This is a genomic window from Rhizobium sp. AQ_MP (genome assembly GCF_014237835.1).
Taxonomy (GTDB): Bacteria; Pseudomonadota; Alphaproteobacteria; order Rhizobiales; family Rhizobiaceae; genus Allorhizobium.
In genome coordinates this window covers 55,756-165,268 of record NZ_JACJVI010000010.1, presented here as the reverse complement: position 1 = coordinate 165,268, position 109,513 = coordinate 55,756, and the positions used below count along the sequence as shown (strand labels likewise).

Genomic DNA, 109,513 nt, shown 5'->3' with positions numbered 1-109,513 from the left:
ACGAATGGGATAACAGGCACTTCTGGCGCGTTTCGAATGCCGAACATCTGGCGATGAGCGAGGATTGTGGCATCGTCAACCTCAGCCACTTCCACATGGTCGACATCGAAGGTCCTGACCATGTCGAACTGCTCGAATGGCTCTGCGCCGCCAAGATTGGCGGTGACGCGAATATCGGCAAGGGCATCTACACCCACTTCCTCGACGACGAGGGCATGGTGCGCGCCGACTTCACCGTCTTCCGCATGGCCGACCGCTGCCGCCTGGTCAACGGTGCCGACGCCGGCCCGCGCGACCTCTATTACATGAAGCGCGTGGCGGAAGATCGCGGCCTCGATGTCACCATCACCGACACCTCGGAAAAATACATCACCATCGGCATCTGGGGCCCGAATGCCCGCGCCACGCTGAAAAAGGCCGTTGCCGATCCCGGCGGTCTCGATCCTGACAATTTCCCCTTCGCCGCGATCAAGCCGATCGAGATTGCCGGCAAGCACGTCACCGCCTTCCGCATCTCCTATGTCGGCGAGCAGGGCTGGGAACTGCACATGAAATACGAAGACGGCCTCGCCGTCTGGGATGCGCTGCGCGCCACCGGCGTCATGGCCTTCGGCGTCGAGACCTATGCAAACTCGCGCCGCATGGAAAAGAGCCTGCGCCTGCAGAACGCCGATCTCCTGACCCAGTACAACCTGATCGAAGCCGATCTGGCCCGTCCGAAGGTCAAGGAAGCCGATTTCCGCGGCAAGGCCAAGCATCTCGAATACAAGGCCCGAGACAAGCAGCCGGCCATGCTCTGCACGCTCGTCATGACCGACAATGTCGACTCGAAGGGCGTCGCCCGCTACCCCGTCGGCTCCATGCCGGTCGTCGATCCCGCCACCGGCGAAGTCCTGATCGACAGCCTCGGCCGTCGCTCCTACACCACCTCGGTCGCCTTCGGCCCGACCATCGGCAAGAACATCGCGCTGGCCTATCTGCCGGCGGAGTATTGCGAGGTGGGGCGGAAGCTGACCGTGGAATACTTCGCCGAGAGCTTCCCGGTCGAGGTCGCGGCGGTGGGTTACAAGCCGCTCTATGATCCGGAGAATTTGAAGCCGCGCAGCTGAGGGCAGGGCGGTTCGCTCAGGGAGTTATGAACCCGTCGGTCGAGAGGCCGGCGGGTTTTTGCGCTCAAGCGTATCGACGCGCCCGTCTTGATATCGCGATTAAATGTAGCTACATTTAATTATGAAGATCATCTGGGATGAGCCCAAACGGCGTGCCAACCTGGAAAAGCACGGCTTCGACTTCGCCGACGTCAGCGAACTCGATTGGGAGAATGCCGTTGTCGAAGACGGCAGGCCAGATGCGGATGGCCGGCGACGGCTGAAGGCGATCGGATATTTCCGTGACGGGACGGCAGCCGTGATCTTCGCCCTTCTCGGATCGGAAGCCATATCGATCATCAGCTTTCGCCCGGCAAGCGACAAGGAAAGAAGGAGGCTTCCATGGCCACCAAAAAGACGATCCTGAACACGTTTGAGACCGGACGCGGTTATGACCGTGAAGACTGGGACGCTGTCGAGTTTCCGGAACTCAGCGACGAGGAACTGGCGCGTATGCGCCCCGCACAGGAGGTCTTGCCGCCTGCGTTCTTCAAGGCAATGGAGGACCACCGCCGTTCGCGCGGGCGTCCAGCGGTGGCGCATCCGAAAAAGCAGATTACGCTCAGGCTCGATGAAGACGTCATCACCAAATTCCGCGAGACCGGCAAAGGCTGGCAGGGGCGGCTGAATGCGGCGCTGCGCAAGGCGGTTGGGATTTGAGGAACTCTAGGAGCGGCACGCTTCACCTCCACCCAAGCAGGGGAGGACGGAAAATCGAAGGATTAGGCGCGCGCAAGCGGCCTAAACTTCGGATTTTCTTGGAGAGGGGCACGGTTCCGTGGGCACTCACCTTACCGAGCCCCCTCTCGCGAAATCTGAGGTTTGGCCCTGATCGGGCCAATTCGTCTTCCAGCCTTCGCGCGGCGTCGCGCTCAGGCCTCCGTTCGCTGAAATCGATTCACGGGATCGATTTCTGGCCTTCGGCCACCGCTCCGAAGTCTCCCCCGCAAGGGGGGAGCTGGGCGTCGCGCTCGCAACTTTCGCCCCTCATCCTGAGGTGCCCGACTGCGTCGGGCCTCGAAGGACGAGGCCACAACGGCATCCGGTCTGGATCCTTCGAGGCCCTCGCTTTGCGAGGACACCTCAGGATGAGGGGGGATCCGTAAAGCCACGAATTCTGCGCCATCTTCCAAAAAAAGGGGGATGAATTCCAAAAATCTCCCAACAAAATCAACAAAACAAAGTTTTTTCATCCCCGCCCATTTTTCCTCTTTTAGACTCAGAGCTGTCCCGCCCTCGGATACACCTGACGATGCGATGTCAGGCGAGGCGGGGCCGGCGCCGGGGTGGAGGGTTGTCGCAGACCTGAAGTCCCGGCCCGCTGCAACGGTCTCCCTCCGGACGAAGGGCTTGACGAGGGTGATGGGGTCGGATGCGCCCAGAACCTGGATACCCTGATCGGAAGGACGTGCCTCAGAGGCACACAGACAAGGGGCCCATGCCGTCGCGAAGATCCAGACGGCAGGGCGGATAAAACGGTGGGGATGCGAGTCGGGTCGCAAAGGACCAGACGATCATCCCCCGGGCGAGGGTCCCGGTCGGAATGGTGCACCATCCGGCGGGAACCTCCCGGGCCACCGGCCAGGCTCTGGCAGACACTTCTTCGGGGGGACACTGTCAAAGCCGGACCCTACGCCCGGTCAATCTTTGGGACGAAGGTCCCGAAGACCGTCGCCGCCTTGCCAAAGAGACGCATGCAGCGGGAATAGACGCCGAACGAGGCGCCGGAAGGAGCCACATAAACACTTAGACAGGTTGCTTCTGGCGCCTCGTCCGAGACAAGCGTGAACCTATCCGGAGGGAGTTGATCCCGACCGGTGGCGAAGCAGGGGTAAATGTCTTCCCCTCACCCTGAGGTGCCCGACACAGTCGGGCCTCGAAGGGCGAGGCCACAGGTACAACAAGAAAGAGGGATGCTTCGAGGCCCGCGCTTCACGCGGGCACCTCAGCATGAGGGACCCCACCAAAAATCATTTGTTCGCCCTTGAACAAATGGGCGTAAACTGCCCATCTTGAGAGAGAAGAAAAACGAGAGGAAACCGCCATGGACGGACAGGTATCGCCGAAAGCAGAGATCGCGGATCCCGCCGCGCGTATCGCGTCCCTGCTCGCGGCGCAGAAGGCGGCCTGGGCGAAGGACGTCACGCCTGACCACGCCACCCGTGACGATCGCCTGGCGCGGCTCGACCGGATGATCGAGGCCTGGCAGGCGCGGTTTGCCGCCGCGATTTCGCAGGATTTCGGCAATCGGCCGGCCGTCGTCACGACGCTCACCGACATCGTGCCGGTACGCGCCGCGATCCGCCATGCGCGCAAACATCTGAAACGCTGGATGCGGCCGCGAAGCGTGTCGCTCGCCTGGACGGGCAAGCCCGCTTCGGCGGTCATCCTGCGCCAGCCACTCGGTGTGGTCGGGATCGTCGCCCCCTGGAACTATCCCCTCAATCTGATGCTCTCGCCGCTGACCGGGGCGCTTGCCGCCGGGAACCGGGCGATGCTGAAGCCGTCGGAACTGACGCCGGCCTTTTCCGAGGTCCTGGCCAAAGCCGTCGCCGAGACCTTCGCCGAAGACGAAGTGGCGGTCGTGACCGGCGGGCCTGAGGTGGCGACAGCCTTTACATCCGCCCCCTTCGACCACCTGATCTTTACCGGCTCGACCGCCGTTGGTCGCAAGGTGGCAGAAGCGGCGGCGAAGAACCTGACGCCTGTCACCCTCGAGCTCGGCGGCAAGTCGCCGGCCATCCTCGATCCTTCCGTTCAGTTCGACAAGGCCGTGCCGCGCCTCGTCTGGGGCAAGCTGTTGAATTCCGGCCAGACCTGTGTGGCGCCCGATTATGCGCTGGTGCCGCGCGAGCGGATTGCCGATTTCCTCGCCGCCGTGAAGGCGGAGGTTAACAGGCAATATCCCGGCCTGCCCGCGAACGCCGATTACACCTCGATCATCAGCCCAAGGCATTATCAGCGGCTCATTCGGCTCGTCCAGGAAGCCCGCGAGAAGGGCGCCGAGGTGGTCGAGCTTGCCGGTCCGCATGATGGCGAGGCCCGCGTGTTTTCGCCGGTGGCGGTGATCGGAGCGCCGGATGAGACCGCCGCGATGTCGGAAGAGATTTTTGGGCCGATCCTGCCGATCGTGCCTTATGACACGCTGGACGAGGCGATTGCCTATATCAACCATCGTGACCGGCCGCTGGCGCTCTACTGGTTCGGCGAAGACAAGGCGGCGCAGGAGCGCGTGCTTTCCGGCACGATCGCCGGCGGCGTGACCGTCAATGACACGATCCTGCATCTCGCCCAGGACGATCTGCCCTTCGGCGGCGTGGGTGCCTCCGGCTACGGCGCCTATCACGGCGAAGCGGGGTTCCTGGCGCTCAGCAAGGAGAAACCTGTCCTGAAACAATCGGCAATTTCGGGGGTGCGGCTGCTTTATCCGCCCTATGGCGGGCTGGCGCGGTTCATGCTGAAACTGCTCGGCCGGGTCGGCTGACGGGGCCCCGGTTCATGGCCGCTCAGCCGGCAGCGAGGCGGGGAGAGGGCCGTTCCGGCGAGGCCACGGGCCTCGGTTTCGGTGCCAGGACCGCCTGCTCGAACTCCTCCAGGGGCATGGGCCGGCCGAAGAGATAGCCCTGGAAAATGCGGCAGCCGATGGTTTCGAGAAAGGCGAGCTGGGCCTGCGTCTCGACACCTTCGGCCACGGTTTCCAGCCCGAGATCGACGGCAATCGCGCGGATCGAGCGCACCAGGGCTGCGTCCCGCTCATTCTCGGCACCGGCCGCGACGAAGCTGCGGTCGATCTTGAGTTCGCTCACCGGCAGGCGGCGCAGATAGGCCAGCGAGGAAAAGCCGGTGCCGAAGTCGTCGAGCGAGAAGGTGAGGCCGAGCGCCTTCAGCGCGGTCATCTTTTCAGCAACGGGTTCGAGGCCTGCAATCAGCACGCTTTCCGTGAGCTCGAGGCGTAGTCGGGTCGGATCGATCTCGTGGCGCTGGAGCAGGTCTCGCAGGGTCGTTTCGAAATCGGCTTCGTTGAACTGGCTGGCGCTGACATTGACCGAGAGGGTGAGTGTCGAAAGGCGCGGATCATCCTTCCAGCGGGTGAGCGTCGAAAGCGCCTGTTCCAGAACGAAAGTGCCGACGATCGGCATCAGGCCCATTTCCTCGGCAGCCGGAATGAATGTCGCCGGCGGGACCGGTCCGCGCGTCGGATGGTTCCAGCGCAGCAGGGCTTCGCCACCGAGAACGTGGCCGTCGCGGTCGGTCTGCGGCTGGTAGACGAGGGTGAGTTGCCCCTGGCGCAGGGCGGCCATGAGGTCGCGGGCGATGCCGCGCGGGGCGGACAGGCGCTGCTGCAGGGCGTAGATGGTGCCGCAAAAGACAAGGGCCGCCATGGTCGGATTGAGCCAGACGCCGATGGCATGCAGTTCAGGCGGCACCGGCTGGGCAAAGGGCAGGCGCAGATCGGCGGCATGCAGCACGACGAAGGTGACCAGGCTGCAGGCGATCAGGGCAAGCTGCAGCCTGGACGGGCGGCGCAGATAGTTGAGGTAGGCGAGCATGCCGAGAACCGGCAGGAAGAGATGGGTGACCCGCGGAGCGCCATTCTGCGGCACGTCGAACATCAGGCTGAAGCCGATGATGAAGACCAGGAAGCTCGATTGCGCGACAATCAGGAAGAGATCGAGCCGGCCGCTGGTCACGAGCGCAAAGCAGACGAGGCCGGCGATGACGGGAAAGAACTCGACTGCCGCGATCAGCCAATGTCCGTCGATGAGGAAGATCACCGTCCAGAGAAGCGCGAAAGCCGCAACGGTGAGCGATACGGCCTGATAAATCCGGATCATCCGAGCAGTCCCGTGCTCTTCGCTGCCCTTGCCGATCATATCCTGCCCAATCGTCCCAGCCGGGCCACGAAAGCCCCCCTCCCGGCCGCAAGCGGCGGCTCTCACATGAGCATACTCTAACTTATCGGATTAAAGAAACCATCTATCCCGATGGTCGCATGTCCTGCTGCCGGATCATGCGGATCATTCTGCGGTCAGGCGGGGTTGGGGCGGTCCTGCCATCGGCGAACCGCCCCTCCGGACCTTCTGGTCCTTCCTCCCCCCGGAGAACTCTTAGCTCGCCTTGGCGATTTTCATGACTTCAGGTTCGTAAACGCGTCCGAAGCGATTGGCAAGAAAGGCATCGAGTCCAATTTCTTCCTGGCGCACGAAACCGGCCTGCGGAAGCGTGCCATCGGCGAGCAGATCGAGAACCGTGCAGATGCCGGCGGCGGTGGTGATCTGGATGGCGCTCATCTTCTTGCCCGCGACGACACCGGCATAGACCTTGTTGGCATAGGTCTCCTGCAGGTAACGCCCGTCCTTCCAGCCGCAGACGGTGACGAAGATCACGACCACGTCCTGCATGGTGGCAGGCAGGGCGTTTTCAAAGAGATCCTTCAGCACGTCGCGGCGGTTCTTCAGGTTGAAGTCGTTCAGGAGCGCCTTGATGATCGCCTGATGGCCGGGATAGCGGATGGTGCGATAGTTCATCGTGCGTACCCGGCCTTCGAGCGTCTTTGCCAGGGTGCCAAGGCCGCCCGAGGTGTTGAAGGCTTCATAGGTGACGCCGTCGAGAGAGAACTCCTCCCGCTCTTCCATGGCCGGAACCACCGTGACCTTGCCCTCGACGATCGCCTCGCAGGGCTCGATATACTCGTTGATCAGGCCGTCGGTGGACCAGGTCAGATTATAATTCAGCGCATTGGACGGATATTGCGGAAGCGCCCCGACGCGCATGCGCACCGAATCCAAGGTGTCGAAATGCTTGGTGAGATCGTTCGCGACAATCGAGATGAAACCGGGTGCCAGGCCGCATTGCGGAATGAAGGCTGAAGCAGCGCCGCGGGCAAGTTCCTCCACATGCCGCGTGGTCGCGACATCTTCGGTCAGGTCGAGATAGTGGGTCGTGGTGCGGGCGGCACTTTCCGCGATCGCACCCGTCAGGTGAAAAGGAGCGGCGGAGAGGACCGCGAACTGGCCGGAAAGCAGGGCGTCCAGCGATGCCGCGTCGGTGATGTCGACCTCTGCCGGGTTGACGGCCGGGTGGGCGTCGAGTTTTGCCAGCTGTTCAGCGCTGCGGTCGGCGATGGTGACCTTGTAGTCGCCGGTCTCGGCCAGCATGCGGGCGATCGCTCCGCCGATCTTGCCGGCGCCGATGATGGTAACGTTTTTCATAGATGTGCCCCTCGAATGCCTATGGCCCGGCTGTGCGGGCTGCTTGTCTGTGGTGACAGCAGTGTGGCCGGGGCCTATGTCGATTCCAAGTGACGATATGAGCAGAATGCGGTATTCATATTGGCGAAACGACGAAGGAAATGGTCGAAATGCAGGTCACTGAGAAGGACCGGGAGCTGCTATCCCTGCTTTCGGAAAATGCACGCATGCCGGTCGCGGAACTTGCCCGCCGGCTCGATCTGTCGCGCACCACGGTTCAGGCGCGGCTCGAGCGGCTAGAGGCGCAAGGGGTGATCGCCGGCTACCAGGTGCGGCTATCCGATGCCTATGAGAGCGGGCTGATCCGGGCGCATGTCATGATCACCATCGCCCCCAAGGCGCTATCCGCCGTCACCGGCGAACTCAATGCCATCCGGGAGGTTTCCGCACTGTATTCGGTGAACGGTCCTTACGACCTGATTGCGATTGTCGCCGCGCCTTCGATCTCGGAACTTGATCGGCTGATCGACCGGATCGGTGAGCTTTCGGGCGTCGAACGCACCTTGTCCTCGATCATTCTTTCGACGCGGATTGCGCGCTGAGCACACGAAAAAAGTGTAAATCCCTATCCCTCGTTTAGATTGGTTTAATCAACCTCATGTTGAAGTAGATCATCCGAATATTCAAAGGGGGTTGGCATGAAGGTGGCAGCATTCCTGTTGGCGTTCAGCGTGTCTTCGGTGCTGCTCGGCGCTGCGCCTCCTGCTGCGGGAAATGTGCCTGGGCTGGCGATTGCCGGGACATCGAGCTGGGTCAGTCGTGAAGGATCGGTGATGGTGCTTGACATCGGCCCGCAGGGGACGGTGCAGGGCCATTTCGTCAATAACGCGCCCGGGAAGGGCTGTCGTGGCATTCCGTATGAACTGAGCGGTCGTCTGGTGGCAGATTCGGTTTCCTTTCGGGTGCGGTGGCGCAACGGTGTCGCTGACTGCATGAGCGAAACCCTGTGGCACGGGCATATGCAGCCCTCCCGCAATGGCGGCTTCGAGATCGTGGCAAGATGGCAGCGATCCTCGACGGTTGCCGCGGCGGACACCGGAATTGCGATCTCGGAAAACGGCGTGGATGTCTTCACCTACCGTGCCAGCACGCGTTTACCGACAAGCATCAGCCCCTGACGGTATTTGGCTAAATCGCGAAGCGCCTTCTATGCTGCCTTGAGCTCTGCCCTGGCGAGCGCCCGTTCGAGCGCGGCAATGCAGGTCTCGTCATGGTGGCGGCCGGCGCCTTCCCAGAGGATCGCGAGCGCCTTCTCCACCTTCATGGCGGCGCGGTAGGGGCGGTCGGCGGTCAGGGCATCAAAGACGTCTGCCGTGGCGACGATGCGGGTCTCGAAGGAGATCTGATCGCCTTTCAGGCCGCGCGGATAACCGGATCCATCAAGCTTCTCGTGATGAGAGCCGCCGATCAGCGCAAGGTCGGAGAAGGCTGCGATGCGCGACAGGATCGCCTCGGAGAATTCGGCGTGGCGCTTCATCTGGTCCCACTCCGCCCCTTCCAGACGGCCCGGTTTGTCGAGAACGTTGTTGGAGACGCCGAGCTTGCCGATGTCATGCAGAAGAGCTGCCCGTTTCAGCCGGCGACGTTCGGGCAGGGCCATGCCGAGCTCCTCGGCGATCAGGTCGGTGAAGAGCGCGACGCGGTCGCTGTGACCTGACGTGTAGGGGCTTTTGGCATCGATGACGCGGGCAAAACCGGCGGCGATATCGTCGAGATAGTCTTCGTCGGCCATGACCGCCTGGCGACCGGGCTCCATGGCGAGCACATAGGCCTCGAGGTTGTCCGAGCCGAGTTCGGCGAAGAAGACCGGGTCCGCAAGCTTTTCAAAGAGGGAGACGAGATCCGGATCGAACCAGCCGCCGGCCCGCTTGCGTACCTCCGCCAATGCCGCTTCGCCGCCTTCATGGACAAAGAAGACGTCGATCACCTGCGCCATCAGCGCAATGCGGGCGAAGAGGTGAATTTCTTTGCCCTTCAAGCCTTGCGGCTTGCCGCCGCCATCGACATGTTCGTCAAGATCCAGAATGCCCTGCGCGACTTCTTCGGAAAAGCGCATCTGACGGGCGATTTCAGCGCCACGCTGGCAACGGGTCTGGATGAGGCTGGTCGAGATTTCGCCGCCATTCTTGAAGATATGGAGGATGCCGCGAAAACGTTCGGCAAGGCCCGCCTCCATGCCGGTGTGCGACAACACGAATTTGAGGATCTGAGGGAAGGAGCCGTCGACCAGCTTGAAGTCGTGTTTGAACTTCAGGTCGTCTGCCAGATAAAGCTCGCAGATGCGGGCGGCATTGGACGAGCAGCCGAGATCCTTCAGGAGCAGCGTGTAATAGAGGTCGCGCAGCGCTTCTTCGTCGAGCCCGAGTGCCTGGCCGATACGCGTGCCGATGAAGCAGCATCGGACACAATGGCCGGCGGGCTGGCCCTCGGTCATGTCGAGCGCGTGGCTCAAGGCCTCGATGAGTTCAGCAAGACGGATGGTCTGGGTCATGGTCGCTCCTCAGACCCGAGAGACTATAGACCTTAGATTAAGAACGCGTGAGGAAAGAGGGGGCGCCGCATGTTGGTAGCACTCTCTTCGTCAACCTCCTGTTCATCGCTTCCGTGCTTGTCTTTTTCCCGCATTGTCTTAAGCCATGAGACGCACTATGTGCGGATAAGCCAAACCAACGAGGACTGTCCCCTGTGATGAACGAAGACGAAGACGACAAGAGCAAGGAACTGCCGATCGGCAAGGAAACGGAAGCGAACCTCTTCAAGTCGCGTTCGATCTTCATCTATGGCGGGATCACCATGGAGCTGGCGCAGAAGGTCTGCACGCAGCTCGTCGCGCTCGCGGCCGCATCGGATGAAGACATTCGCGTGTTCGTCTGCTCGCCGGGCGGCCATGTCGAAGCCGGTGACGCGATCCACGACATGATCAAGTTCATCAAGCCGAAGGTCTGGATCATCGCGACCGGCTGGGCGGCTTCTGCCGGCTCGCTGATTTTCGTCGCGGTTCCGAAGGAGCGCCGCCTGGCGCTGCCGAACACCCGCTTCCTGATGCACCAGCCGTCCGGCGGCACGCGCGGCATGGCCTCCGATATCGAGATCCAGGCGCGCGAGATCATCAAGATGAACCAGCGCCTGATCAAGATCTATGCCAAGGCCACCGGCCAGACGGAAGAGAAGATCGCCAAGGACATCGACCGCGACTACTGGCTGTCGGCCGAAGATGCCGTTTCCTACGGTCTGGTCGGTCGCGTGATCGAGAGCCACGCCGACATCGGCTGATCTGGCTCGCTCTATCAAGACATGAAAAAGCCGCCGGAGCGATCCGGCGGCTTTTCTGCATGGCGGGGATCGATCAGATGATCGGGCAGCCGCGGCGATTGGCGAAGCGGATGAGCTCCGGCCCACGACGGGTATAGCCTTCGACGGTCACCGTGCGCTCGGTCACGCGCACCACCTGCGGACGGCGAAGACCCTCGTCGAGGGCAGCCGCACGGGCCTCACCTGGGCTGCAGCCACGGTCGCGGTAACGGCGGTCGCGATCCCGGTCGCGGATCACGGGGCGCACGCCATCGGGACCTATGCGCAGCTCGATATCCTGGGCTGTGGCAGGGGCTGCAAACAGGGCTGCCAGCGGAAGCGTGGCAAGGGCAAGCGTGGAAACGAGCGCGGTGCGCAGGAATTTAGCGGACATGATCGGGTCCTCCTTCGATGTCGTGGCGGAGAAAGCCCGGCGGTGGCCAAAAGTTCCCGTGCGTCTGGAAAGAGCGGCAGAAATCAGCGCCATTCGTGGAGTTTTTCGCCGGCCAGCGGTCGTGCCGTCACCAGCGGCAGGGCGGGGAAACGTTCGGCGTAATCAAGCGCATCCGCCTCATCGTTGAAGCCGATGAAGATCATCGACAGGACCTTCGCCTTCGGCGCGCCCTTCTTGCGATAGGCAAGCTTCACCGCGCAATGGGGAAAGGCCTCGTCCAGCACCGCCCCTTCGGGGAGCGCATCCGAAAGCGCGAGATGGGCGCCGAGGCCGAGGAAACGGTCGATGGCGGCAAAGGCGGTCGCCTCGGGCAGCTGCTTGTTCTCGGAGGATCCCGGCGCGCGGCCCCAGAACAGGCTGTCGACCAGCCCCTTCGCCCGCTTCGACTTCACCACCACGAGCCCGCCGGCCGCGACGAGCTCCAGATGAGCATCCCAGGTCTGGAAGAGATCGGGGGATTGGTGGAGTTCGGTGAGGAGGGGGCGGAGTGTGGCGGTGAGGTCGGTGTGGAGGGCAGGGGGCATCGCGGTCTCGGGGTCAAGTGGGTGGTGTGTGGCGGCCTCGTAGCATGGTGGGGGCTGGGTGGATATGGGGGCGTTCACCGCAAACAGTGCCAAGGATTTAGAAACTCTTAGCCCGTGACCCACCCTAATGGCGGCACGCTTACATATCAGGCTTCACAGCGCTTGGGGCTTTGGCGATTCCGCTCAGACAATTCGGCTTAGAGCAATCAAGGGTTGACTCTGCTTTCCGACTAGCTTGAACTAAGGGGACTAGCGAGGGGCGCAATGTACGACAATCAACTTACTCAAATCGCCGCGGATATCACAACGAAAAGCGCAGTACTTTTTCTTGGTTCAGGCTTTTCAAGAGGTTGCAAAAGTAAGGGTTCGCCTACGGGTTTGCCAACTGCAGCGGGACTTCGTGATATTCTTTCTAAAATGCTTGAGACAGATGGTTCTTCTTATAGTCTTGAAGATCTGTCGGAGCACTTCGCAATTGTGAAAGGCCAACCAGCGCTTTATGAGACGCTCGTTGAGCACTTCGCAGTAAATGAGATCGGCCCGCAGATGGCTGCTTTCATAGGTCTACCATGGTGGCGCATTTACACCACCAATTTTGATGACGCTGCTGAAAAGTGCCTCGCGTCTCTCCAGATCCAATCTGTAACAATGGACCTAGATCACGACGCCAATAAGCAGATCCCGCCGAGCAGTATAATTCATTTAAATGGGGCAGTGGCTACAACCAACGCCAGTAATCTCCGTGACAAGATTCGGCTCACTGCCTCAACCTACTGGGATGAAAGGATACAGCAGAGTGGATGGTTGCAGCGTTTCCACCGTGACATTTCACAAGCAAAATGCGTTGTATTTGTCGGTTACTCGTTGTTCGATGTTGATATAGCGAAGCTTCTCAGAGCGAATCCGGAATTATCGAGCAAGACTTACTTTATAGATTCTCCGTCACAGGATCTTATCAAAGATACAAAGCTGAGGCCCTTCGGTACTGTCATTCACACGGGATTTGAACGTGCAGCCGAAACGATTCTTGAGGTCATGCCCGGGCTTACTCCAGTGGAGGATGTGTACTTTACATCATTTAAAGAGATCACTCCGCCAGCAGAAATACGGGAGTTCGACGCTGAGGACGCCCGTAGGTTTTTGACTATAGGCGCTGGCTTGGAGGATGTCGCGTTTCTTGAGAGCAACGCTCGACGCGCGCTGGCTTGTGATCGAGAGATCGTTGAAGTGATGTTGGAGCAAGTAAAACGCGGAGCAGCGCGCCATCTTATCGTAGGAAAGATTGGTAACGGAAAAACGGTTGCATCTTTATTGTTCGCGGCTCGCCTCAGAGGGGAGGGGTATAGGGTTTTTGAATTTGTCCGCAGAACAGAACGCATGGCTACCGAGATCGCAACGATAGCCGCGATGGGGAGAGCGTGCATCATTGTTGAGAACGGGTTTGGTCACACTGAGCAACTTCAGATGATCTCCGAAAACGCTGGTAAATCGGTTGTGGTCGTATCGACGGCCAGAACTTCAGCTTTCGAGCTCCGAGGCAGTGAAATGAGAACCTTGTTGGGGCCTGAATACCGACGGTATTCGGTGGATACGCTTAGGAGCCCAGAGCGAACTCAATTAGCTGATGCCCTGCAGAAACTAGGCTTTTTCGGAAAGTACTCAGGCAAAGAAGGTCGTCTTCCGGAACTAATCGATACTTGGGGGAACGATATTCGCTCACTCGTTCTTAAGCTTTTCGAAGAAAATGATGTTGGTAGGGTCTTTCGTGAGCAAATCGCGAAGCTAGAGCACAATGACGCACGTAGCATTCTTGTTCTTTATTTCTTGTTGGTCGTCGCAGAAGCTCGGGCTGATGTTAGTACGGCGGATGACCTTCTTTCGATATCGACGCACCCAATAGTTGAGAAATACTCGGAGCTGTTTAGAGACTTTTTTGATCTACATGATGGAGATAAAATTGAAGCTAGGTCGTCGGTTGTGGGGGAGTTTTGTCTCAAAAGAGTTTTTAAGGGGCACGAAATCGTCGATGTATTGATTCGCGTCGCAGATCAGCAAAAGGGTAAAACCTATGCAGATGATGAGTCATGGCCAATTCTGCTGCAATTCATGCGATTTGGATTTATCGAACCATGGTTGGGTGCAAGTGATAAGCCAGTTTTGTTGAAGAGATACTACGAGAGGTTGAGGACAAATTCGTTCTACCTTCGAAATCCGCATTTCTGGTTACAATACGCCATTGCGATGATGTCGATCGGAAACTATGATTTTGCCAAGACATATTTGGACAATGCACGCAGTCGTGCAGATCAAATTCCGAGATACAATTATCGTCATTTAGACAACCATACTGCCCGATACTATTTGGAGAGTAGAGCGCGTGATCCGCGTGATCTTAGAGATTACTTTGCGGTTTTCCTGAAGGCTACGTCGACGCTTATCAGCGAGTTCAGAACCGAAAATCAGGCTAATTATACGGCACGAGTATGCAAGTATTTGGCTGAGTTCTGTTACAGGGCAAATCCTACGTTTTCTGTCTCAGACCGGACGGAAGCCATAAGACGAACAAAACTACTGATCAGTCATCTCAATTCCAGACGCGGCAAAGATCAGGATGGTCTTTTGAAAGACGCTTTGGGCGCGACTGAGCAAGCGCTTATGATTTTAAACGGGGAATACGTAGCCAATCCGGTGCGGGGTAACGACAACGACTTTCTTCAAGCAGATGGTTCGCAATTTGGCTAATGACTCAAGAGCGATACTCATTAGGTGTGGAGCGTGATTGTCCTCAAAAAGTGGCTGATTTCCATATTGGGTGAGGTAAATATTTCAATTCGCTTCCAGCCGCTAGCCAGCGATCGAGACTGAGCAGTCGTCGAACAGGTGTGGTGATGACGATCGTCGAGGTTTTTGCACCAATGAAAAACCCCGCCAGATCGCTCCGGCGGGGTCCGCATTCTCTCAATCCTCAAGCGCTTAGTCCGCGCTCTCAGAACTCCACAGCGCGATCGCCGTCCTCGTCCTGGATGCGGGTCGGCAGGCCGATCTTGTTCAGGAGTTTGATGAAGGGCTTGGGCGGCAGTTCTTCGACGTTGGCCATCTTCTTCACGTCCCATTCGCCGGTTGCGACCAGCATGGCGGCTGCGACCGGGGGGACGCCGGCGGTGTAGGAGATGCCCTGGCTGCCCACTTCGTTATAGGCTTCCTTGTGGTCGGCGACGTTGTAGAGGAAGACGGTCTTTTCCTTGCCGTCCTTGAAGCCCTTCACGTAGTCGCCGATGCAGGTCTTGCCTTCGTAGTTCGGGGCAAGCGAGGCAGGATCCGGCAGGCAGGCCTTGACGACCTTGAGCGGCACGACTTCGGAACCGTCGGCGAGCTTGACCGGCTGTTCGGAGAGGAGGCCGATCGACTTCAGGACGGTGAAGACGTTGATGTAGTGATCGCCAAAGCCCATCCAGAAGCGCACGTCGGCGCCGTCCATGTTCTTGGCCAATGAGTGCACTTCGTCATGGCCGCAGAGATAGGCGCGGCGGGTGCCGACGACCGGCAGGTCGTAGTCCTTGCCGATCTCGAACATCTTGTTGACCTTCCATTCGCCGCCCTGCCAGGAATAGACGACGCCGGTGAACTCGCGGAAGTTGATTTCCGGATCGAAGTTGGTGGCGAAGTACTTGCCATGGCTGCCGGCATTGATGTCGACGATGTCGACATCGGTCACCTTGTCGAGATATTCGTCCTTGGCGAGACGCGCATAGGCGTTGACCACGCCCGGATCGAAGCCGGCGCCGAGGATGGCGGTGATGCCCTTTTCCTCGCATTCGGCGGCGCGCTTCCACTCGTAGTTTCCGTACCACGGCGGGGTTTCGCAGATCTTGTTCGGCTCTTCATGGATCGCGGTGTCGATATAGGCGACGCCGGTGTCCATGCAGGCGCGCAGCACCGACATGTTGAGGAAGGCGGTGCCGACATTGATGACGATCTGAGTGCCAAGCTTCTTGATCAGGGCCTTGGTGGCCTCGATATTGAGGGCGTCGAGCGCATGGGCTTCGAGAACGCCTTCCTGCTTCATCGCCTTCTTCTCGTGCACGGACGCGATGATGGCGTCGCACTTCGCCTTGGTGCGCGAGGCGATATGGATGTCGCCGAGCACGTCGTTGTTCTGCGCACACTTGTGGGCGACCACCTGCGCGACGCCGCCGGCGCCGATGATGAGCACGTTCTTCTTCATAATGGGACCAACTCCTATGTCCAATCGTCAGAACCTGTTCCTGAGGGAGTTCAGGACAGGCTTGTTTCGTAGTCCGTGTAGTCGAACTCACGGACCGTCCTGAGGCTGCCATCCAGTTCGCGGATGGCGATTGCCGGCATTTGCACGCCGTTAAACCAGTTTTTCTTGACCATCGTGTAGCCGGCGGTGTCCTGCAGCGAGATGCGGTCGCCGATGTTCAGTTCCTGTTCGAAATTGAACTCGCCGAAGATATCGCCCGCGAGGCAGGACTTGCCGCAGACCTGGTACCGGTGCGGTCCCTGGTTGGGGTGGACCTTCGCGCTTTCCCGGTAGATCAGGAGATCGAGGAGATGCGCTTCGATGGACGAGTCCACCACGACAAGATCCTTGCCGTTATAGAGCTTGTCGAGCACGGTGACTTCGAGCGTGGTCGACTTGGTGATCGAGGCTTCGCCGGGCTCCAGATAGACCTGGACGCCGAACTCGCCGGAGAAACGCTTGAGGCGCTCGGCAAACTTCTCCAGCGGATAGTTTTCGCCGGTGAAATGGATGCCGCCGCCGAGCGAGACCCAGTCGGCCTTCTTCAGCAGGGGGCCGAACTTTTGTTCGATGTCGCCGAGCATCTTGTCGAAGAGGTCGAAATCCCCGTTTTCGCAGTTGTTGTGGATCATGAAGCCGGAGATCAGGTCCATGACCGGCTCGACCTTCTTCAGGTCCCACTCGCCCAGACGCGAGAAGGGGCGGGCGGGATCGGCAAGGTCGAAGCTCGAGGAGGAGACGCCGGGGTTCAGGCGCAGGCCGCGGATGATGCCGGACGACTGCTGCTCGAAGCGGGTCAGCTGGCCGAGTGAATTGAAGATGATCTTGTCGGCATGGGAGACGACTTCGTCGATCTCGTAATCGGCGTAAGCCACCGAATAGGCATGGGTTTCCTTGCCGAAACGCTCATGGCCGAGGCGGACTTCGTTGAGCGAGGAGGAGGTCGTGCCGTCCATATAGTCGCGCATGAAATCGAAGACCGACCAGGTGGCGAAACATTTCAGTGCCAGAAGCGCCTTCGCGCCGGAGAGTTCGCGCAAAGTCGCGATCTTCTCCATGTTGTGGAGCAGCTTGGACTTGTCGATCAGGTAATAGGGAGTCTGGATCAAGGCTCTATCCTTCGTGAACCCAGCCATATCTGGCGGAAGTGAACGGGACGCCCCGAATGCGTCGGGGGGTCCCATAGGCAAAAGGGGGTGAAAACGCAAGCGGAAGCTTAGGTTTTTCAGCGTTCTGGACTGTTTGGCCGCAAATCATGAAGTGACGATGACGCCGGTGATCGCGGCGGAACCTGCCGCCCTGCGTTGAGCGGGGTGCTGCCATGCAAAAGGTGACGGGCTGTCTTTAGGAAGCGGCAACCTCTGGGGCGATAATTGCAGGTGGAACAATCAACCCGTGAAACGCATGCATCTCGATCTCGCCACCATCCTGACGCTCCATCCCCTGTCGCTTCTGGTCGGTGCGATGTGTTTCCTCTATGTGCGCTTCCGATCGCGGCGAAGCCGTGGACTTGGCAAGATGGCTGCGGCTTTCCTGGTTCTGGGCATGGGTTCGCTGCTCGCTGCTACCGGAGCGCAGGGCGTCGTCGACTATGAAACCTGGACCTTCTGGAGCTTTCTCAGCGGGCCCGCCTCCTATGCGCTCTTCTGGGTGGGCTTGATCAATCTGACGGAAGAGAGGCCGGCGGGGCGCGCCTGGTTCGTGCTCGTGCTGCCGCTGGGCCTGACGGTTTGGGCGCGGATCAGCGGCTTCTATCTGCATAATGCCGAGCGCGCTTCCGTCTTCCTCGCGGTCATGGGGAGCTTCGCGCTGGCCAGCGCCTGGCTTGTGGTTCGAGACCGCCCCGGTGAGTTTCTTCAGACCCGTTGGGGTCTTGGTGGTGCGCTTGTCTGCAAGGCGGTCATTGCCTTCACCACCCTGGCCGCCATTGCCTATCCGGGACGGTTGCCGGTGAGCCCGCCGACGACCTTTCTGGTCCTGATCCTCTGCCAGTTTGCCATCGCCATGTTCGTCCTGATCCTGGTTCAGGAGCGGGCGGAGCGGCGGCTGATTGCGCTCACCGAAACCGACAGCCTGACGGGGATCCGCAACCGCCACTGGATGATGGACCGTCTGCCGCGGCAGGCGCCGAAAGGCAGCGCCTATGTCATCATCGATATCGACCACTTCAAGCAGGTGAACGACCGGCATGGGCATCTGGCAGGGGATCTGGTGCTAACGTCCGTGGCGCAGGCGATGGGGAGGCTGCTCGGGCCGGATGCCATACTTGCGCGCATGGGCGGGGAAGAATTCGGGCTGTTCCTGCCGGGCGCGGGAAAGGACGAGGCCCAACAGATCGCGGAAGAGCTGCGCCGCTCGATCGGATCCCAGCTGATCCTGCATGAGGGCACGGCGATCCCCGTGACAATGAGTGCCGGAGTGGCGGTCGCGCCCGTAGCGATGTCGATTGCGCAGCTCGTGGCTCGGGCGGATGAAGCGCTCTACGCCGCCAAACGTGGCGGTCGTGACCGGGTGGTTCTGGCGCGTTTTGAGGCGGCGGCTGCAGATGACGTTACGGCATCGGGTGACGCCGGACCTGTGACAAAGCCCGCCTGACGCCAGAGGCGTACGGATCGCGGCCTGTCCCGGCTTGCAAGGCGGGCTGGAATTTGATTGGGCTGGAGTTCACCAGCTCTCGTGCCCCGAGTCCATCATGCTCAAAGACTTTTCTCCCCAGGCCGCCTTCATGGGCGTGCTCGTCGCCTTTGTCGGTTTTGCCAGTTCCTTCGCCGTCGTCCTGCAGGGGCTGAAGGGCGTCGGTGCCACGGACTACGAGGCAGCGTCCGGGCTGATGGCGCTTTCGGTCGCCATGGGGATCTGCGGGATCGTCTTGAGTGTGTGGACGAAGCTGCCGGTTTCGGTCGCCTGGTCGACGCCGGGCGCGGCACTGATGGCAACGGCGGGCATTCCGGTCGGCGGTTTTCCGGCGGCCGTCGGGGCGTTTCTCGTTTGCGCGGCGCTGATCGTGCTCGCTGGCCTCATCCGGCCTTTCGGGCGGGCCGTGGCGGCGATCCCGGCGCCGATTGCGAATGCCATGCTCGCGGGTGTCATCCTCAATCTCTGCTTTGCGCCGTTCAAGGCCGTGGCCTTCGATCCGTTGCTCGGGCTGCCCATTCTCGTGGTCTGGGCGGTGGTGGCGGCGTTCAAGCGGCTCTACGCGGTGCCGGCGGCTCTCTTGACCTTTGTGGTCGTCATCGTCTTCGGCGTGGATCTGCCCGAGGGGGCGATGGCGAGCTGGGCGGCGTCACTTGCGCCGCCGGTGGAGTTCGTGATGCCGGTCTTCACGCTGCCGACGCTGGTGTCGATCGCGCTGCCGCTCTTCATCGTCACCATGGCCTCGCAGAACATTCCTGGTATCGCGATCCTCAAGGTCAACAAATACGAGCCCAATCCGGGGCCGATGTTTGCGGTGACGGGTGTGTTTTCGGCGCTCTCTGCGCCGTTCGGCGGCCATGCGGTGAACCTCGCGGCGATCACGGCTGCGATGTGTGCCGGTGAGGATGCGCATGCCGATCCGAAGCGGCGCTACTGGGCGGCGATCATCGCCGGCATCGGCTATGTGCTGCTCGGGCTGGCGGCTGGTGCCGTGACCGGCTTCGTGTCGCTTGCGCCACCGATCCTCATTCAGTCGGTGGCGGGTCTGGCGCTGATCGGGGCGTTTTCCGGCTCGGCGGTGGCGGCGTTTCAGGTGCCCGAGACGCGGGAGGCTGCTGCGGTGACCTTCCTGGTGACGGCTTCGGGGATTTCCATTCTGGGGATCTCAGGGGCTTTCTGGGGTTTGATTGCGGGTGTGGCGATGCTGGGACTGGTGAAGGCTGCACGGAAGGGTTGAAAACTGGAGTCTACGCGTTGCGTGTGTTACATTGATGCATGGATTTCGAGTTCGATCCGGCCAAGAGCGCCAGCAACAAAGACAAGCACGGCGTCGACTTTGTCGAGGCTCAAGCCCTTTGGCGGGACAAACTGAGGCTGATCATCCGAGCCAAGTATGTAGGCGAAGCTCGATACGCACTTATTGCGGAAATGGACGGCCGTTTATGGGTGGCCGTTTACGTCCTGCGCAGTGAAACGGTTCGACTGATTTCTGTCAGACGGGCCCGGGCCATGGAGAAAGAGCGCTATGAAAACTATAACCGCAGCCGAATTTGACAAGAAATTCGATGATGGGGAGGATATCAGCGAGTATCTCGACTGGGAGAACGCTTGGCGACCCAATGAGCCGATCGAAACCAGCTTACATCTTTCGGCGCTGCAATTGCGGCAGCTGGACGAGGAGGCTGCTCGATTGGGTGTGACCCGAGAAGCCCTTCTCGCCGGATGGATCGGCGAGAAGCTGAAGGGGGCCCCCTGGCCGAAATAACACCCTTGCGCGATTCAGTTCGTCGCGTTATTCCTCATCTCATGAAGACCAACGGCACGACCTTTGCTGCGACTGACATGACGGCCCGCTCTGCGGCCGGCTTTGTCGCGTCGGTGCCAAACTCGCTTCTTCTTCTCGGCCTTATCCGCGGTTGCCGGGTCCGTTGAGGAGCGCCCGGCGGCCGGGTCAGCCGTTTGGCGATTGCTCCTCGAAAACTCCCTAATCCAGATCAGTAATTCCCTGAACAGGGTTCGTTCGGACGTGTCAAAGCCAGGCTGATTTGCTATCAGCCGTTCACGCCGACGAGGACGAGAAGAGACGAAGACGATGATTTTGAAGACCCATACCGTCAAGCAGGGCATGCCGGACGCCGCCACCAAGTATCGCCCTTATCCGCAGATCGACATTGCCGACCGCACCTGGCCGTCGAAGGTGATCGACAAGGCGCCGATCTGGTGTTCCGTCGACTTGCGCGATGGCAACCAGTCGCTGGTCAACCCGATGGGCCATGACCGCAAGGCCCGGATGTTCCAGCTCTTGCTCGACATGGGCTTCAAGGAAATTGAGATCGGCTTTCCGTCCGCGTCGCAGACCGATTTTGACTTTGCCCGCTGGTGCGTGGAAGAGGGTGGAGTTCCCGCCGACGTCTCCCTGCAGGTTTTGGTACAGTGCCGCCCTGAGCTGATCACGCGGACCTTCGAAGCGCTGGAAGGGGCCACGAACCCGATCATCCATTTCTACAACTCGACCTCCGAACTGCAGCGCCGCGTGGTGTTCGGCAAGGATGTCGCCGGGATCAAGCAGATCGCCGTCGATGCGGCGAAGATGATCATGGACATGTCGGCCAAGGCTGGCGGCGGCTATCGCTTCGAGTATTCGCCGGAAAGCTTCACCGGCACCGAGCTGGAAGTAGCGCTGGAGATCTGCAATGCCGTCATCGCCGAGGTAAAGCCGACGGCGGAGAACAAGCTGATCCTCAACCTGCCGTCGACCGTCGAGATGGCGACGCCGAACATCTATGCTGACCAGATCGAATGGATGTGCCGCAACATCGACAACCGCGAGAACGTGATCATCTCGCTGCATCCGCATAATGACCGGGGCACGGGCATTGCCGCGACCGAACTCGGCCTGATGGCCGGTGCCGATCGTGTCGAGGGCACGCTGTTCGGCAATGGCGAGCGCACCGGCAATGTTGACGTCGTGACGCTGGCGCTCAACATGTATACGCAGGGTGTTGACCCGAAACTGGATTGCACCGACATCGAGCGGATCAAGGCGGTCTACGAATATTCCAACGAGATGGTGATCCCCGAGCGTCATCCTTATGTCGGCGAGCTGGTCTACACGGCTTTCTCCGGCTCGCATCAGGATGCGATCAACAAGGGCATGAAGGCGATCAAAAAGGCCAATTCGCCGATCTGGGAAGTGCCTTATCTGCCGATCGATCCGCAGGATGTCGGCCGCACCTATGAGGCGATCATCCGCATCAACTCGCAGTCGGGCAAGGGCGGCATCGCCTATATCCTGCAGGAGGATTACGGCATCAACCTGCCGCGCAATCTGCAGATCGAGTTCCGCGAGGACATCCAGCGGATCACCGACGAGGAGGGCAAGGAACTGCCGTCGAAGAAGATCTATGAACGCTTCATCGAGCGTTATGTCGATCAGACTGGTTCGCGCCTGAAATTCGTAGACCACCACACCTTTCCGGATACGGAGAAGAAGGGCATCCGCGTGGTTGCCGCCGAAATCACCGACAATGGCGAGGTGAAGCGGATCGAGGGCAAGGGCACGGGTCCGATCGACGGTTTCGTCAATGCGCTGTCGACCTATCTCGGCATTGATCTCTCTGTGCAGGATTATTCCGAGCATTCGCTGCAGCATGGTTCGAACGCAGCGGCCATTGCCTATGTCGAGATGGCACATGCCGGCGGCAAGCTGTTCGGGGCTGGCATCAACACCAATATCGTGACAGCCTCTCTGGAGGCCATCGTCTCGGCGGCCAACCGCGTGCTCGACGAGCAGAAGAAGGCGTGAAGCCATGATGCTCTTCGCCGAGGTTCGACATCTGTCCTCGGCGAAGACCCCACTCGTGCTGCTGCACGGGTTCGGCGGGATTGGCGCGCTCTGGGCGCCGGTCATCGACCGGCTCGATGCTGATCAGCCGCTTATCATCTACGATCTTCCGGGGCATGGAGGCTCGCTCGATGCCGAGGGCGTCGGGCATGCCGGGGTGATGGCCAAGGCCATACTGGCTGATCTCGACCGGCGGGGCGTGTCCTCCTTCCATCTCTGCGGTCACTCGATGGGCGGGGCGGTGGCGAGCCTCGTTGCGCTGAAGGCTGCCTCCCGTATTTGCTCACTGACGCTTCTAGCCCCCGGTGGTTTCGGCTTCGAGATCGATCATCAGGCCCTGCGGCGCTATGCGGTTGCGGCTGAGCCAGGTGAGCTTGCCACGGCGCTTGCGGCGATGATGGCACCAGGCCATGTGGCGGATGGATTCGGCCTCGAACGGCTGGCTGCGGCGCGCCAGGCACCCGCCGCCGTGGATCGGCTGCTGGCCATTCTCGCCTCCTTCCTGGTCGAGCGCGACGGTCGGACGGGGCAGGGGACGTTGCCGCTGCGATCCTTCGACGGTCTTGGGATCCCGACGCGGCTCCTATGGGGCACCGCAGATCCGATCCTGCCGGTCGAGCAGGCGTCGACGATCTGGCCGGGTGCGGTGGTGACCTTGGTCGAGGGGGCAGGGCATATGCTGATCGACGAGGCGCCGGTGTCCGTGGCAGCAGCGCTCAAGGCGGCTCTGGCAAACGGCTGAAGTCAGCCGCCCAGCAGACGCTCTGCGTGGTCGAGCTTCAGAGGCGCGTCTTCGCGCTCGATCTTGTAGCGTTGCCAGTCGAGCTGCCAGTTTCCGGCTTCACCATCGATCGAGAAGAGATTGTAGCCGGCGGCCGGTTTCTTGGCGCCGGGGCCCTGGCTGGCGGAGGCGATGCCGACGACGGGGACCTTCTTTTCGCGGTCTGCTAGCCAGTAGAGCGTGTTGAGATGCGTGTGGCCATGCAGCACGAGTTCGGCGCCGCCGGTGCGGATGGCAGCCGCGAAGCGCCGGATACCGAGCATGCGCTTGTGCTGGGGGGCAGCACCCCGGATCGGCGGATGGTGGATCATCACGACGCGGAACAGACCTTCCTCACCGGCCGCCTTCAACAGTCCTGCCGTCTCGCGCGCCTGGCGGCCGCTGAAATAGCCCTGGGCGGAGAAGGGCGGGGTGGCGATCGAGGTCGAGCAGCCGATCAGCGCGACTGGGCCACGGCGGCGGATATAGGGGAAGAGCTTGTGGTCGTCCTGGAAGATCAGCGGATCGTCGTCGCCACGCATGTAGTCGTACCAGGCTTGCACGACGCGTTCATGGGCGCCGGGCACATAGGCGTCGTGGTTACCGGGGACGACGGAGGTGTCGAGGGGGGCGCCGGCTTCCTTTAGCCATTCGGAGACCAGCTTGACCTCAAGCTTCGAAGCGAGGTTTACCAGGTCGCCGGTGATCGCAAGATGATCGGGGTTCTCGGTGCGAAGCGCGTCCAAGACTATTTCCAGTGCATTGGGGAAAAGATGCTTGCGGCGGTTGCGATGCCAGTTCACATAGCCCGTAATCCGCTTCGAGGCCAGTTCCCGGATCGTCAGGTTCGGCAGCGGGCCGAGATGCACGTCGGAGATGTGGGCGAGCTTGAACATGGCGCTTCTCATAGCGGCGCTGAAACCGAGGGGCAAGAAAAATGAAGCCAGCGGGTGGGGCAGGAACAGGCCCTGATAGCGAAAGGCTCGGATGGCCGAAGAGGTTCCTTGTTCGTCTGCTGCATGTCTATTTCGCCGCCAGCCGCGGCATGACGCTCGGGGTGCGGGCGGCCTGTTTCGACGAGGTGGGCCGGGTGTTTCTCGTGCGGCACACCTATGTGCCGGGCTGGCATCTGCCGGGCGGCGGGGTCGAGCGTGGCGAAACCGCGATGGAGGCGCTGATCAAGGAAATGCGCGAGGAGGGAAATCTGGAGGCGCTCGGCGCCCCGGAACTCTTCCATGCCTATTTCAATGCGCGGATCAGCGGACGCGATCATGTTTTGCTCTACCGGGTTACGGTGCGGCAGACGGCTGATCGCCCGGCGGACCGTGAGATCGCCGAATGCGGGTTCTTCCCACCCGACGCATTGCCGGAGGCGACGACTGAAGCGACGCGGCGGCGAATTGCCGAGCTGCGCGGAGAGATCGCCCCCGCGCATCACTGGTAGTCTCAGGCGCCGAGCGTCTCACGCCCGTGCGGGGCCATCAGGTCCTCATCCGGGCCAACCGGCACCACACCCGTCGGATTGATCATGGTGTGGCTGCGATAATAGTGATGCTTGATGTGGTGCATCTCGACCGTCTCGGCCACGCCCGGCGTCTGGTAAAGATCGCGCAGATAAGCCGACATTGCCGGATAATCGGCGATGCGGCGGATGTTGCACTTGAAATGGCCGACATAGACAGGATCGAAGCGCACCAGCGTGGTGAAGAGGCGCCAGTCTGCTTCGGTGACACGGTCGCCGAAGAGATAACGCTGGTTCGACAGGCGTTCTTCCAGCCAGTCCAGCGTCTCGAAGAGCGGATAGACGGCGCTTTCGTAAGCCTCCTGCGTCGTGGCGAAACCTGCCTTGTAGACGCCGTTGTTGACGGTGTCGTAGATGCGGGTGTTGATCTCGTCGATGTCGGCGTGCAGATCCTGCGGGTGCATGTCGAGGGTCGAGCCGGTCAGGTGATCGAAGGCAGAGTTGAACATGCGGATGATCTCGGCGCTTTCATTCGAGACGATCGTGCCGGTCTGCTTGTCCCAGAGCACCGGTACCGTGACGCGCCCCGAGAAAGCTGGGTCGGCTTTGACATAGACCTGCCAGAGATAGTCGGAGCCAAACAGATGATCGACGGTTGCGCCGTCACGCTCGTGAAACTCCCAGCCGTTTGCCAGCATTAGCGGATCGACGACCGAGACCGAGATCAGGTCTTCGAGACCTTTCAGCTTGCGGAATATCAGCGTGCGATGTGCCCATGGACAGGCGTAGGAGACGTAGAGGTGGTATCGACCGGCCTCGGCTTTGAAGCCTGCTTTGCCTGAGGGGCCTGCCGATCCGTCTGCCGTCACCCAGTTGCGAAAGCTCGAATTGGCGCGCTTGAAGTGACCGGAGGTCGATTTCGTATCGTACCAGACATCCTGCCAGACGCCATCCATTAGCCTGCCCATGGGTGCTTCCTTCTCGTTTGAACTTGAGCGGGAAGATACGGCTGTTGGCCGCGATTGCGAGAGGCCATGGATTGAACAGTGCGTTTTCTGTTGGACGCGCGGAAAATTTGCTGCTATCGGAACAAAGATCGTACCCCTGAAAGGCCCCGATGACCCCCGCACGGAACCCACGACGACGCTGAAGCTCTCGAACGCACGATATCCGTGCGCGTGAACCCTATTGCTGTCTGTCTAATGGTTTCGGTCATCCATGTTTCACTCTGGCCTTGTCTACCTCACCGAGGATGCGTCGCATGACGCGGTTATCGAACTGATCAACGAAGAGGCCTTCGGTCCCGGCCGGCACACCCGTGCGGCCGCGCGCATTCGTGAGCAGGGGCCACATGACCGCTCGCTCTCCTTCATCTGCGCCGACAATGGCGAGACGATCGCCTCGGTGCGCATGACGCCGGTGTTGGCGGGCGGTGTGAAGGGGCATCTGCTCGGGCCGCTTGCGGTTCGCCCTTCCCACAAGAACCGGGGCATTGGCCGCGAACTCGTGCGGATCGCCATCGAGGCGGCGCGGCGCAAGGGCTCGGAAGGCGTGATCCTGATCGGCGACCCGCCCTACTACATGCCGCTCGGCTTCGAAAAGGTGGCTTACAAGGCGCTTGATTTCCCCGGGCCTGTCGATCCGAACCGTGTACTGGTGGTGCCGCTTGCAAAGGACGTGCACGAACGGCTGAACGGCGTAATCGCCTGGCGAGACTGCAAGGCGGTGATTGCCGAGCCCGTTTCCGCAACGGAAGAGGCACCTGTCCGCGCCTATGCCTCGGCCTGATGTTGTGATTCAGGCGCTTCCCCGAACCTCTTGAGCAGCCAGCAGATATCGAGGCCTTTCGAAAAGTTCTCGATACGACCGAAGACCTGGTAGCCTGCCCGCTCATAAACGCGGCGAGCCACAGGGTTGATCGTGTCGATATTGGCACCGATGCAGCCGCGCGCCCGCGCTTCCTCTTCGGCCAATGCCAGAAGTTTCCCCGCCATGCCCTCTCCGCGCAGACGTTCGGGGACGAAGAGCAGTTCCACGTATAGCCAACCTCGACCGGTATAGCCGATCAGGCCACCATCGACGCTCCCGTTCTCCGCCGTGATCGGGATGAAGAGGTCCCTGCGGTCGGTTGGGCCGAGCAGGGTGTCGTTGTGAGCGCGGATGCCGGCGAGGATCGCCTCGCGGGCGGTTTCGGGAACGGTATCGGAGAGGGATAGGGGTGGGGTCATGGGGCTAAGATTAGGCCAGGGAGGACGGTGTGTCGAGGTGTTGGATCGGTTGCCAAAGCTCTGCCCCGAGGGATCAGGTGAACTCCAGGAGGAGCGGGCAATGATCGGAAACCTCGGGTTCGCGGACGACTTCGAAGCGGGAGACATCGATCTCGCCGCTCACCAGGATGTAATCCGCAAACCGTTCCGGCTTTGTATAGTGGGACGTTCGTGTTCCGGTGAAGGCGCGTGCCGTCACCAGGTCCATCAGTCCGCATGATTGCAGGATCTCAAAGGTAACGCTCTCGGGCAGGAGGTTGAAATCGCCACAGACGATGAGTTTCTCGTTTGGACGCCAGAGGCGATTGATCAAGGCGACCAGCGCATGGGCCTGGGCCAGACGTTCCTGAGTGTCGTGCTTGCCATCCTCGCCACGCAGGCCGTGTAGGTGGGCGATGGTGACCGGTTCTGCGGTTTGCGGGTGGTAAATCCTGATGACATGCGCGTTGCGGGGGCGAGGATGCGGTCCCCAGCCGTCGTGCCGGTATTGGCCATGGATAAAGTCCATGGCATGGCCGAGCACTGGAAGGCGTCGGTGGATGAAGGTCGCCAGACCGAACTCCGCCCATATGGGCCCGGTGTTTGCGCTCAGTTCACCCCGCATGGAGGTGCAGAAGAAGGCGTCGTGATCCGGGAGAATGGCGCGCATGTCTTCAAAGAGGTTGGCGCGCTGCTGGTACTCCAGGTGACCATCCCGATAGGTCACCCATTCCGCTTCCGTGGTGTCCGATCGGAGGACTTCCTGAAGGCAGATCACGTCGGCGTTCTCCGACAGGATGTAATCACCTATCGAGGGAAACAGGCGCCCGGCCCAGCAATTCAGGGAAAGAAGCTTCAAGTGTGGGGCCTTTGCTGGCATCAGGTTGAACCGACGGAGCCTGGTGGATCTTCACTGCATGGCGTCGCGCTCACAGATGTTCCGCCGAAGGCCATGTTGGTTTGCCGCACGGCCACGAGCAGTTCTTCCCGGTCGCCATCGGCAAGGATCGCGTCCAGTGTCGCTGCTGCCAATGCCGGGTCTTCGCGGAAGAGGCTTGCCATCGCATTGTCGTGGGGCTGGTCCTTCATCGGTCCTCTCCTCTCGAAAATGGAATGGCGTGGGTGCATATGTTTAGTTTTATTCGCATCAACACCGGATAATCTCTAGGTGGCCCTTGGCGGCAAGTTCGATCAGTGTCCGATCTCTCGTAATCAGCGGTGTGTTTTTGACGCGCGACGTTGCAATCAAATAACAATCGCCGGGGTCCTTGTGCCCTGTGTCGACCACCACTGTTGCGGCTTCGCAGGCAATTCTGTGGTGTATAGGTGCGACTCTTGCGCCGGTCGCGGCCATTGCCAACGAAAACCAGCGTGAAGGCGACTTGTCATCCAGAAGCATCGGGTCTTTGTGCGCCGGTTTAAGGGCGGCCAGCGAGAGTTCCCAAGCGCTGATCGGCGAAATCAAGAGCCGCTTTGATGTCTGGCTTTCGGCGATTGCCAGAAGAGATTCCTGCGACATGGTGCTTGCTGCGGTGATCAACCAGTAGAGCGCGTGGGTGTCGAGAAGCGCTCCGGCCATAGCTGGTGCTACTTAGATTTTTGCGAGCCTGAAACGGCATCCAGAGCCTGAGCTGCGATCGGCTAGGTCAGATCGATCCCCTTCCTCAACGGAAGATCCGAAACCTTCATGGAGTTCGCACCACGCAGTTCGACATACTGGCCTGTGCGCGGATCGCGCAGCATCCATTCTCCCGTCGGTGTCTGCTTGAGGTCGGCTTTGGTCATATCGCTACCATAACGGGAAAATGCTGGAGAATCCAGATCTCCCGTTTGACAGCCTTACCGCCCCTCGCGCCACCACATGGCGGAGACCGCGAGCAGCAAGATCCCCAAGCCGGCAAAACCGGCAAACAGTGGCATTGTGTTGACGCCCTTGAGCACCGTTTCGTCCGTCAGCTTGATCAGCATGCGGCGGTCGTCGGCGACGCGGATTTCGCCGCGCACCGGCAGGATGTCGGGGATGCGGACGGAGGCATCGCCGTCGTCGAGGCGGGCGGTGAGGCCGCGGGTTTCCGCGCTGATCGGCGACAGCGTATCCGTGCTGGAGATCATTGCGCGGAATTCGGGGGCGTCGACGGCGCCGACATGGACGAGGGTCGAGAAGTCGCCGTTGGTCACGGTGAAGAGGCCGGTTTCGGTCATGCGGCGTTCGCCGCGATAAAGGCCGGGCTGGATCTCGTTGAGGTTCAACGCGATGGTTTCGCCCGAGGGCGTGGTGATCGAGGCGGGGCCGGGAGCGTCGCCGATTGTCTGGCGGGTCACTTCCAGCGTGCGGCCGGTGGCGCGGGCCTTCAGCGCCTCCTCCTCGAGCTCCGGCTCCTTCATCAGCCAGTGGGCGATGCGGCGATAGAGCGAGACATGCGGGCCGCCGCCTTCGAAGCCGCGTGCCCAGAGCCAGCCCTGGTCGGAGAGCAGCATGGCGACGCGGCCTTCATTGGCGCGGTTCAGGACGAGCAGCGGGCGGTCGCCATCGGCGGTCATGACGGTTTCGCCGTCGGTCCGGCCCACTTCGACGCTGCGGAACCAGCGGCCCCATTGCGGGGGCTCACCGGCGGAGCCATCCAGGCCGCGGGTGACAGGGTGGCGTTTGCCCTGGTCGGAGAGGCGCGGATAAAAGCCTGCCTGATGCACGTCTCCGGTCGGCGTCGCCGGTAGTACGGATTCGAGCGGCGTGAGCGCAATCGAGTCCTGGCCGGCATGTTCGGGGCCGGCGGCAATCAGCAGGGCGCCACCGTTCCTGACATATTCGGCAATGTAGTCGTAATAGAGGATCGGCAGCACGCCGCGATGCTGGTAGCGGTCGAAGATGATCAGGTCGAAGTCGTTGATCTTCTCGACGAAGAGTTCGCGGGTCGGGAAGGCGATCAGCGAGAGTTCGTTGATCGGCGTGCCGTCCTGCTTTTCCGGCGGGCGCAGGATGGTGAAATGCACGAGGTCGACCGAGGCGTCCGACTTCAGGAGGTTGCGCCAGGCGCGCTCGCCGGCATGCGGCTCGCCGGAGACGAGCAGCACACGCAGGTTCTGGCGGATGCCCTCGATCAGATGGATGGCGCGGTTGTTGACGTCGGTGACTTCGCCAGGAGTCGCGGCGACGGAGAATTCGAGCACATTGTTGCCGCCACGGGGGACGCGGAAGGCGAAGGATGTCTCAGCGCCGGGGACTGCCGGGACGATACCGAGATCTTCGCCGTTCATCTTCACCGAAACGTCTGCAGGCTGGTTGGAGGCTTCACCGTCGTCGAAGACGCGGAAGGTCAGTTCCTGTTCTTCATCGACGATGCCAAAACGCGGGGCGCGCAGGATTTCGATGCGGCGGTCGAATTCGTCGGCCTTGCCGGTGATCAGCGAATGGACCGGCGCGTTGAAGGGCAGGGGCTGATTTTCGCCGGGGATGTCATGCACCTGACCGTCGGTGACGAAGATCGCTCCGCCGACACGGGCGGGAGGAACGTCCGTCGTTGCGGCAGCAAGGGCTTCGAAAAGCTTGGTGGACGGGGCGTCGCTGTCGCCGGGGTCGGTGACCTCGACGATGCGCGGCTCGATATTGGCGAAGCGGCTGAGGCGGTCGCGGATGCCCTGCAGCGCCTGATCGGTCTGCTCGGCGCGGCCGGCGATCTGCTGGCTCTGGCTGCGGTCGACGATGACGGGCACGACGGTGGTCAGCGGGTCACGCTCTTCCTGCAGGAGGAGCGGGTTGGCCAGCGCTGCCAGCACCGCGATCGAGGCGGCGAGGCGGATCACCGTGCCGCGCACGCCGCGCAGGAAGCCGAGGACGGATAGCACAACCGCGAGCACGGCCAGGGCTGCTATGGCGATCCAGGGGATGAAGGGGGCGAATTCGAGCGTCATGGTCTTACTGCCCCAGTCTTTCGAGCAAAGCAGGCACATGGACCTGGTCTGCCTTGTAGTTGCCGGTCAGCATATACATCATGATGTTGACGCCGGAGCGGAAGGACATCTCGCGCTGCATCTCGTCAGCGGGCACGACGGGGAGCACGCTTGCGCCATTGGCATCAACGGCCCAGGCGCCCATGAGATCGTTGCCAGTGATCATAATAGGTGTGACACCATCGCCCGAAGAGGCGACTGCACTGTTGCTGGACTGGGCTTCCTGCCGGGACTCGACCCAGAGCGGGCTGCCGCTGTAGCGGCCGGGAAAGCCCTGGAGCAGATAGAAAGCGCGCGTCAGCACGTGGTCGGATGGAACCGGTTCCAGCGGCGGGATGTCGATATTGGCAAGGATTGCCTGCAGGCGTTCGCCATTCGGCGAGGAGCCAACGTCGTTGCCGAGCATCGAGCCCTGGTCGCGCGTGTCGAAGAGAACGGTACCGCCGGCGCGCATATAGGCGTCGATGCGGCTGATCGCGGCGGCCGACGGCATGGGGGCCGTCGCCGAAATCGGCCAGAAGATGATCGGGTAGAAGGAGAGTTCATCCTTGGCGATGTCGACGCCGACAGGCGGCTCTGGTTCGAGCGTCGTGCGATAGGTGAGGAAATCGGTGAGGCCGGTCAGGCCCTGTTCGGACAGGCGGTCGACTTCCGCTTCGCCGGTGATGACATAGGCGAGATGGGTGTTGTCGAGGCGTTCGAGGATCTGCTCGTCGCCGGGCTTGGCATCCCGGGACTGGGCAAGCGCCTGGCCCGGCGGCGCCATGGCGGCAAGGGCGACAGCGAGCGCCAGGATGGATGCGGACGCAGCCGGCGCGCGCTTCGGCAGGCGGGAGAAGGCGCCGCCCATAAAGAGCACGATCAGGCTGTCGATCACCAGAAGCAGGAAGGCGATGGTTAGAAGGCTCGGCTTCAGCGGGGTTGCCGCCGTGCCCGCCATCGGGTCGCGCGCGACGGTGAGGCCTGCCGGGGCGGGGAGCGGACGAAGCGTGGCTTCTGCCGGCAGGAGGTTGAGTGCCGTGAAGCCGTCTTCAGTGCCGTAGAGGCCGGGCGGGTTGTCAAAGGTCGCGGCCTCGGGTCGATCCGGACCGAGCGACAGCGGCTTCGCTGCGCCGGCTTCGGCGGTCAGCGCACCGCGTTCGGTCAACAGGCGGAAGGGCGGCAGCGACGGCGCGGCTGCCTGGCCGGCCTGGGCTTCCGCTGCTCCCACACGGGTCAACTGGACGACGCGGCGCAGCATCTCGACAAAGGTGCCGGAGATCGGCAGGTCCGACCAGGTGGCCTCGGCGCTGACATGGAAGAGCACGATGCGGCCGGCGCCGGTTTCTTCCACGGTGACGAGCGGTGTACCGTCGGCAAGGCTTGCCCAGGTGCGGGCGGCGAGGTCGGGTGTCGGTTCGGCAAGCACCTGGCGCTTGACGAGGATGCCCTCGGGGCGCGGCATGCCGGCAAAGGGGCCGAAATCAGGGAAGTCGGCGAGCGGTTGCGGCTCTGCCCAGGAGAGCGCACCGCCGAGTGCACGTTCACCCTGGCGCAGGATGACGGGGACGAGCGGATCATCGGCGGGGGCTGCAGCGAGGCGCGGTCCTGCAAAGCGGATCAGCGTGCCGCCGCGGTTGATCCATGCTTGAAGCGGATCATAGACATCGGCGGGCAGACGGCCGACATCGGCCAGCACGAGGGCCGACGGGTTCTGGTTCAGGATCTCGGGAATGGCGACCGCAAGGTCGGTCTGGCCGGGTTTCACCACGTCGGCATAGGGGCCGAGAGCCCGCTCGATGTAATAGAGCGGCGAGAGCAGCGGCTGGAAGCCGTCGCCACTGTCGCCGGAAACAAGCGCGACCTTGCGGCGGCGGAAGCCGTCATCGAGCAGGTGGGTGGCGCCGGCGGAGGCAACACCTGCGATCGAGAGGCGGGCGAAATCATTGCGCAGCTCGAAGGGGGCGGCGATCTCGCCGGAGGCTTCGGTGGTGCCGGGGGCAAAATCGACCTGGCCGGAGGCGATCACACGGCCCTGACGGTCCTGGGCATCGACAATCAAGCTGCGGGCATCGGACGCGTTGAGGCGCGAGAGGGTGACCGTCAGCGCATCCGAGCCGTTGTTGGCGCCGGTGATGGCGACGCTCGTCGCGCCGTCACCTTCGACGATGCGGAATTCGGCGGGCGAGAGGCTGGCAAGATCGGACAGGAACGGATCTTCCGGGTCGCGGGCGATGCCGTCGGAGACATAGGCGAGCGTGCCGGGGCGTTCCGACAAGAAGGTGGTGCGGAGCGCTTCGATGGTCCTGATACGATCGGGGCGCTGCGGATGAGGCGTGGCGGCGGCGAGCTTTTCCAGCGCGACCGCTGGCGTGCCGGGGATCGCGTCATGGGTCGGATCGGCGGTGAAGACGATCGAGACGGGCAGGCTACGGTCGGCGGCATCGCCGATCAGGGCAGTTGCGGTCTCGACGCGGCGATCCCAGTCGCCGACGGTTGCCCAGCCATTGTCGACGACGAGCAACAGCGGGCCGTCGCCGGAGAGAGTGGCGTTGCGCGGATTGAGCACGGGGTCGGCCAGCGCGAAGATGACGATCGCGGCCATGAGCATGCGCAGAAGCGTCAGCCACCACGGGCTTTTCGAGGGGGTTTCCTCGCGCTTCAAGACGCCGGCAAGGATCTTCAGCGGCGGAAAGACTTCCGCCTTGGGCCGCGGTGGCGTCAGTTTCAGCAGCCACCAGATCAGCGGCAGGGCGAGCAGGGCGCCGAGGATGGCGGGAGCGCCAAAGGCGAGCGGAATACCGAACATCAGCCCCCACTCCTGTTGACTGCGGGTGGCATGCCCGACAGGTGCATGTGGACGGCGACGAGGGCCTCGGAAGCGAGGCGATCGGTGCGGTTGTGGGTGAAGCTCCAGCCCATGCGGCGGAGTTGGTCCGACATGGATTCGCGGCGGGCGAGATAGGCCTGCTGGTAGTCGTCACGCAGCGTCTCGGCGCGGCCGGAGGTTAGCTTTTGGCCGGTTTCGGGATCGGTGAATTCGGTGCGGCCGGTATAGGGGAAGGTCTCTTCGGCGGGATCGGCGACTTCGACCACATGGCCGCGCAGGCCGCGGCGGGCGAGCGGCGTGATGCGTTCCATCACCCGGTCAGCATCGTCGAGGAAATCGCCGATCAGCACGATGTCGCTGGAACCCCGGATCATGCGGGTGTCGGGCAGGCCTTCGGTCAGCGGCGCGTGCATGATGGCGGTTGCCAAGCGCTCGGCAGCGTTGCGGGCGGAGATCGGTTCCATGATGCCGGGACAGCCGATGCGCTCGCCGGAGCGGGCGAGGATTTCGGCGAGCGCCAGCATCAGGACGAGAGCGCGGCTTTCCTTGGAGACCGAGGCGAGCGTCGACTTGTACATCATCGACGGCGACATGTCGGCCCAGAGCCAGACGGTGTGAGCCGCCTCCCATTCGCGGTCCCGGATATACATGTGGTCGTCGCGGGCCGAGCGGCGCCAGTCGATGCGCGAGAAGCTCTCGCCATCGGCATAGGGGCGGAACTGCCAGAAGTTTTCGCCGATGCCGCGCTTGCGGCGACCATGCCAGCCGGCAATGACCGTGTTGGCGATACGTTTTGCCTCGACCATGCAGTCAGGCACCAGCACGGCGCGCTGGCGCGCGCGCTTCAGGACTTCGCTGCCGGCTGTCTGCTCGACGATCTGGCCGATCGATGCCACGCGGTCAAAGCCTCCCTTACTTGCGCAGGTCGGAAACGAGGCCCGCGATGACGTCGCGGACGGTCATGCCCTCGGCGCGGGCCGCAAAGGTCAGCGCCATGCGGTGTTCAAGCACCGGTTCGGCGAGTGCATGCACGTCGTCGATGGAGGGAGCGAGGCGACCTTCATAGAGGGCGCGGGCACGGGCGCAGAGCATCAGGGCCTGGCCGGCGCGGGGGCCGGGACCCCAGGCGACGTTCTTGTCGGTCGATGCATTGCCATGGCCCGGGCGGGCCGAGCGGACGAGCGAGAGGATCGCATCGACGACGGTGTCGGACACCGGCATCTGGCGGATGAGCTTCTGGATTTCCATCAGCCGCTCGCTGTTGATGACGGCACTGGCGCGGCGGTCGCTGACCCCGGTGGTTTCAAGAAGGATCTGCCGTTCGGCGGCGAGTTCGGGATAGAGAACGTCGACCTGCAGCAGGAAGCGGTCGAGCTGGGCCTCGGGAAGCGGGTAGGTGCCTTCCTGCTCCAGCGGGTTCTGGGTCGCGAGCACGTGGAAGGGCGCGGGCAGCTGGTAGGGCTGGCCGGCGATGGTGACGTGGTATTCCTGCATCGACTGCAGCAGAGCGGACTGGGTACGCGGGCTTGCGCGGTTGATTTCGTCGGCCATCAGCAGCTGGGCGAACACGGGGCCCTTGACGAAACGGAAGGAGCGGCGTCCCGTCTCATCCTGGTCCATGACTTCCGTGCCGAGAATGTCCGAGGGCATGAGGTCCGGCGTGAACTGGATGCGGTTGGCATCGAGGCCCAGAACCGTGCCAAGGGTCGTAACGAGCTTGGTCTTGGCGAGACCCGGGACACCGACGAGCAGCGCATGGCCACCGGAAAGGATTGCGAGCAGGGTGTTTTCGACGACCTTTTCCTGGCCGAAGATCACCTTGGCCACTTCCTGGCGGATCGATGCGATATCGGCCAGCGCCTTTTCGGCCTGCTCGACAATCGCCTTCTCATCCAGTGCGGCATCGGGATGTGGCATCATGCCCATGGTCTGCTCCAATTGGTTTGGCCTGGTCCGGCGAATCGAACGGACGCGCGAAGGTGCATGTTACTGAAACTAACTTATTGGCGAGAGGGCGGCTGACAAGGACGTTTCGAATGACTATCTCGTGACTGTTATGAACTGAAGACAAACCGGGACGCAAAGATGGCAGGTAATGGGCTGAAGGCGACGACGGATGCGGCAGGGCTTGCCGCGCTGATTTCGCGCGCGTCAGCGCAAACATCGGGCGGAAAGGCGACGCTACCGCCGGTGGAACGCTGGGAACCGCCCTTCTGCGGCGATCTCGACATGGAAATCCGCGCCGATGGCACCTGGTTCTACATGGGGACGCCGATCGGGCGGGAGCCCCTGGTGCGCCTGTTTTCGACCGTTCTGCGCAAGGACGAGGACGGCAAAACCTATCTCGTCACGCCTGTGGAAAAGGTCGGCATCCGTGTTCAGGATGCGCATTTCATCGCGGTGGAGATGAGCGCGACCGAAGAAGCAGGTGAGTCGGTGCTGACGTTCCGCACCAATGTCGGCGACGTCGTCGAGGCCGGGCCGGAGCACAAGCTGCGCTTCGAGATTGCCGGGGAGAACCACGAACTGAAGCCGTATCTCTCCGTCCGCGGACGTCTGGAGGCTCTCGTTTCGCGCGCCGTCATGTATGATCTTGTCGAGCGAGGCGAGGTGGTCGAGGTCGATGGCAAGGCGATGTTTGCCGTCCGGTCGCGCGGACACATCTTCCCGATCATGCCTGCCGATGAACTCGATCGACTGTCGCGATGAGCTTCAAGACTTTCACCGCCGATGATTTTCGCCGCCGGGCGCTCCAGCAGGTCGGCGCGCCGCTCGAACATGCCTGGCGCGACCATGGCGACCATGTGCTCAATCGCGACAGCATCCTGCAGATCGAGCAACTGAAGCTGAAGGATGCCGCGGTCCTGATCGGCGTGATCGACGATTGCGACAATGCGCGGATCATTCTGACCCAGCGCACCGACAAGCTGCGCAAGCATGCGGGGCAGATCGCTTTTCCCGGCGGTGGCATCGATGCGACGGATGCCTCCCCCGAAGAGGCGGCGCTGCGCGAGGCGGAAGAGGAGATCGGCCTCGATCGCCGCTTCGTCGAGACTGTCGGACGGCTGCCGAAATATCTCTCGGGAACCGGTTTCCGGATCCAGCCGGTGCTGGCGGTGGTGCAGCCGGGCTTTGAACTGACACTCAATCCGGATGAAGTGGACAGCGTCTTCGAGGTGCCCTTGTCCTTCCTGATGGATCCGGCCAATCATCGGCAGGACAGCCGGATGTGGCAGGGGAGTGTCCGGCACTTCTACGTGATGCCCTATCGCGAACGGCATATCTGGGGCATTACGGCCGGGATCATCCGGACGCTTTATGAAAGGCTCTATGCATGACCAATCTGGGCATGACCAATCTGGCCGATCGCGACTGGTTCCAGGCGCCCGCGTTGCAACGGATCATGACGCTCCTCAACAGCGGCGGTGCGGAGACGCGGGTGGTCGGTGGCGCGGTGCGCAACAGCCTGATGGGGCTGCCGGTCGGCGATATCGATCTGGCCACGACGCTTCTGCCGGAAGAGGTGAGCGGACGCGCTGCGGCCAAGGGGATCAAGGCGGTGCCGACGGGGATCGAGCACGGCACGGTGACGCTCGTTGTCGATGGCAAGGGTTATGAGGTGACGACGCTCCGGCGTGACGTCGAGACCAATGGACGGCATGCCCAGGTCGCCTTCGGTGCGACGTGGCAGGAGGATGCCGACCGGCGCGATCTGACCATCAATGCGCTTTATGTCGGCGCCGATGGCGAGGTCGTCGATCTGGTCGGTGGCTTGGCCGATATCGAGACCAAGACGGTGCGTTTCATCGGCAGCGCCGAGCAGCGGATCGCCGAGGATTATCTGAGGGTTCTGCGCTTCTTCCGCTTCTTTGCCCATTATGGCAGCGGTCGGCCCGATGCCGAGGGGCTGAAGGCCTGTGCGCGGGCGCGGACGCAGCTCAAGACGCTGTCGGCCGAGCGGGTCTGGGCGGAAATGAAGAAGCTCCTTTCCGCGCGCGACCCGGGACGGGCGCTGCTCTGGATGCGGCAGTCGGCGGTGCTCACCGAGATCCTGCCGGAGACGGAGAAATGGGGGATCGATGCGATCCCGGGACTGATCGCGGCCGAGCAGGCTTTGGGTTGGGCTCCGGATCCACTGCTCCGCCTCTGCTCGATCGTGCCGAAGGATGCCGCACGGCTGGTGACGCTGTCGGAACGGCTTCGGCTTTCGAATGCGGAAGCGCTGGCGCTGGATCGGTTTGCCAGGGCGCCGAAGCCGCAGGAGACGGTGACCGATGTTGCCTTCGACCGCGATCTCTACCGCTTCGGCAAGGATGGAATGATCTCGATGTTGAAGCTGGAGCTGGCCTCCGCTAGGGCCCGCGCCGAGGGAGACCAGAAGGCGATGGCGCGCAGTGCGCGGTTGTTTGCGCTGCTGAAACGGGCGGAAGGCTTCGTGCGGCCGGTGCTTCCGATCAAGGGAAGCGATGTGCTGGCTGCCGGCATTCCGGCTGGGCCAAAGGTTGGCGAGATCCTCGGCAAGCTGGAAGAGGGCTGGATCGCCTCGCAGTTCAATCTGACCCGTGACGACCTATTGGCTCGGCTGGAGACGCTGGCGAAGGCCTGAGCTTTGCGAACATCAAGGTAAGCCAATACGCTGGGACGCGGTTTCGGTTCATGCCGTGTTAGTCAATAAAGAGTGTCCGCGCTCACGCGATCCGGCAGGCATTTCGGCTGCGTATCCCTTTCGGCTTTACAGGATCGACATGACGTCGGTCAGGCCTTTCAGAGGAGGGACTTCCATGAAACGCATCGCTCTTACCTTCGCCGCCGCCGGGATCACGCTCGCCGCATCTTCGGCCAATGCCGCCAATATCGTCGAAACCGCCCAGCAGGCGGGCAGCTTCAAGACGCTGCTCGCCGCAGCCCAGGCTGCCGGCCTTGTTGACGCGCTCTCGGGCGGCGGTCCGCTGACCGTCTTCGCCCCGACCGACGAGGCCTTTGCAGCCCTTCCAGCCGGCACGGTCGAAAACCTGCTCAAGCCGGAAAACAAGGACCAGCTGGCGGCAATCCTGAGCTACCATGTGGTGGGTCGCGAACTGACCTCGACCATGCTGCCGGGTCGCACGATCCATGTCCGCACGCTGAAAAGCGGCGGTGACCGGACACTCGCTGTCTCCAAGTCGGGCGGTGGTGTCACCGTCGACGGCGCGAATGTGGTGACCGCCGACATCAAGACAGACAACGGCGTCATCCACGTGATCGACAAGGTCATGCTGCCGAGCAGCTGATCGTTCCCGGTGCAGCGGACGGAGCCCGAAAGTCGGGCTCCGTTCCCTCTCGTTCGCACATTCAGGTCGGCGTGGTCTGCTCGTCGCGAATCCGTTCCTTGATGTGGTCTACCGTCGCGGGTCGGATGAGCTCTTCTCCATGGGTCACGCGCAGATGGTCAACGACGCGCCTGATCACTTCCGCCTCTTCGTCGGCACGCGTATGCCACTCGCAGCCCGGGACCAGGGTTCCGCATTCGAAGTGCTTCATGATCGTCTCCTCCTTGGTTGCCTGGTGCAACTCAAACTCGGTCGCGGGCCTTCCGGTTCGGCTCCAGCCAACAAAAAAATGCCCGCACGGGGTGCGGGCAAGGGACAACCGACGCGGTGGATTGGATCATATCAATCGGGCATGGCCCAGGCATGGAAGACCGAGCGCGCCGGCTGGCGCTTGCCGCGATGGCCGCCGGTCTCGATGTCGTTGGCGGCAAGGCGGTCGGCGAGATCCTTGCCGGCCAGACCCAGGCGAACCTGTTCGACGAAGTAGGAATGGGGCAGGTCGACGTCACTCGACTGACGCAACTGCTCGGCCAGGCGATCGATCAGTTCGGGCGCTTCGATCGCACGGTCTGCTGGCTCACTCACGCGGGACACGGACACTGTGCTTGACGGGGTCATCGCAATCTCCTCCTCGATACTGCGTGCGGAGCCAGAATGAGACGTGTCCACCTCATGTGCAATGCAAAGTGTCAAGTTTCCGACACACAATGTCGTAACCGACGGAAATCGCCGCCCATTCTTTTTTGTGAACAAGCGGCACTTATCGAATGTCAGCGGTATCCCGATGGATCAGGGATAGCGGACCAGTGGCGGCAGCGAGGACAGGATTGATTCGACGTTGCCGCCGGTCTTCAGACCGAAGATCGTGCCACGGTCATAAAGCAGGTTAAACTCGACGTAGCGGCCGCGTCTCACGAGCTGTTCTTCGCGATCTTCATCCGTCCAGGGATTGTTGAAATTCGTCCGGACGATCTTCGGATAGACGAGATTGAAGGCGCGGCCGACATCCTGGACGAAGGCAAAATTTGCGTTCCAGCCACCTTTTTCCTCGTCCGCCGTCAGCCAGTCGAAAAAGATGCCGCCGATGCCGCGCGCTTCGTTGCGATGGGGCAGGAAGAAGTACTCGTCGCACCACTTCTTATACGCAGGATAATCCGCCACGTCGGGGTGGCGCTCGCAGGTGACTTCCATCGCCCGATGGAAGAGGCGAGTGTCCGGGTCGTCCTCAGTCCGCCTGCGGTCGAGCACGGGGGTGAGATCCGCACCGCCGCCGAACCACTGGCTGGAGGTGACGACCATGCGGGTGTTCATATGTACGGTCGGCACGTGGGGATTGACCGGATGAGCGATCAACGAGATGCCTGACGCCCAGAAGCGTGGATCTTCTTCGGCGCCCGGCATCTGCTTGCGGAATTCGGGTGAAAACTCGCCATGCACGGTGGAGGTGTGCACGCCGACCTTCTCGAAAACGCGGCCATACATCATCGACATGCGGCCGCCGCCGCCCTTGCCTTCTTCCCGCAGCCAGTCCTTGGCGGTGAAGCGACCGGGCTCACGGTCGGCCATCGGTCCCGTCAGCTCGTTCTCCAGGGTTTCGAAGGAGGCGCAGATCGTGTCGCGCAGGCTTTCGAACCAGGCGCGCGCCGCTTCCTTCTTCTCCTCGATATCCTCGGGCAGGCCCTTGGCCAGAACCGGTCGCTCCATGTCGTCCCCCTCAACTTCCTCAGGCAACTCTCTTAAGGCAAACGAATATCAGGTGAAATCGCGGGCGGCCATATAGGGGCGGGGGTGTCCCCTTAAAATCGACTCGCCTTCCGGTTTAGCCTGGATTAATCTTCGGTCATGCGAGGGATTTCATGACGAAGATACCCGGCCCGCCGCCATTTGCCGGCTTGAAGAAGCGCATTGCCGACCACCGCGCCGGGACCGCCGGACGGCTGGGCGGCCAGTTTGTGCGGGAAACCTATTGCCTGACCCGTGAGGAGGCACGCGCCAAGGCGCGGGAATGGTTCGACGCCTTCCCCAAGGCCGCCTACTGGACGGAGGTGGAAAGCTGGCGGCAGCTCGATGGCGACCAGATCGAGTTCACCATGCGGCGTCTGCCCTCGGCGGATTGATTTTGGTGACCGAAGTGTCGCTCAAAATGCAAATCCTCTAAAATTCTAACGTTGCCGGAAAGCCAAAAACAAAACCTGCTGCCTAGAGTGCCCGATACACAGCCGGAATGATGCCGGCTTCGGATCGACATGACATGCGACACAAGGTTTTCTCATGAGTTCAGTCTGGCTCAACCCGTCCGTAGCCAAAGCAGCGTCGATGGCAAACGCGGCCGCGTCCGCGCCCGATAGGGTGGCAAAGCAGGCGGCGACCTCGGCTGTCACCGAAGTCGATCGGAATGCTTCCAGCTATTGGTCGATCTCGACCACCATGCGCCCCGGCAGCCTGTCGATGGGCAGTGTGCAGGAAGCAAACGAGATCGCTGCAGCCGTCACCGACACCGCTGCACTCGGGCTTGAGCAGGCGACGGATATTGTTGCCCGCATGCAGCAGAAGCTCGTGCTGTCCAAGGCGGTCGGCGCAGACCGGGGCGCCATCAATGCCGACATCAGGCAGATGAAGTCCGAGCTTGTTGCCGTGGTCGGCGACAGCAGCTTCAATGGCGACAACTGGTTGCAGGTCGAGGCGGGTGGACGGCCGAAGGTCGCCTCGTTGCTCGCTTCCGTGACCACCGGCAATGACGGCGGCCTTTCGATCAACATGGTGGATTTCGATACGGCGAAATCGACGCTCGTCTCGCGCCAGGATGCGCGTGACGGCATGCTGACACGTGCCTATGCGGGGACCAGCCTCGGCGGTACGCCCTATAACTACTTTGTCCTCGATGCCGGCTCGAGCGAGCGTGCCGAGCCGGGTGCGCGCGAAATCAAGATCGACAGCAGCACGACGACAGACGAGATCGACGGCATGATCTCGACCCTCAACCGGGTGCTGATCGACATGGTCGGTGCAAGTGCCGAGGTGAGTGCGACGCGTGGGCAGGTGACCGGGGGCATCGACCTCGTGCAGGGGCTGCAAGGAGCGACGGAGCTTGGCGTCAGCCGACTGGTGGATACCGAGCTCAACGAGCAGAGGGTGCGACTGACGGCAGAGACCGTGCAGGAGCAATTGCAGTCCTCCGGGCTCAATATGGCCAATGTCTCGATGACACCCTGGTTGAAGCTCTGAGCGCGTATCCATGATCAGGAATCAGAAAGGCCCGCTTCGCGCGGGCCTTTCCGTGACTGGCAGGTTCTCAGGTCTTGGCCCTGGGGCGCTTATTCTTGCCACGCGGCAGCGGGACCAGGATCGGGGTCGCAGCGGTTACCGCCATCGACCGCTGCGGCTTGGCTTCGGCCTTTGTCTTCACGGGAGCCTCCGGTTCGGCTGCTGCCGGTGCGGTCGCTTCGACGACCAATGGCGGGGCCGCCTCCGGTTCTTGCTCGGCTGCCGGGGGCTGCGGGGTGTCCGGCACGGAGGGCGCAAGTGCTGCGGCCTCGGCCGGCTCCGGTGTCTGGGTGGCTGGTTCCGGAGCCGCATCTTCAACGATGGCCGCAGCAAGGGCCTGCGCCTCGACCGCCTCAGGTGCTGCAGTTGCCGGGGCAGCCGGGGCTGAGGTCGCCGCGGCCCGGCCGCTCAGGATGTCGCCGAGGATGCTGGTGACCCGCAGGGCGCCGGGCAGGTCGGTATTGGTGGAATGACCTGAGAAGGGGACCTTGATATCGGTCGCGATCTTCGGGCGGGAATTGAGTTCGCCGAACCAGTCAAGCTCGCCGACGACATCGATCACGTCGGTGAAGGCTTCCGGCATCTTGATGCGGCCACCGAAGGTGACGATGCGGGCGGTGTTGGCCAGCGCTTCGATCCGACCGGGCTCGGTGCCTTTCAAGGCATAGAGGGCATCGGCGATCACCCGGTTGCCACGCGAATGGCCTGCAATCAGCGTGAAGGACAGGGACGGATCGACAAGCAAAGTTGCGACCGTATCGGCATCCAGTCCCGTCTTGCGCTGGCTGTCGGCGTCTTCGTCGCGCTTGCCATAAGCGCCAAGTTTCGGACGGCCGACCACGTCGTCGATCACTTCGAGATTGCTGCGGACATGTCCGAGCCAGCCGAAGAGGAAGGCGCCGCCGATGGCCTCGTTGACGATATCACCCAGGCCGTAGCCTGAGACCACGGCCGCGACGGGTGCGTCGATTGCATCCGCGACGTTGCGGGCAAAGGCGGCGGCGCCGATTGCCGAGCCGCCGATGCCGGCAACCGCGAGGGCGCGCACATCCTTGCCCCCGCGCAGGCGAAATTCCTCGACGCTGTCGCAGAGTGTGAGCATGCCGCCGCCCGTGGGCGGAACGATCATGATCAGGCCCTCGGAGGCGATGCTGTCGCTGATATAGAAGGTCTCGTCTGCGCTGAGCGCCTTCACGTCGTAGTAGAGGGCATCGATGCCGGCGTTGCGGAGCCGCCAGGGTTCCAGGGCCGCATTGCGCATTGTCCGGTGCCGGACGCGCTCGGGGAAGCTCAAGGATCGGGCAAACTGTGTCAGACCCAGGGTGAATGCTGTCTCGAACATGACTCCATCTCCCGTTTTGCTGCGATGCAACATAACGGTTTTCGGATGAATAGGCAATGCGGGAATCAGCTCCGTCGTACTCGTCGGCCGGGTATCGCAAGATGACGCTTGACCTCAACCTGAGTTGAGGCTGCATCGTCGCGTCCTGCGACATGCGAGGGAGAGTAGGATGCCAGGACTTCTTGGGCTAAGACGGGAAACCGGTCTGACGCAGCGCTTCGCCGGTGATCATCGCAGCCGACATCGCGACATTGATCGAGCGCTGGCCTTCCACCATGGGGATGAGCACGCGGTGATCGGCGCGATCATGCACATGGTCCGGGACGCCGGCGCTTTCCCGTCCGAGAAGCAGGATGTCGTTCGGGGCGAAGTCGAAGCTTGCATAGGGCAGGGCGGCCTTGGTCGAGGCGAGCACAAGGCGGCGGCCTTCCGAAAGCCGCCAGGCGTCGAAGCGCTCCCAGTTGACGTGGCGGGTCATGGCAACGCTCGCAAGGTAATCCATCCCGGCGCGCTTCAGGTTCTTGTCGGACAAAACGAAGCCGGCCGGCTCGATGATGTCGACCTTCAGGCCCAGGCAGGCCGCGAGCCGCAGAATCGTGCCGGTGTTGCCGGGAATGTCAGGCTGGTAAAGGGCGATGCGCAGGTTGGACATACGCGCCTGATAGGCGATCCGGTGCGGCGGCTCAAGCGGAGGCCGCTTGCGGAGCAGGCGCTGTGGTCGGTCTGCAACAGTTGCGACCGAATGTCTCGTTTCCGCCAGATGCCGTCTGGCAAAAAACAAGTGCGCCCGTTAGAAGAGTGGCGTTCTTTAACACGCAAACGGGAGGGCCATCGATGGATCTATTCGGTATTTCGCGCCAGTCCCGATTTATGGCTGTTGCCGCCTGAGCGCGTCACTCCCCGTGTCTTTTCCAAACTGATTCATCCTGCGGCCACAAGTGGCCTCAATCATTGAATATTCGCGCGTTCGCGTCACCCTTCTTCCGGTGCCGTATGCGTGCCATTCCTGGAGATTTTCATGTTCTCGTGGTTCGAAAGCCGCCTGAATCCCTATCCGGCCGGTGAGCCGACTCTGCCGCCGAAGGGGCTTGTCGCCTTTTGCTGGCACTACACCAAGCCCGCGGGCTGGTGGCTGGTGCTGCTTGGGTTGTGCTCGGGACTGATCGCGGTCGCCGAAGTGTTCCTCTATCAATTCCTCGGAAATATCGTCGACTGGCTGTCGAGCGCCGAGCGCACCACTTTCCTGCAGACGGAGGGCGGTACGCTCGCCTGGATGGCGGCGCTGCTGCTGATCGGTCTGCCGCTTCTCGGCGTGATGCATACGATCACCATGCATCAGGTACTCGCCGGCAATTTCCCGATGATCGCGCGCTGGCAGATGCACCGCTTCCTGCTCCGGCACTCGATGACCTTCTTCGCCAACGAGTTCGCCGGTCGTGTGTCGACAAAGGTCATGCAGACGGCGCTTTCGATCCGCGAAAGCGTGATGAAGATCATCGACGTGTTCATCTATGCGACGACCTTCTTCGTCTCGATGCTCGCGCTTGTCGCCTCCGTCGACTGGCGGCTTGGCATACCGCTCGTGGTCTGGCTGGCGATCTATGCGCTGATCCTCAGGCACTTCATTCCGAAGCTGCGCAAGCTTTCCAGCGAGCAGGCGGATGCACGCTCGATGATGACGGGCCGGATCGTCGACAGCTACACCAACATTGCGACAGTCAAGCTGTTTTCCCATGCGGGTCGCGAAGAGGTCTATGCCCGGGAGGGCATGGATGCCTTTCTCGGCACGGTTCACCGGCAGATGCGGCAGATCTCGCTGCTCAACATCTGCGTCGACATCAACAACGTGCTTGTCCAGTTCTTCGTGGCCGGTCTCGGCATCTGGTTCTGGCTGAACGGTTCGGTGACCGTCGGCGCGATTGCGGTTGCGATCGGATTATCCATGCGCATCAACGGCATGTCGCAGTGGATCATGTGGGAAGTGGCAGCGCTCTTCGAAAACATCGGCACTGTCTATGACGGCATGGGCATGATGACCAAGGCGCATGACATCGTCGACAGGCCGGCGGCACAGGCGCTTGCCGCTCCGAAGGGCGAGATCGTCTATGACGCCGTGCGCTTCCACTACGGCAAGCAGAAGGGCGTGATCGAGGACTTTTCGCTGACCATCAAGGCCGGCGAAAAGGTCGGCCTGGTCGGGCGCTCGGGTGCGGGCAAGACGACGTTGATGAACCTGCTCCTGCGTTTCTACGACCTGGAGAAGGGGAAGATCCTGGTCGATGGTCAGGACATTGCGACGGTCAGCCAGGACAGTTTGCGGGCTCTGGTCGGCGTGGTGACCCAGGATACCTCGCTGCTGCATCGTTCGATCCGCGACAACATCGCCTACGGGCGGCCGGATGCGACCGATGCCGAGGTGATCGAGGCGGCCAAGCGGGCGAACGCCTGGGACTTCATCCAGGGGCTTTCCGACATGCAGGGACGGACAGGGCTCGATGCGCATGTCGGCGAACGCGGCGTGAAGCTCTCGGGTGGCCAGCGGCAGCGGATTGCGATCGCCCGCGTCTTCCTCAAGGATGCGCCGATCCTGGTTCTCGACGAGGCGACCTCGGCGCTCGATTCGGAAGTCGAGGCGGCGATCCAGGAGAGCCTGTTCAAGCTGATCGAGGACAAGACGGTGATCGCGATCGCTCACCGGCTGTCAACGCTGACGCAGATGGATCGGCTGATCGTGCTCGACAAGGGCCGGATCGTCGAGGAAGGCACACATCAGCAGCTCGTCGCGAATGGCGGGATCTATGCCGACCTGTGGAACCGCCAGTCGGGCGGCTTTCTCGCCGACCAGACCGATCCCGATCAGGAGGCCGAAAAGAAGGGTCGAGCCGAGGCGGCGGCGGAGTGACGCCGCCTGGCCTCCACGTAATTTCGCCAAGGTAACCGGAATGGGGCAGAGATGCCCCATTCTCGTTTCTGACAGGCCTCAGATGTCCCGCGCTGGCTCACTGCTGCCAGCCAACGGTGGAGACGTGTTGATGGCGAGCCGTTGAGTTTACCGTTAACGGCGGGACGAGGCCAGATATGCCCCCGGGTGGGTAACCATTCGTTAGACGCCGACTGTCAGGCAGGGTGGCCGGATTTTCCCGGCCCATGTCCTTTTCAAGTCCGGATTTTCGTCGTGACACATCTCAAGATCAAATTTCTCCTGCCGGCTCTTTTCGGCCTGATGGTGGTCGTCTCTCTCAGCCAGGGGGCCATCGCGGTTCGCTCGGTCAGCGACATGAGCGAACAAATCGAAGGACTTGGAGGGCGTCTCGAGCGTTCTCTGATGATCGCCGACATCGACACGCTGCTCGGCGACGTCCGCCGTCTCAACCTGATGATCCTGACAGCTGCAACCGCGCAAGAAAAGAAGACGCTGGTCGACGACCTGACAGCGGCGAGCGATCGTCTCGATGCGGCCATTGCCCGTTTTGATGCCGTCATCGTCCTGCCCGAAGTGCGCCAGCGCTTCGATGTGTTCAAGCAGACGGTTGCCGACTATGAAGTGCTCGGCGAAAGTTTCGTGACGCAGGCGCTGGCTTCGAAGGTCTATCAGGCCAAGGAGACGATCGCTCAGATGGTTCCGCTCGCGGCCACGGCCGGGCAGGGGCTGCGCGAGATCATCGAAATCAATCGCGAGATCGGAAACAGGCTGGGTGCGGAGGCGAAGGCGTCTGGCGATCTGGCTCTCACTCTTTCGCTTGCGGCGGTCGTCGTCGCGGGACTGATGGCGCTCGCGGCAGCGGTTTTCTCTGTCATGCGTGTGGTGCGTCCGGTCTCGGCGATCACCGGCGCGATGCGCGCGCTGGCCGGCGGCGACACGCAGGCCGCGATCCCGTTCTCCAGTCGCAAGGACGAGATTGGCGAGATGGCCGCCGCCGTTTCGGTTTTCCGTGACAACGCCCTTGAGCGGGCGGCTCTGGAACGCCAGGCGGACGAAAATCGCAGCCTTAGCGAAAGCGAGCGGCTGCGTCGCGAAGAGCAGAAGACGCGGGAGGCCGCCGAAGTGCAGTTTGCCGTCGAGCGGCTCGCCGGTGGCTTGCAGCGACTTTCGGACGGAGATCTCGCCGTCGAGCTTGGCGAGAGCTTTGCGGAACATCTCGATCCCTTGCGGGTCAATTTCAACCACTCGGTCGAGCGGCTGCGTGATGCCATGCGCGCCGTCGGTGACAATGCCCGGGCGATCGATGCCGGCGCCAGCGAGATGCTGGCGGCTGCCGATGATCTGTCCAAGCGGACCGAGCAGCAGGCCGCGTCCGTCGAACAGACGGCAGCGGCTCTGGAGGAAGTGACCACCGCCGTCAAGGACAGCGCATTGCGCGCCGAGGAGGCGGGCGATCTCGTGTCGCGGACGCGTGCCGGTGCCGAGCGATCCGGCGAGGTGGTGCGCCGGGCGGTGGATGCGATGCACGCGATCGAGAGGTCCTCGAGCGAGATTTCCAACATCATCGGTGTGATCGACGAGATCGCTTTCCAGACCAACCTGCTGGCACTCAATGCCGGTGTCGAGGCTGCACGCGCCGGAGAGGCCGGCAAGGGATTTGCGGTCGTTGCCCAGGAGGTCCGCGAGCTTGCCCAGCGGTCGGCGGGTGCGGCGAAGGAGATTAAGGGCCTGATCACCGTGTCCGGCGAGCAGGTGCGTCATGGCGTTGCCCTGGTCGGCGAAACGGGCAAGGCACTCGAGGCGATCGTCGAAGAGGTGCGGCAGATCAATCAGAATGTTTCGGCGATCGTCACGTCTGCGCGGGAGCAATCGACCGGACTTGGCGAAATCAATTCGGCCGTCAATCTGATGGACCAGGGCACGCAGAAGAATGCCGCCATGGTGGAGCAGTCGACGGCAGCCTGCCACGGCCTGGCGCAGCAGGCGAGCGCACTGACAAGACTGCTCGGGCAGTTCCGTCTGGACGAGGAGGCCCATCGCCCGGTCGTGGCGCGGGCAGCGATGTCCTCTTCTGCTCTTGCGTCCCAGGTTTTGCCTGGCCGAGGCCGGGGGGAAACAACCGCCAGAGCCTTCAATGGGAATGCAGCCCTGAAGGCCGACTGGTCGCAATTCTGAGGCCGTGGCGCGCGGTCAAGACAGACGGGAGCGGGGCAGGGAACGCCCCGCTCTTGGTTTCGACATCCTGCTTGCATCGCCACCGCTGATCGGTGCATCAGCCGAATTGGCTTGTTCAACCTGTCGTAGGAGGCGTATGCGCTGGCACGACGGAAAACAGTGAGGCGCGGCGTTTATACCAAGTGTCGATGATAGGAACCCATAGGATCGGCTCGACCGCCCTTTCTGTCTAGGAGAGGTCCGAAGAGCGATGCTGTCGCATCGGTCAAGGAGCTCGACCACGCCAGAACGGGCGGGAAGCCGACCAAAGGTGGCGTATTGTGGGCCCCTGGCGTTGTTGCGCCGCTTGGCCGATGCGACAGCATCGCCCGGCGCGCCGCGCCTAGCCAGAAACCAACAATACGCCATCCTATCGATTCCTATCATGGACACTTGGTATTAGGCGGGACTTCTGGAGTGACATGCTGAAATATATCGACTGGATCTGGGCCATTCTTGCCGGCGCCCTGCTTGCCGTCATGGTGACCATCAACAGCGGGCTTGCGGCGCTGACGACACCGTTTACGGCTTCCTGGGTGGTGCATGGCGTGGGCGGCTTCGTGGCGTTCCTGCTCATGATCGCCAATGGGGCGGTGGCGCGCCGGACAGGACGTCTTACGGCCAACGGAAAGGCGCCGCTCTGGTCCTATCTCGGAGGCGCACCCGGCGCCTTTGCCGTCGCCCTCAGCTCGATTGCCGTCAATTCGGAACTGGCTCTGGCCGGTGGTCTTTCGCTGCTGCTTGTCGGCCAGATCCTGTTCGGACTCGTTTCCGACCAGTTCGGGCTCTTCGGCACGCCGCGGCGCAAGCTGAACCGCTTCGACTTTCTGGCGACGATCTGCGTGATCGGCGGCAGTGCGCTTCTCATCTTCTCGAAGGGGCCGTAAATGCTGGGTGCTGTCATGATCGCGCTCGTCGGCGGGGCGGCCGTCGGCATGAGCCGTTCGATCAACGGGCGTCTCACCATGGATCGCGGCGCCTTTGCGGCCTCGGCCTGGAACCACTGGATCGGCTTCCTGCTGCTGTCCGTCTATGTGCTTGCCTTTCATCGGATCGGCCTGCCGCTGATTGCCGACGTGCCGTTCTTCTATCTCACCGGCGGTGTCATCGGGGCCTGCTTCGTTGTGATCAGTTCCTATGTCTTCCCGCGGATCGGTGCGGCCCGCTCCGGTCTTCTGATCATCGGCGGGCAGATGATCACTGGCCTTCTGATCGATCTCGGGCGTGGCACGGCGGAGTTCCATATCGGCCAACCGGCAGGTGTGGCCCTGATCCTGACGGGCATCTATCTGACGCGCTACACGCGGTGAGATTAGCGGTGACGGCCGAGGTATCTGGCCCGTTGCATTTTAGCGATCTCCGAAACGATCGGTTTCGATTTGGGGCGTAGCCTGTTTTGACCGGAACACCCGGCGGAGGTGCATCCCATGTCAAACTTCGCTGATCGCACAGCCCCGCATGCCAGAGAGGCCGAAAACATCGGCCGCAAGGCGGTGGGATTCCTGAGCAAGAACAGGCTCGACCTTACACCGCGCAATTTCGAACTGATCTTCGAGGTTCTGATCGGGCGGGACAAAACGCTGCGCGAGGCCTTCCTTGCCCTGCCGAAACCGGTCAGCCAGGCGTCGCTTTCGATGCTTGCGCATCGGTTTTTCCCTGATCGGCCACTGATTGCCGCGCTGCGCGCTTCAAGCGATGAAACGCTCGGTGCCCTCGATGGTTTTCTCCGCAGGCTCGAGGGCGGCACGATTGCCGTCGTCGAGGCGAAGGAGGGCGAGTACGAGACCCTGGCCGCTCTTGACGGGCAGGTCCGCCAATGCATCGAGGCGCTGCAGGCGATCTCCCGCCTCACCACGCCGGAACCCCAGGATCTTGCAGCGCAGGACCATCTGACAGCGCAGCTCTCCTTCGGCCTGCCGGACTATGGAGGTCTCGAAGCCCGGCTTGACGCGTTGTGCAGGGAAGGGGTGCCGGAGGAGGGGCTGAGCCTGATGCTCTGCCACATCGACGGGCTCGAACCGCTCAGCCGCAGCGGTCTCTCCAAGGTCGGCGACTATCTGAAGAACACCCTGGCTCGCTTCACTCACCGACTGATCGAGAAGAACGATACCGCCTACTGGACCGCGCCGGACGAACTGGGCCTGCTTGTCGGTGCGAGCAGCGAGACCTACCTGGCGCAACTCAGCGAGAAGATCACGCGGGTGGTGAAGGATGCCGAGACCGTTGCCCGGCGTTCGATCCCCTCCATGCCGAAGCTCGCCTGCCGTTTCGGATGTGCGCGCACCCATCGCCCGGTCCTGGCTGCGCAGCTTTACGGTGCAGCGCGCCAGTCGCTGCAAAAGGCAGCGCTGACAGAAAGCCCCATGCCAGTGTTTGCCGAGGTGTCGGTCGATCCGGCCACCATCCGCCGCTACGAAGCGCTGTATGGGCGTCGTGCAGGTTGACCATCCGGCTCATTCACGGTGCCTGAGCAGGTGAGCAATTTGTAATGCGGTCCCATCGCGTTTCAGGCTTTGCCCTTGCCGGCAATCGGCCTATATCGCTTGTCATGTTTCAAGCTATCGCCCGCCTCTTCGAGAACTGGCTCGATCCCTTTGCCCGGACCGACAACCTTCGGCCGCCGGAAAACACGTGGGGGTTTGTCTGGTTCTATGTGAGCCAGGCGAAGATGGCCTTCTTCCTGATGGCGATCTTCGGCGGGGCGGTGGCCATGCTGGAAGCGGGTCTTTTCTGGTTTGTCGGGCGGCTTGTCGACCTTCTCGACACAGTGCCGAAGGAGGCGGGCTGGGACGGGCTGATTGCCGCCCATGGCGGCGAACTCCTGGCGATGGCGCTGATCGTGCTGATCGGGCGCTTCATCGTCGTGACGATCGGGGCCCTGGTCGAAGAACAGGTGATTGTCCTCAACTTCTTCAATCTCGTCCGCTGGCAGGCGCATGCCCATGTGGCACGCCAGTCGCTCTCCTTCTTCCAGAATGATTTTGCCGGGCGCATCGTCACCAAGGTTTGGTCGGCGGGGCAATCCACCGGGGATCTGCTGACCTCGCTGCTGCAGGTCGTCTGGTTCATGGTGATCTACACGGTCTCGACCATGGCGCTGGTGGCGCAGCTCGACTGGCGGCTGGCCGCTATCATCGGCGCCTGGGTGGCGATCTTCCTGATGCTGGCGCGCTATTTCGTGCCGAAGATCCGCCATCATGCCAAGCAGACGGCCGAGGCATCCTCGATGCTGAACGGTCGGCTGGTCGACAGCTATTCGAACATCCAGACGCTGAAGCTCTTTGCCCGCGAGCGGCAGAACGACCACTATATCCGTGCCGGTTTCGACCGGTTCCAGGATACGCTCCGGCCCTTCGCGCGGCTTTTGACCGGTGTGCGGGCCTCGCTTGCGATCCTGTCCGGCGTGATGATCCTCATGGTGGGGCTCTTGTCCGTCGAGCTCTGGTTTGCGGGCGCGGTCACGGCCGGTGGCGTGGCCTTCACGCTCGGTCTTGTGCTGCGTCTCAACATGCTGCTCGGACGGATGATGACTCAGCTCAACGGCATCATGCGCAATATCGGCACGATCCAGAACTCGGCCGAGCTGGTGGCAAAGCCGATCGGACTGACCGACAGGCCTGGAGCGACGAAGCTAGAGGTGAAATCGCCGGAGATCCGTTTCGAAGATGTCACGTTCCATTACGGCCGCAAGAAAGGGGCGATCGATCATCTCACCCTGACCATCGAGCCGGGCGAGAAGGTCGGTATCGTCGGGCGCTCGGGAGCGGGCAAGTCGACGCTGGTCAACCTGCTCCTGCGCTTCTACGACCTCGAGGGCGGCCGGATCCTGATCGATGGCCAGGACATTTCCGCTGTGACACAGGAGAGCCTGCGCTCGCAGATCGGCATGGTCACCCAGGATACCGCTCTTCTGCATCGCTCGATCCGCGACAATATCCTCTTCGGTCGCGAGGAGGCGACGGAAGAGCAACTGCTGAAAGCCGCCGAACGTGCCGAAGCCCTCGATTTCATCCAGCGGCTGGAAGACCAGCGCGGCCGCAAGGGCTTCGACGCGCATGTCGGCGAGCGCGGCGTCAAACTGTCCGGCGGCCAACGACAGCGTATCGCCATTGCCCGCGTGATGCTCAAGGACGCGCCGATCCTGGTGCTTGACGAAGCGACCTCGGCTCTCGACTCGGAGGTTGAGGCGGCGATCCAGTCCAATCTCGACCGGCTGATGCAGGGCAAGACTGTGCTCGCCATCGCCCACCGCCTGTCGACCATCGCCGCGCTCGACCGCCTCGTCGTCATGGACAAGGGCCGGATCATCGAGCAGGGCACACACAGGGAACTCGTCGAACTCGGAGGCCTCTATTCGGAGCTCTGGAGCCGGCAATCCGGCGGGTTCCTCGATACGCGCAGCGAACTGGTCACGGCATGAGCGGTTCTGCACGCGCAACGCTTTTGCCAAATCACTGCATTGCTTGATGATCTGCCGCTCACACTTGCGTTAAATCAAGCAATTGGGGATGGTATCCGGGAAATCCGCGACATCGTGGCTCCTTGTCGGCTGAAGACTGGACAGAATAGATTATCGGGCTTAGAACGCGCCAATCTGGCGGGGAATCTGTGGCTGCTCCGTGGCCGCATTGTGATTCCCGCTGCGGGGGCAAATGCGGTGTGTCGCAGGATTGCGAGAGGAAAAAGTGACCGTGAGCGAACACGAGACAACGACTAATCAAGCGGGCGAGCCTACGCGCCGCGACTTTCTCTACATGGTGACCGGTATGGCCGGTGCGGTCGGTGCGGCCTCGTTCGCCTGGCCGTTCATCGATCAGATGCGTCCGGATGCATCGACGCTCGCGCTCGCTTCGATCGAAGTGGACGTGTCTGCGCTTGAGCCTGGCATGTCGCTGACGGTCAAGTGGCGCGGCAAGCCGGTCTTCATTCGCAACCGTACGGACAAGGAAGTCGAAGAGGCCAAGGCCGTTCAGATGGCTGACCTCAAGGACCCGGTTGCCCGCAACGCCAATATCGATGCTTCGGCAGAGGCGACCGACCTTGCTCGCTCGGCTGGCGAGGGCAAGGAAAACTGGATCGTCATGATCGGTTCCTGCACCCATCTGGGCTGCGTCCCGCTCGGTCAGGCCGGCGATTTCGGTGGCTGGTTCTGTCCCTGCCACGGCTCGCACTACGATACGGCGGGCCGTATCCGCAAGGGTCCCGCACCGGCCAACCTGCCGGTACCGACCTTCGCATTCACATCCGACACTGTCATCAAGATCGGCTGAGGGGATCAGACAAGATGAGTGGCCATTCGAGTTACCAGCCGTCCACCGGCGTCGAAAAGTGGATTGATGCGCGCCTGCCGCTGCCGCGTCTGATGTATGACAGCTTTGTTGCCTATCCGGTTCCCCGCAACCTGAACTATGCCTATACCTTCGGTGGCATGCTCAGCGTCATGCTGCTGGTGCAGATCCTGACCGGTGTCGTGCTTGCCATGCATTATGCCGCCGAGACGACCGTTGCCTTCAACTCGGTCGAAAAGATCATGCGCGACGTCAACAATGGTTGGCTTCTGCGTTACATGCATGCCAACGGCGCATCCTTCTTCTTTATCGCCGTCTACCTGCACATTGCCCGTGGCCTCTACTACGGTTCCTATAAGGCGCCGCGCGAAATCCTCTGGATCCTCGGTGTGGTGATCTTCCTCCTGATGATGGCAACCGCCTTCATGGGCTATGTTCTGCCTTGGGGTCAGATGTCCTTCTGGGGTGCAACCGTTATCACCGGCTTCTTCACCGCCTTCCCGTTCGTCGGCGAAACCATCCAGCAGTTCCTGCTCGGCGGCTTTGCGGTCGACAATCCGACGCTGAACCGCTTCTTTGCGCTGCATTACCTGCTCCCGTTCATGATCGCGGGCGTCGTCATCCTGCACGTCTGGGCCCTGCACGTCACCGGTCAGACCAACCCGACGGGCGTCGAAGTCAAGTCCAAGACCGATACCGTTCCGTTCACGCCTTATGCGACGCTGAAGGATGCACTCGGTCTCTCGGTCTTCCTGCTGGTCTTCGCCTACTTCATCTTCTATATGCCGAACTACCTCGGCCATCCGGACAACTACATCCCGGCTGACTCGCTGAAGACACCTGCTCACATCGTTCCGGAATGGTACTTCCTGCCGTTCTACGCCATGCTGCGCGCCATCACCTTCGACGTTCTGTTCATCGACTCGAAGCTCGGCGGCGTTCTCGTGATGTTTGGTGCGATCATCGTGCTGTTCTTCCTGCCCTGGCTCGACACCTCGAAGGTCCGTTCGGCCGTGTACCGCCCGTGGTACAAGCTGTTCTTCTGGATCTTCGTGGCGAATTCGCTGCTGCTCGGCTGGCTTGGCGCCATGCCCGCAGAAGGCATCTACGTCATCCTGTCACAGGTCGGCACTGCCTACTACTTCGGCTTCTTCCTCGTGATCATGCCGCTGCTCGGCCTGTTCGAGACGCCAAGGCGCATCCCGAATTCGATCACCGAGGCGGTTCTCGAAAAGAGCGGCAAGTCCGCTGCCGCACAAGCCTGAGCACGTGAGAGGACGATAACAATGAAAAAGCTTGTCACGAGCATCGCTCTGATCGCAGCCATGGCCGGTTTTTCCGGCCAGGCCATTGCGGCAGAAGGCGGCGATCTGGCCGAGATGACGCATCATGCGGCCCAGACCGGTCACTACCCGATCCTGAAGCCCGAGCAGATGGACTGGTCGTTTGCCGGCCCCTTCGGCAAGTACGACAAGGCCCAGCTGCAGCGCGGTCTGAAGGTCTACACCGAGGTCTGCTCCGCCTGTCATTCGATGAACCTGGTGGCTTTCCGCACGCTGGAAGACCTGGGTTATTCGGAAGCGCAGGTGAAGGCATTCGCGGCGAATTACGAAGTCACCGACGGGCCCAATGCCGACGGTGAAATGTTCACCCGGACCGCCGTTGCGTCCGACCACTTCCCGTCGCCTTTCCCGAACAAGGAAGCGGCTGCTGCGGCCAACGGTGGTGCGGCTCCGCCGGACTTCTCGCTGATCGCCAAGGCACGCGGCGTAACCCGCGGCTTCCCGACCTTCATCTTCGACATCTTCACCCAGTACCAGCAGGGCGGCCCGGATTACATCCATGCTCTCCTCACCGGTTACCAGGACCCGCCGGAAGGCGTTGAGGTTGCCGAAGGTACCCACTTCAACCCGTACTTCATCGCCGGCCAGTCGCTTGCCATGGCGCCGCCGCTCTCCGACGGTCAGGTGACCTATGATGACGGTTCTCCGGAAACGCTCGAGCAGTATTCGCTCGACGTGTCTGCCTTCCTGATGTGGGCCGCAGAGCCGCATCTCGAGGACCGCAAGCGCATGGGCTTCATGGTCATGGTGTTCCTGGCGATCTTCACGGCGCTGATCTACCTGACGAAGAAGTCGGTTTATGCGAACAAGGAACATTGATCGACGCGATCACGTTTCACGGAAAAGGCGGTCCTCGGGCCGCCTTTTTTGGTTTCTGCCTAACGCAGCATGTTTGCCAGCTGTCGCTCACAATCCAGGCGGTCGAGTGGATTGAGTTCGCCCAGACGGCGCAGCACAAGTTCGTTCGGTATTGTCGCCATGCGCCAACGGACAAGGCATGGGACTCGCAATCCGGCCGCGTCGAGATCGGTGATCACGACGTCGCTCGGCCAGTTGGAGGCCTTGGCCGTCGTTATCATTGCAACCACAGTCGCATCGTTCGCCCGGTTAAAGCCGGCTGCAGAGATTACCAGCGCGGGGCGACGCTTCAGAATCGGAATGTCCGCGAAGGGGAATGGCACCACGATCGTGTCGTAGCGCTCACAAAGCACGGAATGCCTCTTCGTCTTCTTGACTTGCCCATTCCGGGAACTGCATGGAAGGCTTCGCGAATTCGACGTCCGTGAGGAGTACTTCGCGAAGTACGATCTCTTCACCGCGGCGCGTCTTGTACCAGTTCGCCCAGAGATCCTTCATACCACCTTCGGGACGGATTGCATCGGTGGGGCGACCGTCTCGGCCCGTTTTCATCCGAACCCATCGGCCTATGACACCGTCGGTTTCCAAGTGGATGGGCTCTTCTTCCCCAAGGGCGAGCAGCCGGCGCCTGAGTTCGGGGCTTTCCACGTGCTTGAACCAGATCGCGACGTCGGAAATCCTGACCCGTGGCATCACGGTCGTTCTCCCAACCAGTTTGGTCAACTTCAACGTTCATGTTGACCGAGGTATCCGGAGCGGTCAATGCCCTTGCTTCTGAGGCGTTCTTTTGATTGGGAGAGGGATGGACAAGGGCGCAGACAGGCGTCACCTTGCGCGCAACATTCGTTCTTTGCTGGATCACCATGACGCCCGACACTCAGACTTACCTGACCAACGCCATTCGCTCCATTCCCGACTACCCAAAGCCCGGGATCATCTTTCGGGACATCACCACGCTGCTCGGCGATGCGCGGGCGTTTCGGCGGGCCGTCGATGAGCTGGTGCAGCCCTATGCCGGCCTGAAGGTCGACAAGATCGCCGGCATGGAAGCGCGTGGCTTCATCCTTGGCGGCGCAGTCGCCCACCAGCTCTCTGCCGGCTTCGTGCCGATCCGCAAGAAGGGCAAGCTGCCGCACGAGACCGTGCGCATCGCCTACAGCCTGGAATATGGCGTGGACGAGATGGAAATCCACATGGATGCGGTCAAGCCGGGCGAGAAGGTCATCCTGGTCGACGACCTGATCGCCACCGGCGGCACTGCTGTCGGTGCGGTACAGCTGCTGCGCCAGATCGGGGCTGACGTGGTGTCAGCCTGCTTCGTCATCGATCTGCCGGAACTCGGTGGTCGTCAGAAGCTCGAAGCGCTTGGCGTCGAGGTGCGCACGCTCGTGGAGTTCGAGGGGCACTGAGCCCCTAGTTCTCCTGCTCAGCGGGCGAGCGCTGCGGTGATATCGGCCTCAAGATCGGCGGGAGCCGTTCGGGGCGAATAGCGGGCAATCGGTTTGCCGTCGCGGCCGACCAGGAACTTGGCGAAGTTCCAGCCGATCTCCTGACCCTTTTCGGCGCCGGGCGTCTCGGCCTTCAGATAGGCGTAGAGCGGGTGGGTGCCTTCACCGTTGACCTCGATCTTCGAGAACATCGGGAAGGTTACGGCGAAGCGAGTTTCGCAGAAGAGCGCGATCTCCTTTTCCGTGCCCGGTTCCTGGGCGCCGAACTGGTTGCAGGGGAAGCCGAGAACGACGAGATCGGCATGGGTCTCGTGCAGCTTTTCCAGGCCCTCATACTGGGGTGTCAGGCCGCAGGCACTTGCGGTGTTGACGACGAGCAGGACCTTGCCGGCATAGTCCTTCAGGCTGCGCTCTGTGCCGTCGATGGCGGTCATGGTGAAGTCGTGGACGCTCATGCGGTCTGCTCCTCGTCGGGGAAGAATTCAATCAGATTGCTCTTGAAGCGGAGCACGGTTTCGCCGTGCTGGTTGACGCCCTCGGAAAGGGCGGAGTTCAGCATGTATCGGCGCTTTCCGTTGACGATCCTGCTGTCGATGGGGGTCATGAAGTAGGTGAGGGTGTCGCCGACGAAGACCGGTTTCAACCATTGCAGCTCGGAAAAGCCGGGCGAGGGGCCAATCCTCGGCGGTTCCAGACCCTCGGCTTTCAAGCGCTTCATTTCGCGACCGATGAAACCGATGAAGCTCTTCATCCAGTTGGCGCAGGTGTGCCAGCCGGATGCGCAAAGCGCGCCGAAGACGTAATCCTTCGCCGCTTCGGCATCGACGTGGAAGGGCTGAGGATCGAACTTCTGCGCAAAGCGAATGATGTCCTCCGCCGTGAAGGTGACGCTGCCGAGTTCGAGCCGTGTGCCGGCGGGATAGAGGTCGAACATCTTCATGCCGGCACCTCTGCTGTTTCCCGGCGGCGGACCATGACGGCATTGCGAGCCTTCATGACCGTTTCGCCGCGCTGATTGTGGAGTTCATGGCCGAAGGTGACGATGCCGAGATGCGGACGCGAGCGCATGGGACGGGCTTCCTCAACGACCGACTGGCCGGAGAGCGTATCACCTGCCAGCACCGGTTTGCGCCACTGCATGAATTCGATCCCGGGAGCGCCTTCGGACGCGGCTTTCAGCACATAGGCATCGATCATAAGGCGCATGAAGAGGCTGGATGTGTGCCAGCCGGAGGCCGATAGCCCGCCGAGAATGCTGGCCTTGCCGGCTTCCTCAGAGAGATGCATGGGCTGCGGGTCGAATTCGCGGGCGAATTCGATGATCTCCTCGGCGGTTACCAGACGCGGCCCGAGCGCAAAGCTTCGGCCCTCGGTGAAGTCCTCGTAGTGAAGCCTGTCATCCTGCATGCAACATGTTCTCCAATGCACTGCCAGTCGCTATGGTCATAAGCGGGAATCGTGAGGTGGTCCATGGTGGGTTGGGCGGATCAGGCGAGCTTTCTCGCGGACATAGATAACGAGGCGCGACGGGCGCTCGAGGCGCTGAAGCCGATGCATGTGCCGGCGCGGGCCACGCTGTTTCGGCCGGGGGATGCGGCTCAAAGCTTTGTCATCCTGCTTTCCGGGCGCATCGGCGTTTATCTCACCGGGCGCAACGGACGGGAGCTTCTTCTCTATTCCGTCACACCCGGCGAGACCTGCGTGCAGACCACGCTCGGCGTGCTTGGCGGGGCGCCCTATACGGGCGAGGCGGTGGCGGAAAGCGATCTGGTGGCGGTGATGGTGCCGCCTGCCGTGTTCGAGCGCCTGATGGCCAGTTCGCCTGCCTTCCGCGCCTTCGTCTTCAAGGCATTTGCCGACCGGTTGGGCGACCTAATGTTTGTGCTCGAACAGGTGGCTTTCGTGAAGGTCGAACAGCGGCTGGCGCATGCGTTGATCGAGCGGGCCGACGACGAGGGCTGCGTGACGCTGACGCATCAGGAGCTCGCGGTCGTGATCGGTACGGCACGGGAGGTCGTGTCGCGGCGGCTCGAGGCGCTTGCATCCAAGGGCGTGGTGGCAAGCGAGCGAGGGCAGATCCGGATCATCGAGAAAGGTGAGCTCGCCCGCATGGCGAGGGCCAGCGAGCTTTGAGACTTGCCCAATTGCGTGACTTAGTCACCGACGCGTTCGAGGGGCGGCGCTAGTGTCATCCCATCGTCAATCGAACGGAAGGAAAAACCATGTTTGCCAAGAATGTCGGCAGTCTCGACCGCGTGCTGCGCATCGTTGTCGGGCTTGTGCTCTTGTCGCTCTTCTTCATCTATCCGGGCGCGTGGTGGCGCTACTACACGCTGATCGGCGTGGTGCCGCTTCTGACCGGCCTGATGTCGACCTGCCCGCTTTATTCGATCATGGGGCTTTCAACCTGCCCGGTAAAGCGGGCTTGACGGCCGGCTTGCTGATTGAACAAAAAAAAGGCCGCGAGGGGATCGCGGCCTTTTGTCGTTCTGGTGGTTTCGCTTCAGGTGTTGAAGCGGAAGTGGATCACGTCGCCGTCGTGGACGACATATTCCTTGCCTTCGTCGCGGCCCTTGCCGGCTTCCTTGGCGCCGACTTCGCCCTTGTAGGCGATGTAGTCGTCATAGGAAATGGTGAAGGCGCGAATGAAGCCGCGTTCGAAATCGGTGTGGATGACGCCGGCAGCCTGCGGGGCCTTGGTGCCGCGGACGATCGTCCAGGCGCGGGTCTCCTTCGGGCCGACCGTGAAATAGGTGATCAGGTCGAGCAGGTGGTAGCCGGCGCGGATCAGGCGGTCGAGACCGGCTTCGTCAAGGCCAAGGGCCGAGAGGAACTCGGTGGCTTCCTCTTCCGGCAGCTGGGCGACTTCGGCTTCGATCGCAGCCGAGATCACGACGCATTCGGCGCCCTGTTCGGCGGCCATCTTGGCGACGGCTTCGGTGTATTTGTTGCCGGTCGCGGCGTCACCCTCGGCGACGTTGCAGACATAGAGAACCGGATGCGAGGTCAGCAGGTTCAGCTGCTTGAGGATGACGATCTCGTCGGCGGCCAGTGTCTTCAGGAGAAGGCGGGCCGGCTTGCCGTCCTGCAGGAGTTTGACGACCTGCTCCATGATCGGCAGCTGGGCGCTGGCTTCCTTGTCCTTGCCCGTGGCGCGCTTGCGGGTCTGCTCGAGGCGACGCTCCAGGCTTTCGAGGTCGGCGAGCATCAGCTCGGTTTCGATCGTGTCGGCGTCGCCCACCGGGTCGATACGGCCTTCGACATGGGTGATGTCTGTGTCTTCGAAGCAGCGCAGGACGTGGACGATGGCGTCGACTTCGCGGATATTGGCGAGGAACTTGTTGCCGAGGCCTTCGCCCTTCGAGGCGCCGCGCACGAGGCCGGCGATGTCGACGAAGGAGATGCGGGTCGGAATGATTTCCTTGGAGCCCGCGATGTCGGCGAGCTTCTTCATGCGCGGATCGGGAACGGCCACTTCACCGGTGTTCGGCTCGATCGTGCAGAAGGGATAGTTGGCTGCCTGGGCGGCTGCCGTCTTGGTCAGCGCGTTGAAGAGGGTGGACTTGCCGACATTCGGAAGCCCGACGATACCGCATTTGAAGCCCATGGCTTTGAATACCTGCTCGGGATGGATTTTCGTTGCCCACGCCTATGGGGTATAGGAAGGGCATGGTCAAGTGTTGCGGGCCTGATGCGGCCTCTAGATCCGGAAGGAACCCATGGCGAAGGATACGGTGCTGACGCCGAAGACGGTGACCAAGCCAAAGGTCGAGAAACCCAGGCTCTACAAGGTGCTCCTGCACAATGACGACTATACGCCGCGCGAATTCGTCACGATCGTGTTGAGGGTCGTGTTCCGGATGAGCGAGGAGACGGGCTACCGGGTGATGATGACGGCGCACAAGTTCGGCTCGGCGGTGGTCGTCGTCTGCACCCGCGAGATTGCGGAGACGAAGGTGACGGAGGCCATGGACCTTGCCAAGGAGGCGGGCATGCCGCTGTTGTTTACGGCAGAGCCGGAGGAGTGAGGCGATGGCGAATGCGTCTCCTTCGACCGATTGGGCGACAGTTCGGCGGATGATGAACACGGCGATCGATTTCTGCGAACAGGTCGAAGCCGCGGGCTATCGTGAGACCGATCGCGATGCGACGGCCGCCGTCGCCGGCCAAGCCGTCAGTGTGCAAGACGTGCTTGCGAGCGCATGGACCTATCCTGAGACCATGCGCTACGCCATCATTCGCAAGCGCCACGAAGCCGATGACGATCTCGCTTATGTGCCGGAGACCGCCCGCGTCTTGACGGCCATGGCTGAGGCTTGTGCCGAGTTGTTCGCGCCAAGGCCGGCGCCACAGACGCGGCTGGTGTCAGCGAGATGCTCCATTGGTTCGAGACGCATGCCGGCACTACGCTTAGGGAAGCAATCTCGAAGCGGGACAATAGTACCTGAGCCGAGGTTGCGTCAGATCTGCTGGGTCGCCGGAACCCGCGCGATCACCTTGATCTCGAAATCGAAGCAGGCGAGCCAGGTTACCCCGACAGCCGTCCAGTTCGGATAAGGTGGGGCGCTGAAGATGTCGGCCTTTACCTTCATGATCGTCTCGAACTGGTTTTCCGGATCGGTGTGGAAGCTGGTGACGTCGACAAGGTCGGCAAATGAGCAGCCGGCGGCGGCGAGCGTCGCTTCAAGATTGGCGAAGGCGCGGCGAACCTGGGCTTCAAAGTCCGGTTCGGGCGTGCCGTCCTCGCGGCTGCCGACCTGTCCGGAGACGAAGAGCAGATCACCGGTGCGGATAGCGGCGGAATAGCCGTGCTGTTCGTACAAGGCGTGGCGGTTTGCGGGGAAGACTGGTTCAGGCTTGGTCATGGGTATCCTTTCGGGCATGCGAGATCGTTCCGCCCCAGGGTGGGTCGGTGAAACGCCGCTTGGCTGCAGGCTGAAGATTTCATATACGTTGCGTATGTAGCGTTACTCGCATACGAAACGTATGTCAAATTCATATACGCAATGTATGTGAAATTGGGAGAATGGTATGAAGCGCACACGATCGGAAAGCATGGCGGAAAATCGTGGGAAGTTGATCGCGGCTGCGCGTAAGGCCTTTGCCGACAAGGGCTATGTGGCAGCGTCCATGGATGCGCTCACCGCAGAGGCCGGGCTTACGCGGGGTGCGCTTTATCACAATTTCGGCGACAAGCGCGGACTGTTCGCCGCCGTCGTCGACCAGATCGATACCGAAATGGCAGGGAGGGCGAAGCGGCATGCCGCGGCGGCCGGCGAGGGCTGGAATGCGCTGCTCGCTGAAGGTGCGGCCTATATCGAGATGGCGCTCGATCCCGAGGTGCAGCGCATCGTGCTGCTCGATGGGCCGGCGGTGCTCGGTGATCCCTCGTTATGGCCGAGCCAGAATTCATGCCTTCAGGTGACCCGTGAGGCGATCGAAGTCCTGATGGGGCAGGGGGTGTTGAAGCCGGTGGATGCGGAAGCGGCAGCGCGGCTGATCAGCGGTGCGGCGCTCAATGCGGCGATGTGGATCGCCGCGAGCGCAGAGCCTGAAAGCGTCTTGCCGAAGGCGCAGCAAGCCTTTCGTGCGCTCGCCGAGGGACTGCTCGCGAAGGTCCCCGCCTAGGCGCCAGCGAGTACAATTTCGGTGCAAACCAATTCCTTACCGCCGCGCGCTAGTCTTGGCGGATGGTTCCGGATCCACAAACACTCCCCGAGGCGGCCACCTGGCATTATGTCGTGGCGGTCGGCCTCTTCGCCCTGATCGGGGCAGTCGGGCATGTGGTGCGCGCCGTCTTCAATATCTTGCCGGATCGCCTGTCGGATCGTCCGATGATGGATCTCGTGATCAGCGACGGCTATAGCTGGCAGGACATGATCTTCAAGACCGAATATGACGATGCGGGCTACTACCGCCTCGACAGTCTGCACAATCTGCGGCTTGCGGTTGGCTGGGCCATGTTCAGCGGATTTCTGATCCTGCTATTGGCACCTGACGCATCACGGCTTGCGGCTTACTGGATAGACTTCGGGCTTGCCGCACTCGTCGATCTCTTCTGGTACCGGGTCGAGACCTTCGAGTGGTGAGGCCTGAGCCTCACTTGCTCTTCTTTGCCTTCACGCCGAGCGCTTCCGCCGAGATCCAGAACACCGCGTCCTCTTCCTCCGTAGTCTCGACCCAGAGGAAGTCGAGGTCCGGGAATTCGGCTTCGAGGATGTCGCGGCCGCGGCCGATTTCGCACAGCATGCCGCCGCCGGGATTGAGGTGCTTCGGCGCTTCGGCGAGCAGCGTCCGCACGAGGTCGAGGCCGTCTTCGCCGCCGTCATGGGCCATGGCCGGTTCGGCGCGGTATTCGGCCGGGAAGGCGTCCATGGCTTCGTGGTCGACATAGGGCGGGTTGGTGATGATGAGGTCGAACTTGCGGCCTGACAGCGGCCCATAGAGATCGCCCTGATGCAGCGTCAGCTGGTCTTCGAGGCCATAGGCCTGACGGTTCTTTTCGGCGACATCGAGCGCGTTGGCGGAGAGATCGACGGCATCGACGGCTGCCAGCGGGAAGAACTTTGCAGCCAGGATCGCCAGGCAGCCGGAGCCGGTGCAGATGTCGACCACGCTTTCGACCGCGAAGGGATCCGGCAGGAAGGTCGAGCCGAATTCGCCGCCATATTCGTTGAACAGGATCTCGCCGATATGCGAGCGCGGCACGATCACGCGCTCATCGACGAAGAAGCGCATGCCCTGGATATAGGAGCGGCCGGTGAGATAGGCTGAGGGCTTGCGGGTTGTAACACGCGTCTCGATGCGGTCCGCGAGCAGGCGACGCTCTGACGGCAGCAGCTTTGCATCAAGGAAAGGGTCGAGCGTGTCGATCGGCAGGTCGAGGCTGTCGAGCACCAGGAAGGCGGCATCATCGACGGCGGTGTGGGTGCCGTGGCCGTAGCTCAGTTCTGCGGCATTGAAGCGAGAGATGGCATAACGCCAGTAGTCGCGCAGGGTGACGAGGTCGGTGGTGATGTCGTGGCTCATGGCGTTATCCGGTCGTTTGCGCGGCTATCGGTTAAAGGCAGGGCAGGGCGCCTCTGATGGGGTTGTCAGTCGCCCTTGGGGCCGAACATCTTCTTCAACATCTCGGCCATGGGGCCGGTCTCGGGAAGTTTCTTCGGTTGATTGAAGTTGCGAGCCTGATGGATGTGGGACTGGGCGGGCTTTGGCGCTTTGGGTGCCTTGGCCGGCTTCTCGTCCTCGGCCTTAGCCCCGGTTGCGAGCGCCAGCTTGTTCATCAGCTGCGAGTCTTCACCGCGTATCAGCATGTCTGCATTGTCGGCGAGCGCTTCCAGCAGCGGATCGAGCCATTCGGCGTCCGCCTTGGCGAAGTCGCCGAGCACGTGGTTGTGGACTTTTGCCTTGTCGCCGGGATGGCCGATGCCGAGGCGGAGCCGCCGGTAGTTCAGGCCGCAATGGGCGTCGAGCGACTTGATGCCGTTATGCCCGCCATGGCCGCCGCCGGTCTTGATGCGCGCCTTGCCGGGCAGGAGGTCGAGTTCGTCATAGATGGCGACGATGTCTTCCGGACCGAGCTTGTAGAAGCGCATGGCCTCGCCGACGCTTTCGCCCGAAAGGTTCATGAAGGTCTGCGGCTTGATCAGCATGACCTTCTCGCCGGCCAGTGTTCCCTCGGAGATCTCTGCCTTGAACTTCTTCGACCACGGCGAAAAGCCGTGGCGGCGCTGGATCGCGTCGACAGCCATGAAGCCGATATTGTGCCGGTTCTTCGCATACTGCGCACCGGGATTGCCGAGGCCGGCCAGGATGATCATTGCCCGAGATCCGTCTTGAGGTTCTTTGCCTTTCCCCACAGGGAAACAGCGCGAAAGTCAAGACGATTGTCGGGCCAATGGTCAGGGCTTAGCCGCGACCTGGCCGAAGTTCGAGTAGCGCAGATTGTAGGTGTCGAAGATCTCCGCCTGGGTGCCGTCTGCGATCAGGGTGTCGAGCGCGCCCTGCATGCGGGCAAGCAGTTCGTCCGGGAAAGACAGGTTGCAGGCGACGGCGAATTTCTGCTCCGAGAAGACGAACTGGGCTTCAAGATCCGTGCCCATTTCGCGCAACTCGATATAGTGCTGCTCGGAGATCGGCATCAGGTCTACACGGTTGCTCTCCAGCTTCTTCAGTGTGAGCTTCAGATCCGTCGCGAGGTCGATCTTGGGAAAGCCCTCATTCTCCAGCAGGGTCTGGGTGTAATCATTGCGTTGGGTGCCGACGGTGAACCGCTTGGCTTCCTCGATGTTGGCGACCTTGATGCCGGATCCCTCATGCGACACCATGAAGTTGCGGCCAACGGCAATCGGCTCGACCCATTTGAACCGCTTGTCGCGCTCCGGAATGTGCGCGGTCGTGAAGACGCAATGCATCGGTTCGCTTTCGGCGAGCGCAATGGCGCGCGCCCAGGGCATCATCTCGATGGTATAGGGGATGTCGATCGCCTTCATCATCAGCAGGATTTGATCATATCCCGCGCCGCGGATCTCGCTGCCGACCCGATAATTGTAGGGGGGATAGTCTTCGGTGGTGAAATGGACGACATCGGCGGCGGCGACCGGGGCCGCCGCGAGTGAAAGCATAATGACGAGGACTTTCATTGCGGTTCCCTCCTGCGGTTGATCTCAGCCGGTCGACACCCTCGGCAGGTGGCTCGGCGCGGCAAGCGCATGTTCCATCAGCGTCGACAGCGGCGCGGGGCGATCGAAAAGATAACCCTGGCCGAAGTCGACCCCGAATTCCTCAAGAATGCGGCGCTGTTCTTCCGTCTCGATGCCCTCGGCAACCACACTGCATTCCATTTTGTGGGAAATCGCCGTGATGCCTTCGACGAGCATGCGGCTCTTGTGGCGGTGCTCGGGCTCGTCTTCCGTCAGCGAGCGGATGAAGGACTGGTCGATCTTGACGATATCGACCGGGAAGCGGTTGAGGTAGCTCAGCGAAGAGTAGCCCGTGCCGAAGTCGTCGAGGGCGATCCGGTAGCCGTAGCTGTTGAACCCATCGAGGATGGTACGGATCTGCGGATTGTCGTGCAGCAGCGTCGCCTCGGTGATCTCGACGACGATGCGGTGCGGCGCGATATCGTAATGGGACGTCAGAGCGGCCAAGCGTACAGGCAGAGACGCATCGAACTGAAGCGGCGAGAAGTTGATCGCGAGATAGGCGTCGTGGTTGCCGGTCGCCGCACTCAGGCGGGCCAGGTTGGAAAGCGCCTTCTCGAGCACCTGACCGCCCAGGCGGCTGATCGCGCCGGTTTCTTCCGCCACGCCGATCATTTCTGCTGGTGGAATGACGCCGCGCCTTGGATGCACAAGGCGCATCAGGGCCTCGTAACCGACCGTGCGACCGCTTGCGACTTCGACGATCGGCTGGAAGAAGGCATCGAACCAGTCCTCGGCCAGACCTTCCTCGATATCGCGCTCGATCTCGGCGCGGCGGCGGGTGTGATCCTGGATCTGCGGGTTGTAAAGCTGCGCGCCGTTCTTGCCGTCGCGCTTCTTGCTGTACATGGCCATGTCCGACTTCTGCAGCAATTCGGCGGCGTTGGTCGCATGGGTGGGATAGACGGCGATGCCGATGCTGGCGCTCAAGCGGACGGTCGAACTTTCGATGGTCATGGGATGAACGAAGATCTCGCAAAGCGCACGGCTGATCCTTGTCGCGAGGTCTTCGATCGACGGTCCGCGCAGGAGCACGGCAAATTCATCGCCGCCGAGGCGCGCGGCGATTGCGCCCTTCGGAAGCTCGTCCTGCATGCGGTCAACAAATCGGCGAAGCACCAGGTCGCCCGCCTGGTGGCCGAGATTGTCGTTGATCCACTTGAAGCGATCAAGGTCGACAAAGATGCAGGCCAGTTCCTCACCTGAAGCATCTGCCGCCGCAATCTCACCGTCGAGTGCGGTTTCGAAGCCCTGGCGGTTGCGCAGGCCAGTCAGATGATCGGTGATCGCCTGGTGGTGGTTGCGCTCCTCGGACTGCTTGAGTGCCGTCACATCGGTCATCACCGATAGCGACAGGTCCTCATCGGCACCTTCGATCTTGCGGTTCGCTTCGGCGATGAGGACGTCCATGACGGTCCCGTCGGCACAAACGAACTGCGTCGTCGCTTCCAGGACGTCGGCGATGGACCGCGTCTTCTTGCGTTCGTGATAGGTTGCACGCGCTTCGGCCGGTACCAACTCAATGAACTGGCGACCGACGACCTGATGACGCTGGTAGCCGGTCGCCAGCAGCCAGTAATCGCTGACGCCGGTGATCCGGTCTTCCTCGTCAAGCGAGAAGAGCATGGCCGGCGTGGTGTTGTAGATGTCAGTCGCACGACGATGCGCAAGGCGCAATTCGCCTTCTTCCTGCTCGAGCTTGATCTGCATGGCATTGAAGCTTCGGGCAAGCCGGCCGATCTCGTCGTTGGACTGCCAGTCCACATGGTGGCGGGATCCGAGCCGGCGCGTCGCCTCGATGGCCGCAGTCAGCTTCAGGAGCGGCTTCATCACCATCAGCCGGTTGCCGATGACGGCAGCGCCCACCACACCCATGACCGCCAGCATGAAGATGACGATCAGCATCACCTCCGCCTGGCGCAACGAGGAGAACATGTCGATGCGGCTGTAGTAGATGGTGATGGTGCCAACGAGTTTCGGGCCTTCAACGGCACGGTAGAAGATCTCGCGCGTGATCGGTTCCAGACCGTTTTTCGGCCATTTCGGCAAGGCCGGCATCGAGACGGCAATGCCGCCCGAGACATCCTTGACGTGGACCCTGCTTACGGGTCCGTTGGAGACGATCGTTGCGGTGATCTGTTCGACGCTTTCCTCGTCGAAGTCCCAGAGCGGCTTGGCGAGTGCTTGTGCATTGGCTGCGAGCAGGATGTCGAGATTCTGCTGCAATTCGTTGGCCGCCCGTTCCGTCGCCAACGACAGGAACAGAGCAAAGAGCGGCACGACCAGAATGAAGATCGTGATCCCGACGATTGAAAGGAAGCGGCTCTCGACCGAACGTGTCATCAGCGGACCGCCTCACGCGGCGCGGGGTGATGCGGCATGCTGCTTCAGGCTCCCTCACGCAATAATTGAGAGCGGGAGCGTTTCACGAAATACTTTAAATCTACCTAAAGGCGAATGGTCGGATTCAACCTTCCCGCAGAGCCTCTGGCACGAAAAAAACCCACCCTTTGAGGGGTGGGTTTCCATCGATGCCGGAGATCTTGGAGATCAGGCTTCGGCTTCTGCTTCCATGCCGCCGGCCGGAGCAACGATCGTGGCGATCGTGAAGTCGCGGTCGGTGATAACAGGGCTGGTGCCAGCCGGGAGCTTGACGGCGGAGATGTGAACGCTGTCGCCAACCTTGAGGCCGGAGAGGTCAACCGTCAGGAATTCCGGAATGTCGGAAGCCGGGCAGTGCAGTTCAACTTCGTGACGAACGATGTTGAGAACGGCGCCGGTCTTGATGGCCGACTTCTCTTCGTTGATGAAGTGAACCGGAACTTCGACCGTGACCTTGCTGTCGGCCGAGACGCGCAGGAAGTCGACATGCATCGTGAAATCACGAACGACGTCGAGCTGGTAGTCCTTCGGCAGAACGCGGATCTTCTGGCCATCGAGGTCGATGACGGCGACGGTGGTCATGAAACCGCCGGCGTGGATGCGCTTGGTGATCTCGTTGGTGTTGATCGAGATCGAAATCGGGGCCTGCTTGTCACCATAGATGACAGCCGGGATGAAACCGTTGCGGCGAAGTTCGCGGGAGGACCCCTTACCTACCCGTTCGCGTGCTACGGCCTTGAGCTCGTAAGAAGCGTGGCTCATGGCTTTACCTTTCAAGTTACTGGAGAGCCCTGGCGACACTGTCATGCCAGAACCGGAGACCGTTGCCGGTCCCATCCACATTGCCTCCAAGGGTGTCTGTGCGGATCGGGCGCCTATAGACCAGATGATGGGGAATAGCAAGGTTCACGGCCAGAAAGCCGGCCCTAACGCATTCGTGATGGCAGATTGGCCGTCGGGTGACCAGCAACGGATTTGGTAACCATGTGAGGTGAGGCTTTCGAAATTGATGGATGTTAGCTTTCCCACTCAATTTCAAATGGTCTTGCCCATGCTTGCTGTTCTTTCCTGCATCGCCGTCGATCACGATCCTCTCTCACTGGTTGCTGCAGTGCTGATCTGTGTGCTCGGTTCGCTTTTGACCATGAGACTGTTCAATCGTGTGCGCAACACGCGCGGCGCAGCGCGGGCAAGCTGGATCGCGTTGACCTCCATCATCGGCGGCTCGTCGATCTGGACGACGCATTTCGTGGCGATGATGGGCTATGAAGCGGATGTGCTTGCCGGCTACGAGCCCACCGCCACGCTGCTTTCCCTGCTGCTTGCCATCACCGTGACCGGCATCGGCCTTTTCGTGGCGGCGGCAACCCAGCGCAGCCTGCTGGTCGAAGCGGGTGGCGCGATTGTCGGCGCGGGGATCGCGTCGATGCATTATGTCGGCATGTCCGGCTATCAGGTGCAGGCGGATCTGCACTGGAACATGAGTTATGTCGGCGCTTCGCTGGTCGCGGCCGGGCTCTTTGGCGCCTTGGCCACCAGCCGGGTTGCACGGCCTGTGACCCGGTTCTGCCGGTACGGCGGCGGTATCGCGCTCGTGCTTGCCATCGCTTCCACCCATTTCATCGGCATGACGGCTCTGACCGTGGAGCCCAATGCCGGCGCCTCGCTGCCTGCAAACATGCTGCCGGAAAGCGTGCTCACGGTGGTCCTGGTGTTCGTCACGCTGCTGATCCTGTCAATCGGTGCGATGACCTACGTGATCGACAGGCAGTCGAACCGCTCTGCAGTCGAGCGTTATCGCCAGCTTTCGCTCCATGATGCGCTGACCGGCCTGCCGAACCGGACAGCATTCCTTGAGCGTTTCAGTCATCTGGTGCAGACGCCGACAGCTCGCAACGAGCGGATCTACATCTTTTCCTTCGATCTCGACCGCTTCAAGGAGATCAATGATGTGCACGGGCATGCGGCAGGCGACCACGTGCTCAGGGTCGTTGCCGAGCGGATGACCGGCAGCCTGCGTTCCGACGAATTTGTTGCGCGCATCGGCGGTGACGAATTCGTGGCGGTGAGCACACGCATGTTCACGGCTGGCGATGCAGAAGCCTTTGGCCAAACGATCGTTTCCCAACTCAATGCGCCGATCGACTGGCAGGGACAGACGCTCTCTGTCGGTACCAGTATCGGTATCACCGTTTTCCCGGATGCTGCCGAAGAGATCGATGATCTGCTGGCCCAGGCAGACACGGCGATGTATCGCGCCAAGGCCAGCGGCTCGAACAACATCTGCTTCTACGACCAATCGATGGACCAGGCAGCCCGCGAGCGCAGCGCGCTTGCCATGGACATGCGTGCCGGGTTCCTGCGTGACGAGTTCAAGCTCTACTTCCAGAAGCAGAACGACACCCAGACCGGGGAAGTGGTCGGTTTCGAGGTGCTGCTGCGCTGGGACCATCCGACCCGCGGCCTGGTTTCACCGGCGGAGTTCATCCCGATTGCGGAACGCACAGGCTTCATCATGGAACTCGGTGACTGGGTGTTGCGCCAGGCCTGCATCGAGGCGGTGCGCTGGCGCAATCCGCTCAAGATTGCAGTCAATGTCGCGCCGAAACAGCTCGCGAACTCCGCCCTGCCGGCACGGGTGCGAGAAATTCTCGCCGAAACCGGGCTCCCTCCGTCCCGGCTGGAGCTCGAGATCACCGAATCCGGCATCATCGCCGATCAGCAGCATGCTCTCTCCATCATCCGGCAGCTCAAGTCGATTGGCGTGAAGATCGCCATGGATGACTACGGAACCGGCTATTCCTCGCTGTCGACGCTGCAACTATTTCCGTTCGACAAGATCAAGATCGACCGCGGTTTCATCGACAGCGTCGCAGAGAACCGACAATCCGCAGCGATCGTGCGGTCGACGCTAATCCTGGCACAGAGCCTTGACATACCCGTGCTTGCGGAGGGGGTGGAAAACGTCGAGCATCTGCGCTTCCTGCAGTCGGAAGGTTGTCAGCAGGTGCAGGGCTATTTCTACGGCAAACCCCAGCCCCTGTCTGAACTGCAGGATATCGTCAATCCGGACCATCCGGTTGCCCGGGAGAGCGAGGCTCCACCTGCCACGTCGGGTGTATCGTCGGGCGTTCTCGCGGCCTGAGGTCTGCCACGAGATGACCTCCGGGCCGGGTGTCGCAGATCTGCGCCAGTTTGACCGACGAAATTCTCGGTGGGCATCTGCCAACCACATCAGCGATTGCCTCTGAGGGAAGAAGGCGCATACTGGGACTCGTGCTTTGGGAGGAGCCGATGCGTGAGGACACCAGACATTCCGAACTCGTCTATTCGACGGCGCAGAAGGCGTCGGCTGCGGTGACCTCGCCGGTCGCGGCCTCCTGGAGCCGTTGCCTCAACCTCTATCAACTGCAGCCCGAACAGGCGCGCAAGCCGATCCAGGTGGATCACGTCCTCTACCGCGAGGCCCGCGAGCGCATGGAGCGGCTGATCGGCAGTTCTGCTGATGAAGTGGACAGGCTTTACCAGATGGTCGGACGCTCCGGCTGCTGCATCATTCTCGCGGATCAAAACGGAATTGTCGTCGACAGGCGAGGGGCGCCGGGGGACGATGTCGAGTTCCGTTCGCTCGGTCTCTGGGAACAGACGCTCTGGAGCGAGCCCAGTGTCGGCACAAACGGTATCGGTACCGCGCTTGCCGACGAGCGCGCGGTGGTGATCCATCGCGACCAGCACTTCATGAGCGCCAATATCGGGTTGTCCTGTGCGACAGCGCCGATCCGCGACCATCTGGGCAGGGTTACCGCTGCGCTCGATGTCTCCACCTGCCGCAATGACGTTTCCGACATGACGCTGGCGATCCTGTCGCAGGCGGTGCGGGATGCTGCAGCGCGGGTCGAGAGCAATCTTTTCCGCCAGGCCTTCGCCGGTGCCCGTATTGTGGTGGTGCCTCAGGTCAATTCGCTCTCGGCGTTGATTGCCGTTGACGGCGATGATCTGATTCTTGGTGCGACCAAGGCGGCCCGCGTGGCGTTGAGACTCGATGACGGACTGATTGCCCAGGGCATGCCTGCTGCCGACGCTTTGCGCGAGACGCGTGGCGAAAAGACGGGGGATCTCGATGATGCCGAGCGGGCCGCATTGCGCCGCGTGTTGTCACGCGCCAATGGCAATGTGTCCCTTGCTGCTCAGATGCTCGGGATCAGTCGAGCGACGCTGCATCGAAAGATAAAGCGCTTCCAGTTGCACTAGAAATCGACGGCGATCGCTCTTTGTACGCTGAATTCGAATGGCGCAAGTTCAATTCAGTAAGTGTGTGATCCGCTCGCTCAAATACATTACATTGTGTTTTATCGTTACTGGCTGCCTCGCATCGAGGTGGCCAACTTTTTTTGGGGGAATGTGTGAGGCAAGTGTCGCAAGACTGAAACACCATGAACGGTAGTCCTGTTTCCAGGGGCTGTTTCTGAAAGGTGAACGCGGTGATCATCCTGCCATCGGGACCCGAGGAGGGGTCCTTCAAACGGGAGGATGACAGATGAACATTCAAGTCCAGACGATTGCGGCTTCGCCGTTCAAGTTGAAATACGGAAACTTCATCGGTGGTGAGTTCCGCGAGCCGGTGAACGGCCGCTACTTCGAAAACACCACGCCGGTTACCGGCGGCAAGCTTTGCGACGTTGCCCGTTCCGACGAGGCGGACATCAATCTGGCGCTCGACGCCGCTCATGCCGCGAAGGACAAGTGGGGTCGGACCTCGACCACCGAGCGCGCCAATATCCTGAACCGGATCGCCGACCGCATGGAGGCCAATCTCGAGCTTCTGGCGCGGGCCGAGACCTGGGACAATGGCAAGCCGCTGCGCGAAACCATGGTCGCCGACATTCCGCTCGCCATCGACCACTTCCGCTATTTCGCGGCCTGCGTACGCTCCCAGGAAGGCACGATCGGCGAAGTCGACCATGACACGATCGCCTATCATTTCCACGAGCCGCTCGGGGTCGTGGGCCAGATCATTCCGTGGAACTTCCCGATCCTGATGGCCGCGTGGAAGGTGGCACCGGCACTGGCTGCCGGCAATTGCGTGGTCTTGAAGCCGGCTGAGCAGACGCCGGCCTCCATCCTGGTGCTCGTGGAGTTGATTGCCGATCTCTTGCCGCCCGGCGTCTTGAACGTCGTCAACGGCTTTGGCCTCGAAGCCGGCAAGCCGCTGGCGACCAGCCCGCGGATCGCCAAGATCGCCTTCACCGGCGAGACCTCCACCGGTCGTCTGATCATGCAGTATGCCTCGCAGAACCTGATCCCGGTGACGCTGGAGCTCGGTGGCAAGTCGCCGAACATCTTCTTCGAGGATGTGATGCGCGAGGATGACGACTATCTCGACAAGGCGCTCGAGGGTTTTGCGATGTTCGCCCTCAACCAGGGCGAGGTCTGCACCTGCCCGAGCCGCGCGCTGGTGCATGAGAAGATCTATGACCGCTTCATGGAAAAGGCGATCAAGCGCGTCGAGGCCGTCATCCAGGGCGATCCGCTCGCCATGTCGACGATGATCGGGGCGCAAGCCTCTTCCGAACAGCTGGAAAAGATCCTGTCCTATATCGACATCGGCAAACAGGAGGGTGCCGAAGTCCTGACCGGCGGCTATCGCAACCAGCTGCCAGGCGAGCTGTCGGGCGGTTACTACGTCAAGCCGACCGTGTTCCGTGGACACAACAAGATGCGCATCTTCCAGGAAGAGATCTTCGGACCCGTCGTCTCGGTCACGACCTTCAAGGACGAGGCGGAGGCGCTGGAAATCGCCAATGACACGCTTTACGGCCTCGGTGCCGGTGTGTGGAGCCGCGATGCCAATACCTGCTACCACTTCGGCCGCAACATCCAGGCCGGTCGCGTCTGGACGAACTGCTACCACGCCTATCCGGCGCATGCGGCCTTCGGTGGCTACAAGCAGTCGGGCATTGGTCGCGAGACACACAAGTTGATGCTCGACCACTACCAGCAGACCAAGAACATGCTGGTGTCCTACAGCCCGAAGGCGCTGGGTTTCTTCTGAGACCTCCCCCAGGGGCGGTGTTCCGCCAATGCCGCTCCGATCCCCTCTTCCTGTTCTCGACCAGGAGGAGGGGTTCCTTCGTTTTGAACTAGGAGGGCAGACAGTGACCAATGGAGATCAGCCGCGTGTTGTGGCGACGGACGCCGCACTCGCATTTCTTGCCGAGATCAGACAAGACCATCCCGACATTCTCTTCCACCAGTCCGGTGGATGCTGTGATGGGTCTTCGCCAATGTGTTATCCGGCAAGCGAATACCGGGTGGGCGAGACGGATGTGAAGCTCGGGGAGATCGGCGGCGTGCCGTTCTACATCAGCGGCAGTCAATATGCGGTCTGGGCGCATACGCAGCTGATCATTGACGTGGTGCCGGGACGAGGGGGCATGTTCTCGCTCGACAACGGACGGGAGCGGCGTTTTCTCACGCGGTCGCGGCTGTTTTCCGGCGGTGAGGCTTGTCCGCTGCCGACCATGGTGCGAGCTTGAGCGCCTGGCGGTTCAGCTGAGGCCGATCTTTGTGCAGGCGGCATCGATGATGGAGAGCTTGTAGGCCTGGGTCGTGTGATATTCGCGCAGGAATTCCCGCGAGATCCACATGACCGAGCGGCCGCGACTTCCATCCCAGCCGATGCTTCCGAGTGCCTCGGCTTCGCGCAGCTTGCGCGTTAGATGGGTGCGCGAGAGGCGGAAGTTCTCCGCGATTTCGGGCACCGAGCGCACCTGTGTCGGCACGCGCTCGACCGAGGGGTCGACCGGATCAACGCCGACCATCAGCCAGTCCATGACGATGCCGCCATTGTTGAGCCAGGTGAACAGCGACCAGGTTTGCGGTGGACTGCGCAATTCCGGTGAGATCATCGCCCGGGTCGTGATTTCAGGATGCAGCCGGGCCATGGCGCTTTCCTCAGCCTCGAAATGATCGAGGCGATTGCCGCCATCCAGCCGGTCCAGGCTTGCAAGATGGATGGAGACCCAGCGGCGAGTCGCCGCGATTGTGCGGGGAGCGGGCACGATCGGGCGGTTGCGGCGGTCGGATGTCGCGCCGTTCAGGGCGATGCCGTAGACAAGCATTTCCTTCATGAAGGCATCTGCGGTGTTGACCGAGGAAATCCCGAGCGTTTTCACCTGTTCAAGGTAGCGTGCCATCAAGATGACGGGTTCGGGACTACCCTTGGCGACCTCGGAGAAATACTGTCCCATCGCGAGATGACCCAGCAACCAGCGCTGCTGCGTTCCGAAGACGGCAGCAAGCTTGGGTGTTTCATCGTTGACGCGAAGCAGAGCACGTGACTGTTCCCGGACCGTTTCATGCAGATCTGGGTTGGCAAGCAACTGGTCTACGGAGAGTGACATTAAATCACACGTTAAGAATGTAACGACGCTAGAGAGTTCCGCATGGAACCATCTTGCACGAAGCTGTAGGCAATAGGTTGCTTCAGCGCAAGAGCGGCGGATGCGCTCACACGTCTTTGTTCCGTCTCAGACTTAACGTTTGTGGTTACTGTCCTCAGTCGAACAGACTGGAGACCGACTCTTCCTGGCTGGTGCGATTGATCGCTTCACCGAGCAGGGTCGCTGTCGTCAGCACGCGAATGTTGTGGGCCGACTGCACCGCGGTGGTCGGCTGGATCGAGTCCGTGATAACCAGCTCGCGGAGTTTCGAGGAGGAAACGCGGGTGACCGCGCCGCCGGAGAGAACGCCGTGCGTGATGTAGGCGGTGACGCTGGTCGCACCGTTCTTCAACAGGGCCTCTGCCGCGTTGCAAAGAGTGCCGCCGGAATCGACGATGTCGTCGATCAGGATGCAGTCCTTGCCGGTGACATCCCCGATGACGTTCATGACTTCAGATTCACCCGGACGGTCGCGACGCTTGTCGACGATGGCGAGCAGACAGTCGAGGCGCTTGGCAAGCGAGCGGGCGCGCACGACGCCGCCGACGTCGGGGGAGACCACCATGACATTGTTGGTGTCATAGTGTTCCTTGATGTCGCGCGCCAGCAGCGGCACGGCATAGAGATTGTCTGTCGGAATGTCGAAGAAGCCCTGGATCTGGCCTGCATGCAGGTCGAGCGTCAGAACGCGGTCGGCGCCGGCCTCGGTGATCAGGTTCGCGACCAGCTTTGCCGAGATCGGCGTGCGCGGACCGGGTTTGCGGTCCTGACGGGCATAGCCGAAATAGGGAAGGACGGCGGTGATGCGGCGGGCAGAGGATCGACGGAAGGCGTCGATCATGATCAGCAGTTCCATCAGGTGATCGTTGGTCGGGAAGGATGTCGACTGAACGACGAAGACGTCTTCACCACGCACATTTTCCTGGATCTCTACGAAGATTTCCTGGTCTGCGAAGCGGCGGACGCTGGCCTTGCCGAGTGGTACATTGAGATAGGAGCAGATCGCTTCGGCCAGTTGCCGGTTCGAATTACCTGCGAAAACCTTCATCTTGGCCCGCCTGTTACCATGCTGAGATGCGGGCTTTTTAGCGCCCTTCCCCCTGAATGCAAGAGGTTTGGACAGCTCGGCCCATATTTTCGGTTGATGCGCCAAATAGGGCGCAGGATTTGCGGTTTTCACGGGCAGATGTCGTGCACCGATCAGCCGGCGCGACTGTTCCGCCATGACACGTATTCGGCCATGCTCTTGGTGGCGATCTGCTGCATGACAGAGGCCGGGACGGCAGCCCACGGGTCCTGGGCGCCGGAGGGCACGATCTCCTGGCCCTGGATGCGATGCAGGCGTCCGCCGCTTCCATCCAGGATGTCCCAGACATAGGTGATCGTCACGTTGCCGCCATCGGAAAAGGCGGAGAAATAGCCTTTGAGAATGTGCTCGCTCGATGCGTCACTGGCGCTCTTGATCGTGAGGCCCCGGGCGCGGGCCTCGGCGCCGAGTTGGCGTGAGAGGGGCGTGACAGCTTGCACCGGTGCGCCGATGATCGGCAGGAAGCGGATGCTGCCGGTGGTTTGTGCGGCAGGGGGAAGGGCGGCCTGCTGTGCGGCTGGCGGCGCGCTCGTCTGTGCGGCAGTCTGCGCCACCTGCCTTGCCGGCTGCTGCTGCGGGCTCTCGGGGAACGACTGGCTTTCCATGCCATCGAGCGGTGCGGAGGCGACGGGATTGCCGCCGCCCTGGGCAAGGGCTGCCGCCTGGGCCTCCAGCGTGTTCTGAGGGCCGCGCGCGGTGTCCGCAAAGCCCGGCTCGGAGAGCGGCGCGCTCTGGACCGGCTGGCGTGGGGAAGCGGGCGCTACAAGTTCCTGCTGGTAGGCGGGGGGAAGGCTGCCAAGACCGCTGCCGACATCTGCGCGTGGCGTCAAGACATCGGGGCTGTTGCATCCGGAAAGAAGCAGCAACAGGCCGACGGTTCCGGCCAGTGTCCTGGTCATCATGCGGGAACGTCTCACCACGGCCGGTCCTTCCGCTTCGATCCTGTCACAATTAATGTGACTAGCATGCTTAACCTGTCAATTGGCTGAATGGACAGGCAAGACCATGCGACCGGCTCTCAAAGTGGCCTTCACGCCGGTGTGTCAGACGCTGACGAGGTCGAGCGGGTGCCGTGACAAAGGCTGCGGGGCCGTCTCCGTCGTCAGATATGTGTGACCGATGGTCATTGCCGCTTCCCGATCGCTGTCCATGACGATCATGTGTACGAAGAGGCTCATGTCCGGTGCGATCTCCTGCGGATTGCCGGCATGGAACATGTGATGTTCCATCCAGGATGGAGCAAAGCGCGCGCCGACCGAATAGCCGCAGGCATTGAAGCGGTGACGGGTCAGGCCGCGTTCGTCCATGACCCTGGCATGGGCATCGAAGACTTCGCCAAACGTGTGCCCCGGGCGCAGCTCGTGTTCGACCGCCCGCATGCCTTCGAGCGCTGCCGCGTAGAGTTCCCGGTGGCGGGGCGAGGGGTCGCCGATCAGCACCGTTCGCAGCATCGGCGCGTGATAGTGGGCCACGACGCCTGCCCATTCCAGCGTCAGCTGATCCGTCGCCGAAAGCTTGCGGCGGCCCGACTTGTAGCGGCAGAGCAGGGCATCGGCGGCCGATCCGATGACAAAGGGATTTGCCGGATAATCGCCGCCGCCGGCGAGAACGGCCGACTGCATGGCAGCGAGGATGTCCGCTTCATCGGCATCGGGACCGATCAAGGGCAGGGCAGCGTCGAAGGCGAGGTCGGCCAGCTCAGCCGCCTCCTTGATCATGGTGATTTCTGCCGGCGACTTCACCAGCCTCAGATTGCTCACGAGATAGGAGGCATCGACGGTCTCGCAGAAATTGTTCAGTTGGTTGTCGATCAGGCGGGCGACGCGGCCGGTCATGCCATGGGTATCGTATTCGAGGCCGACGCGCATGCCGAGCAGATCGAGATCACTCAGAAGATTGCGCAGATCGACAGCGGGGTCGGCGTTGAGCCGGTCCACCCAGACGACGATGTTCTCGATGGTCGAGGTGTGCTTGGCCTGGCGCAGGTCGGGCGTGCGTGTCAGCAGGGTCTGGCTGCCGTCAGCCTTCATGACGAGCGTCTGGAAGAAGCAATAGCCAAAGCTGTCGAAGCCGGTCAGCCAGTACATGCTTTCCTGGGCGAAGAGCAGGATTGCGTCGAGCTTTTCTTCGGCCATGCGTGCCATCAAGCGGGCGCGGCGGGCGGAATACTCGCTTGCTGAAAAATGCAGGGCCATGTCATTGCTCCTTGATCGCGATCGCGGAAATTTGTCGCCCATAGTCGGGCTCGCCCGCATGGGTGGTCCGGCGATAGGAAAAGAACGTCTGAGGTGCCGCATAGGTGCATTGGTCGAGGCTGTCGGCGGTGACGCCGGCCTCGGTCAGACGCTTTACGGTGAGCCCGGGAAGGTCGAACATGGCGTGACCGGGCTTGGAAGACGGTGTGAAGAAGGCTGCAAATTCCGGATTGACGGCGATGAATCGGTCAACGAATTCCGGTCCGACTTCGTAATTGGCGCGGGAGATCGAGGGCCCAAGCGTCGCGTGGATCCTGTCGCGGCGCGCACCGAGTCTGACCATCGCGTCTATGGTGTTTTCGAGGACGCCACCAAGTGCGCCTTTCCAGCCTGCATGGGCTGCGCCGATGACCCTGTTTTCCGGATCGGCGAAGAGAATGGGTCCGCAATCGGCGGTTAAGACACCGAGGATGATGCCGGGGCTCGCGGTCACCTGTGCGTCGGCCTGCGGACGGCTCCCGTCATAATCGGCGCTGACGACAACGACGTCGGGAGAGTGGATCTGGTGAGCCGTCGCCAGACTTTCGAGCGGCAGGCCGAACCAGGCGCTGACGCGGCGACGGTTTTCGTGGACCTTGTCCTGGTCGTCATGCGAACCCAGGCCGACATTGAGGCCCTGGTAGATGCCTTGCGAGACGCCGCCGTCGCGGGTGAAGAAGCCATGGCGAATGCCGGCGGGTTCCATGGCGGCGAGGCTGTCGGCGATAATGGGGCGTGGCTGGGCGGCTGTGCTCATGATCGGGTCTCCTGAGCCCTGGCAAATCACGCGTATGCTATGCGGATCCTGCGAAGTTATTGAATTCCATCGGCTTTCTGCAATTTTGAACCGGTGGGAGCGGCGCGATCGTGCCGATCACGCAGCCCCCTGTCAATGCTTGGACTTGAAAGGCAGCAATTGCACCGACGGCATGGAAACCGCCATGACCTTGAAGAGTTCGCCCATATTGCCATCGCCGGAGCCGGCCAGCCGATGCACGGCCTCGACGATTTCGGTCTGCGTCTTCTCGTCCTTGTCGCGGCCAAGAGAGGCGGCCCGTTGCTCGATGCCCAAGCCGACGAGGAAGTCTCCCTGGTGCATGCAGCCGTTCAGATGGACGCCTGCTGCGAGCGCGGTGCGGGCGAGGTTTTCGAAGTCGACATGGCTTGTCAGATCCGCAAGCCCGGGATGGGCGAGCGGCGGATCATATTGGTGGGCGCGCACCGCCTGCAGCGTGTCGCCGAAATTGCTGACCATGTGGCCGTAATCAATGATCAGGGCTGTTCCGTGATGGGCTATCAGCCGCTCGCAGATGGTCAGCATGACCGATTGGCGGGCCGGAGCCACTTCGAAGATCTCGCCATCGGCGGGTGGATTGAGCCCTTGCGGCAGCATCGCCGGATCGAGTTTGGCGACGCCGAGAGTGAAGCAGAGCTCATCCTTGTCGTCGAGGCCGACCATGCGCTCGCGGAAGCCTTCCGGCGTGCTGACGAACTGGCGGATCGGGATGGCATCGAAGAGCTCATTGGCTGCCAGGAGGGTAAAGCCTTCCGGCACGCCATCGAAACTGTCGTGCCACGACACTTTTTCGCCGTGGGGCGAAAGCGTTTCCATCTGGGTGAGTTTCAGAAGCGCACTCGTCTCGACGAGATGGACCGTCGCCGTCTCGTAAAGCTCGGGTGCGGCGCGCGCGATCACACGGAGCATGTCGGACATCATCGTGCCGCGACCGGGGCCGATCTCCACGAGGCGCACGTCGCGCGGTTCGCCGTGGCGCTGCCAGGTGTTGATCATGAAGATGCCAAGCATCTCTCCGAACAGCTGGCTGACCTCGGGCGCGGTCACGAAGTCACCGGCGCGGCCGAAGGGATGGCGTGTGCGATAGTAGCCATGTTCAGGATCAGCCAGGCAAAGCGCAAAGTAATCGGTGACGCTGATCGGGCCGTTGGCTGATATCAGGGACTTGATCTTCTCGGCGAGCGGTGTGGCCATGGGCGCTCCTCAGCCTTGCGTCACGGGGGCAGCCGGCCGGGACCGCAGGAAGATCCAGAGCCCGATCAGAAGCATGGGCAGCGACAGCACCATGCCCATGGTGAGCCAGCCGCCGAAGAGGTAGCCGATCTGTACGTCAGGCTCGCGGAAGAATTCGACGAAGATGCGGGCCGCCGCATAGCCTGCAACGAATATGCCGGTGATGCGGCCGGGGGCGCGCAGGGCGGCGAAGCCGCGAGCAAGGACCTGCAGCAGGATCAGCAGGACCAGCCCTTCCAGAGCGGCTTCATAAAGCTGGCTCGGATGGCGGGGGAAAGGACCTCCGGTCGGAAAGGCCATGGCCCAGGGAACATCCGCCGGGCGACCCCAGAGCTCGCCATTGATGAAATTTGCAATGCGGCCGAAGAACAGGCCGAGCGGTACGACGCTTGCGACGAGATCGAAGAGGCTCCACAGGCGGATCTGGTGCTTGCGGGCAAAGAAGACCATCGCGAGTGTGGCGCCGATGAAGCCGCCGTGGAAGGACATCCCGCCATTCCATACCTCGATTGCGCGCATCGGATTGGCTGCGATCGAGGCGAAGTCGTAGAAGAAGATATAGCCGACACGGCCGCCGGCAACGATGCCGATCGCCACCCAAAGAATGAAGTCGTCAATCTGCTGCAAGGTCGCCGGTGCCTGACCGTTGGGCCACAGATGCGGGCGTTTCAGAAGGTCGCGGGCCACCATCCAACCCAGCAGGATACCTGCAACATAGGCAAGTCCATACCAGTGGACCGCGAGCGGGCCGACCGAGAAGGCGACCGGGTCGATCGCTGGAAAGGATACGGCGGCGAAAAGGTCCAGAACTGACAACAATGGAGTACTTTCGTTAATGCTGGAGGAAAATGGCGTTGCGAATTGGCACGGTCAAGATGGAATCGGGACCGCTGCGACACCGTCAACCACCTTTATCTTGGTGTTCCGTCTTGCATGGTGACTGATCTGGTCCTACCTCGTTTACAAGGGCTCATTGCCCAACCGCCGTCAGCTTGAGAGGAGCTTTCCATGTCGACCGGCCCCAACCGTATTCTTGATGATTTTGCCAAGTTGATGACAGACGCCGCCGGCGCTGCCCAGGGCGTCCGAAAAGAGCTCGAAACAGCTTTTCACGCACAGGCGGAGCGCTGGCTCAACAGCATGGACCTCGTCAAGCGCGAAGAATTCGACATGGTGCGCGAGATGGCGCTTAAGGCGCGCGAGGAGAACGAGGCCCTACAAAAGCGGCTCGAGGCCCTCGAAGCCCAGCTCTCGGCCCAAGGCAAATAACGTCTGATCCGGTTCTTTTGTGATGTCGAAGACCCATTGCCTGTGGCTTTGGGTCTTTTTGCATTTTCAGCACCTTGACGGCGTTCGGCGGGGATCAATCCGCGAAAAAATTGGAGGTTGTGGACAGGTGGCAAAAAGCCAATCCGCAGAGTCGCTTAAGGGGTGATCCAAAGGCGATTCTGAAAGCGCCATCCACAGGCCACTGATCCAAATATGACGAAGGGGGCTGGTGCTGGCTCCTGACGATTATACACTGATTTTCAACGATGATTCTGAGCGGGGGCCGCGTAAGTTTCGGGCAGGGTGCGTGTTCTATCCTGGGGTCCTTCGGAATCGTTTTCAGTAGTTTCCGGTTCAGGTGTCCGAGTGGCCCGGCGGTTCGCCGGGCGCCCGTATTCATTCCGGTCAAGAAGGTGATGCATGAGCCTCATGGAAATCGAAATCGAACGCCAGTCCAACCCGGTCGACATGATCGAGTTTGTTGCGGCGACCAATGACTGGTCGTTCGAGCGTTCGGGCGAAGACGAAATTGCAATGACCGTCGTGGGGCGCTGGGCCGACTATCACGTCTCCTTCTCGTGGATGGAAGAATTCGAGGCCCTGCACCTTGCATCCGCCTTCGATCTCAAGATCCCCGAAAACCGTCTCAATGAAGTCATCAAGCTGCTCTCCTACGTCAACGGGCAGGTGCTCATGGGGCATTTCGACCTGTGGCGGAACGAGGATGTGGTGATCTTCCGCCAGTCGCTTCTGCTTGCTGGCGGAGCTGAGCCGACGAACCGCCAGGTCGAAGTGCTGCTCTCGTCGGCCGTCGATGCATGCGAAGCGTATTATCAGGCCTTCCAGTTCGTCGTCTGGTCCGGCATGGATGCCAAGACCGCCATGGATGCCGTTCTCTTCGAGACGGTCGGAAAAGCCTGAGCATGACGAATGCCGCATTCGGACAGATCGTCCTCGTCGGGGCCGGCAACATGGGCGGCGCGATGCTGGCCGGGTGGCTGAAGAGCGGGGTTCCGGGCTCCTCCGTGACTGTGCTCGACCCTGGTCCGTCCGAGAAGATGATGGGCCTGATGACCGAGGCGGGCGCGCGGCATTCGACTTCTGCGCCCGAAGGTCTTGTCGCGGATATCCTTTTCCTGGCTGTGAAGCCGCAGGTGATGGATGCGGTACTACCTGGACTCAAATCGCTGATGGGGCCGCAGACGACCGTCGTCTCGGTCGCGGCGGGCAAGACCATTTCTTCAATGGAAAGCCACCTTGGCAAAGCGGCCATGGTGCGCGCCATGCCGAATACGCCGGCCATGGTCGGTCGTGGCGTCACGGGCGCCTTTGCCAATGCTGCTGTCTCGACAGCGCAACGTGACATTGTTCACCGTCTTCTTCAGGTTTCCGGCCCCGTCGAGTGGGTGGGCAGCGAAGCCGATATCAATGCTGTCACCGCGCTGTCCGGGAGCGGTCCGGCCTATGTCTTCTATCTCGTCGAATGCATGGCGGAGGCGGGCCGCAAAGCCGGTCTGCCGGCGGACCTCGCCATGCGTCTCGCACGAGAAACGGTCGCGGGGGCTGGTGAATTGTTGCACCAGTCCCCCGACCCGGCGTCCACCCTGCGCAAGAACGTCACCTCTCCGGGTGGAACGACAGCGGCAGCACTTTCCGTGCTCATGGCAGAGGACGGCATGCAGCCGCTCTTTGACCTGGCAGTCGAAGCCGCGCGCAAGCGAGCCGAGGAACTGGCACAGTGAGCGGATCCGAAATCACATTCGCGGACTTCGAGAAGGTCGATATTCGGGTCGGTACGATCGTCGAAGTTGAGGGCTTTCCAGAGGCACGCAAGCCCGCCTACAAGCTCAAAATCGATTTTGGTCCCGAGATCGGCATCAAAAAGTCCTCGGCGCAGATTACCGTCCACTACACGCCGGAAACGCTTGTCGGACGTCAGGTGCTCGGTGTCGTAAACTTCCCGCCGCGCCAGATCGGGCCATTCCGTTCGGAAGTCCTCACACTCGGTTTCGAGGATCAGAACGGTGCGATCGTTCTAGCGGCGGTCGAACAGGCCGTGCCCAATGGCAAGAAGCTGATGTAATACCAAGTGTCGATGATAGGAACCCATAGGATCGGCTCGACCGTCCTTTCTGGCTAGGAGAGGTCCGAAGGGCGATGCTGACGCATCGGTCAAGGAGCTCGACGACGCCAGAATGGGCGGGAAGCCGACCAAAGGTGGCTTATTGTGGGCCCCTGGCGTTGTTGCGTCGCTTGGCCGATGCGACAGCATCGACCTGCGCGCCGCGCCTAGCCAGAAACCCACAATAAGCCATCCTATCGGTTCTTATCATCGACACTTGGTATTAGATCCTTGTCTCCACTGCCGGAATGTCGAATGGGGGCCTGCATGGCCCTTTATGCTTTTTAATGTCAGACCGGTACGCGGATCGTCGCCCTCAGGCCGCCGAGCGGACTATCGTCGAGCGTGACATTGCCGCCGTGACTGCGGGCTATGTCGCGGGCGATGGCGAGGCCAAGGCCGGTGCCGGAGGCGTCGAGATTGCGGGCTTCGTCGAGCCGGTAGAAGGGCTTGAAGACGTCGTCGCGGGATTGCTTCGGAATGCCGGGGCCGTCGTCATCGAAGACGATGATCAGCCATTTTGCCGTATGGCGCGCGTCGATATCGAGGCGGTTTGCATAGCGGCGTGAATTGGATGCAAGGTTGGTCACCAGGCGCGTGAAAGCGTTCGGGCGCACATGCACCATCGGATTGCCGTCGAGCTTCCAAGTCAAAGCGCGTTCGTGCAGGGCGAAGTCGGTGGCGATCCGTTGGAAGAGATCGCGCAGATCCAACGTGCCGACATCCTCCTCGACCTCTCCCTTGGCAAAATCGAGATAGCCCTCGAGCATGCTCTGCATGTCGTCGATGTCATGGTTGAGGCTGTCGATCTCCGGACCGTCACCGGCGAGCGCCAGTTGCAGCCGGAAGCGGGTGAGAATGGTGCGAAGATCGTGGCTGACGCCGGCGAGCATGGCAGTGCGCTGCTCCATCTGGCGCTCGATGCGCTCGCGCATGAGAATGAAGGCGAGACCCGCCCGCCTCACTTCGTCGGCGCCACGGGGCGAGAAGTCTTCCGGAGGGCGCTGGCCCTTGCCGAAGCTCTCGGCCGCGTTGGCCAGAGCGAGGATTGGACGGATCTGCCCGCGCAGGAAGAGAATGGAGATGGCGATCAGCACGAGCGCTGTCGAGACCATCCAGACGAGGAAGATGTGAGTGTTGGAGGCATAGGCCGAATTGCGGGGCGCGAAGATGCGCAGGGTCTTGTCGTCAACGACGATGCGGATCTCAACGAGGCGTGAGGTGCCAACCGTATCGATCCAGAACGGACGGCGGATCTGTTCGGCAATCTCGTCCGACAGGATCTGGTCGAGGATCGAAAAGAAGGGGCGTGGTCGCGGGGAGGGTAATTCGGTGCCCGGGTCGACGGAGACCATCAGGTTCAGACGGTTGGCGGCGACATCGGCGATCTGGGCGAAATCTTGCTCATCCGGATAACGTTGAAGAAGTTCGATCACGGCGGCTATGTCGCGCGTGACCGCCTCGGAGAGGCGCTCGGTGACGAGCTGCCAGTGGCGCTCCATGAACACGAAGGCGACGACGGTCTGGAGGATCAGCATCGGCAGGATGATGATCAGCAGCGAGCGCGCGTAGAGACCCGTCGGCAAGCGGTGGCGCAGCCAGCGGAACAGACCTTTGAGGCCTGTCGCCGGACTGCGGTCTTGATCCCGCCGAATCTGATCGAACAGCGTCATGTTCTCACACTTCCTCGACGCTTTTTGCGCCCTTACCGCAGCCTCAGTCCATGCTCAGGCGGTAGCCGATGCCGCGCACCGTCTGCAGCCAGACCGGATTGGCCGGGTCATCCTCGATCTTGCGCCTCAGGCGGTTGATCTGAACGTCGATGGTGCGTTCGCCGACCTCGGCATCGTTGCCGACGAGTTCGTGCCGCGGGATCGTATCACCGGCTCGGGTGGCAAAGAGGAACATGATGTCCTGCTCGCGATCGGTGAGGCGGATGATCTCGGCGCCCTTGCGCAGTTCCTTGCGCAGAATGGAGAAGGTATAGGGGCCGAACATCACCTGTTCGATCTTCGGGGCGTCCGGGTTCATGTTACGCTTCAGGATGTTGTTGATCCTGAGCACCAGTTCGCGCGGGTCGAAGGGTTTTGCGAGATAATCGTCCGCACCGGCTTCGAGACCTGCAATGCGACTGTCGGCCTCCGAGCGGGCGGTCAGCAGGATGATCGGCACGCGATTCTCGTCGGACAGGCTCTGGGTGAGCGACAGGCCGGATTCGCCCGGCATCATCACGTCGAGGACCAGGAGATCGAAGCTCAGGCCTGTCAACTTGCGCCGCGCTTCTGCAGCATCGGCGGCAACGGAGACCCTAAACCCCTTTTCGGTCAGGAAGCGGTGCAGCAGATCGCGAATTCGCGTGTCGTCATCGACCACCAGAAGGTGCGGTGCGTCATCGGTGAGCTCAATCTTCTTCGACACGTCAATCGGCTCCATCCGTTTCGTGAGGCTGGGTCACGGTCTGCTTCTGCATGCCTTCCAGGAAACGCCGCACCGTGGCCCGCTGATCGGCCGTCATGCCCTCCATGGCGTGGGCGATGCGGCGCGACTGGGGATCGGAGAGGGCGAGCGACAGTTCGCGGCCGGCAAGCGTGGGGTAGAGGCGGCGCTGGCGGCGGTCGGCAGGGCCGGCCATCTGGCGGATATAGCCGCTGTCGATCAGTTCCTTGAGCACGCGCGCGAGGCTCTGCTTGGTGATCTGCAGGATGCCGAGCAGGTCTGCGACCGTCATGCCCGGGCGGCGGCTGACGAAATGGACGACCCGATGGTGGGCGCGACCATAACCAAGTTTTGCCAGAATGGCATCGGGATCGGATACGAAATCACGATAGGCGAAAAACAGATTCTCGATGGTTTCGAAGTCGATCGACTTGTCATCGACCACCGGCAGGTCCGGCAGGATTTTCTTGGCAGTCTTCGTCGCAGACTGTCGGGCCACGCTCGTCATTCCTTTCCTCCGATGCGGGCGCGCTGAAGCTGCGCCACCACCGGTTTCTCATTCATCGCCCAGGGGCGATGCTTCCCCCTCGGCCGGTCCATTGCAGCAACCAGCCGTTCATCCTCGCCTCCCTGGCAGGACACGCGGGCAAAACTATGCGCAAGTGTAGCAGATTTCCAACAAATTTACTGAGATCGCACAGCTTAGACATCTGTCAGGAAACCTCTGGCGGCCATGGTCGTTACCCTGTCACTGATCAATCACAAGCCCCGGACAAGCCGTTTCGGCCAGGCTCGCCGAAGGAGAGAGGATTCGTGCCATGATGGACCGTGACCATACAACCCAGATTTCCCGCAATTCCAGTCTGCGTCCCGTTGCCATCGTCGTCTTCACAGCCAAGCTGGTGGTGGCAAGCTTTCTCGTCGCTCAGGCTTCCCTGCTGCCGAACTCACCCGTATCACAGGTCTATGGACTGTCCCGCTGACCGTCTTTGATCGGTTTCTCTCGCTTGCCCGGCATGCTAAGGCGCTTGTCGCAGTGATAGAAGGACAGCGAGCCAATGGGCCAGATTCAAGCGGGTATCATTCCTGTCACCCCGTTCCAGCAGAATTGCACCATCCTCTTCGACGATGAAACGCGCGAAGGCGTCATCGTTGACCCAGGCGGGGACGTGGACGTGATATTGCAGGTGATCGCCGAGAATAAACTGAACTTGAAGGCGATCTGGCTGACCCATGGGCATCTGGACCACGCCGGAGGCGCTGCCGAACTCAAGGAAAAGACGGGGCTCACCATCATCGGTCCTCACAAGGACGACCTGCCGCTTTTGCAGCGGATCGAGACGCAGGCGGCCAGCTATGGAATTACCGGCCTGCGCAGCGTCGTTCCGGATCAGTGGCTGGAGGATGGCGACACGGTCCGTTTCGGGGATCACGCATTCGAGGTCTATCATTGCCCAGGCCATGCGCCGGGGCATGTCATCTATTTCAACCGTGGCCAGAAGTTCGCGCATCTGGGCGACGTGCTGTTCAACGGCTCCGTGGGGCGCACCGACCTGCCGGGTGGCGATCATCAGACGCTGCTGAACTCAATCCGTGACAAGGTGCTGCCGCTCGGAGATGACGTGGGGTTCATTTGCGGCCATGGCCCGGGAAGCCGGATCGGGGACGAAAGGCGGTCCAATCCGTTCATCCAAGGTCTCTAGACAAGAAAAGCGCCGGGTTTCGGCGCTTTTCCTTCGGGTGTGAAACGCTGGCTCAGCCGGCGGTGCAGAAGTGGGTTCGGCCGTCGTAGCCGACGAAAGTACCGGTGCGAGGGTTGAAACTGCGATAGCGCTGCGAGCAGTAGTCGTACCATGCGCCGGTCCAGGGTTCGATCCCGTAGGACTGATAGACGGGACGCGGCTTCTGATACACGGGACGCGGGCGATAGGTGTGACGCGGCGGCGGCGGCGGGTAATCGTCGACGTAGTAGCCGGGCTCGTCATAGACCGAGACGGGGCGATCGATGTAGACGCGGCGCTGTGGCGGCGGACTGGCGATCGCCGAGCCGACGATCATGCCGGTTGCAAGACCGATGACCCCAAGGGCCAGCGCGTCGTCGCCCCGGTCGCGATAATAACGGTCGCCGGCTTCCGCCTGGGTTGCTGCGGCCATGGGCGTCAGGGTCACTGCAGCCGCGAGAAGAGCGTGTTGCGCAAATTTCATCATGACGTCGTTCCTCGACCTAGCGAAATCTCATTTACCGGTATTGGCTGTTCGGGCCATCGGCGATGATCGCAATCTACGAGGTGGTGCCTGAACGGAGGCTGAACGAAAAAACCCGGCAAAAATGCCGGGCCGCAATTCGTAGAAAACCGGGTGAAGTCAGCCGGAAATCTGCAGGTTTACGGCCTTAGGGCCCTTGCCACGGCGATCGGGTTCGGTGTCGAAGCTGACCTTCTGGTTTTCGGTCAGACCCGACAGGCCCGATGCCTGAACGGCGGAAATGTGGACGAAGATGTCCGCGCCGCCATTGTCGGGCTTGATGAAACCAAAGCCCTTGTCGGTATTGAAGAATTTTACAGTGCCAGTCTCGGCCATGCGTCAGGTCCTTTTCTCTCTGCCCGTATTCGGCGGGGCAGCATTGCAATGTACCCGCAAGCGGGTGAGCGACAGGCATTTGTCGATATTGGAGGAAAGGGGCCCTGTTACCGCAGTCTAACCACAGATGATGTTGTCATCTTCTGACGTTCGACTGCCCGGGGTTGTTATAGCGTCCCCGGCGCGCACTCATTTATAGGTCTTCCCATGCTCGCAAAATTGCCCGAACACGCGAAGAGTGCTTGGTTTGATGGAAATTGGCAAGCGAAAGTTTTAACCGTCTCGGCGGCGAGAGTCCTTGGTTTTCAGTGCAAACGTGGCGATTCGCTGCTTCTGCAAGAGCTGTGATGCCGTTTTGGCGAAAATTTGCATCGCCTGCGATGGAGATTGAAGGAAAAGCAGCTGCGAACACGGAGTTTTGCGGCAGAAAATTTTCCGTGTTCGATTCCGCCGTGATCATAAAAACGTCCTTCACATCACCTGGAGGTGAGGCTTACCGCGCATATTGCATCCAAAAATGACGCGCGGCCGTGGGGGCTCAGCTGTCTCCGCCGCGGGTGATCCGCAGCAACTGACCATCTTCCTCATCGGTGACTAGGAGGATCGAACCGTCGGGAGCGACCTTAACGTCGCGGATCCGACCATACTCGCCCTCCAGCATGCGTTCTTCCGTGCCGATCGAACCATCACCCTCGCGTTCGATGCGCGCGACGAGCTGATACTTCAAGGCCGCGACCAGGAAGTCGCCCTCCCATTCGGGGAACATCGAACCACGATAGACCGCCAGCGCTCCGGGCGCGATCGAGGGGTCCCAGTAGTGGAGGGGCTGTTCGTAGCCATCGGCGGACTGGCCAATGCCAATTTCAGCGCCGGAGTAATGCTTGCCGTAGGAGATGACCGGCCAGCCGTAATTGTTGCCCGCTTCGGGGGCGTTGATCTCGTCGCCACCACGCGCGCCATGCTCGACGGTGTAGAGCCTGTTGTCTGCCGGATCGATGACAATGCCCTGCGGATTGCGGTGGCCGCTGGACCAGACTTCGGGAAGGGTCTGTCCACCGGGATTGGCGGAAGAGGGCGTGCCATCAGCATTGATCCGCATGATCTTGCCGGCGTGATCGGCCGGATCCTGGGCACGGTCCTCGTCGCCGCGATCGCCGATGCCAAAGAACAGGCTGCCATCGGCGGCAATGGCGATCCGCGAACCGAAATGCTGGCCGGTGCCGGTCAGCTTGTTCATGAGAAATATCCGGCGGACATCCTCGAGGCGCCGTTCGTTCGCGCTGAGGCGGGCGGAGAACACGCCGGTGCCCTGGCCACCAGGGCCGGGGACGGCTGCGGTAAAGAAAAGACGTCGGGTTTCGGCGAAGTCCGGAGAGAGCGCGACATCGAGCAGGCCACCCTGACCGACAGCTGCGATCCTCGGCAGGCCGCCCAGCGGGCGACCGACTTCACCGTCGCGGATGATGCGCATGCGTCCGGGACGTTCCGTGACGATATAGGCGCCGTCCGGCAGAACCTCGACGGACCAGGGATGCTCAAGGCCGCTCGCCACACTTGACACATTGAGCGTGACGTCTCGGGCCCGATGTTCGCGGCTCTCCTGCGCATTGGCAGTAAGCGCGAGCGCCGTGGCCAAAAGGGGGCCAATCAACAGGCTGGTCTTCCGGGTCAGTCTCGGCATCGTCGCTTCCCTCTTCCTCGCGCGTCTTTTGTCGTGAAGATGGGAGCTGACACGGCAGCTGCAAGGGCGGTTCGAGGCTGACGGCGCCTCCTGACGAAGTTTTGAAGAAGACGCCGGCGTTTCAGCGGATGAATCGCTGGCACGGCGATGTCTCATCCGCCGAGCGTCTTTTTCTCGTCGCAGGTTCTCATCGCAAAACCGTGCGACACATTTGCGGAACCGGCTCAGGCGTCGAAACTCACGGCCTTGAGCTTGTCGATGCCAAGGGCCTGGAGCGCGAGCTTTTCGTAGAAAGGTTCGGATTTCCCGAGCTTGACCTTGTAGAGGAAGTATTTCTCGAAGCCGATCTTGGCTGCGTGAACCCACTTGCCCTGGGAAGACCAGTTGACGTTGCGCGGGGGCAATTGTGGCTGGGCGACAAAGGCGATGCCGCCATCACCGAAATCGGCGAGGCAGACCGCATTCCAGGTGCCTTGAGCGTTGGCTTCTTCGCCGGCAATCAGATTGGCAATGTTGTGGGCGGTGGCGGTTACCATGGATTCGATCATGAAGCCGGTCTTGGGCACGCCGACCGGGACGGGCGTCTTGCCCATCGGCGGGATGGCGACGCAGACACCGACGGAGAAGACGTTCTTGTAGGTCGGGTTCTGCTGATGCTTGTCGACCAGAACGAAACCGCGCGGATTGGTGAGGCCCTCGATACCCCTGATCGCTTCCACGCCACGAAAGGCGGGCAGCATCATGGTATAGACCGACGGGATTTCGTGGGTTGCCTTGACCGAGCCGTCTTCGTTGATCTCCTCTGCAACGACCTTGTCGCCTTCGAAGCGGCTGACCCGGGCATTGGTCACCCATTTGATGTGCTTGGAGCGCAGCGCGCTTTCGAGCAGGCCCTTGGTGTCGCCGACGCCGTCGAGGCCGAGATGACCTATATAGGGCTCCGAGGTGACGAAGGTCATCGGCACCCGGTCGCGGATCTTGGCGTCGCGCAGCGCCTTGTCGAGAATGAAGGCGAATTCATAGGCCGGACCGAAGCATGAGGCGCCCTGGACAGCGCCGATCACGACGGGCCCGGGCTTGGCAACGAGCTTGTCGAAGGCCTGTTTGGCGGCCAGCGCGTGGTCGATGTGGCAGACGGACTGGGTGTGATGGTGCGGGCCAAAGCCTTCGATTTCGTCGAAAGCCAGGTCTGGACCGGTTGCGATGACGAGGCAGTCGTATTCCAGGCTGGTTCCGTCCGCCATTTCCACGCGGTTCTCTGCCGGATGAACACGGGCGGCTCCCTGGGGATGGAGGGTGACGTTGCGTTTAGCGCAGGCAGGGCGCAGATCCACCTCGATCTCCTCGCGCCCCCGCCAGCCGACAGCGACCCATGGATTGGACGGTACAAAGGAATAGGTCGCGCCCTTGCTCAGAAGATGAATCTCGACCTCCCGACCCAGTCGGTCCCTCAATTCATAGGCCATGATGGTGCCGCCAAGCCCGGCTCCCAGAACTGCAATGCGTTTCATGATGGCTCCTCCATTTTCGGTGGAGCCAGTATCTACGAAACTACATAGATATCAAGTAGACTATTTTATGGGTGTCTTTCCCCTGAGTTCGCGCCGGATCACGTCTGCCAGGCACGCTTCCAGAGGGCGAGCCCACCGCCCGCCATGACCATGAAGCAGAGGAAGAGAAGGACGATCAGCAGGTGGCGTTCACTTTGAGGAAGCGGACGGTTCTCATCCCGGGCAGCAGTTGTATCGACCACGCGCACGGGAGAGGCGGGGACAATACTCGCGGTGGCCATGGGGTCCGTCCCCGTTTGATGCTGGGTCATGGCGCTCGCCTGGATCTGCGTTCCGGAGGACGAGGCAATGCCCGGGCTCCCGGCTAGGAGGAGGGCCAGGGTCAGCCCACCGGCTACGCCCAGCCAGGCCAGCGAGCAGTGGCGGCGGGGGGAGGGTTTGGATGCTTCGAGGTCAAAGTCCATGGCGGCTACCTTCATCTGCTTGGCTGGCGCAATGAAAGCGTGCGATCGCGTCGGCACAACGTCCAGAATGTGGCAGTTCCCATGCCGAAATGTGAAATCTTTGGTCGCGGTCAGAGCGGCGCAACGGGCGTATTGGCACTGTGACGCAATTCTGCAGGCCTGTCGCAGCTTTCCGCTTGAAAGGCAGGGGTTCTTTCGCCATAGAGCTTGGACCTGAGGCCTCGGGGACCGGGGTCGATGTTCAATCAGCTCAGGACACGTACCAATGGCTTTCCTTGCCGACGCCCTTTCCCGCATCAAGCCTTCCGCGACCATCGCCGTCACGCAGATGGCCCGGGAGCTTAAAGCGCAGGGGAAAGACGTCATTTCGCTTTCCGTCGGCGAGCCCGACTTCGATACGCCGCAGAACATCAAGGACGCAGCCGTTGCCGCGATTGCCCGTGGCGAGACGAAGTACACGCCCGTTGCCGGCATTCCGGAGCTGCGCAAGGCGATCGCCGACAAGTTCAAGCGCGAGAACGGTCTCGACTACAAGCCCGAGCAGGTCATCGTCGGTACCGGTGGAAAGCAGATTCTTTTCAACGCATTCATGGCAACGATCAATCCGGGAGATGAAGTCGTCATCCCGGCACCTTTCTGGGTCTCCTATCCGGAAATGATCGCGCTTTGCGGCGGCACGCCTGTCTTCGTCGAGACGACGATCGAGAACAATTTCAAGCTGACCGCCGAACAGCTGGACAAGGCGATCACGCCGAAGACCAAGTGGTTCATGTTCAACTCGCCGTCCAACCCGTCGGGTGCTGCCTATAGCAAGGAAGAGCTAAAGGCGCTGACGGACGTGCTCTTGAAGCATCCGCATGTCTGGGTTCTGACCGACGACATGTACGAACATCTCGTGTTCGGCGACTTCGTCTATTACACGCCCGCGCAGGTCGAGCCGAAGCTCTACGAGCGCACGCTGACGATGAACGGCGTCTCCAAGGCCTATGCGATGACCGGCTGGCGTATCGGCTATGCGGCCGGCCCGCTGCCGCTGATCAAGGCCATGGACATGATTCAGGGTCAGCAGACCTCGGGCGCCTGCTCGGTTGCCCAGTGGGCGGCCGTCGAGGCGCTCAATGGTCCGCAGGACTTCATCACGGAATCGAAGAAGGCCTTCGAAGAGCGCCGCGACCTCGTCGTCTCGATGCTGAACCAGGCTTCGGGAATCGTTTGCCCGAAGCCGGAAGGCGCCTTCTACGTCTACCCGTCCTGCGCAGCGCTCATCGGCAAGACCGCGCCCTCGGGCAAGGTCATCGCGACGGACGAAGATTTCGTCATGGAGCTGCTGGCGACTGAAGGTGTGGCCACCGTTCACGGCTCGTCCTTCGGCCTCGGCCCGAATTTCCGCGTGTCCTACGCCACCTCGAATGCCAAGCTCGAAGAGGCCTGCAGCCGCATCCAGCGCTTCTGCGCTTCGTTGAAGTAAGCGCCTGCCTATTACTGCTGAGGGAAGGGCTCGCTGAAAGGCGGGCCCTTTCTGCATTTATCGGTTTGTTGAGGGTGCCGAGTGCCTGTGGTATTCTCGGTTGCATGAAAACCGTCAGCCTGCAGGAAGCCACACGCGATCTGGAAGCGCTCGCCGATGCCGTCGAGCGGGGCGAGGTCGTGACCGTGACACGCGATGGGAAGCCTGTGCTGGATCTGGTGCCGCATGCGGCGGCAGAGGCGCAGAAGCCGAGGGCTAAGAAGGGTGGAATCGATTGGGAGGCCGGTCAGGCTTATTTGCGGTCGAAGGGGATCGAGAATGCAGTTCCATACATCGCCGAAGATTTTGATGATCCGCTTCCGGAAGATTTCCTCCTAAGGCCGCTCCCGTAGTGTCGTCCGTCCTGCTGGATACGCACATTGCACTTGCCTTTTTCGGGCGCTCTTTTCGGCAGCATTTTCCTTCCATACACGCACTACTCGAAGTTGGAGACGTCGAGGGGTTCGTCAGTGCCGCAACTCTTTGGGAAATCGCAATAAAAACCAGGCTTGGCAAGCTGGACATCGGTATGCCGCTGAGTGATTTGCCGGAAGCCATAGCGTCAGTCAGACTGCAGATACTCGGGATCGAAGTCTCCCACGTCCTCCACACCTTGGATCCCGAGCCGCCCACCCGCGACCCTTTTGATCGTCTGCTTCTCGCCCAGTGCCAAGTCGAGGGCTTTGAGCTTGTTACGGTCGACCGCGCCCTGGTCGACCACCCTCTGGCATTCCGCCCCTGATCTCGGCGATCAGGGGCGGAGAGCTTGGTTCAGCCCTTGGTCAGCTTCACGATCGTCGAATTGCCGCCGCCGCGCTGCTCGGTGACGGCGTAAACCGCGCCGTCTGGGCCGACCTTCACGTCGCGAATGCGGGCTTCGAGAGCGACGCGTTCCTCATGCTTCACGCGGTCATTTTCCATATGCAGCACGACCACGCCCTGGCTGACGAGGCCGCCGACCAGGAAGGCGCCTTTCCATTCGGGGATGGCATCGGCATCGTAATAGGCCATGCCCGAGGGAGCGATGACCGGATCCCAGTAGTAGATCGGCTGTTCAGTGTCGGCCATCTGCGTGATGCCGTCGCCCACTTCTTCGCCGCTGTACTCGACACCATAGGTGACTTCCGGCCAACCGTAGTTCTTCCCGGCTTGGGGAAGATTCAGTTCGTCGCCGCCCTTGGGGCCATGCTCCACTGTCCACAGGCGGCCCTCACCGTCGATGGTGGCGGACTGCAGGTTACGGTGGCCGAGCGACCAGATTTCCGGCTGGGCGCCGTCCTGGCCGATGAAGGGGTTCCCTTCCAACGCCTCGCCGGTCTGGCTGATGCGGAAGATCTTGCCCAGGCCGCTCTGAAGGTCCTGCGCCTGCACGCGGGGTTCAGCATCTGACCTCTCACCGACCGTGACGTAGAGTTCACCCTCTGGACCGAAAGCGAGGCGGGATCCGAAGTGCTTGTTGCCGTCGTGAGTCGGCATCTGTCGGAAGATGATGCTCACGTCTTCAAGCGCGCCGCCGCCCTGGTCGTCGGGGACGAGCCGTGCGCTGGCGACGGATGTGCCATTGCCGTCCTCGCGCGGTTCGGCGAAGGAGAAGAAGATCCTGCCCGAGCTTTCATAGTCAGGAGCAAGCGCCACGTCGAGAAGACCACCCTGGCCCTCGCTGAAGACTTCGGGAACGTTGGCGATCTCAGGTCCCGCCTTGCCGTCGGTGCCGATGATATGCATGGCACCGGCCTTCGCGGTCACGAGCATGCGGCCATCGGGCAGGAACTCCATGGCCCACAGATGCGGCAATCCTTCTGCCACAACTTCGGTTTTGACGTCCACGGGTTGTGCCGGCTGCGGTGCCCGGGTTTGACCCTGGAAGGCCGGTTCCTGGTTCGGTGCATTGGGGGCCTGTGTCTCCACCGGGTTGCCCCCTTGCTGGGCGAGGGCGGGCAGGCCGGCAAGGCTGACGCTGAGCATCGTTCCGGCGAGAATGCGGGGCAAACGGTTCATCAATTCCTCCTGGTCTGGTGCTTGGACCCGTTCAACGCGTGACATGCGTCGAAGCTCCCGCATCGGCAGTCTCTGCGCGATCAAGAATCCTTTATCCGCTGGTGAGCAGATCGGCCCTTCGGCAAGGAAGCGGGTACGAGACCCGCTTCCTCATGCCGCGGACTTGATCCAGCTTCCCACAAAGGGCGTGCCGGCGAAGATCTTCTCGCGGTCGCGCCACAGAGCCGGCACAGCGAGCAGACCAAGAGCCGCGAGCGTGATCGCCGTCTTTGTCAGTTGCGACAGTTCCGGCGTCCGGGCGTCGAGATAGTAGACCATGTAGACGATCAGCACGTGCCAGACATAGATCTGCAACGAGTGACGGCCGAGCAACTGCAGGAAGCTCAGCGTGAAAAGGCTCGTCAGCGTCGAGGCGATCTTCTGGATGATCGGGCTCTGATGGCGTGGGCCGGCGATCAGAAGCCAGGCGAGGCCGTAGGCGACGGCCGCGAAATTGATGAGGTAAACGGGTCCGAAGTCTGCACGGACTTCCATCAGGCCGAACTTTTCGAGCACGAAGCCCGGCATGAAGCCGTGCGCGGTTGCAATGCGCAATGGCAGGAAGAAGAGGGCAATCGCAAGCGCCGTCCAGGCAAGCGTCGTGCGGTCGGGGTCGAAGACCTTCTGCCACTCGATCTTCTTCATCGAGGTCAGCGTGCCCGCGATGATGCCGGCGAAGAAGACGATCTGCCAGCCGAGGAGGTTGAAGGAGACACGCAGCCCTTCCTTGTCCGGCGCGCCACCAAGCCAGGCGTCAAGCGGGAATGTCACCATGCGGTGCAGGCCAAGCTGGGCGGCAAGCCAGACCAGCAGCGAACCGATTGCCACGCCAAGCCACTGGCCGCGCAGGCAGAGCCAGATGACGGCGGGCGCAAAGATCATGTAGGCGATGTATTGGGGCAGGATGTCCATGAAGGTCGGCTGGACCAGGAAGGTCACCACCGGTGCGAGCGAGCCCGGATCGAGAAGACTTGTCTCGCCCAGCCAGTTCTTCCAGGCGTCCACCGCGCCCGGCAGCACGAGTTGCAATGCCAGGACGATGAAGATGATCGCCATGGCGTAGCGATAAAGCTCCAGCGCCCGTGACCAGATGCGGTCTCGTCCAACGGCATAGCCGTCCTTCATCATCTTACGGCTATAGACCATGCCGGTCAGCAGGCCGGACAGGAAGACGAAACCCTGGGCGTCCTCGACGAAAGCGAGGTTCCGGTGGTTGACCTCCACGAGCCAGAGGCCCCCGGTGAACACCATGTGGTTGATCAGCATGAAGACGAGGAAGTAGCCTCGCATGCCGTCGATCACGTCCAATCTCTTCACGTGCGACTCCCGAGTTGGCCCCCCGGTGACCGGCGGGGGCGATCATCTACCGCATCATGTTGACAATGCGGCGGGAGGCCCGCTCTGGGCCGATCCGTGCTCAGGGAACGGCAACTTTCCGCAAAAGTTCCGCAGGGAGTAGCTCACGGATCCGTGCCCGGATGTCGCAGGCTCGCTCAAGTCACACGCGTTCAGAGCCCAAGGAATGCGAGCATGATGAAGGTGGCAAAGAGGACGAAATGAGTCATGCCTTCGATGGCATTGGTCTCTCCGTCGTTGAGATTGATCGCGGCGGCGACCAGCGTGATCGCAACCATCGTCGTCTGAACCGGGGTCATGGCCATGACGAAGGGCTGGCCCGTGTAGAGGGCGATCGCCTCCATGACAGGCACGGTGAGAATGACGGTGGAGAGCGACGCGCCCATGGCGATGTTGACAACGGCCTGCATTCGGTTGCGCAGGGCCGCCCGCATGGCGGTCAGGATCTCGGGGGCTGCGGAAATGCCCGCGACGAGGATCGCGGTCAGGGCAACCGGGGCGCCGGTGCCTTCAAGGCCGGCGTCCATCAGGACCGACATGACTTCGGCCAGCACGCCGATCAAGACCACGCCGAAGAGGATCACGCCGATCGACCAGAGCGTCGACCCTTCGTCATGCTCCTGTTCGGGGAATTGAGCCTCGTTCTCTGTCTCATGCGGCTGATCCCAGGGGCGGCCGCTTTGGCGGCTCGGATAGCTGTAGGAGAAGAAGTAGCTGTGCGTCCCCACCTGCATGCGCAGGAAGAGCGCGTAGAGCGCGATCATCGCCCCGATGGTGAAGACGGAATAGTACTGCCAACGGTCCCGGGGAATGAACTCCGGCACGATCATCGAAATACCCATGGCCGTCAGGATCATGACGCCATAGGTCTTGCCGCTGTCGTCGTTATAGGGTTGCTCTCCATGCTTCAGGCCGCCGAGCAGGGCCGCGAGTCCCAGGATGCCGTTGATGTCCAGCATGACGGCCGAATAGATCGTGTCCCGCACCAGCGTCGGCGAAGCGCCGTTGTTCATCATGATCGCCAGGATCAGCACTTCCACGGCGACCGCCGAGAGCGTCAGGATCATCGTGCCGTAGGGATCGCCAACCTTGTGCGCCAGGATTTCCGCATGGTGGGCGACGCGCATGGAGCCGACCACAATCGACGCTATCAGGCCGGCGGCCGCCAGCAGCGATGGAATTTGCCCGGCTTCCAGAACAGAATGTTCTAGCCAAAGGGCGAGCACCGCTGCAACGATCGGGATGAGAAGAAGTCTTTCCTGCCGGATCCGCGCCACCGTCTTCTCCTTCTGCCGAACGTGCCCCGGTAACGAGGCTGGCAGGTTCGCTGTTCCGACTCGTCCGATCGAGGTTTGCGCCCTGCATGTTTTAATGGGATACTCCCATCAGCCGAGGAGGAGAAGGCCATGGTGAAAATCACCTATGAGATCGTTCCTCACGACGGCGGTTGGGCCTACAGGCTCGGAGGCGTCTATTCGGAGGCGTTTGCGACCCATGACCAGGCGCTGGAAGCCGCGCGCATCGTGATGGAAGAGCAGCAGGTCGGCGATGAGCCGGTGACAATCAGCTACCAGGATGAGAGCGGGCGCTGGCGCGAAGAGTATAGCGACGGTGGCGACCGGCCCGAGGTGGAGATCGTCGATGCCTTCTCTGCTGAGGAAAGGCCGCAGGCCTGAACGGGCGCGAAAGCTCAATCGACAGAATCGGTTGCGGCGTTTGCTTCACGTTTTGATTGCGTCTGGATTGTGCTCGCTGCGGGCTTGCAGGGAAGTCGCACCCAGGCATCAAGACCTGAAACCAGCGCATCAAAGGTTGCCCGGAAGCGTGGGACGGTCTTCAAGGTTTCGTGCATGACCACGAAGGTTTCGAGCGAGATATCGAGGGTTCCCGGGAGGATTTCGACCAGGTCCTTATCGCATGCCGCAAAGGCATGCTGGCACATGCCGATGCCGAGGCCGGCGCGAATTGCCGCCAGTTGCACAAGGTTGCTGTCGGCTCGAAAATCAAAGCCGATGCCGGCGAGGTCAGGCCGGTGCCTCAAGATTTCCCTGATATAGGCCAACTGTCGGTCGAAGCCGATCAGGCGATGCTGCGAGAGCGCGTCGAGCGTTTCGGGCGCGCCGTGGCGCGCGACATAATTGCGATGGGCGTGGAAGCCGAGAGTGATCCTGCCGACGCGGCGGCTGAGTAGGGCGGACTGGCTCGGCTGCACCATCCGGATGGCGATATCAGCTTCCTGCTGCAGCAGGTCCTCGACAGTATCAGAGGCCGAGAGCTCGAGTTCCAGCGCCGGATGCTCTTCCTGCAGCAGTGCCAGGACCGGCGGCAGAACCTCCACCGCAATGACTTCACTCGCGCTGATGCGGACGGTGCCACGCACCTCCTGCATGTCGCCCGAGGCGATGCGCGCCAGTGCTGCGGACATGGCCGCCATGCTGCGGGCATGGGCCTTCATGGCCAAGGCCTTCTCCGTCGGCAGGAGACCCTGGGGTATGCGCAGGAACAGGGGCGCGCCGAAGGCCAGTTCCAGTGTCTCGATATGCCGTCCTGCGGTGGGCTGAGTAAGGCCAAGCTGGCGAGCGGCGGCAGAAAGGGAGCCCGTTTCGACAACGGCGAGGAAGGTTCGGTAGTGGTCCCAACTGATGTGATCCAAGGTCATGCATTTATGTATATCAACTGTACGGATTCTGGCAATTCCGAATATCCCCGTCGCGTGGGAAGGTCATTCCTGTTCAAACCAGGAGAATGGATATGACCGATTTTTCGAACCCTGCCTTGCAGCTGCCACTCGCGCTGGTTCTCGGCGCAACGGGTGGCATCGGCGGAGCGCTGGCGAAAGCTTTGCTTCAGCGCGGCTACGGCGTACGCGCCATGCATCGCCGCCCCGAAGAGCAGATGTCGTCGCGACCCGAATATGAATGGGTTGGCGGAGACGCCATGCGGGCCTCCGATGTGCTGGCCGCAGCTCAGGGTGCCAGCGTCATCGTGCACGGGGTCAACCCCCCGGGCTACCGGAACTGGGGCGAACTCGTCCTGCCGATGATCGACAATACGATTGCGGCCGCGCGGGCGGTCGGAGCCCGCATCCTGATGCCGGGCACGATCTACAACTTCGGCCCCGAGGCGTTCCCGCTGCTTGCCGAGGAAAGCCCGCAGCGACCGGTGACCGTGAAAGGAAAGATCCGCGTCGAACTCGAGCAAAGGCTGGAGCAGGCGGCCCAGGAAGGCGTTCCGGTGATCATCGTCCGGGCAGGGGACTTCTTCGGGCCCGACGCCGGCAACAACTGGTTCGCCCAGGGGCTGGTACAGCCGGGCAAGCCGGTGCGCTTCGTCATCAATCCCGGTCGAAGGGGCGTGGGTCATGCCTGGGCCTATTTGCCTGACGTCGCCGAGACCTTCATGCGTTTGCTCGATCGCGCAGACGAGTTGCCGCGCTTCTCGCGCTTTCACATGAACGGGTTCTTCGACCATGACGGGGTGCAGATGGCGCAGGCTATCGGTCGGGTCGTGGGCCGTCCGGAAATTCTAACCTTTGGCTTCCCCTGGCGGCTAGCCGGTCTTGCGCGTCCCTTCGTGCCGCTGATCAACGAGCTCCACGAGATGCGCTATCTCTGGCGGGAAACGATCCGCCTCGAAAACCGCCGCCTTGTGAAGTTCCTGGGCGAGGAGCCGCAGACCCCGATTGACCTGGCTGTGCGTACGACGCTGCAGAGCCTTGGCTGCCTTCCGCAGGGTCCAATTGTAAATGATCGGGCTTCGGCACATGTTGCGATGGCGGACAGGCCATGATGCGGTCTTCCATCGACGCGTCGAGCGGGTTTTTCGTGTTCAGGTCTCTGGTCTGGCTGACCCTTCTGGGCATCGCGGTGCAATTCTTTCTGGCGGGTCTCACGGTGTTCGGTGGAGGCGCAGGCTGGGAAGTGCATGCTGCGACGGGCGGCGCGCTCGCGCTGCCCATCCTCATCGTCTTCGCGATGACGTTGAGAGGTGTGCTGGCTCGGTTTCGAGGGTTCGCATCGCTGCTCCTGGGGGGATATCTGGTGCAGGTAACGCTAGCCGCACTCGGAGATGGGCTGCCCATGCTCGGCGCTCTGCACCCGGTCAACGGGCTCGCCATGGGGCTCGTCGCATTCGTTCTTGTCGGGCGGATCCGTCAGCGCCGTCCATGATCCCATGGCTCAAGAGAAAGGGCCCCCGCTTCCGGGAGCCCTTCGCAGTTTATGCCAGGGCCGGGTAGCTTGTGTAGCCTTCCGCGCCGCCGCCATAAAGCGTGGCTTGGTCCAGCGGGTTGAGGGCTGCATCTTCCTTCAGGCGCCGCACGAGGTCCGGGTTTGCGATGAAGGGGCGACCGAAGGCGACGAGATCGGCATAACCGCTTTCGACAGCCTCGATCGCGGAGGCGCGGTCATAGCCATTGTTTGCGATCCAGGCACCCTTGCCACCGGCTGTGCGATAGGCAGCCTTCAGCGCCTGCCAATCGAAGGGCTCAACGTCACGCGGGCCGCCGGTCGCGCCTTCGATGACATGCACGAATGCGAGATCGAATCTGGCGAGACCTTCGACAAGCGCCGTATAAACGGTCTTCGGGTCGGGATCCGAGACATCGTTTGCCGGCGTCGTCGGCGAAATGCGGATGCCGGTTTTCTCGGCACCGATCTCGCTGACCACGGCTTCGACGACTTCGAGTGTCAGACGAATGCGGTTCTCGACCGACCCGCCATACTGGTCGGTGCGCTGGTTGCTGTTCGAGCGCATGAATTGCTCGAGCAGGTAGCCGTTGGCCGCATGGATTTCGACACCGTCAAAACCTGCTTCGATGGCCGCACGGGCTGCCTTGCGGTAGTCTTCCAGGATGCCGGGGATTTCCGCCGTCTCCAGGGCGCGCGGCTCGGAGGTCTCGACGAAAGCACCGGAGCCATCGGCGTTGAGCACGTAGGTTTTCGACTTCGCAGCAATGGCCGAGGGAGCGACCGGCTTGCCGCCTTCTGGCTGGAGGCTGGTGTGGGAGATACGCCCGACATGCCAGAGCTGGATGACGATCTTGCCGCCGGCTGCGTGCACGGCGTCGGTGACCTTCTTCCAGCCCTCGATGGCTTCGGATTTGTAGAGCCCGGGCACGTCCGCATAGCCCTGGGCCTGATGCGTAATGGCTGTGCCTTCGCTGATGATCAGGCCGGCGGTTGCGCGCTGCCGGTAATATTCGACGTTCAGATCGTTCGGTACGGCGCCCGGCGAACGGTTGCGCGTCAGCGGGGCCATGGCGATGCGGTTGGACACGGGGATGGTGCCGACGGATGTCGGGTCAAAAAGCTTGGACATGAAACCTCTCGGGATTTTCCGGCGACGGGAGGTTGCCGCCGGCAGACCCGATGTGGGGCATCAGAGGGTATTGTTCAAGGACTTGATGAATTCCGAAATCGTATCTTCGTTGCGGCGATAGAGTACCCGCTGGCCCACCCGCTTGGAACTAATCAGGCCGGCACGCTGCAGGGTCGCAAGATGCGCAGATACCGCCGACTGCGACAGCCCCGACCGCTCGAATTGGCCGGCACTGATACCGTCTACCGCCTCTTCCTTCGGCACGCCGAAATATTCCTTCGGATCTTTCAGCCAGATCAGCATTTCCATCCGCGCCGGGTGCGCCAACGCCTTCATCACGTCCTCAAGGAACATGTCCCCTCCAGTATCAGCATGTCAGTCCAAGGCGGATTGATCGCTGCTGCCGCACACCCGGGGGCGCACAGACAAGCTCCGCCAGACGTCCAAACGCGCGGGCCCGTCCATTGTTCCAACGAAATAACAAAAAAAGAGGGCCACCGGAAAAACCAGGGCCCTTTAAATTGTGAAGGTCAAAAACCTCCAGAGGGGAACAGCTGCTGCGGTGGAACTGGGAGGAAAAAGCCACCATGTGCATCAGCTGTGTGCGATATGGTGGTTTTTTGTGCAGTGAACAATGCTTTTTTATGCATGTCAGGCATGCGCGAACTGCAGGTCTGTGTGCAGGGCCAACAAAAAAGGCAGCCGACGGGCTGCCTCAGAAGTTCCAGTTGCGGGCTTTCGCGACAATGAAGTCCCTGAAAGCCTTGAGTTTTGCCGCGTTCTTGATCTCGTCCGGATAGCAGAAATAGGTATCGAAGGAGGGGACGTCGGCACTTGTCACAAGCTGCAGCAGGCCCGGGTCGCGGCCGACAATGTAATCGGGCAGCATGGCGATGCCGATGCCGAGCAGGCAGGCGCGCTTGATCGAGGTGAGGCTGTTGATCTGCAGATGCGGGATGCGCGGATTGTCCGAGGTGCGTCCCGCCACTTCCAGCCAGTTGACGTCGAGCAGGTAGTTCGGTGCCGGCTCGCCGAAGGTGATGATCTTGTGGTTGTCGAGATCCTCGATCGACTGCGGCTCCCCATAGCGGTTGATGTATGAGGGGGCTGCATAGACGTGCATGTGCACGGTGAACAGCTTGCGCTGGATGAGATCCGACTGCTGCGGCTGGCGAAGGCGAATGGCGCAGTCGGCATGGCGCATGTTCACGTCCAGCTCCTCGTTGTCGAGAATGAGCTGGATCGACATATCAGGGTAGAGCTGCAGGAATTCCTGGACCTTATCGGTCAGCCAGCCCTGGCCCAGACCGACGGTCGTCGTCACGCGCAACTTGCCGGACGGCTTCTCCGTCGTCTCGGTCAGCTGCATCTTGACCGTCTGCAGCTTCAAGAGAACGTCATGGGCGGTGCGATAGAGCAACTCGCCCTGTTCGGTCAGGATCAGGCCGCGCGCATGGCGGTGAAAGAGCTTGACGCCGATGTCCTGCTCCAGCGAGGAGACCTGGCGACTGATCGCCGACTGGGACAGATGCAGCTTGTCTGCGGCATGGGTGAAGGACCCGGCTTCCGCAGCGGCATGGAAAATGCGCAGTTTGTCCCAGTCCAGCGGCATGCCGCCCCCTCTCATATCGCTTATTCCGCGGCTTGCTGTGTCTCGACGGGCAAGGCCGAGAGGAAGCGTTCGGCCTCGAGCGCTGCCATGCAGCCCATGCCGGCAGCGGTGATCGCCTGACGATAGACATCGTCGGTGACATCACCGGCCGCGAAGATGCCGGGCACATCGGTTGCGGTCGAATCGGGTGCGGTCCAGAGGTAGCCGTTGGACTTGAGTTTCAGCTTGCCCTTGAACAATTCGACGGCCGGAGCGTGGCCGATCGCGACGAAGACGCCATCGATCGGCATATCGGTGACCGCGCCGGTCAGGGCATCCTTCAGCCTGACGCCCGAAACGGACGGCGGCATCGGCGGCTTGGCCGGCGTGCCCGTGATTTCCTCGACCGTGGTGTTCCAGAGGACGCGGATGTTCTCCTTGGCGAAGAGGCGCTCCTGCAGGATCTTTTCCGAGCGGAATGAGTCACGGCGGTGCACGACGGTGACCGACTTGCAGATATGCGAGAGGTAGAGTGCTTCCTCTACGGCAGAGTTGCCACCGCCAACGACGATCACGTCCTTGTTGCGATAGAAGAAGCCATCGCAGGTGGCGCAGGCAGACACGCCGAAGCCCTGGAAATGCTGTTCGCTTTCGATGCCGAGCCACTTGGCCTTTGCACCGGTGCAGATGATCAGGGTATCGGCGGTCCAGACCTGACCGCTGTCGGTCTTGATGGTGAAGGGGCGGTGGCTGGTGTCGACTTCGGTGACGAGGTCGCTGACGATCTCGGTGCCGACATGCTTCGCCTGGTTCAGCATCTGCTCCATCAGCCACGGACCCTGGATCGGGTCGGCGAAGCCGGGGTAGTTTTCCACATCGGTGGTGATCATCAGCTGGCCACCCTGTTCCATGCCGGCGATCAGGACCGGCTTCAGCATGGCGCGGGCGGCGTAGATCGCTGCGGTATAGCCGGCAGGGCCGGAGCCGATGATCAGCACCTTGGTGTGGCGGGCAGTCATGTCGCTTCCTTTCAACGCGCGTTTCCTGTCGTCGACCGGGGCCTAGCTCGGGGCGCATCCGGCATTCGCGCTCGTGACGCTCATTTAGGATCGAAGCGCGAAGCAATTCAAGGCATGCGGCCGCATTAGCAACAGAGCTTTGCGCCACGGCGCAATAATTGTGCGTGAACGCGGTCGATTCTTGCCAATTGCGTCCGATGGAGTAGATAACGCCCATATCTTCAAAAGGAGCGACCGTGCTCAAGGTAGAACTCGACGCCATCGATCTGCGCATTCTGAAAGAACTGCAGCGCGACGGGCGGATGACCAATGTGGAACTCTCCGAGCGCGTGGGCATTTCGGCGCCGCCCTGCCTGCGCCGGGTGCGCAAGCTCGAAGAGGCGGGCGTGATCGAGAGCTATCACGCGGTGCTGAATGCCAGCCGTCTCGGCTACGACCTCGTTGCCTTCTGCATGGTCGGTCTGAAACACCAGTCGGAGGCCAATCTGAAGGCCTTTGCGGCGGCGACCGACAGCTGGCCGATCGTGCGCCAGGCCTGGATGGTCAATGGCGACAGCGATTTCCTGCTGCATTGCGTGGCAGAGAACCTGACACGCTTCCAGGACTTCGTCATCGAGGTGCTGACGGCCAACGAGCATGTCGACACGGTCAGGACGATGCTGACGATCCGGCAGGTCAAGAAGGTCGGTTTGGTCGAAATCTGAGCGACAGGCTCAGAAGGGTTTCAGGGCCTCAGCCAGCCTCGCACGGAAACCGGCGTCGATCTCCAGGAAGCGCTTGCGGGCGGCGGATCCCAGCCGCTGCTTTTCCGAAGCATCCATGCGAATCAGGCTCTCGACGACCTTTTCCATCGCGGCGAGATCCACGAGGTAGTTCGTTCCCAGATGCCGCGGCTCGGTGCGCCCGTAGGGAATGAGCAGGCCGCAATCGGTCGACACATGCTCGTTCATCGGCGGGCCGTCGGTGGTGACGGCGACCGCGCCGACCGACAGCGCTTCGACGAGGTGGTGCCCCCAGCCTTCCGAGCGGGACGGGCAGAGATGGATGCCGCAGCTGTTCTGCAGCTCTTTCAGTTGAGCATCGGTGATGTAGCCGCTGACCACCCGGATATTGGCGATGGCCGCAGCCTTCGGATGCGGATCACGCTGCACGAGAACCAATTCTGGCCATTCCGGATGCCGTGACCACAGTTCAATGACGTCTTCCGTGCCCTTCAGCGTGCTGCCGCCTGCGAGATGGAAAAAGCTGTTCCAGTTCTTCGGCACCGTCTCATCGAGCCGGTCCTCGGAGGTGAAGCCGACATAGGCGGTCGCGACACCCAGGCCGCGAAAGATCTCTTCGGCGTGGCGGCTTTTTGCGAGAACGAGATCGATGCCTTTCAGTCGGCCGAGGTGACGGCGCGGAAAGCGTTCCTGGTTCGGGCAGAGTAGGTTGAACCGGCCCGCACTGAACCAGCGCGGGAAAGCGCGTTCAACATGGAGGATGGTCTTCGCCTGCTTGCGCCGGAGAAGGCGGTCGAGCAGGGACCTCGCGCGAATACCCTTTGTCGCGACGCCTTCGGAGCGCCCGATCGAGGCGAGAGCTTCGATCAGCAGATTGGTATCGCGCGTCAGACCGAAACTGTTGTCCTTGTTGACGATCAGGATGTCCAGGAGGTCGCGCGTCGCCATCGGTCAAGCATTTCCAGAGGTTGCGGGTCGTGACATTGTCGTCGCATGGGGCAGGGCGGTGCCAAGCAGGCCCGCATAAACTTCGGCCAGTTGGTCGGCTTCGCGTTCAAGCCCGAAAGCCGCTTCGACGTGTTCGCGGCCCTTCCGGCCCGCCTGCATGGCCTTTTGTGGCTCCAGGAAGGCCGAGATCGCGTCGCGCAGGCGCTCGTAGTCACCCGCCGGCACGACCGATCCAGTCTCGCCCTCGACGATCATTTCGGCATAAGCGCCTGCGTCACTGGCAACCACCGCGGTGCCGGATGCCATCGCCTCAAGCGGGGTAAGCCCGAAGCCTTCGTTGCGGGACGGGGCAACGTAGAGCGTCAGGCGGCGATACCAGGGCTTGATGTCATCGACTTCGCCAATGAAGCGGATGCGATCGGAGAGGCCGGCTGCCGCTATGTCGGCCTTCAGCTTGTCGGCAAAGCTCGCATGTTCTGACGTCACCCGGCCGGAAATGACGGCCGTCCATTCGGGGTTCTGCGGCAGAAGCTCGATCATCGCCCTGACGAAGAGATCGGTGCCCTTCTGGTGGCGGACACGACCGAAGCAGCCGACGAGCTGGCGGCCCTTCAGATCCTCGGGAAGGCCTGTGTCTATCTCTTCGGACGGGTGGAACAGCTGCAAGTCTACGCCGTGGCGTATCACGGTATGCGGAACCTTCAAGAAGGAGCCCGATTTCGCGTTCGTGGCAACGACCGCATCCATCTTCGAGATCAGCCAACGGGTGTAGCGGCTGTGATGGCGCTGTGCCGCCGAGGTGAAGAGAAGCTTGAGGGGCATGCGGAAGGCGTCCCGGAGGATCAAGCCTGCCAGCATCTCGTTGTTGCGACGGGCATGCCAGACGCGTGGCTTGCCGTTTCGCGGCGTCTTCCAGAGTGCCGGCAGCTGTGACCAGCGCATTTTCGGCAGATGGTCGGGAAGTCCGGGACCCAGCGTCAGGATGCCGAGACCCTGACGTCTTTGTTCTGGAACAAGCTGGATGACCGTTGATGTCACACCGGAGAGGCGCCGCTTGAAATGCGGCGCAACCACCGTGATCTCGTCGAGGGAATGTGCCACGGAAACGCCCTTTCGGACTGACATCAACCCCACTTGACCGCGAGGATCTCGTAGGCCTTCGAGCCGCCGGGGGCGACGACTTCGATGTTGTCGCCGACTTCCTTGCCGATCAGGGCGCGGGCGATCGGGGACGAGATCGAGATGCGACCGGCCTTCACGTCGGCTTCCTGATCGCCGACGATCTGATAGGTCTTCTCTTCTTCGGTGTCCTCGTCGATGAGTTTCACCGTCGCGCCGAACTTTATCTTGGAGCCGGACATCTTCGAGAGGTCGATGACTTCCGCGCGGGCGATCAGATCCTCGAGTTCGCCAATTCGACCCTCATTGTGGCTCTGGGCTTCCTTGGCGGC

Annotated in this window: 117 protein-coding genes (2 of these 117 running past the window's edge); 54 read left to right on the top strand and 63 right to left on the bottom strand. The window is 61.7% G+C overall.

Going from position 1 to position 109,513, the window contains the following annotated elements:
* The 4 genes from H6M51_RS16005 to H6M51_RS15990 form a co-directional block, all read left to right on the top strand.
* Positions 1-1,109: the 3' portion of an FAD-dependent oxidoreductase gene (locus H6M51_RS16005; protein WP_185810816.1), read on the top strand. Its footprint begins 1,453 nt before the window's first position; 1,109 of the gene's 2,562 nt are visible here — the last part of the coding sequence; its start codon lies off the left edge, out of view; it ends in the stop codon at positions 1,107-1,109.
* A 121-nt stretch (positions 1,110-1,230) separates the two neighbouring features.
* The gene (locus tag H6M51_RS16000; RefSeq protein ID WP_185810815.1) at positions 1,231-1,515 is read left to right on the top strand and encodes a BrnT family toxin; all 285 of its coding nucleotides are present in this window, start codon (positions 1,231-1,233) and stop codon (positions 1,513-1,515) included.
* Complete coding sequence (locus H6M51_RS15995) at positions 1,491-1,808, top strand: BrnA antitoxin family protein (protein ID WP_185810814.1); 318 nt, start codon at positions 1,491-1,493, stop codon at positions 1,806-1,808. Before H6M51_RS16000 ends, H6M51_RS15995 begins: the two co-directional genes overlap by 25 nt.
* Before the next feature lie 1,384 nt (positions 1,809-3,192).
* Positions 3,193-4,632 carry a coniferyl aldehyde dehydrogenase gene (locus tag H6M51_RS15990; RefSeq protein ID WP_185810813.1) on the top strand — a complete coding sequence of 480 codons (1,440 nt, stop codon included), beginning with the start codon at positions 3,193-3,195 and terminating at the stop codon, positions 4,630-4,632.
* A 22-nt stretch (positions 4,633-4,654) separates the two neighbouring features.
* Here H6M51_RS15990 and H6M51_RS15985 read toward each other — a convergent pair whose 3' ends face one another.
* Both H6M51_RS15985 and H6M51_RS15980 read right to left on the bottom strand, forming a co-directional pair.
* Positions 4,655-5,983, bottom strand: coding sequence for a bifunctional diguanylate cyclase/phosphodiesterase (locus H6M51_RS15985; RefSeq protein ID WP_185810812.1), 1,329 nt, complete (start codon positions 5,981-5,983; stop codon positions 4,655-4,657).
* Between the two features lie 273 nt (positions 5,984-6,256).
* Positions 6,257-7,360: a saccharopine dehydrogenase family protein gene (locus tag H6M51_RS15980; protein WP_185810811.1), complete on the bottom strand. Its 1,104-nt coding sequence runs from the start codon at positions 7,358-7,360 to the stop codon at positions 6,257-6,259.
* Positions 7,361-7,509: 149 nt separating this feature from the next.
* Between H6M51_RS15980 and H6M51_RS15975 the strand changes: the two genes are divergently transcribed.
* A complete protein-coding gene (locus H6M51_RS15975; RefSeq protein ID WP_185810810.1) occupies positions 7,510-7,941 on the top strand; it encodes an Lrp/AsnC family transcriptional regulator in 432 nt (143 codons plus the stop codon).
* A 96-nt stretch (positions 7,942-8,037) separates the two neighbouring features.
* Positions 8,038-8,517 (top strand): avidin/streptavidin family protein, encoded by a 480-nt coding sequence (locus tag H6M51_RS15970; RefSeq protein ID WP_185810809.1) that lies wholly within the window; start codon positions 8,038-8,040, stop codon positions 8,515-8,517.
* A 29-nt stretch (positions 8,518-8,546) separates the two neighbouring features.
* On the opposite strand, the gene H6M51_RS15965 is transcribed toward H6M51_RS15970, so the two are convergent.
* Positions 8,547-9,890, bottom strand: coding sequence for an HD-GYP domain-containing protein (locus tag H6M51_RS15965; protein WP_185810808.1), 1,344 nt, complete (start codon positions 9,888-9,890; stop codon positions 8,547-8,549).
* A gap of 197 nt (positions 9,891-10,087) precedes the next feature.
* On the opposite strand from H6M51_RS15965, the gene H6M51_RS15960 reads away from it, so the two are divergent.
* Positions 10,088-10,672 carry an ATP-dependent Clp protease proteolytic subunit gene (locus H6M51_RS15960; protein WP_185810807.1) on the top strand — a complete coding sequence of 195 codons (585 nt, stop codon included), beginning with the start codon at positions 10,088-10,090 and terminating at the stop codon, positions 10,670-10,672.
* 73 nt (positions 10,673-10,745) lie between these two features.
* Here H6M51_RS15960 and H6M51_RS15955 read toward each other — a convergent pair whose 3' ends face one another.
* Both H6M51_RS15955 and H6M51_RS15950 read right to left on the bottom strand, forming a co-directional pair.
* Positions 10,746-11,084 (bottom strand): hypothetical protein, encoded by a 339-nt coding sequence (locus H6M51_RS15955; RefSeq protein WP_185810806.1) that lies wholly within the window; start codon positions 11,082-11,084, stop codon positions 10,746-10,748.
* A gap of 83 nt (positions 11,085-11,167) precedes the next feature.
* The gene (locus tag H6M51_RS15950; RefSeq protein WP_185810805.1) at positions 11,168-11,668 is read right to left on the bottom strand and encodes a hypothetical protein; all 501 of its coding nucleotides are present in this window, start codon (positions 11,666-11,668) and stop codon (positions 11,168-11,170) included.
* Between the two features lie 264 nt (positions 11,669-11,932).
* Between H6M51_RS15950 and H6M51_RS15945 the strand changes: the two genes are divergently transcribed.
* Entirely contained in the window at positions 11,933-14,410 is a 2,478-nt protein-coding gene (locus H6M51_RS15945) for an SIR2 family protein (RefSeq protein ID WP_185810804.1), read from the top strand.
* Positions 14,411-14,654: 244 nt separating this feature from the next.
* On the opposite strand, the gene H6M51_RS15940 is transcribed toward H6M51_RS15945, so the two are convergent.
* Positions 14,655-15,893: a saccharopine dehydrogenase family protein gene (locus tag H6M51_RS15940; protein ID WP_185810803.1), complete on the bottom strand. Its 1,239-nt coding sequence runs from the start codon at positions 15,891-15,893 to the stop codon at positions 14,655-14,657.
* Positions 15,894-15,943: 50 nt separating this feature from the next.
* Positions 15,944-17,041, bottom strand: coding sequence for a carboxynorspermidine decarboxylase (locus tag H6M51_RS15935; RefSeq protein WP_185810802.1), 1,098 nt, complete (start codon positions 17,039-17,041; stop codon positions 15,944-15,946).
* Positions 17,042-17,336: 295 nt separating this feature from the next.
* Between H6M51_RS15935 and H6M51_RS15930 the strand changes: the two genes are divergently transcribed.
* The 6 genes from H6M51_RS15930 to H6M51_RS15905 all read left to right on the top strand — a co-directional run bounded on the left by H6M51_RS15930 (position 17,337) and on the right by H6M51_RS15905 (position 23,152).
* The gene (locus H6M51_RS15930) at positions 17,337-18,527 is read left to right on the top strand and encodes a diguanylate cyclase (protein WP_246780544.1); all 1,191 of its coding nucleotides are present in this window, start codon (positions 17,337-17,339) and stop codon (positions 18,525-18,527) included.
* 97 nt (positions 18,528-18,624) lie between these two features.
* A complete protein-coding gene (locus H6M51_RS15925) occupies positions 18,625-19,803 on the top strand; it encodes a benzoate/H(+) symporter BenE family transporter (protein WP_185810800.1) in 1,179 nt (392 codons plus the stop codon).
* A 38-nt stretch (positions 19,804-19,841) separates the two neighbouring features.
* A complete protein-coding gene (locus tag H6M51_RS15920) occupies positions 19,842-20,120 on the top strand; it encodes a BrnT family toxin (protein ID WP_185810799.1) in 279 nt (92 codons plus the stop codon).
* Positions 20,092-20,331 (top strand): type II toxin-antitoxin system BrnA family antitoxin, encoded by a 240-nt coding sequence (gene brnA / locus H6M51_RS15915; RefSeq protein WP_185810798.1) that lies wholly within the window; start codon positions 20,092-20,094, stop codon positions 20,329-20,331. The genes H6M51_RS15920 and brnA overlap by 29 nt, the downstream gene beginning before the upstream one ends.
* A gap of 327 nt (positions 20,332-20,658) precedes the next feature.
* Positions 20,659-22,371: a 2-isopropylmalate synthase gene (gene leuA / locus H6M51_RS15910; RefSeq protein ID WP_185810797.1), complete on the top strand. Its 1,713-nt coding sequence runs from the start codon at positions 20,659-20,661 to the stop codon at positions 22,369-22,371.
* Positions 22,372-22,375: 4 nt separating this feature from the next.
* Positions 22,376-23,152: an alpha/beta fold hydrolase gene (locus tag H6M51_RS15905; protein WP_185810796.1), complete on the top strand. Its 777-nt coding sequence runs from the start codon at positions 22,376-22,378 to the stop codon at positions 23,150-23,152.
* A gap of 2 nt (positions 23,153-23,154) precedes the next feature.
* Here the strand turns inward: H6M51_RS15905 and H6M51_RS15900 are convergent, their stop codons facing one another.
* The gene (locus H6M51_RS15900; RefSeq protein ID WP_185810795.1) at positions 23,155-24,066 is read right to left on the bottom strand and encodes a metallophosphoesterase; all 912 of its coding nucleotides are present in this window, start codon (positions 24,064-24,066) and stop codon (positions 23,155-23,157) included.
* 41 nt (positions 24,067-24,107) lie between these two features.
* Here H6M51_RS15900 and H6M51_RS15895 point away from each other — a divergent pair, with 41 nt between their 5' ends.
* Positions 24,108-24,614: an NUDIX domain-containing protein gene (locus tag H6M51_RS15895; RefSeq protein ID WP_185810794.1), complete on the top strand. Its 507-nt coding sequence runs from the start codon at positions 24,108-24,110 to the stop codon at positions 24,612-24,614.
* Between the two features lie 2 nt (positions 24,615-24,616).
* On the opposite strand, the gene H6M51_RS15890 is transcribed toward H6M51_RS15895, so the two are convergent.
* On the bottom strand, positions 24,617-25,600 hold the full coding sequence (locus tag H6M51_RS15890; protein ID WP_185810793.1) for a glutathione S-transferase family protein: 984 nt from the start codon (positions 25,598-25,600) through the stop codon (positions 24,617-24,619).
* A gap of 250 nt (positions 25,601-25,850) precedes the next feature.
* Between H6M51_RS15890 and H6M51_RS15885 the strand changes: the two genes are divergently transcribed.
* On the top strand, positions 25,851-26,420 hold the full coding sequence (locus tag H6M51_RS15885; protein WP_185810792.1) for a GNAT family N-acetyltransferase: 570 nt from the start codon (positions 25,851-25,853) through the stop codon (positions 26,418-26,420).
* Here H6M51_RS15885 and H6M51_RS15880 read toward each other — a convergent pair.
* The 9 genes from H6M51_RS15880 to H6M51_RS15840 form a co-directional block, all read right to left on the bottom strand.
* Entirely contained in the window at positions 26,405-26,860 is a 456-nt protein-coding gene (locus H6M51_RS15880; protein ID WP_185810791.1) for an N-acetyltransferase, read from the bottom strand. The genes H6M51_RS15885 and H6M51_RS15880 overlap by 16 nt on opposite strands.
* 73 nt (positions 26,861-26,933) lie before the next feature.
* Positions 26,934-27,737: an endonuclease/exonuclease/phosphatase family protein gene (locus tag H6M51_RS15875; RefSeq protein ID WP_185810790.1), complete on the bottom strand. Its 804-nt coding sequence runs from the start codon at positions 27,735-27,737 to the stop codon at positions 26,934-26,936.
* A gap of 20 nt (positions 27,738-27,757) precedes the next feature.
* Entirely contained in the window at positions 27,758-27,967 is a 210-nt protein-coding gene (locus H6M51_RS15870) for a hypothetical protein (RefSeq protein ID WP_185810789.1), read from the bottom strand.
* A 58-nt stretch (positions 27,968-28,025) separates the two neighbouring features.
* On the bottom strand, positions 28,026-28,457 hold the full coding sequence (locus H6M51_RS15865; protein ID WP_185810788.1) for a type II toxin-antitoxin system VapC family toxin: 432 nt from the start codon (positions 28,455-28,457) through the stop codon (positions 28,026-28,028).
* 62 nt (positions 28,458-28,519) lie between these two features.
* Complete coding sequence (locus H6M51_RS15860) at positions 28,520-28,663, bottom strand: hypothetical protein (protein ID WP_185810787.1); 144 nt, start codon at positions 28,661-28,663, stop codon at positions 28,520-28,522.
* Positions 28,664-28,717: 54 nt separating this feature from the next.
* The gene (locus H6M51_RS15855) at positions 28,718-30,787 is read right to left on the bottom strand and encodes a hypothetical protein (RefSeq protein WP_185810786.1); all 2,070 of its coding nucleotides are present in this window, start codon (positions 30,785-30,787) and stop codon (positions 28,718-28,720) included.
* A 4-nt stretch (positions 30,788-30,791) separates the two neighbouring features.
* A complete protein-coding gene (locus tag H6M51_RS15850) occupies positions 30,792-33,614 on the bottom strand; it encodes a DUF4159 domain-containing protein (RefSeq protein ID WP_185810785.1) in 2,823 nt (940 codons plus the stop codon).
* Positions 33,614-34,531: a DUF58 domain-containing protein gene (locus H6M51_RS15845; protein WP_185810784.1), complete on the bottom strand. Its 918-nt coding sequence runs from the start codon at positions 34,529-34,531 to the stop codon at positions 33,614-33,616. Before H6M51_RS15845 ends, H6M51_RS15850 begins: the two co-directional genes overlap by 1 nt.
* 16 nt (positions 34,532-34,547) lie before the next feature.
* On the bottom strand, positions 34,548-35,561 hold the full coding sequence (locus tag H6M51_RS15840) for a MoxR family ATPase (RefSeq protein ID WP_185810783.1): 1,014 nt from the start codon (positions 35,559-35,561) through the stop codon (positions 34,548-34,550).
* 159 nt (positions 35,562-35,720) lie between these two features.
* Here H6M51_RS15840 and H6M51_RS15835 point away from each other — a divergent pair, with 159 nt between their 5' ends.
* The 4 genes from H6M51_RS15835 to H6M51_RS15820 all read left to right on the top strand — a co-directional run bounded on the left by H6M51_RS15835 (position 35,721) and on the right by H6M51_RS15820 (position 38,905).
* Complete coding sequence (locus tag H6M51_RS15835) at positions 35,721-36,344, top strand: DUF1285 domain-containing protein (protein ID WP_185810782.1); 624 nt, start codon at positions 35,721-35,723, stop codon at positions 36,342-36,344.
* A complete protein-coding gene (locus H6M51_RS15830; protein WP_185810781.1) occupies positions 36,341-36,973 on the top strand; it encodes a CoA pyrophosphatase in 633 nt (210 codons plus the stop codon). The genes H6M51_RS15835 and H6M51_RS15830 overlap by 4 nt, the downstream gene beginning before the upstream one ends.
* An 11-nt stretch (positions 36,974-36,984) precedes the next feature.
* Complete coding sequence (locus H6M51_RS15825; RefSeq protein ID WP_185810847.1) at positions 36,985-38,241, top strand: CCA tRNA nucleotidyltransferase; 1,257 nt, start codon at positions 36,985-36,987, stop codon at positions 38,239-38,241.
* A gap of 175 nt (positions 38,242-38,416) precedes the next feature.
* A complete protein-coding gene (locus H6M51_RS15820) occupies positions 38,417-38,905 on the top strand; it encodes a fasciclin domain-containing protein (protein ID WP_185810780.1) in 489 nt (162 codons plus the stop codon).
* A 61-nt stretch (positions 38,906-38,966) separates the two neighbouring features.
* Here the strand turns inward: H6M51_RS15820 and H6M51_RS15815 are convergent, their stop codons facing one another.
* From H6M51_RS15815 to hemF, 3 genes are all read right to left on the bottom strand, one after another.
* A complete protein-coding gene (locus tag H6M51_RS15815) occupies positions 38,967-39,155 on the bottom strand; it encodes a DUF1059 domain-containing protein (protein WP_185810779.1) in 189 nt (62 codons plus the stop codon).
* Positions 39,156-39,286: 131 nt separating this feature from the next.
* Positions 39,287-39,562 (bottom strand): hypothetical protein, encoded by a 276-nt coding sequence (locus H6M51_RS15810; RefSeq protein WP_185810778.1) that lies wholly within the window; start codon positions 39,560-39,562, stop codon positions 39,287-39,289.
* Positions 39,563-39,733: 171 nt separating this feature from the next.
* On the bottom strand, positions 39,734-40,648 hold the full coding sequence (gene hemF, locus H6M51_RS15805) for an oxygen-dependent coproporphyrinogen oxidase (RefSeq protein WP_185810777.1): 915 nt from the start codon (positions 40,646-40,648) through the stop codon (positions 39,734-39,736).
* Positions 40,649-40,800: 152 nt separating this feature from the next.
* On the opposite strand from hemF, the gene H6M51_RS15800 reads away from it, so the two are divergent.
* On the top strand, positions 40,801-41,061 hold the full coding sequence (locus H6M51_RS15800) for a hypothetical protein (RefSeq protein WP_185810776.1): 261 nt from the start codon (positions 40,801-40,803) through the stop codon (positions 41,059-41,061).
* Positions 41,062-41,215: 154 nt separating this feature from the next.
* Complete coding sequence (locus H6M51_RS15795; protein WP_185810775.1) at positions 41,216-42,169, top strand: flagellar hook associated protein; 954 nt, start codon at positions 41,216-41,218, stop codon at positions 42,167-42,169.
* Positions 42,170-42,236: 67 nt separating this feature from the next.
* On the opposite strand, the gene H6M51_RS15790 is transcribed toward H6M51_RS15795, so the two are convergent.
* Both H6M51_RS15790 and H6M51_RS15785 read right to left on the bottom strand, forming a co-directional pair.
* Entirely contained in the window at positions 42,237-43,550 is a 1,314-nt protein-coding gene (locus H6M51_RS15790) for a cell envelope biogenesis protein OmpA (RefSeq protein ID WP_185810774.1), read from the bottom strand.
* Between the two features lie 187 nt (positions 43,551-43,737).
* Positions 43,738-44,202: a tRNA (cytidine(34)-2'-O)-methyltransferase gene (locus H6M51_RS15785; protein ID WP_185810846.1), complete on the bottom strand. Its 465-nt coding sequence runs from the start codon at positions 44,200-44,202 to the stop codon at positions 43,738-43,740.
* Positions 44,203-44,568: 366 nt separating this feature from the next.
* On the opposite strand from H6M51_RS15785, the gene H6M51_RS15780 reads away from it, so the two are divergent.
* The 9 genes from H6M51_RS15780 (at position 44,569) to H6M51_RS15740 (ending at position 56,137) form a co-directional block, all read left to right on the top strand.
* Entirely contained in the window at positions 44,569-46,452 is a 1,884-nt protein-coding gene (locus H6M51_RS15780) for an ABC transporter ATP-binding protein (protein WP_185810773.1), read from the top strand.
* Positions 46,453-46,725: 273 nt separating this feature from the next.
* Positions 46,726-48,648, top strand: a complete 1,923-nt coding sequence (locus H6M51_RS15775; protein WP_185810772.1) for a methyl-accepting chemotaxis protein — start codon at positions 46,726-46,728, stop codon at positions 48,646-48,648.
* A 461-nt stretch (positions 48,649-49,109) separates the two neighbouring features.
* Positions 49,110-49,574, top strand: a complete 465-nt coding sequence (locus H6M51_RS15770) for a DMT family transporter (RefSeq protein ID WP_185810771.1) — start codon at positions 49,110-49,112, stop codon at positions 49,572-49,574.
* Positions 49,575-49,997: a DMT family transporter gene (locus tag H6M51_RS15765; protein WP_185810770.1), complete on the top strand. Its 423-nt coding sequence runs from the start codon at positions 49,575-49,577 to the stop codon at positions 49,995-49,997.
* A gap of 117 nt (positions 49,998-50,114) precedes the next feature.
* Entirely contained in the window at positions 50,115-51,131 is a 1,017-nt protein-coding gene (locus tag H6M51_RS15760; protein WP_185810769.1) for a hypothetical protein, read from the top strand.
* 104 nt (positions 51,132-51,235) lie between these two features.
* Complete coding sequence (locus H6M51_RS15755) at positions 51,236-53,107, top strand: ABC transporter ATP-binding protein (RefSeq protein ID WP_185810845.1); 1,872 nt, start codon at positions 51,236-51,238, stop codon at positions 53,105-53,107.
* A gap of 271 nt (positions 53,108-53,378) precedes the next feature.
* Positions 53,379-53,957 carry a ubiquinol-cytochrome c reductase iron-sulfur subunit gene (petA, locus tag H6M51_RS15750; protein WP_185810768.1) on the top strand — a complete coding sequence of 193 codons (579 nt, stop codon included), beginning with the start codon at positions 53,379-53,381 and terminating at the stop codon, positions 53,955-53,957.
* A 14-nt stretch (positions 53,958-53,971) separates the two neighbouring features.
* A complete protein-coding gene (locus H6M51_RS15745; protein WP_185810767.1) occupies positions 53,972-55,240 on the top strand; it encodes a cytochrome b N-terminal domain-containing protein in 1,269 nt (422 codons plus the stop codon).
* Between the two features lie 21 nt (positions 55,241-55,261).
* Entirely contained in the window at positions 55,262-56,137 is an 876-nt protein-coding gene (locus H6M51_RS15740) for a cytochrome c1 (RefSeq protein ID WP_185810766.1), read from the top strand.
* 59 nt (positions 56,138-56,196) lie between these two features.
* Here H6M51_RS15740 and H6M51_RS15735 read toward each other — a convergent pair whose 3' ends face one another.
* Together H6M51_RS15735 and H6M51_RS15730 are read right to left on the bottom strand one after the other, a co-directional pair.
* Positions 56,197-56,529: a type II toxin-antitoxin system PemK/MazF family toxin gene (locus tag H6M51_RS15735; RefSeq protein ID WP_185810765.1), complete on the bottom strand. Its 333-nt coding sequence runs from the start codon at positions 56,527-56,529 to the stop codon at positions 56,197-56,199.
* Positions 56,519-56,899, bottom strand: a complete 381-nt coding sequence (locus H6M51_RS15730) for a hypothetical protein (protein WP_185810764.1) — start codon at positions 56,897-56,899, stop codon at positions 56,519-56,521. Before H6M51_RS15730 ends, H6M51_RS15735 begins: the two co-directional genes overlap by 11 nt.
* 140 nt (positions 56,900-57,039) lie before the next feature.
* On the opposite strand from H6M51_RS15730, the gene H6M51_RS15725 reads away from it, so the two are divergent.
* On the top strand, positions 57,040-57,585 hold the full coding sequence (locus H6M51_RS15725) for an adenine phosphoribosyltransferase (RefSeq protein ID WP_185810763.1): 546 nt from the start codon (positions 57,040-57,042) through the stop codon (positions 57,583-57,585).
* Positions 57,586-57,602: 17 nt separating this feature from the next.
* Here H6M51_RS15725 and H6M51_RS15720 read toward each other — a convergent pair whose 3' ends face one another.
* Genes H6M51_RS15720 through H6M51_RS15710 form a run of 3 tightly spaced genes read right to left on the bottom strand, consistent with a single transcriptional unit; the run spans position 57,603 to position 59,031 of the window.
* Complete coding sequence (locus tag H6M51_RS15720; protein WP_185810762.1) at positions 57,603-58,079, bottom strand: glutathione peroxidase; 477 nt, start codon at positions 58,077-58,079, stop codon at positions 57,603-57,605.
* Positions 58,076-58,564 carry a MaoC family dehydratase gene (locus H6M51_RS15715; protein WP_185810761.1) on the bottom strand — a complete coding sequence of 163 codons (489 nt, stop codon included), beginning with the start codon at positions 58,562-58,564 and terminating at the stop codon, positions 58,076-58,078. Before H6M51_RS15715 ends, H6M51_RS15720 begins: the two co-directional genes overlap by 4 nt.
* The gene (locus tag H6M51_RS15710) at positions 58,561-59,031 is read right to left on the bottom strand and encodes a MaoC family dehydratase (RefSeq protein WP_185810760.1); all 471 of its coding nucleotides are present in this window, start codon (positions 59,029-59,031) and stop codon (positions 58,561-58,563) included. The genes H6M51_RS15715 and H6M51_RS15710 overlap by 4 nt, the downstream gene beginning before the upstream one ends.
* Before the next feature lie 63 nt (positions 59,032-59,094).
* Here H6M51_RS15710 and H6M51_RS15705 point away from each other — a divergent pair, with 63 nt between their 5' ends.
* Both H6M51_RS15705 and H6M51_RS15700 read left to right on the top strand, forming a co-directional pair.
* On the top strand, positions 59,095-59,757 hold the full coding sequence (locus H6M51_RS15705; protein ID WP_185810759.1) for a Crp/Fnr family transcriptional regulator: 663 nt from the start codon (positions 59,095-59,097) through the stop codon (positions 59,755-59,757).
* Between the two features lie 89 nt (positions 59,758-59,846).
* Positions 59,847-60,053, top strand: a complete 207-nt coding sequence (locus H6M51_RS15700) for a DUF2892 domain-containing protein (RefSeq protein ID WP_185810758.1) — start codon at positions 59,847-59,849, stop codon at positions 60,051-60,053.
* A gap of 74 nt (positions 60,054-60,127) precedes the next feature.
* Here the strand turns inward: H6M51_RS15700 and ychF are convergent, their stop codons facing one another.
* On the bottom strand, positions 60,128-61,231 hold the full coding sequence (gene ychF / locus H6M51_RS15695; protein WP_185810757.1) for a redox-regulated ATPase YchF: 1,104 nt from the start codon (positions 61,229-61,231) through the stop codon (positions 60,128-60,130).
* A gap of 112 nt (positions 61,232-61,343) precedes the next feature.
* On the opposite strand from ychF, the gene clpS reads away from it, so the two are divergent.
* Entirely contained in the window at positions 61,344-61,652 is a 309-nt protein-coding gene (clpS, locus tag H6M51_RS15690; RefSeq protein WP_185810756.1) for an ATP-dependent Clp protease adapter ClpS, read from the top strand.
* Positions 61,653-61,895: 243 nt separating this feature from the next.
* On the opposite strand, the gene H6M51_RS24865 is transcribed toward clpS, so the two are convergent.
* Together H6M51_RS24865 and H6M51_RS15685 are read right to left on the bottom strand one after the other, a co-directional pair.
* Positions 61,896-62,021 (bottom strand): hypothetical protein, encoded by a 126-nt coding sequence (locus H6M51_RS24865; protein ID WP_281418966.1) that lies wholly within the window; start codon positions 62,019-62,021, stop codon positions 61,896-61,898.
* 63 nt (positions 62,022-62,084) lie between these two features.
* The gene (locus H6M51_RS15685) at positions 62,085-62,489 is read right to left on the bottom strand and encodes a RidA family protein (protein ID WP_185810755.1); all 405 of its coding nucleotides are present in this window, start codon (positions 62,487-62,489) and stop codon (positions 62,085-62,087) included.
* Between the two features lie 166 nt (positions 62,490-62,655).
* Between H6M51_RS15685 and H6M51_RS15680 the strand changes: the two genes are divergently transcribed.
* Together H6M51_RS15680 and H6M51_RS15675 are read left to right on the top strand one after the other, a co-directional pair.
* Positions 62,656-63,252: a TetR/AcrR family transcriptional regulator gene (locus H6M51_RS15680; RefSeq protein WP_185810754.1), complete on the top strand. Its 597-nt coding sequence runs from the start codon at positions 62,656-62,658 to the stop codon at positions 63,250-63,252.
* A gap of 62 nt (positions 63,253-63,314) precedes the next feature.
* Positions 63,315-63,713 carry a hypothetical protein gene (locus H6M51_RS15675; protein ID WP_185810753.1) on the top strand — a complete coding sequence of 133 codons (399 nt, stop codon included), beginning with the start codon at positions 63,315-63,317 and terminating at the stop codon, positions 63,711-63,713.
* 10 nt (positions 63,714-63,723) lie between these two features.
* On the opposite strand, the gene prmB is transcribed toward H6M51_RS15675, so the two are convergent.
* From prmB to H6M51_RS15650, 5 genes are all read right to left on the bottom strand, one after another.
* Positions 63,724-64,653, bottom strand: coding sequence for a 50S ribosomal protein L3 N(5)-glutamine methyltransferase (prmB, locus tag H6M51_RS15670; RefSeq protein ID WP_185810752.1), 930 nt, complete (start codon positions 64,651-64,653; stop codon positions 63,724-63,726).
* A gap of 65 nt (positions 64,654-64,718) precedes the next feature.
* Positions 64,719-65,444: an aminoacyl-tRNA hydrolase gene (pth, locus tag H6M51_RS15665; RefSeq protein WP_185810751.1), complete on the bottom strand. Its 726-nt coding sequence runs from the start codon at positions 65,442-65,444 to the stop codon at positions 64,719-64,721.
* Positions 65,445-65,525: 81 nt separating this feature from the next.
* Positions 65,526-66,266, bottom strand: coding sequence for an ABC transporter substrate-binding protein (locus H6M51_RS15660; RefSeq protein ID WP_185810750.1), 741 nt, complete (start codon positions 66,264-66,266; stop codon positions 65,526-65,528).
* Between the two features lie 24 nt (positions 66,267-66,290).
* On the bottom strand, positions 66,291-68,669 hold the full coding sequence (locus H6M51_RS15655; RefSeq protein WP_185810749.1) for a bifunctional diguanylate cyclase/phosphodiesterase: 2,379 nt from the start codon (positions 68,667-68,669) through the stop codon (positions 66,291-66,293).
* 207 nt (positions 68,670-68,876) lie between these two features.
* Positions 68,877-69,470 carry a 50S ribosomal protein L25/general stress protein Ctc gene (locus tag H6M51_RS15650; RefSeq protein ID WP_185810748.1) on the bottom strand — a complete coding sequence of 198 codons (594 nt, stop codon included), beginning with the start codon at positions 69,468-69,470 and terminating at the stop codon, positions 68,877-68,879.
* Between the two features lie 289 nt (positions 69,471-69,759).
* Here H6M51_RS15650 and H6M51_RS15645 point away from each other — a divergent pair, with 289 nt between their 5' ends.
* The 4 genes from H6M51_RS15645 to H6M51_RS15630 all read left to right on the top strand — a co-directional run bounded on the left by H6M51_RS15645 (position 69,760) and on the right by H6M51_RS15630 (position 75,244).
* Complete coding sequence (locus H6M51_RS15645; protein ID WP_185810747.1) at positions 69,760-71,853, top strand: bifunctional diguanylate cyclase/phosphodiesterase; 2,094 nt, start codon at positions 69,760-69,762, stop codon at positions 71,851-71,853.
* A 149-nt stretch (positions 71,854-72,002) separates the two neighbouring features.
* Complete coding sequence (locus tag H6M51_RS15640) at positions 72,003-72,959, top strand: helix-turn-helix domain-containing protein (RefSeq protein ID WP_185810746.1); 957 nt, start codon at positions 72,003-72,005, stop codon at positions 72,957-72,959.
* A gap of 286 nt (positions 72,960-73,245) precedes the next feature.
* A complete protein-coding gene (gene adh, locus H6M51_RS15635) occupies positions 73,246-74,760 on the top strand; it encodes an aldehyde dehydrogenase (RefSeq protein ID WP_185810745.1) in 1,515 nt (504 codons plus the stop codon).
* A gap of 103 nt (positions 74,761-74,863) precedes the next feature.
* Entirely contained in the window at positions 74,864-75,244 is a 381-nt protein-coding gene (locus tag H6M51_RS15630) for a DUF779 domain-containing protein (RefSeq protein WP_185810744.1), read from the top strand.
* Positions 75,245-75,256: 12 nt separating this feature from the next.
* Here the strand turns inward: H6M51_RS15630 and H6M51_RS15625 are convergent, their stop codons facing one another.
* The 7 genes from H6M51_RS15625 to lgt form a co-directional block, all read right to left on the bottom strand.
* Entirely contained in the window at positions 75,257-76,111 is an 855-nt protein-coding gene (locus H6M51_RS15625) for a hypothetical protein (protein ID WP_185810743.1), read from the bottom strand.
* A gap of 154 nt (positions 76,112-76,265) precedes the next feature.
* A complete protein-coding gene (locus H6M51_RS15620; RefSeq protein ID WP_185810742.1) occupies positions 76,266-77,198 on the bottom strand; it encodes a ribose-phosphate pyrophosphokinase in 933 nt (310 codons plus the stop codon).
* A 152-nt stretch (positions 77,199-77,350) separates the two neighbouring features.
* Positions 77,351-78,136, bottom strand: a complete 786-nt coding sequence (locus tag H6M51_RS15615; protein WP_185810844.1) for a hypothetical protein — start codon at positions 78,134-78,136, stop codon at positions 77,351-77,353.
* Between the two features lie 144 nt (positions 78,137-78,280).
* Positions 78,281-79,432 (bottom strand): Xaa-Pro peptidase family protein, encoded by a 1,152-nt coding sequence (locus H6M51_RS15610; RefSeq protein ID WP_185810741.1) that lies wholly within the window; start codon positions 79,430-79,432, stop codon positions 78,281-78,283.
* A gap of 1 nt (position 79,433) precedes the next feature.
* On the bottom strand, positions 79,434-80,228 hold the full coding sequence (gene pgeF / locus H6M51_RS15605) for a peptidoglycan editing factor PgeF (RefSeq protein ID WP_185810740.1): 795 nt from the start codon (positions 80,226-80,228) through the stop codon (positions 79,434-79,436).
* A 132-nt stretch (positions 80,229-80,360) separates the two neighbouring features.
* Positions 80,361-81,461, bottom strand: coding sequence for a class I SAM-dependent methyltransferase (locus tag H6M51_RS15600; RefSeq protein WP_185810739.1), 1,101 nt, complete (start codon positions 81,459-81,461; stop codon positions 80,361-80,363).
* Positions 81,462-81,470: 9 nt separating this feature from the next.
* Positions 81,471-82,319, bottom strand: coding sequence for a prolipoprotein diacylglyceryl transferase (gene lgt / locus H6M51_RS15595; RefSeq protein WP_185810738.1), 849 nt, complete (start codon positions 82,317-82,319; stop codon positions 81,471-81,473).
* Positions 82,320-82,508: 189 nt separating this feature from the next.
* Between lgt and H6M51_RS15590 the strand changes: the two genes are divergently transcribed.
* The 4 genes from H6M51_RS15590 (at position 82,509) to H6M51_RS15575 (ending at position 84,852) form a co-directional block, all read left to right on the top strand.
* Positions 82,509-82,769 (top strand): accessory factor UbiK family protein, encoded by a 261-nt coding sequence (locus H6M51_RS15590; RefSeq protein WP_185810737.1) that lies wholly within the window; start codon positions 82,509-82,511, stop codon positions 82,767-82,769.
* A 420-nt stretch (positions 82,770-83,189) separates the two neighbouring features.
* Positions 83,190-83,690, top strand: a complete 501-nt coding sequence (locus H6M51_RS15585; RefSeq protein ID WP_185810736.1) for a YbjN domain-containing protein — start codon at positions 83,190-83,192, stop codon at positions 83,688-83,690.
* Between the two features lie 2 nt (positions 83,691-83,692).
* A complete protein-coding gene (proC, locus tag H6M51_RS15580; protein ID WP_185810735.1) occupies positions 83,693-84,511 on the top strand; it encodes a pyrroline-5-carboxylate reductase in 819 nt (272 codons plus the stop codon).
* Positions 84,508-84,852, top strand: coding sequence for a tRNA-binding protein (locus tag H6M51_RS15575; RefSeq protein WP_185810734.1), 345 nt, complete (start codon positions 84,508-84,510; stop codon positions 84,850-84,852). Before proC ends, H6M51_RS15575 begins: the two co-directional genes overlap by 4 nt.
* Positions 84,853-85,181: 329 nt before the next feature.
* Here H6M51_RS15575 and H6M51_RS15570 read toward each other — a convergent pair whose 3' ends face one another.
* The 3 genes from H6M51_RS15570 to H6M51_RS15560 are packed head-to-tail and all read right to left on the bottom strand — an operon-like array spanning position 85,182 to position 87,835.
* Positions 85,182-86,564, bottom strand: coding sequence for an ATP-binding protein (locus tag H6M51_RS15570; protein ID WP_185810733.1), 1,383 nt, complete (start codon positions 86,562-86,564; stop codon positions 85,182-85,184).
* Between the two features lie 43 nt (positions 86,565-86,607).
* Positions 86,608-87,324: a response regulator gene (locus tag H6M51_RS15565; RefSeq protein ID WP_185810732.1), complete on the bottom strand. Its 717-nt coding sequence runs from the start codon at positions 87,322-87,324 to the stop codon at positions 86,608-86,610.
* Positions 87,311-87,835, bottom strand: a complete 525-nt coding sequence (locus tag H6M51_RS15560; protein WP_185810731.1) for a MarR family winged helix-turn-helix transcriptional regulator — start codon at positions 87,833-87,835, stop codon at positions 87,311-87,313. The genes H6M51_RS15565 and H6M51_RS15560 overlap by 14 nt, the downstream gene beginning before the upstream one ends.
* Positions 87,836-88,145: 310 nt before the next feature.
* Here H6M51_RS15560 and H6M51_RS15555 point away from each other — a divergent pair, with 310 nt between their 5' ends.
* A complete protein-coding gene (locus tag H6M51_RS15555) occupies positions 88,146-88,310 on the top strand; it encodes a hypothetical protein (protein ID WP_185810730.1) in 165 nt (54 codons plus the stop codon).
* Positions 88,311-88,385: 75 nt separating this feature from the next.
* Entirely contained in the window at positions 88,386-89,030 is a 645-nt protein-coding gene (locus H6M51_RS15550; protein ID WP_185810729.1) for an MBL fold metallo-hydrolase, read from the top strand.
* 52 nt (positions 89,031-89,082) lie between these two features.
* Here the strand turns inward: H6M51_RS15550 and H6M51_RS15545 are convergent, their stop codons facing one another.
* The 6 genes from H6M51_RS15545 to H6M51_RS15520 all read right to left on the bottom strand — a co-directional run bounded on the left by H6M51_RS15545 (position 89,083) and on the right by H6M51_RS15520 (position 93,563).
* On the bottom strand, positions 89,083-89,535 hold the full coding sequence (locus H6M51_RS15545; RefSeq protein ID WP_185810728.1) for a BA14K family protein: 453 nt from the start codon (positions 89,533-89,535) through the stop codon (positions 89,083-89,085).
* 156 nt (positions 89,536-89,691) lie between these two features.
* Positions 89,692-89,907 (bottom strand): cold-shock protein, encoded by a 216-nt coding sequence (locus H6M51_RS15540; RefSeq protein ID WP_006725577.1) that lies wholly within the window; start codon positions 89,905-89,907, stop codon positions 89,692-89,694.
* 193 nt (positions 89,908-90,100) lie between these two features.
* Complete coding sequence (locus tag H6M51_RS15535; RefSeq protein ID WP_185810727.1) at positions 90,101-90,367, bottom strand: hypothetical protein; 267 nt, start codon at positions 90,365-90,367, stop codon at positions 90,101-90,103.
* Between the two features lie 78 nt (positions 90,368-90,445).
* Complete coding sequence (locus tag H6M51_RS15530; protein WP_185810726.1) at positions 90,446-91,588, bottom strand: PQQ-dependent sugar dehydrogenase; 1,143 nt, start codon at positions 91,586-91,588, stop codon at positions 90,446-90,448.
* 224 nt (positions 91,589-91,812) lie between these two features.
* A complete protein-coding gene (locus tag H6M51_RS15525) occupies positions 91,813-93,099 on the bottom strand; it encodes an NAD(P)/FAD-dependent oxidoreductase (protein ID WP_185810725.1) in 1,287 nt (428 codons plus the stop codon).
* A gap of 98 nt (positions 93,100-93,197) precedes the next feature.
* Complete coding sequence (locus H6M51_RS15520) at positions 93,198-93,563, bottom strand: hypothetical protein (protein WP_185810724.1); 366 nt, start codon at positions 93,561-93,563, stop codon at positions 93,198-93,200.
* A gap of 265 nt (positions 93,564-93,828) precedes the next feature.
* Between H6M51_RS15520 and H6M51_RS15515 the strand changes: the two genes are divergently transcribed.
* From H6M51_RS15515 to H6M51_RS15505, 3 genes are all read left to right on the top strand, one after another.
* A complete protein-coding gene (locus H6M51_RS15515; protein WP_185810723.1) occupies positions 93,829-95,031 on the top strand; it encodes a pyridoxal phosphate-dependent aminotransferase in 1,203 nt (400 codons plus the stop codon).
* 104 nt (positions 95,032-95,135) lie between these two features.
* Entirely contained in the window at positions 95,136-95,423 is a 288-nt protein-coding gene (locus tag H6M51_RS15510) for a type II toxin-antitoxin system Phd/YefM family antitoxin (protein ID WP_185810722.1), read from the top strand.
* Positions 95,423-95,812, top strand: a complete 390-nt coding sequence (locus H6M51_RS15505) for a type II toxin-antitoxin system VapC family toxin (RefSeq protein ID WP_185810721.1) — start codon at positions 95,423-95,425, stop codon at positions 95,810-95,812. The genes H6M51_RS15510 and H6M51_RS15505 overlap by 1 nt, the downstream gene beginning before the upstream one ends.
* 29 nt (positions 95,813-95,841) lie before the next feature.
* On the opposite strand, the gene H6M51_RS15500 is transcribed toward H6M51_RS15505, so the two are convergent.
* From H6M51_RS15500 to H6M51_RS15490, 3 genes are all read right to left on the bottom strand, one after another.
* Complete coding sequence (locus tag H6M51_RS15500; RefSeq protein ID WP_185810720.1) at positions 95,842-97,068, bottom strand: PQQ-dependent sugar dehydrogenase; 1,227 nt, start codon at positions 97,066-97,068, stop codon at positions 95,842-95,844.
* Between the two features lie 150 nt (positions 97,069-97,218).
* On the bottom strand, positions 97,219-98,424 hold the full coding sequence (locus H6M51_RS15495) for an OpgC domain-containing protein (protein WP_185810719.1): 1,206 nt from the start codon (positions 98,422-98,424) through the stop codon (positions 97,219-97,221).
* 191 nt (positions 98,425-98,615) lie between these two features.
* Entirely contained in the window at positions 98,616-99,740 is a 1,125-nt protein-coding gene (locus tag H6M51_RS15490; RefSeq protein WP_185810718.1) for a calcium:proton antiporter, read from the bottom strand.
* Between the two features lie 129 nt (positions 99,741-99,869).
* Between H6M51_RS15490 and H6M51_RS15485 the strand changes: the two genes are divergently transcribed.
* Positions 99,870-100,139 carry a DUF2188 domain-containing protein gene (locus H6M51_RS15485; protein WP_185810717.1) on the top strand — a complete coding sequence of 90 codons (270 nt, stop codon included), beginning with the start codon at positions 99,870-99,872 and terminating at the stop codon, positions 100,137-100,139.
* Positions 100,140-100,153: 14 nt separating this feature from the next.
* Here H6M51_RS15485 and H6M51_RS15480 read toward each other — a convergent pair whose 3' ends face one another.
* On the bottom strand, positions 100,154-101,122 hold the full coding sequence (locus H6M51_RS15480) for a LysR family transcriptional regulator (RefSeq protein WP_185810716.1): 969 nt from the start codon (positions 101,120-101,122) through the stop codon (positions 100,154-100,156).
* 92 nt (positions 101,123-101,214) lie between these two features.
* Between H6M51_RS15480 and H6M51_RS15475 the strand changes: the two genes are divergently transcribed.
* Both H6M51_RS15475 and H6M51_RS15470 read left to right on the top strand, forming a co-directional pair.
* The gene (locus H6M51_RS15475) at positions 101,215-102,252 is read left to right on the top strand and encodes an NAD(P)H-binding protein (protein ID WP_185810715.1); all 1,038 of its coding nucleotides are present in this window, start codon (positions 101,215-101,217) and stop codon (positions 102,250-102,252) included.
* A complete protein-coding gene (locus H6M51_RS15470; RefSeq protein WP_185810714.1) occupies positions 102,249-102,632 on the top strand; it encodes a DUF6220 domain-containing protein in 384 nt (127 codons plus the stop codon). The genes H6M51_RS15475 and H6M51_RS15470 overlap by 4 nt, the downstream gene beginning before the upstream one ends.
* 49 nt (positions 102,633-102,681) lie before the next feature.
* Here H6M51_RS15470 and H6M51_RS15465 read toward each other — a convergent pair whose 3' ends face one another.
* From H6M51_RS15465 to trxB, 4 genes are all read right to left on the bottom strand, one after another.
* Positions 102,682-103,782, bottom strand: a complete 1,101-nt coding sequence (locus H6M51_RS15465; RefSeq protein WP_185810713.1) for an alkene reductase — start codon at positions 103,780-103,782, stop codon at positions 102,682-102,684.
* A 60-nt stretch (positions 103,783-103,842) separates the two neighbouring features.
* Positions 103,843-104,136: a helix-turn-helix transcriptional regulator gene (locus H6M51_RS15460; RefSeq protein ID WP_185810712.1), complete on the bottom strand. Its 294-nt coding sequence runs from the start codon at positions 104,134-104,136 to the stop codon at positions 103,843-103,845.
* Between the two features lie 361 nt (positions 104,137-104,497).
* Positions 104,498-105,394, bottom strand: coding sequence for a LysR family transcriptional regulator VtlR (locus H6M51_RS15455; protein ID WP_185810711.1), 897 nt, complete (start codon positions 105,392-105,394; stop codon positions 104,498-104,500).
* A gap of 20 nt (positions 105,395-105,414) precedes the next feature.
* The gene (gene trxB / locus H6M51_RS15450) at positions 105,415-106,392 is read right to left on the bottom strand and encodes a thioredoxin-disulfide reductase (protein ID WP_185810710.1); all 978 of its coding nucleotides are present in this window, start codon (positions 106,390-106,392) and stop codon (positions 105,415-105,417) included.
* Positions 106,393-106,628: 236 nt separating this feature from the next.
* Here trxB and H6M51_RS15445 point away from each other — a divergent pair, with 236 nt between their 5' ends.
* Positions 106,629-107,096, top strand: a complete 468-nt coding sequence (locus H6M51_RS15445; protein ID WP_006725561.1) for an Lrp/AsnC family transcriptional regulator — start codon at positions 106,629-106,631, stop codon at positions 107,094-107,096.
* A gap of 9 nt (positions 107,097-107,105) precedes the next feature.
* On the opposite strand, the gene H6M51_RS15440 is transcribed toward H6M51_RS15445, so the two are convergent.
* The 3 genes in view from H6M51_RS15440 to greA are tightly spaced (at most 3 nt apart) and all read right to left on the bottom strand, a layout consistent with a single transcriptional unit that may run on beyond the window.
* The gene (locus H6M51_RS15440; protein ID WP_185810709.1) at positions 107,106-108,062 is read right to left on the bottom strand and encodes a glycosyltransferase; all 957 of its coding nucleotides are present in this window, start codon (positions 108,060-108,062) and stop codon (positions 107,106-107,108) included.
* A 3-nt stretch (positions 108,063-108,065) separates the two neighbouring features.
* Positions 108,066-109,187: a glycosyltransferase family 4 protein gene (locus H6M51_RS15435; protein ID WP_185810708.1), complete on the bottom strand. Its 1,122-nt coding sequence runs from the start codon at positions 109,185-109,187 to the stop codon at positions 108,066-108,068.
* Positions 109,187-109,513, bottom strand: the 3' portion of a protein-coding gene (gene greA / locus H6M51_RS15430; RefSeq protein WP_185810707.1) for a transcription elongation factor GreA. 150 nt of this gene lie beyond the right edge of the window; the window shows 327 of its 477 coding nt (coding positions 151-477); its start codon lies off the right edge, out of view; its stop codon occupies positions 109,187-109,189. Before greA ends, H6M51_RS15435 begins: the two co-directional genes overlap by 1 nt.

What these genes read in the sequence shown, in the direction of transcription:
- H6M51_RS15890 (WP_185810793.1), bottom strand. Translation starts at nt 25,600, where the DNA reads ATGGGCAGGCTAATGGATGGCGTCTGGCAGGATGTCTGGTACGATACG.
- H6M51_RS16000 (WP_185810815.1), top strand. Translation starts at nt 1,231, where the DNA reads ATGAAGATCATCTGGGATGAGCCCAAACGGCGTGCCAACCTGGAAAAG.
- prmB (WP_185810752.1), bottom strand. Translation starts at nt 64,653, where the DNA reads ATGAGCCACGACATCACCACCGACCTCGTCACCCTGCGCGACTACTGG.
- H6M51_RS15685 (WP_185810755.1), bottom strand. Translation starts at nt 62,489, where the DNA reads ATGACCAAGCCTGAACCAGTCTTCCCCGCAAACCGCCACGCCTTGTAC.
- H6M51_RS15905 (WP_185810796.1), top strand. Translation starts at nt 22,376, where the DNA reads ATGATGCTCTTCGCCGAGGTTCGACATCTGTCCTCGGCGAAGACCCCA.
- proC (WP_185810735.1), top strand. Translation starts at nt 83,693, where the DNA reads ATGACGAATGCCGCATTCGGACAGATCGTCCTCGTCGGGGCCGGCAAC.
- H6M51_RS15950 (WP_185810805.1), bottom strand. Translation starts at nt 11,668, where the DNA reads ATGCCCCCTGCCCTCCACACCGACCTCACCGCCACACTCCGCCCCCTC.
- hemF (WP_185810777.1), bottom strand. Translation starts at nt 40,648, where the DNA reads ATGGAGCGACCGGTTCTGGCCAAGGGCCTGCCCGAGGATATCGAGGAG.
- H6M51_RS15715 (WP_185810761.1), bottom strand. Translation starts at nt 58,564, where the DNA reads ATGAAGATGTTCGACCTCTATCCCGCCGGCACACGGCTCGAACTCGGC.
- H6M51_RS15625 (WP_185810743.1), bottom strand. Translation starts at nt 76,111, where the DNA reads ATGTCACTCTCCGTAGACCAGTTGCTTGCCAACCCAGATCTGCATGAA.
- H6M51_RS15780 (WP_185810773.1), top strand. Translation starts at nt 44,569, where the DNA reads ATGTTCTCGTGGTTCGAAAGCCGCCTGAATCCCTATCCGGCCGGTGAG.
- pth (WP_185810751.1), bottom strand. Translation starts at nt 65,444, where the DNA reads ATGATCATCCTGGCCGGCCTCGGCAATCCCGGTGCGCAGTATGCGAAG.
- H6M51_RS15535 (WP_185810727.1), bottom strand. Translation starts at nt 90,367, where the DNA reads ATGATCACGGCGGAATCGAACACGGAAAATTTTCTGCCGCAAAACTCC.
- H6M51_RS15765 (WP_185810770.1), top strand. Translation starts at nt 49,575, where the DNA reads ATGCTGGGTGCTGTCATGATCGCGCTCGTCGGCGGGGCGGCCGTCGGC.
- H6M51_RS15855 (WP_185810786.1), bottom strand. Translation starts at nt 30,787, where the DNA reads ATGACGCTCGAATTCGCCCCCTTCATCCCCTGGATCGCCATAGCAGCC.
- H6M51_RS15830 (WP_185810781.1), top strand. Translation starts at nt 36,341, where the DNA reads ATGAGCTTCAAGACTTTCACCGCCGATGATTTTCGCCGCCGGGCGCTC.
- H6M51_RS15655 (WP_185810749.1), bottom strand. Translation starts at nt 68,669, where the DNA reads ATGACACGTTCGGTCGAGAGCCGCTTCCTTTCAATCGTCGGGATCACG.
- H6M51_RS15525 (WP_185810725.1), bottom strand. Translation starts at nt 93,099, where the DNA reads ATGAAACGCATTGCAGTTCTGGGAGCCGGGCTTGGCGGCACCATCATG.
- clpS (WP_185810756.1), top strand. Translation starts at nt 61,344, where the DNA reads ATGGCGAAGGATACGGTGCTGACGCCGAAGACGGTGACCAAGCCAAAG.
- H6M51_RS15585 (WP_185810736.1), top strand. Translation starts at nt 83,190, where the DNA reads ATGAGCCTCATGGAAATCGAAATCGAACGCCAGTCCAACCCGGTCGAC.
- H6M51_RS15680 (WP_185810754.1), top strand. Translation starts at nt 62,656, where the DNA reads ATGAAGCGCACACGATCGGAAAGCATGGCGGAAAATCGTGGGAAGTTG.
- H6M51_RS15555 (WP_185810730.1), top strand. Translation starts at nt 88,146, where the DNA reads ATGATGGACCGTGACCATACAACCCAGATTTCCCGCAATTCCAGTCTG.
- H6M51_RS15825 (WP_185810847.1), top strand. Translation starts at nt 36,985, where the DNA reads ATGACCAATCTGGCCGATCGCGACTGGTTCCAGGCGCCCGCGTTGCAA.
- H6M51_RS15755 (WP_185810845.1), top strand. Translation starts at nt 51,236, where the DNA reads ATGTTTCAAGCTATCGCCCGCCTCTTCGAGAACTGGCTCGATCCCTTT.
- H6M51_RS15560 (WP_185810731.1), bottom strand. Translation starts at nt 87,835, where the DNA reads ATGACGAGCGTGGCCCGACAGTCTGCGACGAAGACTGCCAAGAAAATC.
- H6M51_RS15800 (WP_185810776.1), top strand. Translation starts at nt 40,801, where the DNA reads ATGACGAAGATACCCGGCCCGCCGCCATTTGCCGGCTTGAAGAAGCGC.
- H6M51_RS15650 (WP_185810748.1), bottom strand. Translation starts at nt 69,470, where the DNA reads ATGAGCCACGCTTCTTACGAGCTCAAGGCCGTAGCACGCGAACGGGTA.
- H6M51_RS15460 (WP_185810712.1), bottom strand. Translation starts at nt 104,136, where the DNA reads ATGTTCCTTGAGGACGTGATGAAGGCGTTGGCGCACCCGGCGCGGATG.
- H6M51_RS15810 (WP_185810778.1), bottom strand. Translation starts at nt 39,562, where the DNA reads ATGACCCCGTCAAGCACAGTGTCCGTGTCCCGCGTGAGTGAGCCAGCA.
- H6M51_RS15965 (WP_185810808.1), bottom strand. Translation starts at nt 9,890, where the DNA reads ATGACCCAGACCATCCGTCTTGCTGAACTCATCGAGGCCTTGAGCCAC.
- H6M51_RS15930 (WP_246780544.1), top strand. Translation starts at nt 17,337, where the DNA reads ATGCATCTCGATCTCGCCACCATCCTGACGCTCCATCCCCTGTCGCTT.
- H6M51_RS15610 (WP_185810741.1), bottom strand. Translation starts at nt 79,432, where the DNA reads ATGGCCCTGCATTTTTCAGCAAGCGAGTATTCCGCCCGCCGCGCCCGC.
- H6M51_RS15985 (WP_185810812.1), bottom strand. Translation starts at nt 5,983, where the DNA reads ATGATCCGGATTTATCAGGCCGTATCGCTCACCGTTGCGGCTTTCGCG.
- H6M51_RS15885 (WP_185810792.1), top strand. Translation starts at nt 25,851, where the DNA reads ATGTTTCACTCTGGCCTTGTCTACCTCACCGAGGATGCGTCGCATGAC.
- H6M51_RS15600 (WP_185810739.1), bottom strand. Translation starts at nt 81,461, where the DNA reads ATGGCCACACCGCTCGCCGAGAAGATCAAGTCCCTGATATCAGCCAAC.
- H6M51_RS15660 (WP_185810750.1), bottom strand. Translation starts at nt 66,266, where the DNA reads ATGAAAGTCCTCGTCATTATGCTTTCACTCGCGGCGGCCCCGGTCGCC.
- H6M51_RS15880 (WP_185810791.1), bottom strand. Translation starts at nt 26,860, where the DNA reads ATGACCCCACCCCTATCCCTCTCCGATACCGTTCCCGAAACCGCCCGC.
- H6M51_RS15790 (WP_185810774.1), bottom strand. Translation starts at nt 43,550, where the DNA reads ATGTTCGAGACAGCATTCACCCTGGGTCTGACACAGTTTGCCCGATCC.
- H6M51_RS15995 (WP_185810814.1), top strand. Translation starts at nt 1,491, where the DNA reads ATGGCCACCAAAAAGACGATCCTGAACACGTTTGAGACCGGACGCGGT.
- H6M51_RS15640 (WP_185810746.1), top strand. Translation starts at nt 72,003, where the DNA reads ATGCGTGAGGACACCAGACATTCCGAACTCGTCTATTCGACGGCGCAG.
- H6M51_RS15545 (WP_185810728.1), bottom strand. Translation starts at nt 89,535, where the DNA reads ATGATGAAATTTGCGCAACACGCTCTTCTCGCGGCTGCAGTGACCCTG.
- H6M51_RS15980 (WP_185810811.1), bottom strand. Translation starts at nt 7,360, where the DNA reads ATGAAAAACGTTACCATCATCGGCGCCGGCAAGATCGGCGGAGCGATC.
- H6M51_RS15850 (WP_185810785.1), bottom strand. Translation starts at nt 33,614, where the DNA reads ATGTTCGGTATTCCGCTCGCCTTTGGCGCTCCCGCCATCCTCGGCGCC.
- H6M51_RS15465 (WP_185810713.1), bottom strand. Translation starts at nt 103,782, where the DNA reads ATGTCCAAGCTTTTTGACCCGACATCCGTCGGCACCATCCCCGTGTCC.
- H6M51_RS15960 (WP_185810807.1), top strand. Translation starts at nt 10,088, where the DNA reads ATGAACGAAGACGAAGACGACAAGAGCAAGGAACTGCCGATCGGCAAG.
- H6M51_RS15770 (WP_185810771.1), top strand. Translation starts at nt 49,110, where the DNA reads ATGCTGAAATATATCGACTGGATCTGGGCCATTCTTGCCGGCGCCCTG.
- H6M51_RS15920 (WP_185810799.1), top strand. Translation starts at nt 19,842, where the DNA reads ATGGATTTCGAGTTCGATCCGGCCAAGAGCGCCAGCAACAAAGACAAG.
- pgeF (WP_185810740.1), bottom strand. Translation starts at nt 80,228, where the DNA reads ATGAGCACAGCCGCCCAGCCACGCCCCATTATCGCCGACAGCCTCGCC.
- H6M51_RS15720 (WP_185810762.1), bottom strand. Translation starts at nt 58,079, where the DNA reads ATGAGCGTCCACGACTTCACCATGACCGCCATCGACGGCACAGAGCGC.
- H6M51_RS15740 (WP_185810766.1), top strand. Translation starts at nt 55,262, where the DNA reads ATGAAAAAGCTTGTCACGAGCATCGCTCTGATCGCAGCCATGGCCGGT.
- H6M51_RS15760 (WP_185810769.1), top strand. Translation starts at nt 50,115, where the DNA reads ATGTCAAACTTCGCTGATCGCACAGCCCCGCATGCCAGAGAGGCCGAA.
- H6M51_RS15970 (WP_185810809.1), top strand. Translation starts at nt 8,038, where the DNA reads ATGAAGGTGGCAGCATTCCTGTTGGCGTTCAGCGTGTCTTCGGTGCTG.
- H6M51_RS15820 (WP_185810780.1), top strand. Translation starts at nt 38,417, where the DNA reads ATGAAACGCATCGCTCTTACCTTCGCCGCCGCCGGGATCACGCTCGCC.
- H6M51_RS15480 (WP_185810716.1), bottom strand. Translation starts at nt 101,122, where the DNA reads ATGACCTTGGATCACATCAGTTGGGACCACTACCGAACCTTCCTCGCC.
- H6M51_RS15710 (WP_185810760.1), bottom strand. Translation starts at nt 59,031, where the DNA reads ATGCAGGATGACAGGCTTCACTACGAGGACTTCACCGAGGGCCGAAGC.
- H6M51_RS15520 (WP_185810724.1), bottom strand. Translation starts at nt 93,563, where the DNA reads ATGGACTTTGACCTCGAAGCATCCAAACCCTCCCCCCGCCGCCACTGC.
- H6M51_RS15925 (WP_185810800.1), top strand. Translation starts at nt 18,625, where the DNA reads ATGCTCAAAGACTTTTCTCCCCAGGCCGCCTTCATGGGCGTGCTCGTC.
- H6M51_RS15530 (WP_185810726.1), bottom strand. Translation starts at nt 91,588, where the DNA reads ATGCCGAGACTGACCCGGAAGACCAGCCTGTTGATTGGCCCCCTTTTG.
- H6M51_RS15570 (WP_185810733.1), bottom strand. Translation starts at nt 86,564, where the DNA reads ATGACGCTGTTCGATCAGATTCGGCGGGATCAAGACCGCAGTCCGGCG.
- H6M51_RS15590 (WP_185810737.1), top strand. Translation starts at nt 82,509, where the DNA reads ATGTCGACCGGCCCCAACCGTATTCTTGATGATTTTGCCAAGTTGATG.
- H6M51_RS15705 (WP_185810759.1), top strand. Translation starts at nt 59,095, where the DNA reads ATGGTGGGTTGGGCGGATCAGGCGAGCTTTCTCGCGGACATAGATAAC.
- H6M51_RS15725 (WP_185810763.1), top strand. Translation starts at nt 57,040, where the DNA reads ATGACGCCCGACACTCAGACTTACCTGACCAACGCCATTCGCTCCATT.
- H6M51_RS15895 (WP_185810794.1), top strand. Translation starts at nt 24,108, where the DNA reads ATGAAGCCAGCGGGTGGGGCAGGAACAGGCCCTGATAGCGAAAGGCTC.
- leuA (WP_185810797.1), top strand. Translation starts at nt 20,659, where the DNA reads ATGATTTTGAAGACCCATACCGTCAAGCAGGGCATGCCGGACGCCGCC.
- H6M51_RS15955 (WP_185810806.1), bottom strand. Translation starts at nt 11,084, where the DNA reads ATGTCCGCTAAATTCCTGCGCACCGCGCTCGTTTCCACGCTTGCCCTT.
- H6M51_RS15455 (WP_185810711.1), bottom strand. Translation starts at nt 105,394, where the DNA reads ATGCCGCTGGACTGGGACAAACTGCGCATTTTCCATGCCGCTGCGGAA.
- H6M51_RS15615 (WP_185810844.1), bottom strand. Translation starts at nt 78,136, where the DNA reads ATGACCAGGACACTGGCCGGAACCGTCGGCCTGTTGCTGCTTCTTTCC.
- H6M51_RS15900 (WP_185810795.1), bottom strand. Translation starts at nt 24,066, where the DNA reads ATGTTCAAGCTCGCCCACATCTCCGACGTGCATCTCGGCCCGCTGCCG.
- H6M51_RS15840 (WP_185810783.1), bottom strand. Translation starts at nt 35,561, where the DNA reads ATGGGCATGATGCCACATCCCGATGCCGCACTGGATGAGAAGGCGATT.
- H6M51_RS15945 (WP_185810804.1), top strand. Translation starts at nt 11,933, where the DNA reads ATGTACGACAATCAACTTACTCAAATCGCCGCGGATATCACAACGAAA.
- H6M51_RS15865 (WP_185810788.1), bottom strand. Translation starts at nt 28,457, where the DNA reads ATGGCCGGAGCGCTTCTCGACACCCACGCGCTCTACTGGTTGATCACC.
- H6M51_RS15470 (WP_185810714.1), top strand. Translation starts at nt 102,249, where the DNA reads ATGATGCGGTCTTCCATCGACGCGTCGAGCGGGTTTTTCGTGTTCAGG.
- H6M51_RS15795 (WP_185810775.1), top strand. Translation starts at nt 41,216, where the DNA reads ATGAGTTCAGTCTGGCTCAACCCGTCCGTAGCCAAAGCAGCGTCGATG.
- adh (WP_185810745.1), top strand. Translation starts at nt 73,246, where the DNA reads ATGAACATTCAAGTCCAGACGATTGCGGCTTCGCCGTTCAAGTTGAAA.
- H6M51_RS15975 (WP_185810810.1), top strand. Translation starts at nt 7,510, where the DNA reads ATGCAGGTCACTGAGAAGGACCGGGAGCTGCTATCCCTGCTTTCGGAA.
- H6M51_RS15990 (WP_185810813.1), top strand. Translation starts at nt 3,193, where the DNA reads ATGGACGGACAGGTATCGCCGAAAGCAGAGATCGCGGATCCCGCCGCG.
- H6M51_RS15870 (WP_185810789.1), bottom strand. Translation starts at nt 27,967, where the DNA reads ATGAAGGACCAGCCCCACGACAATGCGATGGCAAGCCTCTTCCGCGAA.
- H6M51_RS15700 (WP_185810758.1), top strand. Translation starts at nt 59,847, where the DNA reads ATGTTTGCCAAGAATGTCGGCAGTCTCGACCGCGTGCTGCGCATCGTT.
- H6M51_RS24865 (WP_281418966.1), bottom strand. Translation starts at nt 62,021, where the DNA reads ATGCGTCTCGAACCAATGGAGCATCTCGCTGACACCAGCCGCGTCTGT.
- H6M51_RS15550 (WP_185810729.1), top strand. Translation starts at nt 88,386, where the DNA reads ATGGGCCAGATTCAAGCGGGTATCATTCCTGTCACCCCGTTCCAGCAG.
- H6M51_RS15745 (WP_185810767.1), top strand. Translation starts at nt 53,972, where the DNA reads ATGAGTGGCCATTCGAGTTACCAGCCGTCCACCGGCGTCGAAAAGTGG.
- H6M51_RS15940 (WP_185810803.1), bottom strand. Translation starts at nt 15,893, where the DNA reads ATGAAGAAGAACGTGCTCATCATCGGCGCCGGCGGCGTCGCGCAGGTG.
- H6M51_RS15565 (WP_185810732.1), bottom strand. Translation starts at nt 87,324, where the DNA reads ATGGAGCCGATTGACGTGTCGAAGAAGATTGAGCTCACCGATGACGCA.
- H6M51_RS15620 (WP_185810742.1), bottom strand. Translation starts at nt 77,198, where the DNA reads ATGAAGGTTTTCGCAGGTAATTCGAACCGGCAACTGGCCGAAGCGATC.
- ychF (WP_185810757.1), bottom strand. Translation starts at nt 61,231, where the DNA reads ATGGGCTTCAAATGCGGTATCGTCGGGCTTCCGAATGTCGGCAAGTCC.
- H6M51_RS15440 (WP_185810709.1), bottom strand. Translation starts at nt 108,062, where the DNA reads ATGGCGACGCGCGACCTCCTGGACATCCTGATCGTCAACAAGGACAAC.
- H6M51_RS15815 (WP_185810779.1), bottom strand. Translation starts at nt 39,155, where the DNA reads ATGAAGCACTTCGAATGCGGAACCCTGGTCCCGGGCTGCGAGTGGCAT.
- H6M51_RS15835 (WP_185810782.1), top strand. Translation starts at nt 35,721, where the DNA reads ATGGCAGGTAATGGGCTGAAGGCGACGACGGATGCGGCAGGGCTTGCC.
- H6M51_RS15675 (WP_185810753.1), top strand. Translation starts at nt 63,315, where the DNA reads ATGGTTCCGGATCCACAAACACTCCCCGAGGCGGCCACCTGGCATTAT.
- H6M51_RS15435 (WP_185810708.1), bottom strand. Translation starts at nt 109,187, where the DNA reads ATGTCAGTCCGAAAGGGCGTTTCCGTGGCACATTCCCTCGACGAGATC.
- H6M51_RS15860 (WP_185810787.1), bottom strand. Translation starts at nt 28,663, where the DNA reads ATGACCAAAGCCGACCTCAAGCAGACACCGACGGGAGAATGGATGCTG.
- H6M51_RS15510 (WP_185810722.1), top strand. Translation starts at nt 95,136, where the DNA reads ATGAAAACCGTCAGCCTGCAGGAAGCCACACGCGATCTGGAAGCGCTC.
- trxB (WP_185810710.1), bottom strand. Translation starts at nt 106,392, where the DNA reads ATGACTGCCCGCCACACCAAGGTGCTGATCATCGGCTCCGGCCCTGCC.
- brnA (WP_185810798.1), top strand. Translation starts at nt 20,092, where the DNA reads ATGAAAACTATAACCGCAGCCGAATTTGACAAGAAATTCGATGATGGG.
- H6M51_RS15500 (WP_185810720.1), bottom strand. Translation starts at nt 97,068, where the DNA reads ATGAACCGTTTGCCCCGCATTCTCGCCGGAACGATGCTCAGCGTCAGC.
- H6M51_RS15515 (WP_185810723.1), top strand. Translation starts at nt 93,829, where the DNA reads ATGGCTTTCCTTGCCGACGCCCTTTCCCGCATCAAGCCTTCCGCGACC.
- H6M51_RS15785 (WP_185810846.1), bottom strand. Translation starts at nt 44,202, where the DNA reads ATGTCCAACCTGCGCATCGCCCTTTACCAGCCTGACATTCCCGGCAAC.
- H6M51_RS15475 (WP_185810715.1), top strand. Translation starts at nt 101,215, where the DNA reads ATGACCGATTTTTCGAACCCTGCCTTGCAGCTGCCACTCGCGCTGGTT.
- H6M51_RS15645 (WP_185810747.1), top strand. Translation starts at nt 69,760, where the DNA reads ATGCTTGCTGTTCTTTCCTGCATCGCCGTCGATCACGATCCTCTCTCA.
- H6M51_RS15485 (WP_185810717.1), top strand. Translation starts at nt 99,870, where the DNA reads ATGGTGAAAATCACCTATGAGATCGTTCCTCACGACGGCGGTTGGGCC.
- H6M51_RS15540 (WP_006725577.1), bottom strand. Translation starts at nt 89,907, where the DNA reads ATGGCCGAGACTGGCACTGTAAAATTCTTCAATACCGACAAGGGCTTT.